Here is a 115,343-nt window from a genome sequence, read left to right as displayed (position 1 = left end):
ATCGGAGATATCCATCGCCGCTGTGGCCAGTCCGCGTAGCGCAATGCCGGCCTTTAGCCGGGGCTGAGGCAATAGATAGCGCTGTAGCAACGGGTGTTTCAGATCCCGTTCACCCTGTTGCCACAACGCTAGCCCGCCAGCACCGCCACCTAATGCACCGGTCACGGCCACCACATCGCCCACCTGCGCGCCCGAACGCGTTATAGCCGTGCCAGTAGGCACTTCGCCCATCACGGTGACGCTAATGCTGAGCGCGCCAGAGGTAACATCGCCTCCAGCGAGTGTCGTCGCGTGCTGCTGGCAAAGCGTGTGAAAACCGCTGGCATAATCGGCAAGCCACTGCTCAGCGGCAGTGTCATCTTTAAAGGCGCGCTGATCCAAGGTGATAGCCATCAAGCACCAGCGCGACTTAGCCCCCATCGCGGCTAAGTCGCTGAGTGCCACGGCTAACACCCGGTGTCCTATCGCATAGGCGGGGGCATCGTGGGGAAAGTGAACATCGACGACGGATGTATCAACACTCACCGCCAGCTGCTGCCCCGCCTGGGGTACCAATAGAGTGGCGTCATCGCCGCATCCTAGGGCAACGCCATCTGTCGCTTGTGCCTCCTGCGGCGACATAAAGTAACGTCGAATCAGATCGAATTCGGCAAGCACAAAGGCCCCTTAAACGCTTGATCAGGCGGCCCGCTTACAAGCGGCGGGCGCTGACTTCGGCACTTCGTAAGCGGTTTGCCAGCTTGTCGAGAATGCCATTCACGTATTTATGGCCGTCGGTGGCGCCAAATGATTTTGCCAGCTCAACGCCTTCGTTAATCACTACGCGGTAAGGCACCTCCATTCGCCGGGAAAGCTCGTAAGCGCCGAGACGAAGAATCGCCAGCTCCACCGCGTCCAAATCTTCCAAACGGCGATCAAGCAATGGGGCAATTTCACGGTCCAGCTCGGTTTTGAAACGCACCGTGTTATGCAGTAGCTCATGGAACAGCGCTTTGTCAGCGATTTCCATGACCTTTACCCAGTTCTCATGATCTTCTAAGTCATCGTCAGCCACCTGGCTACGAAACTCAGCTTCAATCGTGGTAATGGACTTACCGGTCATCTGCCACTGGTAAAGCCCCTGTACCGCTAACTCCCTTGCGGCGTGACGCCCCTGCTGTGCCGCAGAGGGCTTGCGCTCACGACGCTCGCTCATTGAGAATCTCCTACCGGCAGCGCGCGCAGCAGAGACACCATTTCCATCGCGGCCATCGCCGCTTCGGTGCCTTTATTACCGGCTTTGGTGCCTGCACGCTCAATGGCTTGCTCAATAGACTCAACGGTCAATACGCCATTGGCTACGGGCGTATCAAACTCAAGCTGGAGATGGTTAATAGCCGTGTTGCAGCCACCCGCCACGTACTCAAAATGCGGCGTGCCGCCACGAATGACCGCACCGAGGGCAATCACCGCATCCGGCTTCATCACATTGAGTACACGCTTCACGGCCAGGGGCAGTTCCCACGCGCCCGGCACATGAACGATATGAATATTTTCCACATCCACACCATGGCGTGTCAGGCTATCGACGGCACCTTCCACCAAGCTATCGACCACGTGGTGATTAAAGCGGCCCACCACGATGACATAGCGTCCATCAACGTCTACAAAAGTGCCTTCAATTTGCGAAAGGGGTTGCATCAATTTATTCCTGCTGAAAAGTTGGCTCATACGCCGTGTCATTGGGCCCCAGGCGCTCGACTACTTCAAGATCAAACCCAGAGAGCGCTGAGAATTTCCACGGAGAGCTGAGTAGCCGCATTTTACCAACGCCTAAGTGGCGCAGAATCTGCGAGCCAGTACCAATCGTTAAGTAGTTGCCAGAACCGTCTGAGTCGCTGGTACGCGGCTGGCGTACGCGATCCAGAAAGATATCTAGCTGGTCTTTCAAATCTTGATTAGGACGCCCATCATCAATCAGTACAAACACACCGGCCTGGGCTTGGGCAATTTCATGAATAGCGCGGTTGGCATCCCACCGACACTGCTCACCCTTCATTAAGCCCATCACGTCGCGCAGCGTATCGGCAAGGTGCACGCGTACGGTAGTGGCCTGCTCTGGAGTTGGCTGCCCTTTTACCAGCGCCAAATGGTGCGCACCTTGAATGCGATCACGGAACACATGTAGCGCAAGCTTGCCGTGAACGGTCGACACCTGAGAGGTTTCTATATGGTCCACCGTTTGCTCGTTCACAATACGGTAGTGGATCAGATCGGCAATGGTGCCCATCTTAATGCCATGCGCCTTCGCAAACACTTCCAGTTCCGGACGACGCGCCATACTGCCGTCATCGTTCATAATTTCACAAATCACACCGCTGGGGTCAAAGCCTGCCAGCGCTGCCAAATCACAGGCCGCCTCCGTATGACCGGCACGGCGAAGCACGCCGCCCGGCTCGGCCATCAGCGGGAAAATATGCCCTGGCTGAACGATATCCGACGGTTTAGCGTTGGGTGCAACGGCTGCCTGCACAGTGCGCGCGCGGTCAGCCGCTGAAATACCGGTCGTGACGCCTTCGGTTGCCTCAATAGAGAGCGTGAACTTGGTGCCAAAGCCCGAGCCGTTATCGCGCACCATCAGCGGCAAGTTGAGCTGCTCGCAGCGCTCACGGGTCATCGGCATACAGATCAAGCCGCACGCGTAGCGTGCCATGAAGTTGATATGCTCAGGCTTCACCATTTCGGCGGCCATGATGATATCACCTTCATTCTCGCGATCCTCATCATCCATGAGAATCACCATTTTGCCCTGGCGAATATCGTCCACCAGCTCAGCGATAGGGGATAAGCCCTCAGAAGAGGAGTGCGCCATGGAATCTCCAAAAAATGTGGTCGCATCGTATGCGATTTCGGGCGTCAGGGTACCTTGCAATGACGGCTTGCGCTAGTCAGCGTGAGGGGTGGCGATGATCCACCAATCTTGCCCAACGGTTCGCGACTCTTTAATCGTCAAGCGTTTTTGATCGGCCATCTGGGTAATCCCGGGCAGTGCAAAGAGTGGCCTCGCCTCACCGCCTAGCAACGTAGGAGCGACAAATAGCTGCAGCTCGTCGACTAAATTCGCCTCCAGTAACGCTCCTGCTAGCGTTGCGCCGGTCTCTACCAACAGCTCGTTAACCTGCTCATTATCCGCCAGCCAACGCAGCATGTCAGCCAGCGCAATACGACCGCCTTCGGCAGGCAACACCTGAATCTCAGCACCCGCCGCCGCCAGTTTACGCCGTTTCTCTTCGCTATGCTGATCGGTGGTGATAATCAGCGTGCGCCCTGGTTCCCGCAGGCAAGCCGCAGCGAGCGGTAATCTTAGCCGAGAGTCAAGAATCACTCTGAGCGGCTGTCGTTGCACGATCTCTTCCGCATTACCCAGCGCTAACTGGTCGGCGCGCAACGTTAAGCGGGAATCATCCATAATAAGCGATTCCACACCGCTTAAAATGGCACTGGAGCGCGCCCGCAAGCGCTGTACCTGGGTGCGCGCTTGCGGGCCGGTAATCCACTGGGACTCCCCCGACCCCATGGCGGTACGGCCATCCAAGCTCATCGCCATTTTCAGCCGCACAAAGGGGCGCTGACGCTCCATACGGGAAATAAAGGCCGCATTCAGCGCCCGGGCATCTGCTTCCAACAGGCCTACCTGCACCTGAATGCCTGCTGCTTTCAAATGCTCAATACCGCCACCGCTGACCTGGGGATTAGGGTCCCCCATCGCCACCACCACGCGCGCAACACCCGCTTGCGCCAGCGCCACCGCGCAGGGCCCTGTTCGCCCGGTATGTGAGCAAGGCTCTAGCGTGACATAAGCGGTGGCACCCTGGGCGGCGCTGCCTGCCGCCTTTAGGGCGTGAATTTCTGCATGGGGTTCTCCCGCACACACATGGTATCCCTCGCCCACAATGCTGCCTTCCGCGCTGCCATCAAAGTGCACCATCACACACGCCACCCTGGGGTTGGGGTCGGTGGTATAAAGCCCGTGTTTGGCTAGCTGGATAGCGCGAGCCATGTAGCGATAGTCGGCGGTGGAGAATTCACCCATTACGATGCTCCGTGCTGTGTCCCACTGCCCTCTGGCTCATCCGTGGGCTCTTGGGAGAGGCGGTCGATTTCCGCCCGGAACTCGTCTAAATCCTTAAATTTTCGATATACCGAGGCGAAACGAATATAGGCCACTTGATCCAAGCTACGCAGCGCTTTCATCACCGCTTCACCAATCTCACGCGCGTTGACTTCACGGTCGCCACGGGCGCGCAGCGTCTGGCGAATACGCTCTACCGACGCTTCAATCGCTTCAGCGCTTACCGGGCGCTTTTCCAGCGCGCGCAGCATACCGTCGCGTAGTTTCGCCTCATTAAAGCTCTCGCGAGAGCCGTCGGATTTTACGACCCGCGGCATAATCAGCTCAGCGGTTTCATAAGTCGTAAAACGCTCTTGGCAGTTGGCACACTGACGGCGGCGGCGCACCTGGTCGCCTTCCGCCACCAGCCTGGAATCTGTCACTCGGGTATCATTTGCACCACAAAAAGGGCAATGCATGGCAGTCAACCTATTATCAGTACGCACTAGTAGCTGTGCGTGCAGCGTGTCAGCCTGTACGAATAAAAAGCGCTACAAGGCTTCATGCCCTGCCCGTTATTCGCCATTTTATAAACTGTTTTATCGCCTATTGTCAGCGGCAGCCTTATCGCTGCCCTTACGGCGTAGCTGTGTTATACAACGCGTATCAACACGGTATTGTAACGATTTGGCACACAAGCTGCAGCGTTTGTCGAAGGTTGATTTATAGGACGCCCTTTATGACCCCTTTCGAGCAGACCGTTCACCACTACCTTACCCACCTGTATGGCCCCCGTGCGGAGGAAGTACAGCGGCGTATTGGCCAGCATCTTGCGCATTTTCGTACCGCCTCGACAGCTTCCCCACCCTCTAGCACGGCGGGCCACGATGCACCAACATGGCGCGAAAAAGATCAGCGGGTCATTTGTTACGGTGACTCCATCTTGGATGAAGGTACGCCGCCTTTAGCGGTGCTGGATACTTTTCTACAGCGCTATCTGGGCGACACCATTAGCGGGGTTCACGTACTGCCCTTTTTCCCCTGGAGCAGCGACGACGGCTTTTCGGTGATTCACTACCGCGAGGTCAATAGCGAGCTGGGCGAGTGGGCGCATATCCAAACGCTAGCCAGCCACTATGACTTGATGGCTGATTTAGTGCTGAACCATGTCTCCAGAGAGTCGCTCTGGTTTGTGGATTACCTGACCGGCAGCCTGCCCGGTCGCGACTACTTTATAGAAGTTGATGCGGATGCCGATGTCTCCCAAGTCACCCGCCCGCGCAGTAGCCCACTTCTAGTGCCGATCTCTACGCGCCGGGGTACGCGCCACGTGTGGGCGACTTTCTCGGAAGACCAAATAGACCTCAACTTCGAAAACCCGGATGTGTTGCTAGAGTTCGTGGGTATTCTGCTGTTCTACCTACAGCAAGGGGTGCGCATTATTCGCTTGGACGCGGTGGCGTTTTTGTGGAAGCGATTGGGCACCTCCTGCATTCACCTGCCAGAAACCCATACGGTGGTGCGCTTACTTCGCGCCATCGTGGATGAAATAGCCCCCGGCACGCTGCTGATCACCGAAACCAACGTGCCCCATGCCGAAAACATCAGCTACTTTGGCTTGGAGCGATTAGCGGAAGGCGCTCCCGATGAAGCCCACATGGTGTACCAGTTCGCCCTGCCGCCATTGCTGTTGCACACCCTCACCCGCGGCGAAGCGACGACGATACAAACGTGGTTAAACAGCTTGCCGGTGCTGCCTGATCAGTGCACCTACTTAAACTTCACCGCGAGCCACGATGGTATTGGCGTACGGCCGCTAGAAGGCCTGCTGCCTGACCATGAACGCGACGCGCTGCTGGAGCTGAGTCATCGCTTTGGTGGGTTTGTCAGCATGCGCAGTAACCCTGATGGCAGCGACACGCCCTACGAGATCAACATTACCTGGTTTGAGGCCATGCGTGGCACCCGCCGCGGGCCAGACCCATGGCAAATTGCGCGCTTTCTATGCAGCCAAGCGATCATGCTCAGCCTGCAAGGAATACCCGCACTCTATATCCATACGCTCACCGGCACGCTAAATGATGTCGAAGGCGTGGAGCGCAGCGGCCGCTTACGCTCGATTAACCGTCGCCGCTGGCAGCTTGATGAGCTGGCACTGCTGCTGGAGAGCCCTTCCACCCCCACCCATGACGTTTTCCATGCCCTTCATCGGCTACTAGAGCAGCGTCGCCAAGAGCCCTGCTTTCACCCCAACGCGCCACAGCGCGTGATACACACGCCACCCGAGCTGCTAGCCATCGAGCGCGGGCCACTCCGTAACGGGCGACGACTGCTCGCGCTGTATAACGTCACCGATGGTAAGTGTGATCTCGCTCTCGCAGGCGATGCCCTGAACCAGGCACTCACTCAGCACGACTGGCAGCCGCTTGACCCACTCACAGCTCACCACGAGGAAACACTGCCGCCTTATGCCGTACGCTGGCTGGTTGCTGACGCGTAAAAATTGCGACATAACGACTCAGGGCAACGAGAGATAATCGTTAAATAATCTTGTTCTGACACACTCACGCTAAACCACTGGTGAAAGCGTGAGTGACTATGTTGCAGCAAAGCGTTGCGATTGGGCCCATGGGGTTTAGTCTGCATCAATTGATGATTGGATTTGCCTTTTTACTGGCCCTGCTAGCGGGTGCGCTTATTGGTCAGCGGCATCGCGTGGCGGTCAGCGATACGTTATTTACCCTGCTATTTGTGGCGATGGTGGCCGCACGCCTCGTCTTTGTTGTGCGCTACTGGAGCGACTATGACGGCTTGCTGTCGCGCCTGGATATTCGCGATGGCGGTTTCGATATACTCGGTGGCGTAGTGGCGGGCCTTGGCTACGCTGGGTGGACAATGTGGCGCTCACCGCGCCAACGAGCGCCACTTGCCGGGGCGCTTTTAGTAGGCGGTTTGGCCTGGGGCTTGACGGCTGGCAGTACGCTACTGATCGAACAGCAGGCACGCCCACTGCCCACTACTCCGCTTGCTACACTCAGCGGCGAGCCTATTACCCTGCCCCAACTTGCTCAGCAGCAGCAACAGCCCATGGTGGTGAACCTCTGGGCAAGTTGGTGCCCGCCATGTATTCGTGAAATGCCGGTGTTTGAAGAGGCCCAGCAACAAGCGCAAGACATCACCTTTGTGTTCGTTAACCAAGGTGAAAGCCTTCAGCAAATCGAAGCTTTTATGAGCGAAAACAGCTTTGATTTGAATAATGTATGGCAGGACCCGCGCAATGCCCTGGGCCAAACCACCGGTGCTCATGCCATGCCCACAACGCTTTACTACAACGCGGATGGACAGCTCGTGAGCACCCATTTTGGCGAGCTCTCCCGCGCCACCTTGCAAGATGGCCTTTCACGTATTCGCTAATATATTTTGCCTCACGGCACCACACCAAGCCGTTTTCATAAGGATAGTGCTATGCAACGTGTTTTATTACCCCATGTTGGCCGTTTCGCTTTACTTGCCGCGCTGGGTAGCCCAGCGGCAGCCAGCCATGCCGACGAGCTACCAGCCCCCGTGCAGGCGCTGGCCAACCAGGGCTTAACGATTCATGGACAGTTTGATGCGCCAGGTGGAATGCGCGGCTTTGGGGCCAGCGTGCAAGGGCAAGATATGGCGATTTATTTAACACCTGATGGAGAACACGCCATTATTGGCACGCTGGTAGACAGCGAAGGCAGCGACCTGACTGAGGCACAGCTTGACGAGCACGTACGGGCACCCTTAGAGGCCGAAACCTGGGAACTGCTTGAAGAGAGCCGCTGGATTCAGGATGGCGACCCGGATGCATCACGCATCATCTACACCTTCACCGACGCCAACTGCCCTTATTGCCGTCAACTGTGGCAACAAACACGTCCCTGGGTAGAGGCTGGCCAGGTTCAGCTGCGCCATATTATGGTCGGTATTCTCGCCCCCAATAGCCCTGCGTTAGCCGCCACCATTCTCGGCGCTGACGACCCCTCCGCTGCCCAGCACCGTCACATTGAAGGTGATGAACTCTCCACCAGCGCACAGCCACGGGATATCGAAGAGCAGGTATATGCCAACAACCAGCTCTTTGAAGAGCTAGGCCTCTACGCCACCCCCACCAGCGCTTTCCAACGTGAGGCTGAAGGCGGCACTGTGCGCATTGACCGAATCCAAGGCCTCCCCAGCCAAGAACGCCTCATTGAGATGATGGGTAGCGAAGCGCCTTAAGTAGCTAACAGCACAGGCTTTTACTAAACGGGCGGCCTTATAGCCGCCCGTTTGGTGTGTCTTAACGCGTTTTACTCTTCAGAGAGATTTTCGAACCGTGGCATGCCAACGTTCCAGGGTTGGATGTCACCTTTCTCACCAAAATTAGCGTGGTCGCCTAGCACATGGCCGTCATGCTCGCGGGTTTGGCCGTAGAGCGAGCGGTTGTGGAATGTGGGGCCGAATCGCTCGGCGGTTTCTGCAACATCGCCGGTGTAGCGCGGGCCTTGGGGGCGCTCTTGGCTATTGATGTAGTAGGCAATATCCCAGGCCTGCTGGCCGGTTAACGAGCGCGGCTGGCCCAGGGGCATGTTTTGGTAGATGAAGCCGGCCATGGTCTCTACCCGTGCAATACCAGCTCCCCAGTTGTTGGAGCCATCGCCCCAGGGGGCAGGGAACACATACTCGCCGTTTTCATAGTGCCCGGAGCCATCTTCCTGGTGGCAGATGGTGCAGTTTTCCTGGTACGCCGCCTCGCCTCTGGCATAGCTGGGTGTTTCTGGCTGTTCAGGCGCTGGGAAGCCACGGCCATAGATCGATTTATCCGGGTACATCGGCGCGCCGGTGGCGAGCCACTGATGGTAGGCGCTAAGCGCCAGCATTTCATCGCTGCCATACTCAGGCGGCGTGCCGTTCATGGAGTAGGCAAAGCAACCTGCAATGCGCTCTTCTAGGTTGTTCACATGCTGATTTTTGCCGCGAAAATCCGGCAAGGTGACCGCTGCTGGCCATACCGGCGCGCTAAACGGTACGCGACCCTCTCCCAGGTGGCAGCTTGAGCAGTTCATATCGTTGAACACATACTCCCCTCGCAGCTGCTGGGTATTGGTAAATAGGTCATAACCGTAGCGGATGACTTTTTTAAGCTCTGGATGGAGATCCGAGGCCTCCAAGTCTTCCATGGTGGGCGGTTCGTGTACTAGCTGATTCAGCGCGGCATCGGCCCGCTCCTCCTGCTGGCAAACGCATTCGCTGCGTAGAGGCTCAAACCGGTGCCCACTGCAAGCGCGCTGCTGGATAGCGCGATCACTATATAACGATGGTAAGTGCTCATTGTGTGGCCTCCCATTCAGCGGCGGGCTGGGTGGCGTACCACGCGGAGACCGCCTGAATATCCTCTTCACTCATGCGCTTGGCAATCGCCCCCATTAGGTTTTGAGGGTCGTTGCTGCGTGTGTCATTCTTCCAAGCGTTGAGCTGTGCACTGATATAGCCCGCATGTTGCCCAGCAATGCCGGGGAACGTCTCTCCCACACCCTGGCCGCCCGGGCCATGGCAACTCTTACAGGAGACAATATAAGCGTTCCAGTCGCCCCGTTCGGCCAGCTGCTCGCCGCGAGCCAGCAGCGCTTCATCGGCATTGTCGCCGCCTTGGCCTGGCGTCGCGGGTAGCTGGCTGTAATACGCCGCTACGTCGGCAATTTGCTGATCGTCGAGCATATTGGCGAACGTCACCATCGTCGCGTTCTGACGGTCCCCGGCTTTAAAATCGTGCAGCTGCTTAGCGATGTAGTTGGAATTTAAGCCTGCCAAGCGCGGCCAGGATTCGCCGCCGGAAATGTTCATGCCTCCTCCGTTGGCTTGGTGACAGGCCACACATGTCGCCGATGCCGCTTCACCCCGCTCGGCATCTCCCTCTTGAGCTATGCTGCCACTCGCCATCAAGCAAGCGCCCATCAGCAGGCTAAGCCTGCCCCACATTGATGTTTTCATTACTCCCCCTGATCGCGTCGGTTGTTATGGAATTGCTTTATAGCGGTGACACCGTGGGAATCGTGAGATGCGCATAGAAGCCCCCTGCTTTTGCGTTCTCAAAACGCACGTCGCCACCAAAACGCTCGGCAATCGCTGCAACGATGGCCAACCCCAGACCACTGCCCTGCTGCTTACTGGCCCGCCAAAAACGTTGTGTCAGTTGGGCCAGTGTCTCTTCATCCACCCCGGGGCCTTGGTCATGCACGGTGAAGGTAATGTCGCTATGCGTTTGTTCTGCCGTCAGGGTGATGGGCGCTCCGCGTGGCCCGTGATGCAATGCGTTATCCACTAGGTTACGCAGCGCCGTAATCGCCAGCTCTCTGGGCATGGCCAAATACACATGAGGCAGCACTTCAGGCCACTGGCACTGCCCCTGAGCAGCGGCGCTATCAGCAACAGCTAACTCAACAACTTGGGCTACTTCGCTTGGCTCACCATCATCAAAGCGCATGCGGCCTTCCACACGGGCCAGCGTGAGCAGTTGGTCTAAGGTGTGGGCCAAGCGCACGACGCCTGCTTCGGCATACTTAAGGGCTTCTTGAGCAGCCGGGCCTTCAGCACGTTGGGCGACCTGTAGGTGCGTCTTAATAGCGGTGAGAGGGGTGCGCAGCTCATGGGCGGCGTCATTGGTAAAACGCTGCTCCCGCACCAGGGTTTGCTGCACGCGTATTAAGAGGCTGTTGAGCGTATCGATAAGGGGCTTAATCTCTTTCGGCACGCCGTAGGTAGCCACCGGTGCCAGCGCTTCTGGGTGGCGGCTGGCTAACGACTCACGCAACCGTGACAGCGGTGCCAGCCCGCGCCATATACCCACCCATAGCGCAATCAGGATGCCGGTTAACGCCACCACAAACGGCACGACGGCTACCCGAACTACCCCGTTTAGCAGCATCGTGCGCTCATCCATTCGATCCGCCGTGGTAATGACCAGGCCGCCGCGCTCGTAGGTAAAGACGCGCCAAGTGGTATCGCCTTCCTGGCGGTAGGTGTGACCGCGCTGCCCTGGCGCTAGCACGCTATCCATGTTGGCGTGGGTGCGAGCAATCACCTCTCCGCGTGGCGAGTGCACCTGGCAGGCCAGCCCCTCGATGGGTGGAATGGCAAGCGTCGTCATCATGCTCTGTTCCCACACCTCCTCCGGCAATTGATGCACCAGCCCGGCCACCATGCGCGCGGACTGAGCCAAACGCTGGTCCAGGGTGGCGACAAAGGTTTTCTGCAAATCGTTGAGCAGCCAAGCAGCCGCAACGCCCCATAGCAGCGCCAACGTCAGCCCAAGCGTGAGTAGCAGGCGGGCGCGTAGACTCATCGCTGCCCCTTAGGCGTTTGCCCCGGCGCAAGCACGGCTTCTGGCTTGCCCAAGCGGTAGCCCAGGCCGCGCACGGTCTCGATAATCCCACTGCCCAATTTGCGGCGCAGATGGTGAATATGGACATTGAGCGCATTACTCTCTACGTCATCGCTTAGCCCATAGAGGCTATCTTTGAGCTGGTCCGCCGAGAGCACGCTGCGCGGGGCGTGTAAAAAAGCCTCTAACAGCACCAACTCACGGCGGGAGAGCGCTATCAGTTCGCCCGCTACCCGCACCTCCCGAGCGCTGGGGTCTAGTGTCAGCGCGCCATGCACGGTCAGCCCTTGGCTGCGCCCGGCTACGCGCCGCAGTAGCGCATGTAGTCTTGCCACCAGCTCATCTAAATCAAAGGGCTTCACTAGATAATCATCGGCCCCGCTTTGCAGCCCATCCACTCTGTCGCGCACGGCATCCCTGGCAGTCAGCATGAGCACAGGTGTCGTCACGCCCTCATCGCGCCAGGATTGCAGCAGCGCCAAGCCATCGCCATCGGGTAGTCCACGATCAAGAATCACCACGTCGCTAGCGACACTTTGCATCGCCTGACGCGCAGCCTGCACCGAGGTAACGTGCTCTACCACGAAGTGGTACATCATCAGCCCAGAACGAATGCCAGAGGCCACCAGTGGATCATCTTCTATGAGTAGGACGTGCATAGCGGTTTCCTTGTGATGGAAGCAGCATGACAAACGTGCATTAACCGAACGTTAAGCCCTTTGGCAAAACCCTTGCACCAGATCAAAAAAAGCGCCCTTACCAGGGAAAGTAAGGGCGTCATCGTGAACGGAGTTGCTCACTTAGCGAGCGATACGCTGGGCAATAAACCAGCCCAGCACCATCGCCGCCAGCAGTGCAAGAAGCGGCAGCGTTAGCCCACCAATGGAGGCAATGGCAGGCCCAGGGCAGTAACCGGAAAGCCCCCAGCCCACCCCAAACAGCGCCGCGCCGCCTAGCAGCTTGGCATCAAGCTCCTGCTTGGTTGGCAGTTGAAATTTGGTGCTAAAAAGCGGCGTACCGCGAGCGAATACTAAGCGGTAGCCCACAAAGGTAGTGCCCACAGCGGCACCTAGTACAAACATCAACGTTGGGTCCCAGACACCGGCAATATCTAAAAAACCCAGCCCCCGCGCGGGGTCTGTCATCCCAGAGATCGCTAGCCCCAAACCAAACAGCAGGCCTGCAATGTAACCCGCCGCTGTTTTTACAGCTGGTGTATTCATACCCCACCCCCAATGACATGCCGCACCACATAAACCGTGGCCATCGCCGTGACCAAAAACATAGCCGTGGCTGCCATGGAGCGGGGGGCCAAGCGCGCCAACCCACACCCGCCAGGGCCGCTGGTGCAGCCACTGCCAAGCCCAGTGCCTACCCCCACCAGCAGGCCTGCCAACAGCATAAGCGGCACGCCACCCGCTGGCTCACCAATCACTGCACCGGGCACGCCCGCCACGTTACCCAGCCCGCCGCTCACTGCCATCACCAGCAGCGGTCCGCTAATTAGCCCCGCTAAAAACGCCACCCGCCAAGCGCTATCGCCTTTGGGGCGCTGAGTAATTAAGCCACCAATAATGCCGCTGATACCGGCAATGCGGCCTAGTGCGCCCATCAGCCACACTGCTGAGAGTCCAATCAGCACACCGCCCACTAGCCCGTGCAGGCTCGCTATCCAATCCACATCTAGCTCCTTATGTTACCCAACGCTCGTTGCCTAACGCTTGGTTTTACAGGTGGATATACCCATGAGCGAATACACCGGGCAGAAATTGAATAGCCCCGTTGCCAATGGCACGATCCCTATCCATCCCCACGGGCCAATCGTGCCTATCAACGCCAGCACGATTAACAACAAACCCACGCCAATACGCGCTATTTTGTCAATGCCGCCTACGTTAGTTTTCATCGCTGTTTCCTGCCCATTCATGTGTCGTTAAGTAAACCCACCGCCGCTTAAAACCAGTTAATTGGTACTTTTAGGTATACCTGGCCGTTATCTTCGGCGGGCGGCAGCTCGCCGGCCCGCATATTGACCTGTACCGAAGGAATAATCAGACGTGGCATTCCCAGCGTGGCATCCCGTTCGGTACGCATTTTGACGAACTCTTCCTCACTAATGCCGTCATGGACGTGCACGTTCGTTTTGCGCTGCTCAGCAACGGAAGTTTCGTGCTGAAATAACTCGCGCCCTGGCGCTTTATAGTCGTGGCATAGAAATAGCCGCGTTTGCTCGGGCAAAGACAGCACTTTCTGAATAGATTGATAGAGCGTGCGAGCATCGCCACCGGGAAAATCGCAGCGCGCGGTGCCGTAATCCGGCATAAACAGGGTATCGCCCACAAAGGCGGCATCACCGATCACATAGGTCAAACAGGCAGGTGTATGTCCAGGCGTATGCAGTACACGCCCCTTTAGTGCACCAATTGCAAAGGTATCGTTCTCTTTAAATAGCGCATCAAACTGGCTGCCATCCCGAGCAAACTCGGTGCCTGCATTAAACGCTTTACCAAAAATCTCCTGCACCTCGACGATATGAGCACCGATGCCCGTTTTGCCTCCTAACTGATCATGCAGATACGGCGCTGCGGAGAGATGGTCGGCGTGGACATGGGTTTCCAATATCCAAGCCACTTCCAGCCGCTTTTCACGGACAAACGCTATAATTTGATTAGCTGAACGAACATCAGTGCGCCCTGCCGCGTAATCAAAGTCCAGAACAGAGTCGATAATGGCGCACGCGCTGCTATCAGGGTCTTGCACCACATAGCTGAACGTATTGGTTGGCTCATCAAAGAAGTGGGTAACGATAGGGCGCTGCATTCTGGAGCCTCCTGAGGATGGACTGCTATCAGTGGATCTATACAGTGAGTGTAGCGCAACAAAAATTATATGTTTATATCATTTTGGAATTTAAATGGTGTCATAGATCAGACATTTTTTATTAATTAGACTAAGGTATAAAAAACTCTGGCCGATAAAGATCAGGGTTTAATTACTAATTGGAATTTTTTTAACAGGGACATCATGAAACGTTTTACAACGACGCAGAAACTTTGGGGCACACTTGGCATCATTTGGATAGCGATGCTGCTATTAGTAGGCTGGTTGGCGTGGGAAAACCGCCAAACGATTGAAAACGAGCGTCGCGCCAGTATTGAGCACATTGTAAAAAGCGTTCACGGGCAGCTTGAGGCCTTACAAAAACGTGCTGAGCTTGGTGAACTGACGGAAGCGGAAGCGCAGCAGCGGGCCATTGATAATATTGCCAGCGTACGCTTTGGCGAAGGCGAATATGTCTTTGCTTTTGATAATAATCTCGACATTGTGTCTCACCCCAATCGCCCCCGAGGCGAAGATATGAGCAGCTATCAAGACGCTAGCGGTACACGTTTATACGCTGCGTTTCTTAACGTTGCTCAGGCTGGGGGCGGTCATGTTGACGACTTCTCACGCCGTATTACCGGTGACGGCCAAGTGCCGAAGGTTAGCTATGTCGCGCATCTACCGGAATGGGGATGGTCGTTGGCGGCGGGGGCTTACGTGTATGACATCAACGCTGCCTTTATCTCCGAGCTAATCCGCTCAGCGATTGTTTTGTTAGTGATTGGTATACCGGTGACTCTGTTGATGGGCTGGGTTATTCGTGATGTTGCTCGTCGATTAGGTGGCGACCCACGCTATGCGGCCTCCGTGGTGCGCCATATCGCCGATGGGGATTTGACCCAAGTCGCGTCCCTTTCGACTAACGATCAGCAAAGTTTGCTTTATGATATTAACCGCATGCGCGAGACCCTAGCCGCCACCATTAGCGACATACACCACGGTGCCGACCAAGTGAATAACGGGGTAGAGCAAATTGTGGGCGTGAACGAAGAGCTCTCTACCCGCACTGAAGAGCAGGCAGCATCGCTTGCCGAAACAGCTTCCAGCATGGAGCAACTGACGGCGACAGTAAAACAGAATGCCGAGCATGCCGATCACGCCCGCACACTAGCCACCAAAACTGCTGAGAGCGCCCAACGTGGTAGCGATGCCATGGCATCGGTGATTAATACGATGGCTACCATCAACGAAAGCGCTACCCAAATGAGCAGCATCGTGAACACCATTGATGCCATCGCTTTCCAGACCAATATTCTGGCGCTAAATGCCTCGGTGGAAGCTGCCCGTGCCGGGGAGCAAGGCCGTGGATTTGCCGTCGTCGCCAACGAAGTGCGCCAGCTGGCAAGCCGTTCTGCTTCTGCCGCGCAAGAGATCAAGGGGCTGATTGAAAATGCGGATGCCCAAGTTGTAGAAGGCAGCCGCCAGGTGAGCAATACCGGCAAGGTGATTACAGGCGTCGTTGAAGATATTCAACAGTTGAGTGCTCTGGTCCAAGAAATCTCCGCCGCTACCATTGAGCAGAGCAGCGGTATCGAGCAGGTCAATCAGGCCGTGACGCAGATGGATCAAATGACTCAGCAAAACGCGGGGCTGGTACAGCAGAGTAACCATGCTACCCAGCAGCTAGCACAGCTAAGCCCCCAGCTTCGCCACTTGGTGACTACCTTTAAGTTAAATAAAGAAGCGCACCAGCCTGCTATTGCCGCGCCAGCGGCTCACTCCTCCTCCTTCAGCGACTTTTAATAGGCATTGCCCCTGCCCAACTAGGCGGGGGCTTGCTCACCTTACTTCCCAGCTACACCTTGCCCTGGTTATCCAACTCTACCGCCTCATGCATCCGCGCCAGTATGTCGGGTACAGCTGCCTGAACGCGGTTCCAGCTAGGAATAAATGGCCGTTCGCGGGGGTTATCCAAAAACAGGTTGCCCGCTTCTCGCAGGTTGCTGGCAAATAACTCCACCGCCTGCTCTTCACAGTGACGGTCTAAACTCAGGCCGTTCATGGTGGCGTCGTGGTCGTAGGCTTCGATCAAATCGAGTGCTAAACGATAGTATGTGGCTTTTGGCGTGCGGAAGTCTTCACTGCTAAAGCTTACGCCTTGGGTGGCCAGCTTGCGATACAGCGCTTTAGCGATGTCCAGGCTCATGCGGTTAAGGCCTGCATTGGCGTCATCTTCGCTAACGGGCTGATGCTTGTGGTCGTAAGCATCGGCAATATCGACCTGACATAGCTGGCGGTGGGAGTAGTTGCGCTGCAGCTCAGAGAGTACGCCAATTTCCAGCCCCCAGTCGGCAGGAATACGGATGCCTTCCAGCACATCGCTGCGCATTGCGAACTCCCCAGAGAGCGAGTAGCGGAAGCTATCTAAGTAGTCCAAATAGGGTAGCGGCCCGCATACCGTTTTTAGTGCCCGCAGCAGCGGCGTCACCCTCAACCGAGAAACGCGGCCGTTCAGTTTTCCTTCCGCGATGCGCGGGTAGTAGCCCTTACAGAAGCTGTAGTTAAAACCGTGGATGCGCCACGGGGTACATGAGCCGAGCCAACAGGCTGCGGTCGTAGGTCAGGATATCGCAGTCGTGTAATCCCACCACCGACGAGCGGCCAGACGCCAGCACGTAACCTGCGCAGTACCACACATTGCGCCCTTTGCCTGGCTCTAACGCTCCCAGACCGTGGCTTTCCAGCTCGGCGTCTAACTCGCGTAGGCGTGGCCCGTCGTTCCATAGAATGCGCGTATGCTGGGGCAAGCGAGAGAAAAACTCCCGGGCGTACAAGAATTGCTCACGGTCGGCGCGGTCCAGGCCAATTACAATCTCGTTGAGGTAAGGCACCTTCACTAACTCATCCGCGATGGCAGAAAGCGCCGGACCTTCCAGCTCGGAAAACAGCGACGGCAGTATCAACCCCATCGGGCGACGCTTAGCAAACTGACTCAGCTCCTGCTCCAGTGCCTCTACCGGGCGGCGAGTTAGGTTATGAAAATCGGTGATAACGCCATTTTGATGAAAGTCACTCATTCGCTGATCCCCTTTTGGGTTAGGCCGTTTCTGGTTGTTGGCTGAGTACCGCCGCTAGTCGGCGGTCGTCTCGCCCCCACCAGTGGGCCACCCCCTCGGCCCAGCCTGTTGGTCCAGTTTCCTTAGTGCGATAAAGCGCTGTGTTCGTGGGTGTGACGGTTAAGTCGTGGCAGCCTTTAATCACGACGGCCTGATCGACGGCATCGAGCATGGAAATATCATTGGGGCCATCGCCTAGCCCTAATGAGAGCGGCGCACGACCCCGTAAAGCGGTAAATCGTTTAACAAGCCAGTCAACGGCACTGCCTTTATCCGAGGCCTTACCCATTACGTGCCAAAAGCGCCCGCCTTGCGTCAGCGTCAACCCATCGCCCTCAAGCGCTAAGCGAAAGTTTGCCAGCGCGGCCTCGTCGTCTTCCCAGATAAGCGGCTCGCTGCCTTCACGCTTTCGGGCAGCCTTGGCACGGGGTTCATCTAAACCGGTAAGCGCCATGACTTGGGTAATATCCAGCTCACTCATACGGGTATAACGAACACCTAGTCGTTTGCGCCAGACGTTAAGCCGTGCCCGGATAAAGCCCACATCTACTCCAGTGTGTTTAACCACCACGCCATCCAGGCCACTACCTGGGCGGTCTAGCCGTGCGTGACACCAGCCCGGTGGCAGGCCAATCACAGCGCCGTTTTCCGCCACAAATGGGGTAGCTGTCAGGCCTAGCGCTTCACGCAGGGAAATAAGTTCGGCACGGGTTTTACTAGTGACCGGTATAACGGGCACGCCCTGCTGTTTTAGACGCGCCAGCCAAGGCGCTGCCGGTGAGAAGTCATAGCTGTGGTGGTCTAGCAAGGAACCGTCTAGGTCAGTGACCACCAAGCGCGGTTGAAGCGCTGGGGCAGCACTATCGGGCGACAGCGCTATATCAGGCAACTCAGCCTGAGTATGTGCAGTGCGAGTCTGTTCGGTCATGGCACCACCTTATTGCAATCTTAAAAGCCGTTACGCAGTCGTCTCTTTCAGATAAGCAATAAAGCAGAATGTATGCCAATGAAGTTCATCTAATATAAATCAAATACTTAAAATCAAAGAAAGGGCGCTGAAGGCTTGAGCACCAAAAAAGCGCATCAGAAAAGCACCAAATAGGTGCAAAAAAGGTGAACTAATTTTTTCATTTAAGATGTCGGCCTAAAAGCCTACAAAAAATTGCACAAGCGCTTGGCAAAATCTCATAAATAGCTATACTCATATTGTACTCACTGACATCCATGTACACCCCCTCACCTGATGTCAGTGGGCTGCAGTGAGCCAAGCCCTTTAATGCCCGCCACCCCCGGCGGGCTTTTTTTATTGTGCTTACCCTTTGGCTAGTGCGCCCTACTCCACATGGATGACCACTTCCACCCGGCGGTTACGGGCACGCCCTTCTTCCGTGCTGTTATCTTCTAACGGCTGGGTCGCCGCTAGGCCCACTGCCCGTAAACGCTCAGAGGCCACACCCGCCTCCTCCAAGGCTTCTACAATGGCGATAGCACGGGCGCTTGAAAGCGCCCAGTTAGATGAAAACTCCGGCGTGTTAATGGTTTGGCTATCGGAGTGCCCCTCTACCCATACTTCACCATCGTAGCGCTGAATGGTTTCCAGCAGGCTACCCACCAACGATGAGCCGCCTTCGGTAAGCTCCGCCGTAGCAGAAGGGAACAGCAGCCTATCTTGCACCCGCAAGCTAATACCCTCCGCCACACGGGAGACCTCTACGCCCTCTAAATTTGGCAGATACGCTGACGTTTCAACGCGCTCAGGCAGGCTTGTGTCCAGCGCTAGGGCGCTGCTGATGGCCTCATCGCTGATTTCCTGAACATTAACCGGGGGGCGATCCGTCAGCAGCACCATATAATCTGCCATGGGCGAAGCGGCCACCTCTTCTTCTACGCGCACCAAAGGAGTAGGAAGTATAGGTGTCAGGCGTTCAGACAGCGTCTTAACGAACGGTAGCTCATCGGCCGACGTTAGCTCTGCTGGCTCGGGGCGTGCTAATAGCGGCGGCACGCTAAAGGTGGAGAAAGAACGGGTGGGTAAACCTGCCACACCCAGCGCGGCACTAATCGCCATCGGATTTAGCGTTCCAGGGGCGGATGCCAACATCGGGCTACGTTGTGAACGAAATTCATCCAACACGTCGGGCAGCGGCACTTCCAGCGGTGGCGCAATGAGGTTATCAGGCTCAACCTGGTTATCCGCAGATGACCACTCCGGGCTTGTCACCCCAGCTGCGGCGATAATAATCACAAACAGTGCCACCAACAGCGTCATAATGTCGATGTAGCTAATCATCCAGCCGCTATTGCTCTCGTCTTCGGGGTACGCAGACAACAGCGAATCATGGCGTGGGCCGCTGCGGTGGTCTTCAAGCATGGGTGTTATCACTCATTCAAGTTTCTAACCTCGTGGCCGATCTAAGCTAAGCATGGCAAACTAGTCTATCAAATAGCTGTTTAGTAGCGATAAGGAACTATCAGGTGCGCATTCTTCCCACGTCATTCCCCATTGTCCACTTTTTACGCCCCGTTGGCCTGGGAATGGCCAGCCTGATGCTGAGTCGTTGTTTTTACGCCAACACATCACAGGCACCTATCGCCACCACTTACCCTTACACGGAACAGCAGCGCATGCAGGCGGCCCATCACTGGGATGTACTCGCACGCCATGAAGCTACCCAAATTCTACAGCGCGAACGCGTGCGTTTTCGTGATTTTTACATCACCCCCGCAGAAGAAAGCAGCGCCTCTGCCTATAGTGGCGGCGAGTTTGGTCGGGGCTTTCGTACTTTGCTCACCAGCGAGCTAGTATCACACGGCGCGACATTTATGACCGTTCCCACAGCGAATACCGCCAACATTCATGTCGGTGTTGAAGTTGTGACGCATAGAGATCGTGGCTTTATACGCCCGCCCGTGGGTGCATTCACCGCCTTAACCGCTGGCATTGCTGTGGCCACCATCCCTGATAATCAGTGGAGAGAGCCAGCCCTGGGCCTTATCCCTGGCGCGATTGCTGCCGATATTACCAGCGGCAGCTGGACGCATACCGGCAATGAAGAAGTGATTATTACCACCCAAATTTTAGACGGCGAACGAATCCTCTACTCCTCCTCCAATATCTATTACATTAATGCAGGTGACCGCCGTCACTACGCGCCGCACCGGGTTCCCCAAGCACCCACCACACCCACAGTTTCTATCACCGACACTTGGTAATGTTTATGTCTTTACGATCTCTGTGCGCTCCTATTCGCGTAATGATGCTGCTGTTCGCTATGCTGGTGCTAACAGGCTGCTCGACGCTAGGCAATAATGCCCAACCGGAAGAGCCTAAACCTGATCTTTCTCAGCTTGCCCATCAGGCAGCGCAGCAGATGGTGGCGAACAACCCAGACCTGACCCGCTACAGCCCCATGATTGCCGCTACCTTTGTCAGCATCGATAACCTAAGCCAATCCTCTACTTTTGGCCGTATTAGCTCGGAGACCATGGCGTCCGCTTTGGCACAGCAAGGCATGCAGGTTCGCGAAGTCAAAATGCGTGACAGCATGTTTATTGAAGAGAGCGTGGGTGAACTTATTCTCTCCCGCCAGGTTCAACGTCTTAGCGCCCAGCACAACGCCCGCTCGATTTTGATGGGAACTTATGCCCAAGGGCAGGATTACCTCTATGTGAGCGCACGGGTAGTTCGCGCTGGCGATGCCATGGTATTGGGTAGCGCAGATTTCCAGCTACCGCTCGACAATAACATACGTAGCCTACTGGAAGGCCAAGGAGGCTGGTAACGCCCCTTCGCTTAACCGTTACGCACGGAACTGATTTAAAAGGATTCTCATGCCTACAAGGCCTGCCACCAACAAAACGCTGATAGTGGTTGTTAGCCGTTTTATTAAGCTATTTGCTAACATTACCAAGTTACTGAGCTATGTCTTTCACGCTATTGTTCCCAACAAGCGCTTCACGCTGCCAGAGCGCGCCGCGCCCTGGTTAGCGCCTAAAAATGATTCGGTAGTTCCACGTATTATTTGGCAAACCAACTTTACCAATAAAGTCACCCTGCCGGTTTATCTCAACTACCTGTTCAACCGCCTGATGGCCCCGCGCTTTGAGTATCGGTTTATGATTACCGAAGCCCGAAAAGCATTTATTGCCGAACACTACAACAAAGATATCAATCAGCAGTACTCCCGGCTGCAAATTGGTGCCGCCCAGGCGGATTTTTGGCGCTTGCTGGTACTGCAAAAGCATGGCGGGGTCTACCTGGATATCGATGCCCACGCCATTTGGCCACTTGGCAGCGTGATACCTAACGATATTGACGAGCTTTATGTTACTACCCGTAAGGGCGAGCTAAGTAACTACTTTATTGTCAGTAAACCCAACAACCCTAATCTGGCGCTGCTCATTGAGCAAATTAGCGTCAATATTAAGCAGAATGAGTTGACTAATGTGTTCGACATTACCGGGCCTGGGGTATTTATCCAGTGGCTAACCCACGCCAACGTGCCTACCGTGTCTTACCGCCACGCCTGTAACCAGGGCAGCTTTACTAACGAGCACTTTCAGTACATTGATAAAAAAGCGGGCAAATGGACGCGGGAGCAAAAAACCGTTGCGGTTGTAGCGCCTGGTTCTGCGGACGATACACCTGACAAAACAAGCTAACTCCAAAACATGGGGCTATCATTTTCCCTTTTAATAATATGCCCCACATTGCAAATAATTGCTTACTAGTAGCTGCTAAAAATCAGCACTCATTCTCTACAGCACTAAAAGTAGCAGACAGAATGTGGATCTTCCCTTTGACCAACCTGTTCACAAAATTATTGCCTCCACGTCAGGCAATACGGTGGCTACTTCTAGCGCTTACTTTATTACTTCCCATTAATGCCTTCGCCTCTCCTCTGGCATTAGGAAAAGATATACCCTATGCCGTGATGCCAGATAATTCCTTGCAACAAACGCTGGGTCAAGCGTATGCACAGCTAAGCCACAGAGAAGAAACACATACCGCGCTCTTCTCACGTGGCTATACCCACATACCACACTGGCTACACTTTAAACTACCTGCTCATTTTTTTGCGGGTAATGAGCGTTGGCTTGTACTAGCCCCAAATTTTATTGATGACATCCGTTTCTTTTATCGACCAGAAGGCAGCCAAGAGCCCTGGGTAGAAAAACGCACCGGAGACACTTGGGAAGGTAAAAGAGGCGATATTGACTATCGCTTTCCGGTGTTTAGGCTTCCCCCGCCGCCAGATAGCGTTAAGGGCTATGAGGTGATGTTGCGAGCTGCTACTACCAGCGCTCTGTTACTAGACTTAGAACTCTGGGAGCCACATCTCTTCTTGCAACATGCAGCACGTACCACTAGCTTTTGGGCCTTTTTACTTGGGTATTGCCGCTATTGCCAGCCTGTTAGCCTTAACATTAGCGGCCCTGCTACGCAGCAAAAGGCTTTGGTCTATTACTGCGGTATCCAGTGGCTATGGGCTAGTTGCTTGTGTTCAAGGTTATGTGGCCTGGGTAGTACCTAGTATCGGCCTGACATTACAGCATTATTTGACCAGTATATTTACTTTAACCTCTTATGCCGCCCTATTATGGATGAGCACTGAGGTTATGCAGTTTAAGGAGAAAATCCCTTGGGCTCACAAGCTAATGGCCGGCACGGCATTGTTCACCCTCTTGCTGATAATTTGCGTACCGTTAAACCTTTATCAAGAAGCCATTTATTTACAGGCTATCATCTACCTTTTCACTGGCATTATCTTCCTGATTGCTTGTCTCTACATCTGGTGGAAAGAAAAATTTCAACTTGCAAATTTAATTCTAGGAATTAGCCCGCTATTACTTATGCTGGTTAGCCTCTCCGGGCTTATGTCGATGCTTCACTGGCTGCCTTACCACTCATCCATCTATGTAATATGGCAATACGGCCTTATTATCAATATGCTTTTAGTGGTTGGAACAGTCGTTTTCCAAGTGTATAGACAGCGTATCAAAGCCTTTAATAAAAAAAAAATGGCTGAAGAGTTACACTTTGAGAGAGAAGCCAGGGCGCATCAACGTCAGTTTATGGGGATAGTCGCCCATGAATCCCGCACGCCGTTAGCCATTATTACCGCCAGTTTGGCCAACCTTCGCCAAGTCAGCTCTGGCAACAACCATCAGGTAACCCGGCGTTATGAAAAAATCGAACGGGCCACAGAGCGGCTTGTCCAGCTAACCCACAACTGCCTCTCTGATGCTCGACTGTCAGCAAGCCAGCTGAGTATTGAGCGCCACCCACACTCGTTGCTAGCACTGATTACCTCGGCGGCTTCTTTGATTCCTCTATCGGACCATCATAGCTGGAAACTGACGCAGGAAAAGCAGGCGATCAACGCATACACACACCCTGAGGCAGAAACGGCAAGCACGCTTGCGATTGACTCGGCCTTAATGCGTATTGCACTCTCTAACGTCATTGATAATGCCGTCAAGTACTCACCCGGCGGCACTATCCATATTGATTTATCCCGTCAACAGGATCATTGGGCGATCAGTATACGCGACCAAGGCACAGGAATTCCTCCTGACCGAGCGGGCATGATCTTTGAGCGTTACCGCCGAGCAGTCCCGAGTGATTCATCACGTGGCGTCGGTCTAGGGCTCCACGTAAGCCGTCAAATTGTACGAGCCCATGGAGGGGAATTAACGCTAGCGGAGAATACCTCGTCTGCCTGTCGGTTTATCTTTACACTGCCTGTACAACCAAAGAATAGTCAGGAAGCTTAATGAAAAACCCCAGCACTCCAAGCATCGCCATTATTGAGGATAACGAAGACCTACGAGAAGAAGTAGAGTTCTACCTGCAGCACAAAGGGTTTCCTGTGTGGGGCGTCCCCAGCGCTGAAGCCTTTTGGAAAAAGCTGCATTTTCACCCTGTCGATATTGTTCTGATAGACCTGGGGCTGCCAGAAGAGGATGGTTTCAGCGTCGTCGAGCACCTGCGTCAACTGTCCAACTACGGGCTGGTTATCATCACCGCTCGCGGTGAAAAGCACGAGCGGTTACGTGGCCTTGACCTGGGGGCGGACCTTTTCTTAGTAAAGCCTATTAACTTTGTGCAACTAAGCGATGCGCTGATACAGCTTGGCCAACGGCTGCAAACCACCCAAAACGTTAGCCCTACGCCCACCTGCCAACTTAATCAAACGGGCGCTTGGTATCTTGAACCGGCATCCTCTCAATTGGTGGCTCCCGACGAGACTGCTATAAAGCTAACGCCAAAGGAATTCGACTTACTCAAAGTACTGGTGGAGTCTTCCAACCAAATATTTGACCGCTGGGTACTCCACGACCTGCTGTTTGACTATGCCGAGGAGCCTGATGTCCATCGTATTGACGTTATCCTCAGCCGCCTACGGCAAAAAGCCCGAAAACAGGGCATGACGTTGCCCCTGCGCTCCGTATTTGGCAAAGGCATCGCCTTTGTCGTGGAATCATAACGAGCGCATCGCTGGAACGAGCACATCCCGGCTACCCAAAACGCGCATCAGCTCATCAACCGTTGTCAGCCCCTCGCGCACAAGGCGTGCGCCTGTCTCCCAGATAGAGACATGGTTACTGGATGTGAGCAGCCCTGCCAGCTCAGCACGCATTCCTCTTTCCTCCACCCATCGCGCCAATGGCGCATCAACAATCAGCATTTCATAGACAGGCACCCGCCCATGGTAACCAGTCTGTCGGCAATGCTCGCAACCCACCGCTCGAAAGTGCTGAACCTCCAACAACAGAGACTCAAACCCTGACGGGATATGCTCCGGCGTCGCCACCGGCTCCTTACAGTGCGAACATAGGCAGCGCGCCAAGCGCTGATTGATACAGCCAATAAGCGTTTCAGCCAAGGCCTGCGGGGTAATCCCAAGCGCCATCAAACGGCCAACTACGCCAGAAACACTATTCACATGCAGCGTAGAGAGCACCAAATGCCCGGTTTCCGCCGCACGGATCGCAGCTTCTGCCGTTTCCCCGTCACGAATTTCACCTACCAACATAATATCCGGGTCATGGCGCAGAAAATGGCGAATCGCAGTATCAAAGGTATAATTCGCCTTGCGGTTTACCTGGGTCTGCGAGGCCACCGGCAGCTCATACTCAATCGGGTCTTCCACGGTCAGGATACTTTTGCCCGTCATCCCCAGCGGCCGTAGCCCGGCATGTAGAGTGGTCGTTTTCCCCGAGCCAGTAGGCCCGGTCATCAGGAAGATACCGTGCGGCTGCTGAAACAAGCCTTGGAGACACTCAAGATGCTCCGGTGCAAATCCCAACTCTTCTAGCCCGGCTACCGACACCCCCGTGGGTAACAGGCGCAAAACAACGCTCTCCCCCTGAGGCGTGATGCTAGTGGAAACACGAACATCATAGGCCTGATTATCCAGGGTGACCGAGAAGCGACCATCCTGGGGCCTTAGGTTGTCCGAGATATCCATTGCCGAGATAACCTTAATTGCCGGCACCAGCCGCATCAGCTCCCGGTCAAGCGCCATGATAGGGACCAGTACGCCATCAATACGAAACGCCATATGCAATGACTGCGGCTCTGGCTGCAAATGAATATCCGTTGCCCGCTCGCTTACCGCCAACACCAGTAGTTGATTGATCAACTCATCAATGGGAAATGAGCCCTGCGTATCCTGGCGCAGCTGGCAATATTCACGCTCGAAAGCAGAGAGCGCTGAACGCTGCCGCAGTGAATAGGCTGACTCAATACGCCGCGCCACGGCGACAAAGTCTCCCTGCCTCAGGTTGGGCGTTAAGCCAGTACGGCGCTGAATTAAGCTCGCAGCGCGCTCAGGGTCAGCATTACCCAATACGGCTTCTAGCTGCCCTGCCGCAATACGCAGCGGCAACACGCCGTGAGCTAAGCACGCCTCTCGGGTAAATAACTGGAGCACTTCCGGGTCTGGGGTAGGCCACTCCTCCTGGCTGATATAAGGCAAGCCGTGATACTCAGCGAGCACACGCGCCAAATCGCTGTCGGCCACCAAGCCCAGGCGAACCAGTATCTGATTGAGTGATTCACCGGTCACAGCCTGTTTTTGCCGCGCATAAGCCAGCTGAATAGGCTCAAGAATGCCCAGGCGTAAAAGGGTATCGCCTAGCTCTGGGGCATCCGTTCGCTGGGAGATAGAAGCGACTATATCCATCATCGATCCATCAAATAGTAAGCCGTTAATGTAGCTATCTGGGATTCGTCGAGATTAGTGGCAGTGGCACTACCATAAGCCACTCCGCTTTCCAGGCTCCACTCCTCACTGCTAGTGGTTGTAAGCGCCGCCTGACTCTCCTCACGAAAGCTACCAAACCGTGCATCGGCATTGCCGTCCACTAGGCTATCCAGCATACGCGCTAAGTCTGGCGTCAAACCCTCTAATACCAACACATTCTTGCGTTGTACTACATAGCTCCCCGCACTACTGCCCGGCACGCTCCACTCGGTATTGAGAAAACAAGCGCTGACATCTTGCGGGTTGCCATTACTATCCAAATAGCCGTAGTGGGTCTCGTAGCCTTCCGAACGCCCCTGAGGCATCGTCACACCTGCCGCGTACATGGCATTGCGCAAATCCAGATTGCACAACTCGCTATCATCTGCACCATTCACCTTACCGGTCGGTGTTGTTTGATTATCGCCAGGCGCAACGCCCACACGGTCTACATGGCTAAGAAATGCCAACTGCCAACCCCGCACAAAGCTGGTCGCCATATGCTGGTAGACGGTATTGCGCTGCAAGTTACTGCCCAAGGTCACGGCACTGATGATCAGCGCCACCACAATCAAGGCCATGGACATTTCCAACAATGTAAAACCGCGTTGGCGAGTCAAGGTGATTTTCGTCATAAAAGTCTCTAGCAACCATTATCGGGCAGAAAGCGCATCGTTATCGGCGGCAACAACATTGTCATCAACGCTGTCATGTAACTCGTCCAAGTCCTTAATAAGTAAGTCCAGCTCATCCAACTGGTCGCGCACTTTATTTAAATTATCGATAGCCACGAGCTGTGCAGCTGTCGCCGTACCTACCAAGGCAGTGTTGCCGCTAATCGCACCAACGGATGCCCCCACTGCGGCCGCAGTAGCACCTGCAGTATTAATGGCTGATGCTGTCGCGGTAGGTGCGATGGCAGCGGCGGCGGCCACCGAGGCTGATGCCGAAGCAATAGAAGCGCCTGTTTGAAAGTTATCGGCAAATGCCATCTCTTCGACCAACGCTAGCTGAGCGCGATAATCACGAATGGTCTGTCGGAACATCGCCAACATGGACTGAACGTTAGGGTGCGCGTGCCCTGCCGTAGCCAGTTGTGCCGAACACCCTAATTGCTCCCACAGCTGGTTAAAGCGCACCACGCTAACACTATCGTCATAATCACGGCTGCTACGGCGAAGCGGGTGCTCAACGCTAAGTCCGTCAGTGTTCACTCCGTCAAACAGTGAGCCATTACCGTTACGATCCGCCTGCCCAGGGTTCACCAGCACATAGGCCACCACTTCACTTGCAGCTAGATATTCCAGCGATAAAGATTGGTCATTGACAGTACTCGCCTGCGCCACACCAAGCGCGCGACAGAGGTCCGTTGGTGTTATGCTTTCCATAGCAGTCAGTTCCGCAACCGGGGGCAATCCTGAAACCAGCGTAGGCTGCCATCGATCGCTCGCTTTCGTCAGCTCAGCATCATTCATTGGCGTATTATCGCGGCGAGCATAAACAACATAGCGGTAGTCGTAGCCGTAAGCGTTGCGCAGAGGGGCGCCGATCCCTACGGTCAAATAAGGGAAGCCGCCAGCTACCGCCGGACAATCTTCTAAACCATCCTGATTAGCATCGGCACAGGGCAGTCGGCCGGTAGTAAGAGCAAAGCCAGCGATAGCATTCTGTGTATCGCTGACGTCATTAATGGCTGATTCCACACTAGCTAGACGCGTCATTGAGGGCACCAACGACACCATGACAGCAGTTATGAGCCCCAAAACTATCAGCATCAGGGAAAGCTCAATCAGAGTCATACCCTGCTTCCTGCGCCCTACATTCATTGGAACCACCCCTTCGTATCTCGGTCTAGTGCCAGTTGAGCTGTCTGGTCTCGGTACGCCTTGGCATCATCGCGAGCCACCTCTGCCGCTTCTCGTTGTTCCACGGCTGTGGCCAATTCCGCTGTTTTCTCATCAACCTCTTCTGCCGTGCTACTTAGCTCTTCTACTATCATAAATGTCGCCGCTGCCGCATTAATGGCTGCAACCGCCACCCCACTTGCCCCGGTGGCACTGGCCAACGCTGTGGCAATGGCGTTAAGGCCCATTGCGATGCTTCCCGCTGAGTTGAATTCCGCAATCAAACGCTTAAGTTCGGCGACTTCCAGATTGGTTTCGCGGACTTCTTCACCAAATATGCGAAACGTCAAGTAGAACTCATAAGCACGCCAAGCATCGTAGGCCGCGTTAGCCTCACGGGTCGCCGCGCTTACACGTGCAAGGATGGCTGGGCAGTCGAGCCGGGTGGCCAGTTCGGCAAAACTCATGGCAATTACCCGGTCGTCGTATTCATCGCTTTGGCCGCGCCCCGCCGACTCATACTCCAGCCCGGTCGCGTTTAGGACATCAAATGGTCGCCCGTCCCGGTCGGCATCAAGCGGGCCAGGATCAACGAGCAGAAAAGCTGGATTGATGCCACGCTCACCCGTATGCGACTGCACATGGGGTTCGGTAGCCTGTAAACCACCGGATACACCAAGCCTGAGCCCTTGGCAAAAATCTAACGCGTTTTTCTGCTGTGAATTAGCGCCGTTCAACAATAAGGGTTCATAGCTGACCTGCAGCGCTACCAAGTTGGCGTTAGTGTGCTGATAAGCCGCATAGTGAAACGGAAAGCCACTTTCATTGATCAATGGCTGGCCAAGGCCAACGGTACGATAGGGAAAACGCCCGCTGCGGACATCACAATCCTCGAAGCCATTACCGTCGGAATCCGGGCAAGGCAAACGATCATGCTGTACGACAAAGCCCACGGTCGCATTCACGGCCAACTTGACACGGTCAAGAGCAGGGGCAGCGCTTTGAGCACTACCCAACACGTTTAAAGCCATAGGAGCCATGGCGAACAAGAACCCCAACACAGCAAAGGAAAGAGTCATTTCCAATAGGCTGAACCCAGTCTGGCGCTGCGTACTCATCGTACGGTTCCTTTGCTATCCAGTTGCTGCACCAAGTTATCCATACCGCTGAACATCGTTATCTTCTCGGCCCTTTCTCCCACAGCGGCACCTACGTCAGCGTCATAGTACTCACCGCCTTCTTCACATACAGGGTTGGAATTTTGAGCATCTTGCCACGCCGCACAGGAGTCCTCATCGTAAGCGTCGCTTGAAGCATCACAGAAATCTTGATCAGCGCTCCCTGCACTGCTGCCGGGCGCACCAGCAGTACAGCTATTGGTCTTAGTGTCATAATCACTATTGGAATTAAAGGCACAGTCGAGCGCACCGTAGGCGTCATAAGCACCGTCGGCCTCAGTACGCGCCGCGTCGGCCTTTGCACGTAGAGCCTCTACTGCATACCAGGCTTCTCGCGCCGCCGTGTAGGCCTCGACATGCGCATCAAAGGCTGTCACCAAGGGGCAAACTTGTTCATCGATGCAAGTGGAAGTGGCTTCGAAACCCTGGCGAACCTCGGCAATACGATTGCTGGCAAACACTCTTGCAGCCTCTGCGTCGGCATCAAGGTCAATGGGATTACCATTTTCATCGGTAAATGGGTTGCCATCCTCATCCACTAAATCGACATTGCCCATTTGCTCTGCCGATGCCGCCGTGCTGAGCCAAGCATCAATAACGGGCTCAACCCCGATAATGACATCGGCCTCGTCTGGTGGATCTTCCGGGTCTAGATCTTCTGGACGCGGGAACCCGTAAAGGTCATCAAATGCGTTGTCTTGGCTATCACCTGACAACTTACGAATCTCGTCTTCTAGCGTATTATTGCTGGCAACAGCAGCTGCCTTTGGCCCTGATTCGTACTGTGCTAATTCATTTTGATAGGTGCTTTCAGCCTCCTGAGCACCCACGTTAGCCTGGGCATATTTATCCTGTGCATCATTGACGTTGTCCTGAGTAATCCCCAGCTCACCTTCAAAAGTGTCTGGTACTCCCGCCTTATCAGCGATGGTGTCATACAGCGCTGTAGAGGTAATTTGTAAACCCAAGGCAGTGCCAGAAAGACCAACCGCAATACCTGACAAGGTAACACCACTGCCAGCGGCAGAGACGGCCGCCGTATAAACAGGCACCAGCGCACAGCCAGCAAAGGGCGGTACCGCGCAGGTGGCCGTGGCCGTTGCTAACAAACCGGTCGAAATCGTCTGAACCTCAATAGCACCACTCAACCCAGCCACCGCCTGCCCCATAGACCACGCGGTCAACGCACTACCCACGGCATTCATTAATACCCCCTGGTCTGCACTCTCCTGGTTAGACTCAGCAAAAGCGATGTTCTCCTCTTCCAGCGCAATCGCGTTGGCCGACAGGTTTAACGAGCGCTGGCTTATTTCACAGTGCAACAGTTCGTAAAGCTCGGCGAGGCCGCGCCCTTGGGTAATATCGTCGTAGTTTGCGGAAACCGGCGTTTGCGAGGCATTGAAGCCGGTGCTGCTCGTGCTGTTCAGCCCGTCGTAGCGATCGTCATTAATATCGCTATCAGCATTAGAGGCTCCCGGGCTGGCCAGCATGTAGGCCATAGCTACCGCTGTGTCGTTGGTGTCACTGATGTGCAGATAGTTATCGTTCTGCGCCAACTCTGAGGCGTCTTCCAACGCTGAACAGAAATCGAGCGTATTCTCATTGCCCAGATCATACGCCGTTGCATCGGCATTGGTGGGTTTGAAGCGCTCGGCAGTTGCTGCCAAATCGGCGTCTGCGACCTCATTACGGTAGACCCCGTAAATCATCGCACGGCTCCCCTGCTCCCCCACCGTATAACCCACTGCAGCCAGCCCTAGGGTGCGGTAGGGTAAGTTCCCTTTTTGCGCCCCCCCACTACAATTTTCAATCCCATTCCCAGTAGTATCAGGGCAGGGCAACCGCCCATTCCAAGCGGCGAACTGGCGTAACTGTTCATCGGCTGCTGCCAGCGCTGTCTCTGTATTTTGCTGTGTTACTTGAACACTGACATCAAGGGTTTTGTAAAGCAGTGCCGACACCAGCCCTGTGAGCAGCGCCAGTAAGGCAAGTAACTCCAGCAGCGAAAAGCCGCGGCAATGACGTGTTTGAGCCATTGAAAATTGGGGCATCACGAATCCTATTCAGCGAAGCTGTGTGCTTTGCGCAATGAGGTCGTATACCGGCAGCAAAAACACCACCACGACGAAGATGAACAGCGCGCCAGCCAAAAGCAGTACGGCGGGTTTGATGACCTCGGCAAGGGTGGCGACTAGATGGTTAAGCCGCCGCCGGTACTCGTCGGCTAACGTACGCAACTGGCCATCCAGGTTGCCGCTCTGCTCTCCCACATTGATCAAACGAATCATCAGCGGTGAAAACACACCGCTGCGCTCCAGACCACTTGCCAGCGTATTACCGCGCATTACTCCTTGTCGGGCCTGGCGAATCGCATCGCGATACACCTCATTGCGGGTTGCCGCCTCCAAAATAGCTAGTCCATCCAATAGATTGATGCCCGCCGCTACTAGCAGCGCCAAGTATTCGCTGATAAATGCCATGGCGGACGTGCGCACCAGCGTGCGGCTAATCGGAAGGTGGTAAGCCAGCCAATAAAACCCGGCCCTAACCCGCTGGCTCCGGCTCAATAGCATCGGTAACACCACAACAGCTGCTAACACCCAGTAGCCATAAGCCGCCAGCAGCTCGCGCATCCAGTGCACAGCGCTCAGCACACTCTGGGTCAACGGGGGCAGATGGGCTCCCATCTGGCGAAACATATTGGCCAGATCAGGCAGTACGTAGTACACCCAGAACAGTGCCGCTATCACGATGGTGAGTACGACGAAAAATGGATAGATCAAAGCGCGTGAGACATCCCGGCGCAGGGCGGTAATACGCCCCAGATGTTCGGAGGCATCCATTAGCACGCGGTCGAGGTTGCCCGAGCGCTCACCAATATCGACAAGGTGCCGAACGGTGGCTGGCACCAAGTGTGGGTAAAATGAGAGCCTTGAAGAGAGCGTATTACCGGCCCTAACGCCACTCTGCAGGTCTGCTGTCAGCGCCTTGAGCGCCGGATGTTTAGCATCATCACGCAAATCTTTAAGTGCCATATCGACCGGCAGGCCACTGCGTAGCATCAGCCCCAGGCTATGCAGAAACTCCGCCAGCAACGCGATAGGGATACTACGGCGCATAAAAAGAGCCAAGCCGTCCAGCAGCGGCAGCATCAGCGCCGGTAGCACATAGAGCTGCAGCACCACGGCTTGTTCACGGCGCTCTACTAACGGGTGAGCATTGCTGTAATCGGTCACCGGTAGTTTCGACAACCCAGCACGCACGCGGCCTTGGTTCGACACCACCCGATAGAACACGTAGCGAAAGGCAGCTTCGCTCATAAACCACCCTCACCCAGGCAGCTCAGCAGATAGGAGGTTTCCGCATCCGGCTGGCCGCTCGCTAGCAGGCCGCTCTGCTTCTGAAACTGAGCTAGTGCATTCGCCGTGCGCGGCCCCATCACACCATCCACCGCCTCAGGCGCTAACAGCAAGCGCTCGACCAGCGCCAGCTGCAAGGCAAATAACGGCTCTCCCTCTTCACCAAAAGGTTGGGGCGCCACGGGTAGTGCTGATTGAAACAGTGCTAGCCGCCCATCGCTCAGCGGGTAAAGCGGCTGGTCATTACACCCCTGCTCCCATTCGCTCGGCAGCAGCACCGGTACCCAGGGTTGCTCCTCACTCCGTGCTGGCAGCCACTCAACCACATCCGCCCAATGCTGCGGAGGAGCCTCCACCGGGGGCAGAGGCGTATAGGTGGCTGTAAAGGCCTGCCATGCAAAGTCGACGACCTGAACAGCTTCTTGCTGCTCTGTAGTTGAGGCAGCCTCTTGATTAACGTTTTGAGTTGCTTCTTGAAAAGCCTCTTGAGACACCACTGCTTGCACCACCGCCTCTTGAGGTGTTGCTTGTTGCTGAGGCTGAGGGCTGAGGCTGAGGCTGAGGCGCAGCTTTTTGAGGCTCCGCTTGCAGGTCTATGCCCGCCTGCTGCGGCGGTACTTCCACTATTGGCGTTGAGGGAGTCGAGAGCAGGTCAAGTGGGTAGCCGGCCACCGCCGCCAGCCCCACAGCCCCCGCAACGCTACCCATTACCAGCACGCTTCCCATCACCAGCGAGCGGTAAGCGCGGCGCTTGGGGGCTGGCACTAAGCTCAGTTCCTTCGCGGCGGTGTCCACTAACCCAGCGCTAATACGCGTGGTGCCCGTAGCAACCAAACCGTAGAGGCAGCGGTCAAGCAGGATATGCACCCGGCGAATATAGCCCATGCTATAGCGATGCAACCGTCGCAAAGCACTGCGATCAACGGTCAACACCTCTGGGCAGCCTGCCCACTGCAACCGATGATGCAGATAGACATCCAACTCGTTCAACGTCAGCGGGGTCAGCTCAAGGCGCAGTGCAATACGGCTTGCCAGCTGCCGCATGTCATGACGATCCAGGGTCAAGCGAATTTCCGGCTGGGCCACCATCACAATTTGTAGCAGCTTGGCCTGGCTGGCCTCCAAGTTGCTCAACGACCTACCAGCTCAAGGCTGGGTACATCCAACCCTTGAGCATCATCCAGAATCAATACACAGTTACGACCCTTTTCATGCTGCTGCAGCAACCAAGTATTCAGTGCCTGCAGCTGTGCCTCTAGGCTATCGCCAGCGGCCGTCACACCAAAATCACGGTTGATTGCCCTTAACAGGTCGGCACCTTGAAGAAACGTATTGAACACCAGCGCGGTACACGCCCCCTGCTCGGCCAAACGCGTTAGTAGCGCCCGGGAGAGCGTCGTTTTACCAACGCCGACATCACCGGTTACAAGCATGAACCCCTTGCGCTGCTCAATGAAGTGCAACAACTCAGTGAACTGTTCTGCCAACCGAGCAGAAAAGAAGATGCCGTGCTCATCCGGCGTTACCGGAAACGGGTTACGCGTAAACCCTAAGTGCTGCAGGTAAGCCGACAATGGAAATCCGCTACTCATCAATGCGCTCCCATTTGCCGCTGTAGTGCGCGTAAGGCGTCGTCTGCTGGGTACTGCGCCAGCAGCGCACGCACCCGCTTAGCCGCCTCGGCATGTTGCCCAGCCTGCCAGTCTAAAACCGCCAGGTTATAGCCCGCTTCGCGATCTCTTGGCAGACGAGCAAGAATCGTGGAGTAGGCTTGGCGTGCCTGCGCCGGGCAATCTGCCCTCATACAGTAATAGCCCTGCATACGAGCAACGATCAGATGCGATTCGCCTAGCGCAGACCGAGCACGCTCAATAACCTCTTCCGCCTGGGGCAGTTGGCCCGCCGACAGCGCCGCATTGAAGGCCGCAAACAGTTCTGCCGGATTTACCTCAGCCGGAGGCGCAGTCTCTACCACCATTGAAAGCTCAGCCTCGGGTTTAGGCTCAAGCCCAGGCTCGGGCTCAGACTCAAGAGCGGGCACTGACGTGTCTATCTCGCCAACTGCCGCCACCTCTGGCTGGCTAACGGCTGCTACTTCTATCACTGAAGCCGTTGCGGCAAGCCGTGCCAGGGCATCCCCCGATAGCCGGGAACCACCTGACGGCGCTGGCGCTTGAGCCTGTGCTTGTGGCGGCGTTGGCGTTGGCGTTGGCGTTGGCGTTGGCAAAGCAATATCCACCACCACAACCTCCTGCGGAGCTGACGACACAGTAGGTGCGGAAGGCTCCACAGGCAACGCGGCTGAAACATTGCGCGGCGCGATACGCTCTGCCGCATAAAAATGTTCCCATAGGAACAGCCCCGCAACGGTGACACAAACTAACCCCGCCACCAAACCCCTCCGCCATCGACGTTGGCCAGGGGTGACCACACTACCCAACTGAGTGGGAGCTTGCGTAGGATGAGTGCCATGCTGGCGCAATGCGTCGAAAACTAAGCTCATGGGAATCCGGCTTACAAAATCTGAACGCGCAGCACGAGAACTAGCTCGCGTGCCGTGGTCGATTCAGACTGCCCACCCAGCACGCTGCCGAACAGAGGGACATCCGTAATACCGGGCACCCCATCCCTTGAACGGTTACCACTTTCACCGATAAGACCACCGATAATGACCATGTCACCGTCGTTCAGAGACAACGATGTGGTCATACCCTTGAAGTCCACCCGGGGGAGCGAGATTTTCAGCGGATTCTGCGTGCTGCCTACCTCTACTAGCTCCATAGAAGAGGCCTGCACAGAGGTTTGCATCGGGTTAATGGTGAGATGGATAGCACCATCCTCGGACACAAACGGAATCACCCCCAGCATCACGCCATCAAATACATTAGACGTCACCACATTGGACGTGGTCGCCAGCAAGCCGCCGCCACCGTTTTGCGTATTAGAGCTGGACTGGGCGATATAACGCATGTTGCTACCCACACTCACCACGGCGGGCTGAGTGTTGCGCACCCGAATCGACGGGTTAGATAGGATATGCACCGTGCCAAAGGTTTTCATCAGGTCGAGCCCGATATTGTGGTTACTGCCCGACTGAGCAAGGCCCAGCGATGGCGTACCCGACGTACCTAGCGCAGTAGACGGAATCAACACGCTGCGGCCCGCATTCTCCGCCCCTGGCACCAATGAGTCGATCGCACCCAGCGCCATCGGGTTAGACGAGTAGGACAAAGCCACCTGGTTACGTAGGAAACTCCAATCAACGCCATAGCTGAACTGGTCGTTAAGTTCGACATCAAGAATCTGCGCCTCGATCAGCACCTGTCGGTTTAACACCGACTTATAGTGCTCAACCAAACGTCCGACCGCCGCCAGCTGAGATGGGCGCCCACGAACAAACAGCGTACCGGTGGAGCGGTTCAGCATATAGGTCGGCACCCCTTGCTGCCCCATACCGCCCTCTCCATTACCCTGCCCGCCGATCAGCGATGCCAACATCCGGTCAATCTGCTCGTAAGGGTTCACATCATTGGTATTGCGCCCAGAGATTGAAAAGCTGCTGCGCAGCCCGCTGCTACCTGAGCCGCCACCCGAAGCCGACCCGCCATCGCCACCGGTATTACCGGCACCGAATACATCGCCCCCCGCGTTGAAATCAGCCGTACTCATGGTAAGCAGGAAATCCATATCGAAAATCCGCTCTTCAAACTCCTCTACCACCAGCATGTTATCGCGGACATGCCCGGCCAGATCTAGCGCCTTAGTGATCTCCTCAAAGGCTTGGCTAGCAGGCACCGAACTAAGCGACAGCGACAGCGTGCGCGGCTGGCGCGACAGCGAAGCAGGCAGCACCAAGTTCAGCCCTGCCTGATCAGCAATCGCCTTGAGCAGGTTACGTACATCAACATCGTCTGCCTGTAATGTAACGTTCACAGCATCAAGAGGGTTATAGCGGGGAACCACTGGCTCCAACACCACTTCCTGCTGTTGCTCCAAATTCTGCCTAAGCTCATCTTGCAGAAGGCGTAACTTCTCTGACTCTTGCACTAGCCGCTCTTGTAATAGCGCCTGCGAACGGTCATCCACCGTTTGAACCCTTTCGGCATCCATTTTGGAGGGGCCAACGGCACAGCCAGTTACTGACGCAGCCAGCAAGGCACCTATCCAGAGGCCTCGTCTAGGGTAAAGAGATAGTTGAGGGTCAAGGTTCATGTGGCTGCTCCTGATGCGCCTAATTCCGTACTCAATGTGTTGTTTTGCAAGTTATTGGCTTAAATAGCCAAGCAGTTCGGCAAAGCCCACCGCAATAACGGCATCGTCATACTGCTCCCCTTGTGCGGTCAGCGGGCCGGATACACAGAGCCCGCTGCCCGAAGGCCAACGGAGGCTGCTATTTTCGCCATCAAAGGGTTTCTCATTCCTATCGGCATCTCTTGTGCCTGCGTAGGCAACGAAAAATGCTAGGTTGGTGATAGGGTTTCCGCTGCAATCAGCCGCTCCTGCTTGCTGTTCATCACCGGTCACGTAGATGTGCTCATTATCAAAATCCTGCTGGCCCAGGCTGTGCAGGGCGTAACGTAGGTCATCCAGGCTGAGATACCCGGCACTGCCGGGCGGGTCACCAGTTCGTTCAGCTAATGCCGCTAGGTCGGTATCAGCGGTATTATCGCGAAAGACACCATAGACAAAGCGCTCGCGAACCGCTTTGCTTAACCCTTGCGCCTCGTCATACCAAGGGTGAGAAAAGGCACACCACCAGCCATATGGGTTATCTCCCCCTGCCCGCAGCCACCTCCGCTGCCACCTTCAAAACCATCACCGTTGGTATCGGCGCAGGGCAGCCGGTAGTGGCGCTCAGCATAACGATAGAGAGCTGCAGCGATCTGGTCGTGGTAACCCTGGGCAATGGCATCATCCTGGCTCAACGCATTAGGGCGATAGTGCATCGCCACCAGCGCCATCCCGCCCAGCAGCGCCAAGACCAGCGCCAGCTCCAAGAGAGTGAACCCACGCTGGCGGAGGGGGTACGCGTCAACCGTCATGGCTGCTCCTGCCCACCACTTGAACGCATCGAATGAAGGTCAATCACCTCTTGTTGTAATGCACTCATCTCACGACTTAGCTCTTGAAGCCGCTGCGGGTTTGCCATTCTCACCTTTCAGCGCTTCATCCAGCATCGCTTGGCTGACCTCAGCAAGCCTCTGGCTACTTACTCGTTGCTGACGCATCCCACCGATATCAATCTGCTCCTCTACCCCGTTCTCCCGCATTTGCTGGTTGAAGCCTTGAATCACATCCATCAATCCATCGACATCGTCTGGTTCAAGGTCCCGAATCTGCGCCAACGCGTCATCACGCGCGGCCCGGACCGCCTCACTGCGTTGTCGGATGCCCTCGCGCAGTGCCTGACGCTGCTGCGCTGCCTCAGATAGCATCTGTTCCGGTGAACGGGGCTCAGCTGATGAACTCATTCCCCCCTGCTCCCCTTCCACAGGTGCAGAGGCAGTCGCAGCGGCTTCGTTCAACGCCTCATAGCGCCGCCAAAGGGCATCAACATCCGTAGAGGCACCTCCACCTTCTACAGGCGAGGAAGAAGGCGGCATTACCACAGCGGGCACTTGTGCCGCTGGGCTTACCGGCGCAGGTTGCCGGCCCACCCACCAAAGCACTGCAGTCAACAGTCCAAGCAGCGCGATGCTCCATATCAACAGGCGGCGTAACGTCATTATTCAGCTCCAATCGTTAAGCGTGCTGTTTCACCACCGCGTGCCAACGTCACCTGGTTGGGCCTGATATCACGAACCACCACGCCGGATGTCACCGCATCGCCACGGCGCACATAACGCCCATTGATTACCGCTGAGCGGGAGGTATCCGAGTACACCACCATGCTGAGCTGATAACGGCTCCACCAGGGTGCCTGCCTGACAGGAGGCTCTGGTGGCGGGGGTGGCGGCGCAACCACCTCCGGCGTTATCTCCACCGGCTCTGGCATAGCAGGCTCTGGTACAAGTGGCTCGGGCACAAAAGCGTTGCCCGTCAGCAAGGGGGTATCCTGCTGCCCTGCCTGCTGCAGCCTCACATCTTCAAGCTGCCTGCTTAGCAGCTCGTTCAACTCCAGGAACTCGCGCACTTTTTCGCCCAACCGTGCATCAAGGCTCTGAAGCTGCGAATCCTGGCTAGGGCGCCACGCCTGTGCGGCCCGCTCTTCGGCCATCGCAAACTGGTAGGCCATTGTGCAGGAGACCAAGGCAACGGCTAGCAGCCCAGCAGCGGTGTATTTCTTCTTCATGGTGCGCTCCAGGCTACGCTAGACGGAACAGGCTATTACCGAGGCCGCTGGTAATTTCACGCCGCACCACTTCATAGCCAAGGCGCTTCAGCGCCATCACGAACTGCTCTTCTGCCGCGAAGGGCGCAGCCACACTGGCACTGCGGCCCGCAACGATGATCAGCACGCCGGTGTCATCCGACACAATGCCCGCCTCAACCAACTCAATACTGGCCGGAACCGCCTCGCGTAAATGCCGAATCAGGCTGGCTGGATCAGGCGTTTGGCGAACACGCTCAGCAAGGCGTACAAAGTCGGCGCGTTCACGCTGGGAAAGCACCAGCTCATCGGCACTGCGCAGCGCGCTCCCCATCTCGGTAATGGTGCTGCCAACGCTCTGGGTCTGCGCTTGGTACAGCTCAGCCTGAAGAGCGCCTGCCTCGTGCCGCCAGTACAAGGCCCCGAACGCGCTAGACAGGCATAGTGCGACCATGCCCACCGCCACCCAGGGCAATGCCTGTTGAAAGAGGTAGTGCAAACGGCTAATGCCATCGATATCGGCCCGTTTTAAGCGCAGGCCCTCAAACAGCTGGGTGGCTGGCAACACCGGCTCAGTGACCGGAATACCACGCACCGTTAGCGCATCAATTAGCGGCTGACTTTCGTCCGTGCGGCGCTCAACCAGCAAGCAACCGCGTTGTCGGCCAGCATCAGCGTAACGGTCCAATAATGAGGTGATATACGCAGCGATACGGATATAGTCATCCGCTCCGCGCATATAAAGACGCTGGCGGGAGGCCTGCATGGCCTGGCCGTCCTGTAACATCAGCACATCCACACTATCGTCATGGACAAATGCCAAAAGGCCACTCTCAAGACCCTGCCGTTGCGCCAATGTCAGCAGTGCTTCAAGCAGCGGGAACAGCAGTACATGGTCACTCTGCTGTTGGTCCCAGCGCCGGTAACGCATCGCCACCGCCACCGGCACAGCGGTGTAGCACACCTGGGCTAGGTCTCTCTGCCGCTCGCGGGTATGGATAATCACCCGCGCCAAACTGTCGATATCTCCGGCATCGCGCAGTCGTTTTTCCAACAGCGGCGCCAGGTTTTGGTGATGGGCAGGCAACGCCTCTACGCCGAACGGCGCTGCCTGGTAATCGGTAATGACCACTGCTGGACCGGGCAGCGCATCAAACTGCTCCGGCGCTAGCAGCGTATCGGTGTGTGTTTTCCACACCTGCCCCGACATATCCAACAGGCACTGCAGATGGGTCATTGCACTCTCCGCGAGTAATAATCACCGGAGAGGGATAGCTGGATCGAGCCTGCCTGATCCTGAGCCGGTGAGTCGATATACAGCGAACCGCTGCTATCGCTTACCAGTTTTATTGAGAATGACTTGGGCAGCATGAAGCTATCGGAGCTGGACTCAAGGCTACTCATCAATGTGTCGGCTTCACGCCGCGAGAAGCGCTTGTTGTCAACTTCAATCGACCGTACATCCCACAAAGACGTACGCCAGCCAAGCCCATCGGCACGCTCTGCCAGCGTTCCCCACTGGTCGCGCACTGCTTGCCAGCGCACCAGCTGCGCCCGCGCGCCCGCTTCTTGGTCTACCTGGCGCTGGTTATCTGCTAACTGCCGCTGTGCCACGTCTGCCGCCGCTTTATAGCTAAATGCCGTTTTCACTAAATAGGGCAATGCAAGGCTACCCACCAGAAGCACTCCGATACACGCATAACCCCGAGCGGCCTTACCCCCCTCAGAAAGCAGTGACACCATCATTGATCCATGACCCAGTGTGCGGTAACCAAAATGACGCGCTCTTCTCCACTGGACGCCCCTTCACCGAAGGCACTAGGGTTTGAGTCAGCATTGGTGTAACTGTTATTGGCCTCCCACTCATAACCTGGAATATGGCGGCTACGCTCTAACACATTGGTATTTGCGTTCTGCTGGCGGAAACGGCCCTCGTAGGCATCAGGCTTACCATCCACCATATGGTCCAGCTTGCGGGCCAGATCAGGGGTTAGCCCACGGATCACCATCACGTTGCCCGCGCCACTGATTGTTCCTTCTGGGTTCCACTGAAAGCAGATTTGCAGCTCTGCAGGATTACCATTGGTGTCGGTATAGGCATAGCGGTCCTCCGACCCTTCAGCCCTCCCCGGCGGCATTCGAATACCAACGCGATCAAACAGCTGATGCAAATCCAGGTCAGACAACGGCCGGTCGCCGCCGCCAACGGTATTAGCGGGATACCCAGCACCGTGGCACAACCGACGGCCCGTGTTACGGTAGTTGGCCGGTATGCCCGCCACCCCACTGCCCATGTGGTCAAACTCCGCTTCATAGCCGTTTACCATCAGCGTCGGCGCCACTTGGTTATCGCCAAGCACAACGCCGGTACGCTGATAGTAAAGGTCGTAGTTCTGCTTCCACGGCATTAAAAACTTATTCTGGATACGGTTGTATTCCGCCTCACGGAGAACATCACGGCCAATGCTCACCCCGCCCAACATAAGACCAATGACCGCCATCACCACAACAATTTCCATCAGGCTGAACCCGCTCTGGCGAGCCCCTACGGAACGTCCCCCTGCCGACCTCATCGCCATCTCCCGCTTCACTGGTTCATCTTATAGGTGGCAACAACCGTGATGACCTGGTCTTCATCCAAGTTCACACTGGTATCGTCAGCAGAGCCTTCATCTGCATCGTAGGCTTGGGAGTTGTTGGCAGCCCATTCGATGCCAGGCGCGCCATCCGAGTCATTAGCGATATCGTATTTGCGGAAAAGCCCCTCACGTGAATCAGCTTTGCCATCAATCATTTGATCCAGTGCCCTCGCTAAATCTGGAGTAAGCCCGGAAATCACCATCACGTTGCCAGAACTGGCAGCGGTGCCCGGTTTATTCCACTGAAAGCACACCTGAAGCTCTTGAGGGTTGCCGTTGGTATCCAGATAGGCGTAGCGGTCTTCAAAACCCTCGGCACGGCCCGGAGGCATACGCACGCCGTGACGATCCATCTCACGGTGCAGAATAAGATCTTCCTCACGCGTCATGTTCGGCGCTTGGCCACCTTCACAAATGGCGTTAGGTTCATCCGCACCGGTCATATCTCGACCAGAAATGAGATCATCTACAACTTCATATTCATTTCCATTGACCATCAGCCGCGGCTGAACCTGGCTATCACCAATCACCACTCCAGCGCGCAGGTAGTGGGAGTTATAGGCACTGGCCCATTGGTCAACAAACTTCTGTTTAATCTTGGTGTATTCAGCGTTTCGCTGAACATCCTTACCAATTGAGACCGCGCCGAGGATTAGCCCGATCACAACCAGGACGAGTGAGACTTCCACCAGGGTAAAACCCTGCTGGCGGTGCGAAGAGGCATGTTTGACTGCACGCATGTTTTGTTCCATTCATGAGTGTTCTGAGTATCGGGCTAAGCGCAGGCTGGATAACTGCGTAAGCTGAACCAACTGTAACGATACTTACATAGCCCTTTAGTGCTATGTCAGTCTCTAAGGCTCTCAAAACTCTCAATTTTTTCATGCATGCTGATAGCGCTAAGCCGCTGAAAAATAACTTTTCAGCGGCCATGAAACAATTCACTTACCGAAAATTACCTAAGCCAGAAAGCTGATGTTCTGACTGAATGGGGTCTAACCGCGAGCACAAGGCCGCGTTGCTGCACTCGAACAGGCAGTACAACGATAACTCCCCCATAGCACCGCTAACCAAAACGCATAGAAAGTAGCGCCGCTGTTATGGGCCAAAAAAGTTTGCGATAAACCGAAATCAATAAATGCGACCGGTAACAGCGTGCCGGCTACCGCCAATGAGCGAGTGGGCAAATCAGGGTGCGATAAGCCAGGGGCAAACATTCTCATCGGGATCATGTAAAGCATGAGAAGCACGGCCAGCCCCACCAGCCCTCGTTTAGCAAAGGCATCGATAAACTCGTTATGGGCATGGCCAAACTCAGCCGCCACGGGGGAGATAACACCCTGCTCGCCTAGCTCCCCCAAAGCCTCACGGTAGCCAGCCTCGCCCCAGCCCAGCAGTGGCCGCTCGGCAATTAACTGAGCAGCCCCGCGCCACATCTCAAAACGCAAGCCCAGCGACGTATCGGTTTCAGTACCGGATACATAGTGGCTAATATCGCTAACGGCAGCTTCAACCCGCTGCTGAACTCCCGTTTGCGGCAGCAAATAGACTGTTGCAACTAAGGCAAGCGCCGCCCCTACCGCTCCTGCTTTTATTGTCACCGGTAACTGGCGACCATAGCCACGGTAGAGCACATACGCCACCACCGGCAGCCCCACCCAGCCGCCACGGCTACCGGACATTAACGAGCCCAGCATCCCCAGCAAAGCCCCCAGCAGTAGCAAGGCAACCCACGCATGACGTTGGCGCTGAACCACCGCCCAGCCCAAGCCTGCAAAGCACAGCACGCCCATTAACATGCTTAAATTGCCAAACTGAATAACGTGCAGAAAACCACCCGCCCGTACCACACCTTCTACCAGCTTCATCCATAGCGCCAAGCTGCCAGCGCCGATAGCCCCCAGCGCTAACCCTCCCCAAAACCAGCTTAAACGCGGCGGGTAGCGCAGTATCAGCAACAGCACCGGGATGGCCAATAAAAAGCGCAGCGGCCCATCAAAACCACGAGAACCAAGCTCAACCGCCGACATAACGCCCACCACCAGGCCGTAGGCCACTAACGCTACGATGATCCAGCGGTCTTGGGGGAGCAGCACAAAGGAGGAGCACTTAAAGCGCTTAAATAGCAGGGCAGTGCTCGCCAGCAGGAGCAGCACGGGGCCAACGGAGTAACCAGAAGGCACCACCAGCGCCAGCGCGCCCATCAAAAATACAGCGAGACTGGTAACGTGAGACAACGGCTCAGAACGGGGAACATTGGGGCTTAACATACAGGTCACTAACCTAACCAGCGTCATAAAGCCGCTGATAGTAGCATAGCCCCAACCTAGCTACTCTGGCTGATTCACCGGTAACGTTACCTTCAGCGTCTTACCGTGTTTAGCGGCTAACGATTCAAGAGCCACTTTTAACGCCCTTCTGGCCTCGGCATCCCCGTGTACTAAATGGATGCTACGCGGCCAGTGGCGCATCTGCTTAACAAAGCCCAATAACCCCGTTTGATCCGCGTGGGCAGAGTAGCCACTGATGGTGGTCACCCCTGCTTTAATGTCATAACGCTCCCCATCCAACATCACCCAGCCACCCTGGGGGCCATAGCGCTGAATATCCCGCCCCGGCGTGCCAGCTCCTTGGTAACCGACAAACAGCACCTGATGGCGCGCATCACCCAGCATAGCTTTTAAATAGTTCACCACCCGCCCACCGGCACACATGCCGCTAGCAGCAATCACCACCGCAGGCCGTCCGCTTTCGGCTAAATAGCGCACCGTTTGCTCATGGGTTGCGTGGCTATCCACTGTGTAGAGCGATGCAAAGCTCAGCGGATGACGGCCAGCGCGAACGCGGGTTTGCGCCTCACTGTCCCAAAACGGCTTGAGGTCTCGGTACACCTGGGTAAAGCGCGCTGCCAGCGGCGAATCGACAATAATTTCTAACGACTTCCACAATGACTGCTTATCCGAACGATGAATAATACCTTCAAGCTCATATAGCAGCTCTTGGGTACGGCCAATGCTAAACGCTGGCACAATTACCGTGCCGTTATTATGGAGCGCGCGCTCAATGGCCTGTTTTAGCTTAGCGGCTCTATCCAAGCGGCCTTCGTGCAAACGGTTGCCATAGGTAGATTCCAACACCAGCACATCCGCTTTAGCTGGGGCTTTTGGTGCTGGCAGCAAGGGAGAGTTGGCAGCACCCAAATCACCTGAAAACACCACCCGCTGCCGCCGCTTGGTAGAAGGGTCGCGCAGGGCAACCTCCACATAGCTGGAGCCTAAAATATGCCCCGCGCGCTGGAGCTTCATGTTCACATGGCAAGTAGGTGTTAATGTGACGTTATGCCATTTACCAAACGCTAATGGCACTAACTGCTGTTCCACCCGCTGCAAAAACTGCTCAATTAACCGAGCATCGCGGGTAAAGCCAATTTTTAAGGCGTCTTCGATGACCAGCGGCAGCAGCTTGGCCGATGGCTTGGAGCAGAAAATCGGCCCCGTAAACCCGGCGGCCAACAAATAAGGCAAGCGCCCAACGTGGTCGATATGCACATGGGTAATCACTAACGCATCGATAGTTTTAATATCAAAATCGATGGTTAACTGCTTAAACTCATCCTGCTCGGCATCTTCACCCTGGAAAAGGCCGCAATCAATTAACAGCGAGCGGTGATCACCATAAAGGAGTTGATGACAACTACCTGTTACGCCGCTAGCGCCTCCGCGGTGAACAAGCTGAGAAAGAGGTTCTAAAGAAGCAGCTAACGACATGTTTAGCACCTTATTACCGAACAGGATACTAATAAAAGTATCAGCATCCGCAACAACAATGCCAATTTTTATTAGCCAAATCGGTGAAACTTACTAACGTGAAACAGAGAACTATACTGGTAAATACCTAGCTCCATTGCATGGTGCATTTGCAAGTCGGCAAAATCCTCTCTCGATAAGCGGCCTATAGCATCAATATCGATACGATAGAGCGGTACCGAGTGGTCTTTAATGCCGGTAAGTAACTTCTCAGCATCAGAAATCAGCACTAGCACACCCTTCGTGGCTAGCAACTCACAGGCACTATGAACTATCTCAGCATCTATTTTCATGCGATGCAGAAAATGGAACCGATCAGCCACAGCAGTAGAGAACTGCCGATTATCACCAAACAGCGGCAATACTTCCTTCTCCTGCAAATTAGCTAATGCAGTCTCTGCAATGCAGAGCTGCATTGCACTTTTATGAGCGCTATATGGCATTAGCGAAAACGGATACGCCTGTAGGCACATAAGTTGAAACTGATCTTTCGCCTCTTCGGCACTATGCAGGTTTGCTTGTAACTCCAGTGAGTCATCCAGCAAAACCACCATGGACCAACGCTGCCCCTGTTGAATAATCACCACCGGAAAATAAGCTGACGTGCGCGCTAGCTCACTTAAGCTAATAGGCAGCCATGTGTACCTACTTCTCAGTACCTGCTGTTGGCTGAGCCGCCAGCCCAAATGCGCGTGCTCTGCATAGCTGAGTGGGATGTGAGACAAATACTCATTTATCATAAACACCCCCTACCGATCAATTACATAATTTAACACCACCAGCATGATTTTTGCCATACCCAATAGGCTATCTTTCTAGAAAATCTACTAAAAAAAGCGCCTCCCTAGGGTAGGCGCCTATTAGCAAGCTAATTACAATCGATAACAATTTCCGGACAAACATTCATTCACTTGGGGTGCAAGGAAGGGTGATAGGACATTAGCATCTAAGAAAAATAGGGATTAGAAACCATTCAACAAGAAGCTCCACACCGCCTCTGGCACCAAACGCATCTGGGCATGCTGTACTGGGTAAGCAGTCCACTAGTCCTTTTGTGACAAGCCTCCCTTTAATAATATGCACACCTACTCTTCGGCCATGTTAGCAGGCTGTGGCTTTATAATAAGATGTTCTGGAGAAGGCTGCGTTACCCTTGCTTCATAGTTTTCAGGGTAATCATCAACTGAGGAATGAAAGCGCTCAATGACATCAACCAGCTCACTAATTAATGCACTCTCTTGGGTAGGGGTTAGCGACATACCATGTTCCCTTATAACTGCATTATCGTTTATATATCAAAAATCTCTGCTGCTTTGCAGGCTAACAGACAGAGTAGCGCGCCTTAACACTAAATTCTAAGCATTAAGTCACACTTCATTAAGCCACTACTTATCTATTAAAGAGTGTTGCATGGTGCCTTTGCACCACTCCAGTCTCAACAACTCTCAAAACTCTCAATGCATCATTGCGCAGGGTATGGTCACTGAATATTAATGACGCGACAACAGCCTGATCAATTAGCCTTCAAAACACGTCTGCAAAGCCAGTCGTCAAAATTTTCTAAACGCCCGTTTGTCAACCTCTAATACTGTGATACCAGCCACCATACCGAAATAAAATGAAGCACACTGGCCACTCCCCACATAGACCGATAAACTAATTTTTATTACCTGGAAATGCTTAAGCATGCCATGCATAATGCGTCAAAAATACGACAGCATTTTAACGGTTTACCTATTCTCTGTTCAAAAGGTTACTGGCCATGCCCCTGCTAACACAACAACAAGAAGAAGCGCTCGTTAAAGAGCTGGTCGAGGTCGTAGAGAGCTTTCAAAAAGATATTGACTCACACCCAGAGCGCTATGAAGCTTTCATTTCCCAGCCCAATGCGAACCACCTAGTCATCAAGCTACAGCCTATTACGAAAGCAGCAGAATAAGGCTGAGAACCACTCTGCCTCTCGTACACCTATGTCTCCCGTACACCTATCTTATATAGGTGGTCCACTCAATCACTTAATCGTTTCAGCCCCCCCCCTTCAGCCACATCCACTTCACCGCCCCAATATCCAATATCCAATATCCTGCCATTTGAGCATTGGCCTCTCACTTGCGCCAACAGCTACATGCAGACGGCCAGCCGTGAAGAAGCTAGAGAAATTTCAAGCACCTAGCGTTCCACGTTGCGTTACTTAAAAACACACACATAGCACAGCAAATCCCCTCGTTTCGCCTATGCTTCTAAACAACCGTTTGTTTATAAGAAAAATGTAGAAAACGCTTTCTCCACACTTCTAGCCGCACTACCACAAGGGATTTGCCATGCAGGCTATACAACCAACCGATAACAGCGCTCAGCTTTCACTCACCTCACCATTGCCCGAGTTCCTCCGTAAAAGCCTGGAAGGGTGCGCCTCGCTCCCCCCCCTCCCTTCCGTGGCCATGAATGTACTTACCATTGCCCGCTCCCCAAACGCCAGCGTAAAAGCCTATGCGGAGGCCATTGAGCACGACCCCGTACTCACCACCCGGTTACTGGCACTGGCCAATAGCGCCTACTATGCGCGTAGCGCGCCCCCGATTAGCAGCTGCCAGGAAGCCGTAGCACGCATTGGCCTAGATACCACCCTAGCCGCGACGCTCAGCTTCAGCCTGTTCCGCCAAAAAGGAGCCAACGCCTACCTACAGCGCGTATGGAGCCGCTCACTTATTGCCGCTATCGCCTCGCGTTACCTTGCCGAACAGCTCTGCCCCTCCCGCAAAGGGTTTGTGTTCACCGCAGCCCTGCTACAAGATATCGGCGTACTCGCGCTCAAATCCCTCTACCCCGAAGAAGTAGAGAGCGTTTATGAAACTCCAGCCGAACATCACCCAGAAGTAAGCCATAATGAGCACCGTCTATTTGGCTGCGACCACGCTATCGTAGGTGCCTGGCTAGCAGCTAAATGGGGAGTGCCCGCCCCCATTGCAGAAGCCATTCACACCAGCCACCTAGATTTCTCCTCGGCGCCAGCCGACCTATTATGCATTCGACTCTCTGGTCATATTGCCGACGCCTGGCTCTCACCATCGCCCGCCCAGGCACTGGTCAACCTCATGCGCAAGCTGGAAAGCAACCACCTAACCGACCACCTAGAGCTGGCAGCGCTACTCAACACCATTGAAGACCAGCTACCCAGCCTTGCCAATATTCTCGAAGTCACTGCCCCCACCCACCAGGATAATGAAGCTCTGCTTGCCGAGGCCCAGCAGCTACTGTTTGAACAAACGCTGGCCCTAAGCGCCCGCCTAGACCAACAGCAGAGCGAGCTTGCCCAACTGCTTGAACGCCAAAACGAACTGGAATCCCGCAGCCGAACCGATGCACTGACCGGCATCGCCAACCGAGGATGGTTAGAAGAACAACTCGACATGCGCTTTCGCCAATGCCGCGACGTGGGCGGTGCGCTCTCGGTGGTTTTTATAGATATCGACCACTTCAAATCCATTAACGACCAGTATGGCCACCTCACCGGCGACAATGTCCTGGTCAGCTTTGGCAAGTTACTCAGCGCAGTGGTGCGGGATGGCGACCTGGCTGGCCGCTACGGCGGGGAGGAGTTTATGGTGGTCTTACCTGGAGAAGATGCTAACGGTGCCAAAAAGTTTGCCCAACGCATCGCCTATCGATTACAAGAGCAACCCATGACGTGGCACGAAGACCGGCCCGTTTATGTGACGGTCTCGATTGGGGTTGCCTGCCTCAACGATGGCGGCTTTGCCAACAGCACCGAGCTCATCAATGCCGCCGACAAAAGCATGTACTTTATTAAACACAGCGGCCGCTGCGGTATTGCCGTATACGGGCACTAACCTAGCCGTTTAATGATTGCCCCCCGCATTCAGCGGGGGCCTTACTAACAGCTGATCGAGCGACTGTCAGCAGCGCAAATTAAACGCTACTCATATACCTCAGCTTCAGACAGCTGACTACCCGCCTGATCTTTTTCCGAAAGCGCAATCTCAACCGGCAGCGTGGGCCACTCAATGGCAAGCTCCGGGTCATCGAAACGGATGCAGCGCTCTGATTCAGGGTGGTAGTAATCAGTGGTTTTGTACAAGAAATCAGCGGTTTCTGACAGCACCACAAACGCATGACCAAAGCCTTCCGGCACCCACAGTTGGCGATTATTGTCAGCAGACAGCTCAACGCCTACCCACTGCCCAAAATGCGCCGAATGGCGGCGCAGGTCTACCGCCACATCCCACACGCTGCCCTGGGTAACGCGCACCAGCTTACCTTGCGGCTGCTCAAGCTGGTAATGGATGCCACGTAGCACCCCCTGGCGGGAGCGGGAGTGGTTATCCTGCACAAACTCGCGCTTGCACCCTGTTGCTTCTTCAAACGCTTTTTGATTAAAGCTTTCCATAAAAAAGCCGCGGGCATCGCCAAACACCTTAGGGGAAAGAATGAACACCCCTGGTAGAGACGTTTCTTCAACCTGCATTAGTGGCCACCTTTAGCATCTAAACGGTTTAACAAGTACTGACCATAGCCGGTTTTTGCCAGTGCCGTGGCGCTTTCACGCAGCGACTCATCGCTTAGCCAGCCCTGCTGCCAGGCAATCTCTTCCAGGCAAGCCACTTTCAGTCCTTGGCGGTGCTCAATGGTTTGCACGTACTGGCTCGCCTCTAACAGGCTATCGTGGGTTCCGGTATCCAACCAGGCAAAACCACGGCCCAAGCGCTCAACGCGCAGGTCGCCACGCTCAAGGTAGGCATTGTTCACGCTAGTAATTTCCAACTCGCCTCGTTCGGAAGGCGTGACCTGTTTGGCGATCTCGACCACATCGTTATCGTAAAAATAGAGCCCGGTAACTGCGTAAGGCGACTTCGGCTTGGCGGGTTTCTCCTCAATAGAGACCGCCTTACCGTCAGCATCAAACTCCACTACCCCGAAGCGCTCCGGGTCTTTCACCAAATAACCAAACACCGTAGCACCGCTGGTTTGTGCCGCCGCCCGCTTTAACTGGTCTGAGAAGTGTTGACCGTGGAAAATGTTATCACCCAGCACCAAGCACACCGGCGCATCGCCAATAAATTCTTCACCAATAATAAACGCCTGCGCCAAGCCATCTGGGCTAGGCTGCACTGCGTACTCAAAGCGCACACCGAAAGAGTCACCGTTACCCAGCAGGCTTTCATACTGAGGCAAATCTTCCGGGGTAGAGATAATCAAAATCTCGCGGATGCCAGCCAGCATTAACACCGAAATCGGATAATAGATCATCGGCTTGTCGTAAATCGGCAGCAGCTGTTTTGAAACACCGCGCGTGATGGGGTGCAGGCGCGTACCGCTGCCACCTGCCAAGATAATGCCTTTACGTTGCATCGTATTGCTCCTTGCTCGTTACCCGCAGAACTAACGCGAGCTTGCTATTTCTTCCACGGTAAGCGCCAGCTGACTTTGCCAGCTGGGCAACTGGATGCCCAACGCTTGTTCAATTTTATCAACGCCCAGCCGAGAGTTAAGCGGGCGAACCGCTGGCGTAGGGTAATCGCTTGTTGGTATGGCTGAAACACCCTCAGGAGTAATCTCCAACGGTAGCCCAAGGTTGCTGGCTAACTGGAAAATCTCGCAGGCAAAGCCATGCCAGCTCGTCGCCCCTTTAGGGGCTAAATGATACACGCCGCTCTCGATACCCGATGCCGTGGCTGTTTGTAGCTGAGTACCGTGTAGCTTAGTAAGCGCTTGCTGTGTGACTAACGCAATCAGCCGCGCAGGCGTTGGCGCACCAATTTGGTCACTTACAACGCTTAAGGCGCTACGCTCAGCCCCTAAACGCAGCATGGTTGATAAAAAACTCTTACCATGGGCGCTGTACACCCAGCTAGTGCGGAAAATCAGATGCTGGCAGCCACTCTTAGCGACCGCTTCATCGCCTGCTAGCTTGGTAGCCCCATAGGCATTGCATGGCCCCGTGGCATCGCCTTCCTGCCAGGGAGTATCACCCTCACCGTTGTAAACGTAATCCGATGAGTAATGTACTAACCAGCCGCCCCGCTGCTGGCAATAAGCCGCCAACTGCTCGGGCAGCTCCGCGTTCAACCGCGTTGCCGCCTCAAGGTCTGTTTCAGCGTTATCGACCGCCGTATAGGCAGCAGCATTTACGATAAGGTCAGGCTGGTGTTGTGCCAAAAACGTATCCACGGCGTCAGCATCCAACAGATCCAAGGCCGCCCGGTTAGGCGCCAGAATCTCACCAAGCGTAGCCAACTGACGGCGTAGCTCAAAGCCAACCTGGCCACTGCCGCCGGTGATCAGAACCTTCATAACCCATTCCTTTGTGAAACACTTGAATTCATCATCCTACCCGCCTGAGTACTACACCGGTGGCAGACAGCTTTAGCTCGCGATGTTTAGTTGCTAGAAGTGAGCAACAGCGGTTTACAACGACTCAAAAGAATAACTCATTCTTGAAGCTGCTGTACTTGCAGCATCAGGTTTTCGGCAAACACTTTCAGCACCTCAACCTTTTGATGCGCTGTCGTCAGCGCACTGTGTAGAATGACAGCCTCCTCAATATATTCATGGATCATTTTATTTCGCAGTTGACGAAGGCTGATCCACTCCTCTGCAGAATCAAGCCAACCGTATTTTTCAGCTTTATTAAGATTTATTAATAAAGCGTTGGCTGACTCACCTAGTGCATTGAGCAGCGCTGGAAGTAATTTATCGCCGAGCGTGTCTTGAAGCCGACAAAATCGACTGGTGAACGCTTCAAGCGTGAGCGCTAGCGCCGGGTCTTGCTCCAGCTTCTCCACTCTCTCGAGCGTAAGAGAAGCACCAAACGCTTGGCTGTCTGCATAGTCCAGATGCTTAATTTCCTTACTCACCACTCTTACAAGAAAATTCAGCCTCTCTTGCGTTTCTGGCAATAGGTTCACAATACAATCCCTTGTTCTTGTGCAACATGGTGAATCATCGACTTCTCTAGATTAGGGGCATTCAGCACAATATCTATCTTTTGATCGCCCAATTGCTCAATGATCTTTGCTTCAATTCTAGCGATAGCCCAAGCAGGATTACTTACCGCCTCTCCCACCGTAATCATCAGATCAATATCTCCACCTTTTGCGAGGTCATTGGTGCGTGAACCAAACACTCGCAGCTGGGCACCTTCGCCAAGCACATCCTTGGTAGCTTTTTTAATGGCTGTCACTTCTCTACCCGTTAATCGCACGGCTACTCTCCAGCGTATAAAGTACGTGAGCTGATACGGCACCCCGCCTTTTTACATTGTAACGTAGGGCAGGCGACCGTAAGCACCAGAGGAAGTAGCTTTAGCTCGCGACCGCTAGGCCACCAACACCGAACTCAGAGCTACAAGCTACCCAAACGTTCCCCTTGGTAGCTGCCATCCTGAACCCGCTGCCACCACTGCCGGTTTTCCAAATACCACTGCACGGTTTTACGCAACCCGGTTTCAAAGGTTTCTTCTGGCTTCCAGCCCAGTTCACGCTCAATCTTGCTGGCATCAATGGCGTAGCGCAGGTCGTGGCCTGGGCGGTCTTGTACAAAGGTAATCAACTCACGGTAGGAACGCTCGGCAGGCACCAGATCCTGCAGCAGGTCGCACAGCGTTTCGACTACTTCAAGATTCGCCTTCTCGTTATGCCCGCCGATATTATAGGTTTCGCCTACCACACCTTCGGTGATGACCTTAACCAGCGCACGGGCGTGGTCTTCTACATATAGCCAATCGCGCACCTGTTGGCCATCGCCATAGACCGGCAACGACTTACCCGCCAGGGCGTTCAAAATCATCAACGGGATAAGCTTTTCAGGGAAGTGATAAGGCCCATAGTTATTCGAGCAGTTCGTCACTAAGACCGGCAGCCCATAGGTACGGTGCCAAGCCCGCACCAAATGGTCGGAACTTGCTTTACTGGCCGAATAAGGCGAGCTGGGCGCGTAAGGGGTTTCCTCGGTGAACAGATCTTCCGGCCCTTCTAAATCGCCGTACACCTCATCGGTAGACACATGATGGAAGCGGAACGCCGCCGCCTTTTCAGGGGCCGTGGCCTGCAGGCCCTTCCAATACTGGCGGGCCGCCTCTAATAGCGTATAAGTACCCACGATATTGGTTTGAACAAACGCCGCCGGGCCATCAATGGAGCGGTCTACATGGGACTCCGCCGCCAGGTGCATCACCGCATCCGGCTGGTAGCGCTCAAAAATAGCTGCCATACGGGCAGCATCGCCAATATCCGCGTGCTCAAACGCATAGCGCTCGTTGCCCTCCACCACGGCCAGCGACTCCAGGTTACCGGCATAGGTGAGCGCATCTACGTTGACCACCGCATGCTGCGTATTTTCAATCAAGTGACGCACCACCGCTGAGCCGATAAAGCCAGCACCGCCTGTAATCAAGATGTTCATCTTAGCTCCAACAAAAGAGGACCAAGCCATACACCGGTGATAAGCATCCGAACCAAACGCTATACAGGACGCACCCATATAGAGTCATATCACCGCCCATAAATTGTGGCGGCAACGATACCAGAAAACCCACCAAAGCGGCATGCCAGGTTTTAGCGCGCTCCAGCAAAGCATTTCACTTGAACGCTAATACCTGATAAGCCACTACCCCGTTTAAGAAAAACCCCGGTAAAAACCGGGGTTAAAACGTACAGACAAACATACAACTAACGTCAGCGTGTGCTACCCCCACAACCCATCATCAGCAGCCACTATCACACGCCCTTCATGTACACCATAAGCAAGATAGTGTAACAACGGATTTATCTCAGCAGCAGCGACCCCAGGGTTTGCATTCAAATAGGCGCCCGTATCAAACCATGCCGATGGCAAACGCCCTTCTGCACCGCCATAAACCAAATAATGGTCGTAGGCGTTAACATAGATACCTTGCTCAATGGCTCTATCCACGCCCTCGTTTTGTTCGCGATACCACGCCTCATCAAAGAGCGCATTTGGATCACGCGCTTCTCTATGACCCCACCGCAAGTAATGCTGAAAACCACTCACGTAGTCACCACGTTCAACGGCAGCCGCCACATCAGGGTTTTGAGCTAAATAGAATGCTTCATCAAAACCATTCAACTCTCCAGAGCGCCCCTCATCTCGGCCATATTTTAAATAATGTGCATAGCCACTGGCATAATCTCCTTGCGCAACAGCTGCCGCCACATCCAGGTTATTTCCCAGGTAGCTCGCCTCATCAAAACCCAATACCGATTTTCGCTCAGGGGCATTTACCAGTACGACCTGATCATCAAAACGCAACAACTCAACACTTCTCAACGTATCAGTGCCCAACGCACCAGCAGAAACCACAAGGCTACCGTCATCGGCATAGCGTAATTCAGCATCGGCAGCGTCAAGCGTAAAACGTGCAACATCAACGCCACTACCGCCATTGAGAACATCGTCCCCTTCACCACCAAATAATCGATCGTAGCCTGCTTCTCCAAAAATCAGGTCATCGCCGCCTTTCGAGCCAACCAAATCGCGCCCCCCACCCGCGTGCAACTCATCGTCATCCTCCCCAAGCACAATCATTTGTGAGGCATCATCTGCCACAATCACGTTAGCCCCAGCCCCGCCGGTAATCATGGTTTCACCAATGATGCTGGCAAAATCAATGTTATCAAGCTGGAGCCTATTACCCTGTGGCAATGAGCGAGCATCAATGACAAACGCCTCTTGATAGCTACTGCTACCGTTACCAATCCCGGTAATTTGAATAGGCGTACTGACGGAACTGCTGCCGCTATCGCTGATCACCAAGGTACGAATATCTAACAAGGTGCCGTCAGGCCGGTTGGTAAGCCATTGGCTCGCCACGCCGGTTTGCTCATTGAGGTTGGTTGGCTGCTGAGCATCTATGCTGTTGATTAAATCACCCAGCGCCAGGAGTGGGTCTACTGCAGTGCGGGCGCCCTGGTTCACCAAGCTAACCCCGCCCGGCAGCGTTGCAGTCACCTCGTTGGCGTTGCCACTGTTTTCAACCAGCTTGGCGGTTCCCGGATCACGGCCTGTATTACTAATGGTCTCTCTTACTGAAGGGCGACCTGAAGGCGTATTCGGCTGCGGCTCTGACGGCGTCACCTGAATGGGCGGAGTTGTAGGCTCAGGCTCGGGAGTAGGAGTAGGAGTAGGAGTAGGACGAGAAGGTGGTGTTTCGTTGACATCGGTCACGTCAATGGTCATCGCCTGAGAAGCACTCTTAGTGCCATCGTCAACGTCTACAACTACCTCGTACTGATTATCCTGGTCTTGGTCGTTAGGTGCCTCAAAATCAGGCGCCGCCTTAAAGCTCAGCGCCCCGCTGTTGGCATCTAGCGTGAACAAAGCCATATCGGCACCGCCGGTGAGGCTATATGTTAAGCGCATCGCCATCCGCATCGGTGGCGGCCAGCGTTGTCACCGCCGTGGTGTTTTCCGCCACACTCACAGTGTTTGAGCTGGTAAAGGCTGGGGTGTCGTTGACAGGCGATATCGTCACCGTCGCCGCAATATTCAGTGTCGCGCTATCAGTGCCATTATTTGCCGTGCCGCCGCTATCGGTAATGCCGGTAAGGGTCACCACACGCGAAGTACCGGGGTTGTCACTGCTTGAGGCATAAGCCATGCCGTCAATCACGGTTTGCGCCTGCGCCGTCGTCATGGTGCCGCCGGTGAGTGTGATGGTCGCAAGCCCCTGAACGACCGACACAGTATAGGCCAGCCCGCTGCTGCCAGTGGTCGTCCCAGTTGCTCCATTAGTCAGGGCAATGGCCGTACCGTCCACTGTGATGCTGTCGCCAGCCGCGGCATTGGTCACGCTAAAAGTCATGCCCGTAATATTCTGGCCGCTTTCGACCGTCCCGATCGTCACGCCAGAGAACAGATCAACCGCCGAACCGTTCTCGGTAAAGGTGGGGGAGCCACCGGTAGCCATCGCCGTCGGCGCATCGTTCACGCCCACCACATTGACCGTGACCCCGGCCGGGCTGGAGGTAAAACCGCCCGACGCATCAGTTACCGTCACCTCTAATGTCCGCGCCCCCGGCGTCGGTTCATCCGCGTTGCTGTTGCTGTACTGGATCGCCGCCAGAAGGCTCTCGACCCGCGCCAAAGTAGCGTCGGCATTGAAATTGATGACCAGATCATTGCCTGCGGTAATATTGTTGACCAGCGTACCAATAACAACGTTATCGACACTGACATTCGACCCGTCAAGCGTAACAGCCCCGGTCGCAAGTCCCAGGATATCCTGCGCCGAATTGCCGCCATCGGTGATACGGGCGGTCACATTGCCGCCATCAAAATTGGCATTGTCGCTATCGGTAATGGTCGCCGCCGTTCCAGCATCAATCAAAACCGCATTGCCGCCTTCGGTATAAGTGACACTATCACCATCCAGATTGCCGATGACCGGGGCAAAGACGACCTCCACGCTGCTGGTGGCAGCCGTACTGGTGGCATCACCATCATGAACCGCAAAGCTGACCGTGCGCGTGCCCGTAACTGGCGATGCCTCACCATTGCTGAAGGTCACGGAACGCAGGGCCGCCTCCCACTGCGCAACTGTCGCGGTCGATCCTGCGGAGGTCAGCGACAAAACACCTGTCGTAACATTAAAGGATGCAGTGATGTTGCCATGCTGGGCTGGATCGTTGGTAAAGGCCAGAATGTCTTGACCTGTGGCAAAACCGCCCGTAATCGAAACAGTCGCAGAGGCAAGCGTGGTATTGTCCACATCCGATACCGTCAGGCCGTTATCGATCACAATCCCGGTACCGCTTCCGGCCGAGAAATTGCCGGTATTACCGCCATTGGTCAGTTCCGGTGCATCATTCACCCCCGCCACCGCCACGGTGGCCGCAACATTCAGGGTCACACTATTGGTGCCACCATTGGCCGTGCCGCCGCTATCAGTAATGCCGGTAAGGGTCACCACACGGCTCAAAGTACCGAGATTCTCCTGCTTGACGAATAGGTCATGCCGTCAATCACGGCTTGCGCCTGCACCGTCGTCATGGTGCCGCCAGTGATCGTGATTGTTGCCACGCCGCCCGTAACCGACACGGTGTAGTCCAACCCGTTGTCAGCGGTATGATCGGACCCGTTCTCCAGGGTAATCTGCGTACCATCACATGTGATGATGTCACCAGCTTCGGCATTGGTCACAGTAAAGGTCATGCCCGAAATCGTCTGACCGCTTTCAACCGTGCTGATCGTCACACCGGAAAACAGATCTACCGCCGACCCGCCCTCGGTATAGGTCGGGGTGCCACCGGTGGCCGTCGCCGTCGGCGCATCATTGCCCCCCGCCACCGAAACGGTTTTGGTGGCGGTATTGGAATTGTCCGTCCCGTCACTCACCGTGATCGAAAGCGTGCGGTTGGCGGTACTCGGGTTGTCCGATTCATTGGAAAAGGTGATGGACCGGATTGCCGCCTGATACTGCGCTGCCGAGGCAGTCCCTGTAAGCGTCAGCTCACCGGTTGCACTGTTGTAACTGCCGGTAATGCCGTTCTGGTTGGTAAAGGAAAGGGTGTCCTGACCGGCCTGGAAACCGTCGCTGATCGTGATCGTTGCGCCGTTCATATCGGCCGTATCGACATCAGAAAGGGTAAAGCTGCCATCGATAACAACCGCACCACCATCTTCGGTAAAGGCCGTGGTGCCCCCTGATGCAGTTACGACCGGCGCATCATTCACTGGCGTCGCGGTCAGCGTAATGGTGCCATCCGCCGGGCCGGTGTTTGCTGCGTCACGGATACGGGTTGTGATCGTCACATCCTGATCCCAGTTAGCCGCGGGCGTAAACGCCACCGACGCCAAGGCCGCATTCACATCCGTCACCGACCCGGTCACGTTCCAGATGCCTGTGCCTGCATTATAGGTCGATGTCGCGGACCCGAAAGTGCCGGTCGTCAGCCCCCCCGCCAACGCATTGTTCAGCGTCAGGGTCGCGGTAATCGTATCGTCGGTATCCACATCCGTCACAACGATATCATTAAGCGCAGCACTGCCGCCGTTCTCGGTAAAGGAACCCGACGACTGCGTCAGATTGGTCGCCGTTGGCGCGTCGTTAACAGCCGTAATATCAATATTCACATTGGCAATACTGGAATCCACCGTGCCATCATTCGCTTTTATCGTTAACGTCGCGGCATTATCACCACTGGCGTTATTCGCGCCGGTGTATTGAATATTGGTGGTAGTGTCCAAATAGGTATTAATATTCGCGGCGGTACCAGAAAGTGTCAGAGCCTCGGTGCCAGAGCCGCTCACGGTCACACTACCACCCGAGGAGGCGGTTAATGTGCCTTCGGATGCGGTAAGGGTAACTGTAAGGCTATCCCCATCATTATCCGCAAAGGCCACTCCAGACAAATCAACATTGGAAGCGGTATCTTCAGTAACTACTATATCTGAAGGTGCGCCAGTGATAGTCGGGGCGTTATTGGCAGGAGCTGCATCAGCCTGAACCACCTGGAAAATCATATCATTACTGCCAACTACCGAGCCGTCATAAACGATCGACCCACCCGCGTATTGTTCGTCCGTATACACCAAGCCTATCGTATCCGCAGGAGAGAACACAAAAGAATAAACTGAACCACTCGTCAGATTAACCGTCGTTGACAACGCGACAGTGGCATAGGTGTAATCAGAGTACGATGTTACTGTATTGCCAAATGAGGAGCCCGTTTGCGTTGCGAGAATCGCACCACCGGTTCCACTTCCGGCATACACAGTCAAAGTCCAGTCAGAACCATTGTCAGTATCTGTATTCGCTACATGAATTTCTTTCAAAATACCCGTTTTTGTCGCCGTGAATGTCTGCCCAAGCGTCGCCTCACCCAAGAATGTCTGCGCATAAGCAGCGGCACCATTAGTCCCTATTGTTTCGTCAGCCAGCACACTGGAATAACTCTCGCTCCATAACACGGCTGTTTCGACACTCCCAGCCGTCCTTTCCAACTCCCAATCCCCACCAAGACTCGCCGCACCTGTCAAATCATCCGATGCCGCCACATCCGCTTGGGTGGCTTGGGCTAAGGAAGCAATAAATTCTTGCCCTTCACCGCTGGCGACAGAGCAACCGTATAGCAGTAAATCACCGCCTTCATTTAACGCCGCGCCCAGTTGGGCTAACTCAGCCGCACGGGTATTAATAGCATTCGCATCGAGAGTAAAGTTACCTAGGCGGACCTCCCCTTCCGAACCGTGGCTGATGATATGGATGGCGTCGTAACCGCTGTGGGTTTGCGCCCATTGCGCCATCTGCTCCAGGCCGTCGCGGGAAGGATCCAGGGTGACGACCTCAGCCCCTTCGGGAGCGCCGTCAACCAAGGTTTGCCAATCAGCAATACCTGTATCGATGAAAATGACTGCCTTGACGTTAACGCGCTGTAAAAGATCGCCTGCCATGTATGCCCGCTCCCCACCTAAGATTATCTCTCACAATGAGAGAACCACCCCACCCCATACATCGGCAGCAACCTTGTGATAGGCGCGTTTGGCCGAGCGTATTTTTTGCATTATTGCTCAGTCTTTTTTACTGCGCCACTCATCAAATTGAATTAAATAGTGCTAGATTTTAAAGAGAGTCAATAATATTTTTATGACTTGTAAAGAGCCTGCAACCTCTGCAGTAGCGGTCACCGCACCTGCATAAATTACCGCGCCTGATCAACGAGGGCCTGACGATTTTCTGCTTAGGATATAAACGGCTTACCGTCATGCATTAGCCGCTGCCCGGCCACACACGACAAAGGCTAGCCGCAACCTCGTCATCACCCAGCATTGCCATCTGAAGCTTCCTATGCGTTATAGGCTGCTTCATAGCGATGAAATACTAGGTGCTGATACCATTAAGCTATTTGCTCATCAGTAAAAACAACACTGTTTTAGTTAAGGCTCCAGCGCCAAGCGTTGCCGAGCTAATGCGTCCAATAACTGCTGCCGCCTCCCGCTCTCTAACCCTTCGTTATTAACGAAGTAGCTATCATCACCCATTACTTTGATCGTACCCTTACCTTCAGGACAGTAAACGTTCACCCTATCGCGTTGGTCACCCCGCGCATGCATCATGCAGCGCGGTTCGGATGCAACCACATCCAACCCATCCCGCAGCGGCCCATGCAGGCAAACACGCTCACCCTGTTGGCGCAGCAGCGTAGGCATGATATCGGCCTGATGAAAAGGCAACGTTACCTTACCCGGCTCTACACCTCGGCCTAGCATAAACCCCGGAATACGAGACACCGCCCCCAACCCAAAACGCGCCTGCTCCTCGGCAGTGACAAACGTCATCGCCCGGTGGTCGCTGACCACTACCAAGGTCCCCTCTTCCAAGAAGCCACTCGTAGCCAGTTGATCAATAAACTCACCTGCCGCCTTATCCATATAACGGAATACCGCCTCTTCGCTACGCTCCCCGGAGTAAGGGTGCACATAAGGGTGGTGAGAACTGACATTCTCAATCACTGTTAAGCTCGCAGCATGGTCTTGCCGCAGGCGAGTAATATGCGCCAATGCGCTGGAATACAACACATCATCCGGCACAGCGCCAAAGTGGCCACGTTCAACACCATCAAACGCCGGAGCATCGTGCCCCCACAGCGCCTCAAACCCCAGCTGGGACAACCACTCCCCCTTGCGGGTGTATGCCAAATTGCCAGAAGTCATAAACGTAGTCTGATACCCCTGCTTTCCTAATTGAGCAGGCAGAGAATCCTCAATACCCCAAGCCCCCTCAAATGCACCCTGCTGGTGCGCTGGCAGAATCGGCAACACCACATCGCGGCCGGTTAATAAAGAAAACAAACCCTCGTTAGTATTAAAGCCACCGGCATACAGCGTCTCGAATTGACGGCCCTGAGCTGCCCATGCATCCAACCTTGGCGTCCAATCATTCACGCCCAGCCACGCCTGGCTATGGTAGGTAGACCAGGACTCCAGCACTAACATCACCACATGGTCACGCTGATCACGCCCCGCCCAACACTGCTCTGGCGGGCGCTCGGCCAATAACCGCTCCTGAGTTGCATGGCTATAAGGGGCAGCCAAGCCCGTCGGCCAATTGGCCTGCACCACATTTTTCAATGCCCACTCATGCACATAACCAGGCGGTGTATAGGCCCACGCGCCACCCCCCAGGCCCGCCAGCGCGATACCGCACAGAACAATGCCCCGCCGAGATATTGGCTCGCTTACCGGCCACCACCACAGCGCAGCCCCCAGCACTAAGCCCCCAACTACCAACAGCTGGTGCAACAGCGGCCACTGCAACACTAGCGCCAAGGCTTGTGCAGTATCAGCGGTATACACCCGAATATCCGCCAACATTAAACGCGTACTAAACTGGGACATCACCCACATATCGGCGGCATACAGCGCCACGCCGAGTAAAGCAATACCCCGCCACACCCCACGCCACAACCACCCACGACGGCCGAACGACACCACAAACAGCGCCACCACGACCGCCCAATACGGCACATCTGATGCCAACACATTGGGCACCACACAAGCCCGGCAGCCCAACACCTCGTAAGACATTGCCTGCAATACAAACAAACGCCGCCCCAGCAAACACAGCACCAGCAACCCAACGATGCCCCCCACCACACCCCAGCCATAACGCAACTTCACGCACTACTCCCTTTTACCATCGCGCGGCAACGCCGCCGCAGGCTGGCGGTACCACTTCGCCAACCGAGGTTTACTCCAACGCTGAAACGGAGATTCCACAAAGCGCCACGAAAGCCACGCAACACCCACGGAAACCCCCACAGAAAGCACCACCGCCACACTAGCGGGCAGTGCATCGCTCATCCAATAAACAGGCAGGTTATGAAACAGATAAACCCCGAAACTAATGGTGCCCAAGAAGCTGAGCAAACCAGTGCCGCGTGCTGCCAGCGGGCTATGAATCATTGCCCAAAATAGCAACGCATACAGCACCACCATAGCCCCCCGGTAAGCAAACGTCTCACCCAAGAAAAGTACACGGGTAAGCCACTGGTAGTAAGCACCGCACACCACAATCAGCAGCATAATGCCCACCGCCAGCCACGTATAACCCCAGTGCAACGGCACCGGGCGACGATGCGCCCTAGCCCCCAGCCAGCCACCCAACCAAAAAGCATATAAATGTAGCGGCGCCACCCACAGCTCAATGTACCCCTCTCGCCAAGTGGTAACGTTTAACCACAGTGCCCCAGCGGCTAGCAACATCAGCACCACCACCTGCCAAAAGCGGGGCGTTATGCGGGGTAAAAAAGCCACCAAAGCAAAAAACGTAAAAAACAACCAAAACGGCGGGTTAAGTGCAAACACCGTTGCCCTATCCGGCGTGGAAAGCAAAAACGTAAGATGATGGGCTGTCAGCAGCGGCCACTCGGCCAACGGTATTTGCCGCGCCAACAAATAAGCCAGCAACGCCACCAAAAACGCCGGATATAAACGCGTTAAACGCTTGGCAAGATAGTACCAGCCCCGGTGGCGCTCCCAGTTAAAGGCATAATATCCCGACACCACAAAAAAGCAGCCCGTACCATAACTATAAAACGGCGTGCTGTAGTACTGCCCAGCATAATGAGAAGCCACGACTAACGCAGCGCCAAACACTTTAATAAGATTGAGCGTATTAAATAACGAGGGAGACATCGCAACATTCGCTTAAAAAAGAGCCAGTGTACTGCAAAGGCAGCGTGGCACCCACAACAGTGGCCTGCACCAGTGCGGGCTAACCCAGGAATTTGACTGCACCGCCTTGCCTTTCCAGCATAGCCGCCACCCAAACCGATGATTTTATTGCCAACTTTTCCTCATTCGCCTTTTCTTTTAGCAGCGTAATGAAGTAATCTTTACCCGTTTGACGGTTGGGCAAATGATAACAAGGGCACTGGGCGATGAGCATGTTTTCGATTGGGCTAAGCGGGTTAAATGCGGCACAAAACGCGCTGAACACCACCAGCAACAATATCAGCAACGTTTACACTACCGGCTACAACCGGGAAATTACGATTCTGGGTGAACAGTCCTCAGGCAGCCCCGGCGTGCAGGTCAACGATATTCAGCGCCAATTCAATAAGTATGTGGCCAGTCAGCTGAATAACGCCCGCACCCAATCCACGGCGTTAGAGAAATACAGCCAGCAGATAACGCAAATCGACAGCCTGCTTGCCGACCGCGACGCCGGACTTTCACCGCTGATGCAAACCTTCTTTTCCAGCCTGGAAGACCTGGCCAGCGCCCCCTCAGACCCCGCCGCCCGCCAAGGGGTTATTGGTACCGCGCAAACGCTCAGCGCCCAATTCCGCTCGTTTGATAGCTACCTGCAAGATATGCAGAACAACATCAACAGCGAAATTGAAGACGAAATTACCCAGGTAAATAACACCACCCAGCAAATTGCCGGGTTAAACCGCGAAATTGCCCTGTCGCGCGCCCGCAGCGGCGAAGCGCCCAACAGCCTGCTGAACCAGCGCGACCAGATGATTGCCGAGCTAAACGAGCGCCTAAACGTACGGCTCAATATTCAGGATGGCAAAACTTACAACGTCAGCCTGCCCAACGGCCAGCCGTTAGTGAGCGGTGCCGATGCGTTCAAACTCACCCCCATAACCGCAGAAAACGACCCCCAACGCACTATTGTTGGCTACCGTGATGGTAGTGGCAACGTGGTGCCCCTTGACGAGGACGTGCTTACTGGCGGCAGTCTGGGCGGGCTAATGCGCTTCCGCCAGGAATCGCTAGATAAAACCCAAAACCAAATTGGCCAGCTCGCCGTATCGCTCACCACCGCCTTTAACGAAATACACAAACAAGGCATTGATTTAGACGGCGAACAAGGCAAAAACTTCTTTTCAATACGCGCCCCCCAAGCCTATAGCGGCAAAAACAATAGCGCAGAAGTAAGCACCATTACCTTTGATGCCACCCGCGTTGATGACCTACGCGCCACCGACTACCAAGTAAAGTACGACGGCAGCAGCTTCAGCGTTACCCGGCAAGACAGCGGAGAAGAAGTAAATGCCGAATGGGATGGCACCACCCTCTCGTTCGGCGGTATCGATATGACGCTAAGCGGCGCCCCCGCTGCAGGCGATACGTTTAACGTACAGCCCGTGCGCCGCGCCGCCGCAGGTATGGACGTACTGGTCAGCGACCTGGATAAAATTGCCGCCGCGCAGGGCCCGGTAAGCCCCATGCCCTATTCCACAGTAGATTTTCAGTCGCAGAGCACAACGCGCCTGGGGCAAACAGAGAGTTTTGCCAGTAAATTTGCCACAGGAAGTACGTTGACCGGAGAGACTTCGGGCATTAAGCCATTTGCCTTTATTCCTGTTGATGCCAAAAATGTTGAAATCCACCTCTATGATTTAGGGGCAGATGACGACATCCAGATATTCACCCGAGATGGTAAACACCTCATCGGCACTCCCGTCACAGGAAGTGATGCTGACTATACATGGACAAGTAATAGCATTGACTCTGAAGATGACCTTGAAACACAAGTGTTCACTTTAGCCCGCGGTTTTCCTGAGGGCACGACTTACAGTGATGAAGAACTGCTTTTTCACAAAGGCACTAACTTCTCAAGTGACCTTGCCGATGGCGTGACTTCCAGCTACAACGGTATGACCTTTACTTATACCGGTGATGCGGATCATTTTGACAGTGAAGGCGCTATTAATGACGGCAGTAGCTCTCTTGACGGCATGAGTGAAAAGTTAAATATCGACACGGTTACTGAACCACTCTTTGTGCTGATATCGGCCAATGGTCGTTTCAACATCACCGCCACCTGGGATGACATGCCAGGGGTGCCAGCTGCAGGGGGCGCAATTTCAGACAACACTCCCATTGGCCGCGTGCAGAACCAGCTTGAAGTCAGCGAGATTGACGTTGCCCCAGCGTTCAAACAAATGGATGCCAAGTACCAACCGCCCAGCTTTGCGATTAAAGCCGCTGACGACGGCGCCCTTACCCTTGGGCTCTTTGGGGCAGAGAGCGACAACAACCTGTTTGTTTCCCCGGATGCTGGTTCGGTGCCCACTTCCCCGCCGCCGGAAGGCATTTACAGCATCTTTAAAGAAGATGGCACTGAAATCGACAATGTGCTTTCGGTGAATGCTGGCACCGGCGACACCCTCGCCGCTGGCGAGCGCTTAATCATTAAAGACGATGCCACGGGCGCCACCATCCTCAGCTTTACCGTTGACGAGCTGCCCAGCAATGGCACCACCAGCGGCGTGGCCTTCACAGGCATCACCGGCACCACCGGCCCCGGCGACAACCGCAACGCCCTGGCGCTACAAGACCTGCAAAACGAATTAACCGTAGGGGGCAGCGCCTCGTTCAGCGGTGCTTACGGCGCGATAGTGAGCGACGTAGGCAACCAAACCAACATCGCCCAGGTAAACCTGGATGCCCGCCAAGGGCTGACCGATCAACTGCGCGCCGTTCAACAGTCGGAATCTGGCGTGAACCTGGATGAAGAGGCAGCCAACCTCATCCGCTTCCAGCAGTTCTACCAAGCCAACGCCCGCGTGATCAGCACCGCATCAACAATATTCGATACCATTCTTGGCCTGCGCAGCTAATCAGTAACAGGAAAGATAGAGCGCGTGAGCGCTACGCAGGCACGCCCCACTGCTACGAGTGCTTTAACAGCTCATTACTCAGCGCCTGGGCATAAGCAATACGAGCGGTTTGGCAAATAGCCAACCGCTGCTTTAACCTTGCGATCTCTTCATCAAGCCGCTGCCCATAGGATAGGCTGCCCACTGGCGAAGCAAACGGCTGAACATCCCCCACATCTACTGTCGTCAGGCGGCTTACCTGCTGTCTGCGTGAAGGCAACACATGCAACAGGCGGTGATTCAGCGCAATCACCGCTTGGAGATGCGCGTTCGCCTGCGCCGGTGAAAGGTGCCAACGTTTCGCCCGCTGCTCGCGGCAAGCACGCAGCGCCGCCGCCTTGCCCTCTTCAGCACTGCGCGGCAAAGCCCACGGCGTGCCCGCCAAATGACGGCGCACATGCGCAAAAATATCGTCTGCCACTGGCGTATCGCACAATACTTCCTCGCTTGCACGGAAAGCGCTGGCCTGCGCCATGGCCACCATATAGCCCGTTGCCTCCGCCACTTGCACCTTTCCCTCTGGGCTAACATGAATCAACGGGCACGTAGGTGCCAGCTCAGGAAGAATATGGTTGGGGAAAATACGCGCCTGCCAGTAACGCTCGGCAATACGTTTGAAATGCTTAAAATCAGCGATGGGGATAAGTGCCGACTCAGCAAACGGCAAGATTTCCACCTTGGGCTTGGTAGGCGTCACCGTATCGTTAGCGACATCCACATACAGCGTGCCCACTTGAAAGGCATTCTGGAAAAACTCGCCCCGCAAGTCGCCCCACACCTGCCGCGTGCTGCCCCCGGCCTTACGAAACGCCCGATAGGCATGGGCACCCGCTAAGGCAGCACCACTAAACCCAGCAGTGGCCACCCCAGCATCCGGCAGCAAACGCTGCACTGCCCGGGTAATTTCCAAACACTGCCCAAGCGGGTAAGGCTTGCCCAACTTCACCGGCCGCTGCTGATAGAGCGCAGGGTCAACCTGATGGCGTAACGCAAGGAAAAACGCCGCCACCTCGGCTAAACAAGGCAGCAAATAGCGCTCTGTTAACGCCGCCTGCGCCTTGTTATTCACCATACAGGGCTCGTTGGGCAGCAACCGGGCCAACAACGGCGATTGCCCACCCACACCGCTGGCAGCAGCTTTTTTCCTGCTTATTAACCGATGGTTCATGCGGCACTCATCCCCAGCGGCGTGGTATCACCTCCAGCCGCTACGGCGCTTGTTTCGGCAGCGCGTCACTCAGCGCCTGGGCATATACACTGCGCGCAGTTTGGTAGATCGCCAGCCGCTGTTGCAGCTGTTGAATAGTGGTGTCGGTTTTATTCAGCTTGGCCAGCGTTTGGCTGGCAGCCGCTGAAAGTTCGCTAAGTGGGTAGCTGACGCCGTTGAATGTTACCGTTTGCTCGGCGGCGGGGGCTGGCTCCGCTTGGCTGACGGGTGGCTCCCCACCCAAGGTAAAGCCGTGTGAGCGAAGTAGATACTGGCGCGCCGTATCGCCGGTAAAATCTTTAGGGCCAAGGCGCGGCTGATCTGGGTAACAAATCGCATAGGCCGCCGCCACCAAAGGCCGAAGGCCAATCGGGGCCACGCTGCTGGTGCATCACACCTTTGCCTTTTGCAGCTTTAAAACCCGAATGCGCCTCTTGGCGAAAGGCATCTCGCCCTACGCGGTCGCAGTGCGCCATGGCCTGCTCAATCGCATCCCAGGGGATACCTGCCTGTTGCCAGGGCATATGTGTCTTCATCTAACGTTACATCCACTACTTAAATCATCGGTACACAGGGCAAACCGCCCAGCCCATCCCGGCTGAAGCGTTTAGTACCCACTTATTAGCCCGCCATCATCCCTGGCATTGGGCACGCTGTCGAGCCTTTACCGCACGGTGTAGGCAGGCAGGGCCTAAGCGCAAAGTATCGCCCACCATAAAAACAGCCGCTCAGTGGCGACCATTAATGGCACATTTAACCGCTCTCATCACCAACCTCTACATTAGGGTCTGGCAGCCAATCGGTATACAGGCCACTCACCCCCAATGCTTGAAACATCGCCCATTCACGCTGGGTGTTTACGGTATGTACATAAACATTAACCGGTAAACGCTTCGCTAACCCTTGCAGCGCCAAGTGGCGAGGCATGGTGACCGCAAACAGTGACATGCCCTCAAGCTCGCGTAAAATATCAGCCTCTTCACCAGGGTAGCGGTACAGTGTCCAAATAATAGTTTCAAACCCCGCTGCCCTGGCAGCGCCATACTCACTAGGTTGGTAAATTTGCGCGATAACCTGTTTTCCCACCCCTTCCCCATAGGCGCTTGCCAACTGCCTCAAGCCCGCCACATTGTCTGTTTTAATATCGGTCACTAAGCGCTTTTCTGGGTTTTCCTGCAGCCACTGCACCAGCGTTGTTAACGTACAGTTTTGCGCTACAGGGTGGCTCTCCACTAACGCTTCAAACTCAACCAAACTAACGGGCGCTTCAAAACGCTGTCCAAAAATCCACTCTGCGTTCGTTTTCCAATCGTGCAAACATACTAAGTGACCATCTGAGGTCCACTCAAAATCAATTTCAAATGCATCAAAATAGTCACGATTAAAATCAAGCGCTTGCAACGTATTGGTATATTGCCAGTTTTGGTACCCACCCCCAGCATGGGCAATAAAAGGCAATGTTTGCCTCTCGCTAGCCGCCGCTACCATAGTCAGCGCATATAAAGCCCCGGTTAACCCCCAAGGCACCCACCGCAATAACGGCCACTTCATTACCTACCACCTACTAAAATGCAGAATAAAAGCATGTGTTATACGCAAAGGACACTGCCCAATAACACGGCAGAATGACCTAAACAAGATACTGCGTGGAGAGGCAAAACTGACCATAAGCTGCTAAACAAACTCAGGAAAGCTTAATAGCGCGCTATGGCCAGTCGCTTATGTTGGCCCGGGTAGCCGACATGGAAGTGCCAGTGCACAGTGGCAGATAATAGGCACTTAAGCCCACCAACAGCCCCTCAAGCACGTGATTCAACATGTCAGGCTCAGGGTGATTCAGATAATCTCACGGTTCTGCTCGCACTGGTTGAGAAATTCCACCGTGCGCTGAACGGTCGGTGCCAAGTTGCCCGCTTCATCAAACAGCGGCTCGCCCTGCTCTTCGCTCAGATGGGCTTGATCCACACACAGGGCTTTTTGCCCCTCCTCGGTATTGGCGAGGGTAAAGGGATAACCGCGTAGCGAGGCGGGTACATAAATGCCAAGCCAACGGCCATCGCTATGTAGGTAAAGGTTGTTTTGACCATCCAGGCTCAATAAAGCAACCGCTTGATAGCCGGTTTCCTGCTGGATAAAGCCAAGGGCGTAGTGCGGCAACAGCTTGGGTAATTCCGCCAATAGCACCGGTGCTACGGCCTGATTCACAGCAAAGGTATAGCCCTGGCGGGGAAGGTAGGAATGGTCGGCATGTTGAGTGCGTGAAAGTGCGATCCACTGAGGCATAGACCCTCCGCTTTTGAATAAAAAAGCCCCGACAAGGTCAGGGCAAAATACGTTGTCAAACACGGTATTGCTAGGAGAAAAAACCCCCAGCCGAGGCCGGGGGTTTTAGTGCTTTTACCTATCAAGGATAGGCATCCTTCTCAGAGAGAGGGATTAGGCGATGATATCGGCTGCAACAACATCCGTAGTGGCTGTCAAACCAGACATTTGGATAACTTCGTCTGCTGTGCCATCTGCATTCGAGTCGTAAACAAGCCAGCCATTAACACCAGAATCACTGTCAGTTAGGAAGGCTACCTGTACAGTGCCATCAAAGCTATTAGCTTCCGCATACGTAATGGCTGCATCAGCATCAGCAAGTTCATTCGTGCCAGTGCCGGTATTCGCATCAGCTGCAACGAAGTTGTTGGAGTTGGCGGCGATACCTAGTTTAATGACGTCAGAATTGGTTGTGAAACCAATAATAGAGTCAGTCGATGCTTCAATAGAAGCATTCTGGGTAAAGTCAATAGTGTCATTGCCATCAACAGTAATAGCGTCGGCTACTTCAGATGTGATGATAGTGTTTTCACCACCGCCATTTACATTGACGTCAGTAGCAACAGCACCGTTGGTCACTGTATTGTCAAAAGACAGATTGGAAAGATCAACTGTCTCATTGGTTCCAGTATCGACAACAGAAAGAGTACCATTTGCGAGGCCGCCACCAAGGATGGTGTAGGACTGACCAGATACCAACTCTGCTGCGACGGTTGCAGAACCATTCATATCAATGGCTTCAAGGCCGGACACAGTGATGTTTTCGGCAGAGATGTCATCGCCGTCTGTAAGAGACAGCGTATCATTACCCTCACCGAATTCGAGAGCAAAAGTGCTAGCAGTGCTGGAATTAAGGTCGCCAAGCGCAACAGTGTCGTCGCCTGCGCCCAACTCCAGGGCTACCGTAGCAGCACCATTCGTGCCCACTGCACCAGCACCACCAATATTAACGGTGCCGTTGCCAGCTCCACCCGTTACAGCAATGGTACCACCGTCAAGGTCAGCAAAAGTTACTGTATTGGTACCATTTCCAGTCACAACGTTTGCTTGTGCATCAACTGTAGCAACAGTAAGGTCATCATCACCTTCACTGCCAACCACATCAATGTTGGTGTCTGCACTCTGGGAGAAGTCAAGTGCGCCACTCAGACCTGAAGCATCGACAAGATCAGCATCAGCAGCAGTTCCACCAATGGTCACATTGCCCTCGCCAGTGACAAAAACGTCGTCGCCAGCAGCAGTCAAAGTGCTGATAGTCGTATCAGCAGCAACATTCACTGTAGTGTCAGCACCGCCAGTAACTAGAGTGCCAATAGTCACTTCATCGTTTACGTTGACAGTGGCTTCGGACAAAGTAGCGAAGGTCAAAGAAGTCTGGTCAACTTCAGTGTTAACGGTAACGGTACCAGTAGTTGCTGATTGGCCAGTCAAAGTCAGAGCTGTCTGTGTAGCTTCCAGATCGACAACAGCACCTTCTGCAGCAGTGAATGCACCAATAGCTGCAGAGATATTTACGCTATCAACATCCCAGTCGCTGCCGTCGGCACCTGTTTGGTCGACGTCAGCTACCAGCTCGCCAGATTCCAGTGTATTGACGATTTCCTCACCACTCAGCTCATCAGCTGACAGCAAAGTCACATTACCTTCGCCGGCTACGGTCAGGACATTGTCGGTGAAGATGGAAGTATTCAGTTCCACTTCAGCGTCAGCAGTTGTTGTCAGGTTTACCGCATTAAAAGCTGTACCGCTACCAATTACGGTAGCAACATCACCGTTGACTGTGAGGTTTAGCGTGTTTTCACCAGCAGTCTCGCTATCGACGGTAACGGTCTCTGCAGAACCAGCGTCCACTGAGCCTTCGGTTAGGCCTGCAACGGTAAGGGCAGTGACATTTTCACCAGCAATAACGCTGTTGTCACCTGCAGCTGCAACACCAGCAGTACCATTGAAACCGAGCTTGGTTGAGCTCAAGGTAATGTTGGCATTCCGGATGTTATCGGCTTCGACAGTTGTCGCTGTACCATCGAACGCGTCAATATCAACGTTAACATTTTCGACGTTACGGATGGTCGGCGTCCAGTCACCATCGATGTCATCGCTGTTGTAAGTGGCGTTCAAAGTGTCATTACCACCGCGGCCATCGACTGAGGTTCCATCCAGAGCACCAGCTTCAGCAGTGAACGTGTCGTTGTTCTCGGTACCAACGAAGATTTCACCAGCGTCATCTGCAGTGAGCATGCCAGTCGTGCGTTTCGATAACCCACTGATTGATCAATCTTTTTCAACCGGCCAAATGACGCGCACCATACTTTTCTATCGTATTACTACAGAGTCATTTCCGCACAAAGCCTCTATGCGGAAACAATAGCAACATAGCTCATTGTTTTTTAAAAGAAATCGGCTTCCTGTTTTTTTCCATCCTATTTCTACCCACTTATTTCTTCTCGCGTGCTCGCTCAAGGGTTTGTACGTGCTGATCCCAGGCCTGTTGCATGTGTTCTCGACTTTCACGCTCAATGCGCTCAGCAGTCTTATTCCACTCACGTTCTTCTTCTGTGTAGGGAACATACTGCCAATTGGGCTCACCCGGTAACTCACTGCCCTGCTCACTTTCTTCGATGTGTTCTAGTGCGGCACGTTTGATGGTGACAGTAACGCCCTCAGGTGGAGACGCTAGGTCAATCTCTATTCCTTGCAAATGCATCTCCTGAATCAGTTTGGTCAGCGTTTCACCACGCATATTGCCCAAAATGCGCTCTCCTCGCGTTACCACCGGTTTGGTCACGCCAATCGCTTCAGCAAACTCTTCCTGCGTCAGGCTTAACGCTGCACGACACATTCGCATTGCAGCTGCATCAGGGCGAATGCCTCGATAGGTGATTTTGACTTCATCCATCTCTGTGAACACATCAATACTTACACCACGCTTGTCTAGCACATGCACCATACGGATCAAGGTATCGCCACGTACCGCGACGGATAACTTTTCATTCCGCATCACATTGCTTTTGGTGATACCAAGCGCATCGGCATAGTCAGCTTGTGTCAGATTGAGTGCAGCACGGCTCATGCGCATCGCAATAGCGAGCCGGGTCGTTTCGTACATCTTCTTGACACCTCCAGAAGAAAGGGATAAAAATACCGTCACTGAAAGAACGTTTCCGAACCAAGGTGACAAAAATGCCAACTCAGCTCCTCAGTCAGCAGTTTGTTGATAATAACGCATCCTGCCCGGCAAGTAAGCGCCGCATGGATTACTACGACTCTCGCGTGTCGGGGCTTTCCCTTAAAGTGCTCCCGTCTGGACGACAAACCTACTACATGCGCTACCGCGATATTCGGGGCAAGATCATGGAGCGTAAGCTCGGTAATGCTGCAGATATGAAACTCAGCACTGCACGCAAGGCAGCTCAAGACATCTTGGCCAAGCTGGCGATGGGGGAAGATCCGTTCGAGCAGCGCCGCACACTCAAGGATGTGCCGACGTTTGCGGCCTTTGTGGCGGGGCACTATATGCCGTATATCAAAGGGTATAAGCGTAGTTGGGACACGGATGAGACGTTGTTACGCAATCACGTCCTACCGAAGATTGGCAGCTTGTATCTGGATGAAATCAAGCGACAGCATCTGATCGAGGTGTTCAGCTATCACCGGGAGACGCATAAGCCTGCCTCCACTAACCGCGTGATCATTTTGTGCCGCTATATCTTCAACTTGGCGTTGAAGTGGGAAGTCGAGGGAGTGACACGCAACCCAACGACAGGTATTGAGCTTTATCCCGTGAATAACCAACGGGAGCGCTACTTAAAAGACGACGAGGCCCTACGACTGTTTGAGGCGTTAGAGGCCTCACCCAATCCACTACTGCCTTTTATCATCGCCATGCTGCTACTGTCGGGGGCGCGTCGTCGGGAAGTGCTGAATGCACGCTGGAAAGATATTGACTTGGATAGCCGACTCTGGCGAATCGAGTTCAATAAGACAGGTAAAACACGCCATGTGCCTCTGTCACAGGGCGCACTCGCGTTACTGGCCAAGCTGCCGCGTCGGGAGGACAGTGATTACCTGTTTCCTAACCCTAAAAGCGGTAAACCATTTGTGAGTATTTTTAGTAGCTGGGATACCGCACGGCACAAGGCAGGACTGAAGGATGTGAGGATTCACGATTTGCGCCATAGCTTTGCCAGCTACGTGATCAACCAGGGGCATTCGCTCTACGAGGTGCAGAAGCTGTTGGGTCATACGCAAGTGAAAACCACGCAGCGCTATGCCCACCTATCGCATGAGTCGTTGTTAAATGCGGCAGATTCGGCCACCGCGTCGGTGCCGTGGGATCGTGAGGCGCGAGAAGTGGAAGGTGAAAAGGCCAATGCCTTACCAAGAGCTAAACGCAGGCACTTGGCGCGTCAGCGGGTCTTGTCACGCAATACACCACGCCAGACGGAGTCACCGCCTGGCAGCGGCGAGCCACCGGACGGCGAATCATCAACATAAAAAAGAAAAGCAGGCAGATACACAGAAGGCAGCCCCGGTTGGTGGCTGCCCTTTTTGTACGTGAAGCGGGAATAGGTATAAATGAAAGCAGATCAGTGCCTTGTCTCTGCACGCAGTTTTTCAACTTCCTCAATCGGTAGTTCTTCAATCTCTGCGATCAGCTGATCGTTCATCTCAGTCAGGGCAATCAGCTTGCGGGCGGCATTACGTTTGCTTTCTAATGCACGCTGCTCAGCTTCATGACGGCCTTTCTCGATACCTAGTTTCTCGCCTATCTGACGACCTCTTTCTTCCCATTGCTCAGGCCACTTCTTAATTCGTTCTGCCAGCATATCGTGTACCTCATGCAAATTGGTGAAATCGCTAACCTCGGGAAACTCAAGCCCTGGGGCACGGTTGGGCAAGAATACGCGATAGAACCAAATAATAATCGCCCGCCGTAAACTCGCTTGTTCTGGGCCACTGAGCCAGTTTGCTAAATGCCCCATCGCTTCCGATACATCGTTTTCATTGCGGTGCTTCTCAATACGAAATATCGCTGCCACGATATTGTGCATTTCGTCTGACCACCCCGGCGCATCAACAATCGCTCCTTCATCCAGCAACAAATAGCTCAGATTGGGACGATAGCGCTCTAAACCACCCGGTACTGGTTCGACCAAATCTGCAATGTTTTGTGCCGCTGTCCAGCGCTTTTCTCCATTATAGAGCACGATGGGCAATACAGGTGGCAGCTTGCCGCTCGGCGTAAAAGCGTCCTGACGAATCAGATCCTGATACAGCAGCCCCAGGTAGCTCATGATGCGCACGGCCATGTGCTTATCTTCGGAAGACTGAAACTCTAGGAGAAGATAAACGTACAGCCAGCGGTCTCGCCACCATATCCGCCAAATCATGTCATCTTCACGGTCCCGCAGCTCATCGGTGATATAGGTGCCGCTGACCTGTTCCATCTGATTAAAATCCAGCTGCTCCACCCAGGCTTCATTGACGAAACCGGTGAGCAAGTCCCGCACCATTTGTTTATGCGAAAACCTCAGCTTATAGTGTGATCGTGGCGGTTTTTAATCTTTCTGGCCATGCGCGCTCCTATTTCAATGTTTTCATTTTACCACAACACCCGCTCCCTAACGCTCATTCCCACGCTCAGACGCCCTACCGCTCACGCTATTGGCCTGTTACCTAAAGAAAAAAAGAAAACCCACCTAGACAGCCCCGCCCCACGCTGCCGGTCAGGGCAAGCGTGAGGCAGGGGAGCATGAAGTCGAAAAATGGCGGTGGCCTTACAGCCACCCCCGTTCGGCAAACGACGTGTAGCCCTCATGGCCCACGACAACATGATCCAACACCCGAATATCCACCAGGCCCAGGGCTTCTTTGAGCCGCTGAGTAATGCGCCGATCCGCATCGCTTGGTTCAGGATCGCCCGAGGGGTGATTGTGAACCAGGATGACAGCGGCGGCATTGTGCTCAAGGGAATGCTTGATCACCTCACGCGGGTACACGCTGGCCGCATCAATCGTGCCCCGCAACAGCTCATCAAAGGCGATCAGTCGGTGCTGGGTATCGAGTAGCAACGTACCAAACACCTCGTAGGGGTAATCGAGCAGCAGGGTTTGCAGGCAACGATGGACTTCATCGGGGCTGCCCAGTTGATTGCCTTTACGCAGTCGCTTGTGGGCAATCATCTTGGCCAGGTGTAACAGCTGGGCGTCGGTCACATCGCCATCAACGCGGTAGGTGCCGGGGGTTTCCCCGGCTACCAGCTGGGCGTACGGTGTATAGCAGGTCATTATCGATCTCCTTATCAGGGATTAAGCGGCAACGGTGGCGCCCTTGAGGGCGGCAAAGTGCTCGGTGAGCTTCCACAGCGCCCGGTTCAAGCGCACGTCTTCGGTCACGCTATTGATGGCCCGAGTCCGGGTGGCCCGACCGGATTGAGAGCGGCCACGTAGCCCGCCCTTGAACAGGTTTTCCTGGGTCCGGTTGAACACGCCCAGTAGATCCCCTGGCTGCACGGGGCTGGTTTGTTGCCAGTCGTCGCCATAGCGCAGCGACAACGCCCCCTCGGCAAACAGCTGGGCTTCGCCTCGACTGACCAGGGTGGATTGAAACGCCTCCACGCCCTCGGCAATGCGGGGCACTTGGTGGCTGAGTTGGATCGAGCCTTCGAGGATTTCATCGACGATTTGTCTACCGTGGCGTACACGGATACCGCCCACATCGCCCACTGGCGTGACCATGCCGTTGAGGCAGATCAACCGAAACAGCCCTAAATCGAGCTGAAAGGCCGCGCTGCGGTCGTGGCTATTGGTGAGTACCAGTTCGGTAATGCTGTCACCGACGGCGAGTTGACGGTCGGGGTCTTGGCGAAAGCGGATCATGTGGCGGGCTACGTCACGGCGCTCGGCTTGACGCACGTTGGTTTGTTGAGCACGCACGGGATACCAGCCCTCAGCTTGCAGGGCATCGACCACGTTGATGGTGGGCACAAAGCCGTAACGCTCCGAGACGGCTTCATCGGGTTGGTGGGCAAAAATAGCCGGGGCAGCTCGGTGGAGTTGGTCGTGAGTGAGAATACGCATGGGAAAATCTCCTTATCGGTCATCCACGGCATAACGGCCCGCGCCTCTAAGGCAGCGGGCGTCGTTAAGGTGGCGGTGTCGATTAATCGAAAGTTGGGGTGAGTCAGGAAAGATTGAGATCAACACTCAGGCCCGTTTGGCCTGGCGTGTTAGGGGCTGTTGAGCGTCACTGCCTTGCGGGGTATCCGCCGCTCCGGTGGGTGCCTTGGCGTCGGCGTTCGCTTGAGGTTGCTGCTGGCTTTTGGCCTGCAGCTTGTCGGCCAGCGTGACCGGAGCATTGGGTTCCTGCCTGCCCGGCGGATGCTCGGGGGTATCGGGATAGAACTCTTCCACCACGTCGATGGATTCCTCGGCACTGTCTTCAAACGCCCCGTTGGCAAACCCGGCCTTGGCCGCTCTATCGAGGGCTTTCTGGTCAACAACCCGTTTGTTGGTGCCAGTCATCCAGGCGCTGTGCTTCTGCTAGCGTTTCTTCCAATGTCCACCCTTCACGCAGGGTGATATCCACGTAGAAGATCGCTGTGCCCCGGCTTTGGCGGGTGGATTTACCTCGAAGGCGTAGCTCCAAGGGCATGGTGGCTAAGCGGTTGCCGGAAATGGCTTTGAAGTAAGCCAACCTCGCGGCCAAGGTGCGAATCGAGTTAAAACCGGTGGTACGGAAGATAAAACTCCCCAGCGGGTCATCATCCCCAATCAACACGTTCAAGCGTCCGTAGGGCTTGCAGGCTCCACCTTGGGCTAGGGGGCAGCCGTCCGGTGACGGACACGGCAAGGTCTCCATACCGTCGCGGGTGCGGCGTTTACACTGCTCACCATCTCCCACGCACAGTGGTCGGGCCGTTTGCCGATCAAACAGCGCGTATTCCGCTCTCAGGTTAAGATCTGGGTCGTTGAACAATAAACGAATCGGAATCTGGCGCAGCTTGCCTTCCTGGGCGTTGCGCAGCTGTTCATCTAATGGGTGGCGTATCCAGCCCTCCTTGGTCTGGAGTTGTGAGGTAATGGTGAACTGGTCGTCTTTTTGTGGCAGACGCTTGCCGTTGTTTTCGACCAACTTGCCGATAGTGATCCGCCCCAGTATGGGCGGGGTAATGGCTAAGCCTTTGAGCATGAGAATCTCCTGACGATATCAGCACATCAGTGGTGAAGGGTTAGCTGCCCCATAGCGCACTACGCCCCAGGCGGCCGGAAAGCCGCGCTGAGGCGTTTGCTGATTGAGGTAACGTTAGGGTTATGTGGGTACGGCAACCGCGCACAGCGGCGCTGTGTTATACGATTCACGATGGGCGATGGCCGCGACTAACGCACCACCAACCGCCGCGTACCGGGATGCGCGTGCAAGTAGTCGGCACACAAACCGGGGTGGTCTTTCTGCAGCGTTTTGGTATCCAGCCGGTGGATGGGCTTGCTCTGCTTCCAGCTCAAGCTGCCGGTGGGAAACGTGGCCAGCGTTGCAGTCCCCATTGCTTGTTGGAGTTTATGTTTGAGCTTGGCTTCTTCCTTCTTGGCATTATCCAGGGTTTGGCGAACCCGTTGCAGATCGCTAAATGCTTGGCTAAGGCCCGCGTCTTGGCAGCAGTCGAGGGCCTCACCATCATCACTGGGAAACAGCGTCCGCAGGGCTTGATCCGCCGAATCCGACCCATCTGCCGGGGGTGGCGTATCCTTCTCCACGTAATCCCAGAATTGCCGCTCCAGGGCTATTAACTGCTCAATCATCGCCTCGTCGCGTTCGATGCGGTGGATCTGTAGCTCATGGCCGCCTAACAGCACGGCCACGTCAGCGGCCTGCTGGCCCGTCACCGCTAACTGGTGCATGACCTGCAGCTGCACGTACTCGGGCACGCCGTCTTTCCACAGCTTGCACCGTAGATCCCGGCGGTCTTACACTCCAGTATCTGCACCTTATCGCTTCCCACGATCTCCCGATCCAGGTTGGCCAGCATCCACGGATGCTCGACGTGTTGCAGAATCGCATTCACTCGCTGCACCCGATGGCCGGTATGACGGGCGTAGTGCTCAGCCACAATGGGTTCGAGGATCTGACCCCAGTGCAAGGGGCTGGTGAGCTGATCCTCACGGTTGGGTTCCTTATCGGTGAATTGGCGTCCGGTCTTGTCCATCCATAGTTCCAGCTGCGATTTATACGGATGCAGCCCGACGGCAGCAGCGGCATCGCTGCTGCCAATCCCGCTTTGACGAATCGAAAGCCATGCCTTGCGATCCAGGGCGCGGGTATCCACCAATCGCCGTGCTTGTTCCCGATAACGCCGTGGCGGCGCTATGGGTCGCTTGATGCGGGCATCCCGACTATCCGGCGTGGGCATGTTGCTTTGTTCAATAGCTTCCAGTACCGAAGCAGTGACGCTGCCCGGCTTGGCCTTGCTCGAGAGCGGTGTTTGTTTGGCATGATCGACCGGCGATAGCACGGTGCGTTGGACTTGATCGGCGGGTACTAGAAACGGCGAGGTTTGTTGAGAGGTGTTGTGTGTCATGGGGTGGGTCCTGATGAACGTTTTCGGTCAGACACGGCATAACGGCCCGCTGCCTGATGAGGCGCGGGCTAACCGTGATGAGTAAGCGTGAAGCGTGTGGGGTGGACCGGGCGGTAGCGGGTGCGCGCTTAGCGCGGTAGATAAACGGGATAGTCAGCCAGGGGCAGTCGAAAGGGGCGAACACACGCGCGGCACTCCATGTTGTCGAGCACCTTCGCATCCAGCTCCTCTCCCAACCGGGCACCGGCAACACCGCCTGCGGTGCCTCCCACCAATGCACCAAACAGCGCACCGGCTAAGGTGCCTATCGATACGCCGACGGGGCCTGCGACAGCACCGACCACGGCACCGGCTTTGGCACCGCTCAGCGCCCCCATGGCACCGGTAGTACCACCGGACACAACACCGGTGGTTGCCCCCACATGGCGACCTAATTGACGTGGCATCAGCTGCGTTGATGTACAGCGTGGACAGTGGGCGGACATACGCCACCTCCTTGAGTGAAGTGAATCGAACGCGCCCAATCGGTAGGGCTTCACTCACGTAATACGGGGCTGAAAAACCGTTATTTTAAATCGGCAAACGCTGTTCCTTTGGCCAACCGCACGTCAGACCAACGACACTAACTTTCTGACTCGTTTGACCGCGCCATGGCCTTTCAGCGATGGCCTTTCGCGATCATTTCTTCCCTAAAGCCATCATCAAGCCTTCCCTAGGCATTTGGCTTCCTATGTTATTGGTATCAATCGCCTATGGGACATCTATAAGAACGAGGGCTAAGGGTACACGCCTCAGTGCGTACTAGGGCTCACGAAGGAAGAGCCCGATAGATCACATCACAGAGTCAATGAATATCCTTAAAAGAAACAGATAGCATCGTCATTAAATGACGATAGAGAAGGCGCGCTCTAGCGTGACGGCAACGCAACGGCACGCGCTAGGTGGATGACGCGGCTTAAGAAAGCCCTGCCTGAGTAACGGCCATGCCATAAATCTATACATACCTCGGTGATGGTACGAGCAAGCACGCTCTTCACCCTTAGCGAGGCGTTTCCCGATGTTCGATGACGTTGACAACGATACCTTTACCGATGCCGACATGCTGACCATCTGCCAGGGTATGAGCCCGACCGTCCTAGAGACCTCTGCCTTTGGGCAGGAGATCCCGGCACTATCCAGCCATCTCTGGCGGCAGGATCTCATTTGGGTGGAGCAGCAGCTAAAGGCCTTGGCGGCTAAGGAAGCGCGATTGCAGAGTAAGCAACTCATACAGCCGGATGGGTACGGTAGCCCTACCGTTGTGTTAGCCCCAAACGCGTTACTTGACGCGTTAACAACGCTGTTCACTGTGCTAGTATCGATGTTTTTAAAGACCGAAATTGGCCAGCACTATCGGCCTAGCCCTTACGCTCAGCGCTTTCTATGGGCCTTCGCGAGCTGTGACTATTTGCACGAGGCGGGCTTTTATCAGCCGCCGACCATGAGCCACGAGGATGCGGAACAGGTGGTTCTAGAACTTAACCAACGGTTGGTCGCTTGGCACCAATGCTTGAAGCAACCCGGCTTGACTTACGAGTGCAACCTCAATCGACGTAATAGCCGCAAAAACTATCAGCGCCTGACCACGTTAATCAAAGCGCTGTTCGCGCGTTATAGCCGCCTCACGGTCCTTCGGGTAGACCTGAGTTATAGCAAAGCAGATGGCCCTTACATCGACTACGAAACGGCACATTATCATCGTGAGCAGTTGTGCAAGATGTTTCATACATCGCCGATGTTCCATCACTTGGTCGGTTATGCCTGGAAGCTGGAGTGGAAACCCAAAAAGGGCTTCCACACCCATTTCCTGTTTTTCTTCGACGGCCATCACGTACAAGAAGACGTTACGCTGGCTCAGCGTATTGGCGAACACTGGGCTGGCCTCATCACGGGCGGGCAAGGCCATTATCACAACTGCAATCGCAACGCAGAAAAGGTCTATCACTACAACGCGCTGGGGCGCATTGATTACCACGACGTGGAAAAGCAGCGCGGTCTGGACTGTATCGCCCACTACCTGACCAAGGTCGACGACTATGCGTCTATGTTTGTCACAGGCCGCACGTTTCAAACCAGCCCTCTGCCTAAAGTACCTGAAGGGCCTCGGCCTGGGCGTCCACGGCAAGCGCCTGTTACCTGGCATGACGGTAACGCTAGCCTCTGAGCCTGCTCCCGGCTGCGCCGTAGTCATACCGTCATTTTGGCCGTAAAACCCTCTCTTTCCGTCTCCGAGGACGCCTGCCGTAGTGACTACGGCACGTGCATGCTATGGACACATTCAGCCGCCGCAAGGGCGGGCGTCTTCATTGATAGGAGGTTACCCAATGGACGAGGCACTCTTTTTCTCACTGCAACTAGAGAAGTTTCCTGGCCACGAAGAGGTGATGCGACAGTTTGCTGACGCCAACGGCATTCCCTTCGACCTAGCACTCATTTACCAGCTCATAGAGGATCGGCGACGCGACGAACAGCGCCACAAAGCTGAAGAGGCGCTAGCTCGACAAGACAAAGATAATGAGGACTGCCTAGGGTCTTGGCGTTCCTACAACAATGCCAAGCGTAACCTCTCTGCGGCGGCGAGCGAGGTGCATCAGACACTTCACGCCAAGCCAGAGCACTCCGACGTACTGCGACAAGAAACACCATGGATGACAGCGGTGGTGGCTCACCGTCGTGCGCAGGGCATCACCCAGGCTGAGTTTGCTCGCCAGCTAGGTGTCAGCGTGCGGACTTACCAGGAGTGGGAGCAAGGCCGACGGCAACCCTCTGGGCCTGCCGAGTCGATCTTGCGCCGGGCACTGTCGTGAGATAGATACCTTAGCCACCCGCGATGGGCTGGCCAACGAAGGCGCACGCGAAGGGATTAAAAACTAATAATAATTTATAAAAATAACATTATGAATTAGTTGATAAAAGAACTATATTTCAACAATCAGGAACTAAATTTTCAGTCAACACCTATTGGCAAAAGCCGTCATGGCACCGACACCCCGCATCACTTATCGCCCCTTAGGCTTCCCCGATCTCGCGAAACCACTCGCTTCTTTTCACCTAGGCAGGATGCGCTGGGAGGAGCAAGGAGAGGAGATACGTTTCGATGTGACACTCAAAGACAAGCATGCTGACCTGCTGCACATCATCGATGCAACGAGAGCAGCGCAATGGCTGTTGAACTACAAAGGGCGTATACCGCCGCTGACCACGCTGCACCCTGGCCAGCCACCCACGCCCACCCAAACATCTTGGACGGTGGAACACACTATTCAACGTTCGCTCTGGTTACTGAATCACCGGGTTAACGTCTCCCCCCTACGTCCCCACCCCATCCTCGACCTAATGCTAGCGCCACGGCCCAAAAAACCGCAGGATGACGATACACTGATTGAAGTGCTAACGCCGGGTGCACCCGGCGCTCACCTTCAGGAACGCCCAGTCGCAGAGCAACATGCTCAACAGCTGGCGGCACGACTTCAAGAGGTCAACACCACCCTACGCCACTTTGGGTTTCAAGCGCGCATACAGCACTTTCAGCGGCTTGCCCGTAAGCGCCACCAAAGCCGTGTCAAGCACCTGAACTCGCTCTTGGCAGCGAACCCACACTTACGATGGGTGAGACTGGACACCGGCTACACCCCCTACTTCGCCCGGCCAGGGGCACCCCAAGGCATTCGCGATGCGACAGACTCGTGCCCTCGGCCAACACGCTATAGCCCTGAGTGGGTAGATCACCTCAAAGCCGATCGCGACGCTCTGATCAAATCGATGAAACGCTCGTCGTTGTTCCAAGGGTTGGCAGGGTACCAGTGGCAACTCATGTGCTCCCCGGTGCTAGGGTGGTATGTGCATTGGTGGTTTTTCTTCACAGAACGGATGATGGTGCCACCAGAGCACATGTCATTAGCCATTGGGAAGGAGTGGTGTGAGCAGGCTTCGCTGGCCGATGGCGTCAGCATGCATGCGACATCCAGATCCGCCATGCTGGAGCTTGCGCTATCTAGCGAGGCCGGATGTCTAGCACGCTGGCAAACGCTACTGGAGTGTCAGGCAGGCATTGATTATTACCTGCAGCTCGCCTCCGACCAGATGGTGGATGCGACACAACGCGAGGAAATTAAAACGCTTATCGAAAAAAAAGAAAGGAAACGGCCTGCACATGTTAAAACGCTGGGCACGGGCGTGTTGAAACGTCGTTAACAAGCCAGCGGTGGACAAGTGATGCCACTGAGACGCCGGTTCAGCCATCGTGACGCCCGCGTGCAAAGCGCTAACGGTATGGAGAAAGCCCGCCAAGGCTCAAGACGCTTTTATTCACTCGCCCCCCCTCTGCACAGTCGCCACTAGGTGAAGGTAGGCCCGCTCAATCGCGTCGTCTCCAGTCCCTTCGTCATGGATGGAAGCCCCGATGAAGTCATCAAGCGCATCGCATAGTGCAATGGCCTCGGGTGACTCTCCCAGACGTACACACCACGTCGCGTACAACGCATAGAGGCCGTCCAGGTCGGCCTGGGTCATGGGCTCGAACAGCAGGTGCTCGTAGCCTTCCAGCTCGGCTAACATGGCCGTGCGGGCAGAAGGAGGAACAGGTGCCTCATCAGGGCTTTGGGGATCTGAGAAGTCAGTCATGGAAAGATTCTAGCAGCTCATAGCGGCCATAGGGCCACTTTGTACCGTAACAGTAGGAAAGCCCCTCAGGTAGCGGCAAAAAGCGACATTGACGCCATCAGCTTGTTAAACACCGCTAAGCTATCCATCCATCATCATCCAGGATGGTACGCACAGCCGTTAGCTTGAGCACGCCTTCCCTGAAGCTGCCACCAATGGGATTAAACACGTCCAGGTACAAGGTTTCATCGGGCTCTGGGGTCTCATCGCCAATCACTTCCACCGCAATCGCGGCTTGGGTTTCGCCAGAATAAAGGATGAGCGTGTCGGCCACGGCGATATAATCCTCCCCCGCCGTTGCAGTACCGTCTCGGGTAGCGTAATCAACGCTTAGCCACTGATCGGGGTGGTCACGCTGGCCGGTAAATTCCAGCAGAAAGTAAGCAAGCGTCGTGCCTTTATCCCCTTCTATCACCGTGGTCTCGACGTCTTCTCGCCGCTTAGGCGCACTAGGGTCAGCCTCGCGCAGGCTTCGGTCGATCCACTGTTGGTAGTAGCTGACCCGCTGAAAAGACGCGATCTCGCCGAAGCTGCTGTCCAGGGTATCGTTCACATCGGGGGATTGCCCCATTACGGCTGAGCGATGCCGTATAGGTAGCCACTCCTGCCACCTTGTCATCAATAAACGCCGGGCCTCCGCTATCTCCCGGCGCGATAAGCCCTTCAGCAGCCCCTCGTCCAGTGTTATGTAAGCCCATCAACACACCCAGCGCATCGTTCTCGCTACTGCCATTATCAAAATCGATAATCAACTGAGAGCCAGGCAAGGGGTCCCAGCCGATACCTCGCCCCAGCGCATTTTTCAATGCCTCACCCGTGGTATCAAAACGGTTGTCAGCAACGCGTTTCGCGGGTGTCACACTCCCACTTTCCACGTACCCGGTCAGGCCATCACCGGGAAGGCCGTAACCCACCAAGGTGATATCAAGACCCACCTCGTCGCTATAACGGTAGAGTGTGCTCCGCTCGGCGCTCACCGGTGCTGGCTCGCCTAGCCATACCAACGCCAGGTCGCTATTTCCGTTTGCGACATCAAACAGCGGATGCAACGCAAACTGCGAGGCGGGCAGGTGAATGCGCCCTGCCGGCGTATCCATACGCACCGTCACTGCATCAGCGCCTTCAATGACGTGGGCAGAGGTCAATACCGCACGGCCGCCGTGTAGCAGCACGCCAGATCCGTAGAAACCACCGGCTGATACCTGAACCACCCCGTCATAGCCCTCGCTAGGCAGTACCCGGTAACGCTCAGGGTCGCGGGTAACAGTAACCATTGGCAACTACCTTATTAAGCTGGCAAACGTAAGAGCAGTGCGTATACCGGTGTATCAAATAACCGGCACAAACGGCACGCAGCCGCTGAGCAACAGCCCAGCAGCGGCGATTAGCAGTAAGCGCGGCACTTAGTGCACCTCTTTGGTGGGCAGTTCTTCACTCAGCGCTTTGGCATAGGCGGTACGGGCGGTTTGGTAAATCGCCAGCTGCTGCTTGAGCTTTTCAATTTCCGCATCGGTCACGCGCGGTTCACTACTTGGTTGCGGGCGTTTTCAGACAGGTCGGCCACGTTGTACTCGGTGCCGTCGATGGTGATGGTTTTCGGTTGCTTCTCTGCCATATGTAACTTCTCCTTAGCTAAAATCAAACTCTAAATCGTCGTCGCCTTCGCCAAACACTTCATCGAGGTTGGCGGGGCGTTTGGGCGGCTTTGCCTTGCGGCTGGGCCATTTGCGGGTATTTACCAGCAATCGCGCCGTGGCGTAGGTTCGCCATGCTCAGCAGGTGGGCATAGATAAGGGGCAATAAGCCCTGGTCGCGTAACTCACCGAAGGTCTCTAACGATAGATTATTCAGCGCTTTTTCGTCGACCACTTCCATGCCGGTGAGCTGGCTGTCTTCGCCGTTGGGGCGCTTAATACGGATCGCCCGCTCAATCAGGATGCCGAAGTCACGCAGGGTCTTGAGCATCTGAGCGGTGCGGGCTTCCTGCTGCTTCATCTGCTGCAAGAGGTCAATGCGCGCTTGCAGGGTAGCACTGGGCTTACCGCTTGCGTCGAATAGCGACTGGCCATCGTCGGTGCCTAATTGCTCGGCCTCTGAATCAAAGGCAATCGCAAACTCGCCTTTCTTCTCAGGTACTTCAGTCAAGGCAAACGGGTAAGCGCGGATACGGCCTGGGACGTAGGTGGCTAGCCACTGTCCGTCCTCAGCGACATAAGCGTTCACGCCCTGCTCGATGCCAGTTAAAGCAACGGGCAAGGCACGATCTTTGAGAAACACCAGCGGGTATTCACGCGCCACATCGGCCATTTCTGAATAGACGATGGGAACGAACATTTCCTCGCTAGCGAAGCGATAATTCTTTGAGGGCGTTAGGGTCAGATTGGCGTGCGTCTGAGCCTGTAACACCTGGGGATTGCGGAACATAAACGGCTCCATGTTGCATGTTCGGAATAGAAAAAGGGGCGCCGAAGCGCCCCTCTTTTACTTCATAACCAAACGGGTTGGTTAATGTCAATCTTCTTAGGCGAACGCGTTCGCTTCGAAGAAGGACGGTTCCGGAGAACCAACGGTGTTAATAACGATAGTGCCGTCGAACGCATCGCTGGTGATGGTGAAATCACCGCTATTCTCAACGATGGTAAGGTCACCTGCGGACAGGCCGTACTCAGAGAAGTCCAGCTTGTCGCCGTTAGCACCCGTAGTGAAGTTGAAATCGTTGATAGTGATAGTACCACCTTCAACCAGCTCGCCACCAAACGCGAAGGTTTCGCGTACAGTTTCCTGTGCATTATTGTAAGTCACGTCGTTAACATCGCTGATGTTGACGGTGACTGCGCCGCCGAAGCTGGCTGCACCTGCATCAACGGTGAAGTTAGACGCTACAGCATCGTCGTTACCGTCAACACCCGCAGTACCGGCCAAGTTGATGGTGGTCAGACCTTCAACGTTGGACAGAGCGACATCGTAGCTGCTAGCCATTAGTACGCCAGCTGCATTCGGTGTGCTGGTATCTGCCAGAGTCAGCGTTTCGAGTGACTCTTGATCACCGTCAGCATCTTCTTGGTTAGTGACAGTCACAGTGTGACCAGCAGTACCTACTGCAGTAGACGTGGCATTAACTGTCAGGCCACTAACTTCATCGCTAACAGACAGTGCTACATCTTCAGAGTTGGTGCCTTCGAAGTTAACCGTCAGTTCAGCTGCTTCGCTGTCAAGCTCTACAGTTGCTACTGCTGAGTCATCGGTCGTCAGCTCAGTACCGGTAAAGTTAACTTCGTCGCCAGTATTATCAGTACCGGTGAAGAGTGTAGTGGTCGCAGTTTCCCAGAAGAAGCTATCGCTTCCAATGGTGAACTGGCCATCGTTGCCGGAAACGCCGCCAGCAATGGTGCCGCCGGTTGCAACTTCAGTAGCTGTCAGGCCAGCTTCTGTGTAGCTATTCCCAGCCGCTGTTCCGTCAGAGTTGATAGTGATATCGCCAAATTCAGCGGTAAATGCTACATCCACAGTTGCCCCGTTGAACAATGTAGCAGCATCAGCAGCATCAATGAAGTCAGCAGACTCAGCCGGATTGCCCACAGACAACGTATCGGTCACTGTGTTGTAGCGCAGTGTGTTGGTTGCCGTTGGGGCAATACCATCAATAAGAGCGACATCGCCATTCGTAGCAAATACAACGTTGAAGGTATTTACACCTTGAGTAATTGCTTCGGTCTGGTTCTGTACTGCTGTAGCTGAAGCAGCATCTGTTACCGTGCCGCCGGTAGCAGTGAAGTTCGTAGCGCCACGCGTGTACGTGACGCCGCCAGCAACAACTGTATCGCCATCAGTCATTACGCCAGTAGCATTTACGAGAGTGGCAGCGTTGAAGTTAGTAACGCCATCGCCAGTCAGGCCATCGTTGAAGGAAACTTCGCTGATAGTACCCACGTCTAGGCCAGTGGTAGTAGCGCCGATGTCCTGAGTTTCTACAAAACCCAATGCTTGAACGTTGGTAACACCGGAAAAGTTCGCACTCAGGTCGGTGACAGTACCCAGGGTCAGGGTGTTTTCACCAGCGCCCATGTCGATGCTGTCGTCAGCATCTAACTCAGCGCCATTCACGGTCAAAGAGTCGTCACCAGCGCCCAGTGTTACGTCTAGGTCAGAAGCATTGTTGCTTAAATCAAGAGTCAGATTACCTTCGAAATCGCCTGCACCAACGGTGTTAACGTTAGCAGCAAGTGCGGTATCGATTTGCAGAGAACCAGAACCTTCAACGTTTAGCGCAACTTCATCAGCAAAAGAATCGCTGGTGACAGCGCTGAAGAAGCTTTCGCCACTATTGGTGATGTTGATAGCGTTGAATTCTGCAGTACCAGCGTTGTTCACAGCCAGGGTGCCTTGGGCAGCGCCTTGGGCATTTGCAAGGTTGGCGCCTTGAAGTACAACAGCTTGTGCAAGATCAGTAGTAGAGTCTACGTCATAGCCCAGAATAGTCGCATCGCCTTCACCTGCGATAACACCCAGCGTTACAGCGTTTTCTTGGTTATTAACAGTGAAGTTGTCCTGGGCGCGGTCTGACCAGATTTGCTCAACACCGGCTACGTTTGCCATGTCGACTGCAACGCCGTTCAGTGCACGGAAGTACAGGTTCTCGACGTTCTCGATGACACCGTCAAGAGCAACGTTAGCTGTCAGCGTAGCATTCAGACGATCAGTGCCTTCACCACCGTCAATGCGGTCGATAGAAGTCAGTGTCTGATTGCCAGCAACGGACAAACCAGCAGTGAACGTGTCATCACCATCAGTACCAGTGAAGTCGTCAACATCTGCAGTGAGCATGCCAGTCTCACCCTTCATCAACACTCTGTTTTAATTACAATTTACACCCTCTATCAAAACCTTTTTTACGTTTTCTACCACATTTCTATTGTCTCGACAGATTCCACTCTTCCAACGTCCCTTTTCCTGGCACTGAAAGCCTCACACCATGCGGCTTTCAGGCATTTGGCTTTTTCTACCGCAGTTCTATTCCCCCGACATCATTAACTATGGCTAATTACCAGGCCGATGCTGCCAAACGCGCCTACCACAACACAATCCCGACGAGCAAACACCTTTCTGATACAAAACACCATGAAACGCCCTCACTACCGCTGAGCAGTTATTCTCTTGCTACTTCTTTTTGCTCAGCCGCTCAGCCGCTTTATTTAGGGCCTCTTCGTTGATCTTGACACTCAGACTCGTCGGCGAGCCCAGAACGTCCATCTCGATACCGTGTTCACGCATCGCTCGCAGCATGGCCGTCAGCGTATCGGCACGCATCGCCATCTCCAGGGTTTCGTTACGCGCAACCGTGGATTTGGCCACACCCAGCACATCGGCGAACTCTTGCTGACTCATACCCATTGCGACACGGGCAATGCGCATTGCCAGCGCAAACCGCACTTTTTCCTCTGTCATGCTTGACGCCCCCTAAAAATCGTTCAAAATACCCTTAAACGCTATCTTAAGTAGCGTTTACGGAATTAAAAGAGGAATTATCGTATGCCTAAGCAAAAACTCTCCCAACAGTTCGTGGAGCGTACCACGCCGCCAGAAGCGGGCAAAGTGGACTACTTCGACACAGAAACCTCAGGTTTGACCTTAAAGGTGCTGTCATCGGGCACAAAAACCTTCTCGTGTCGCTACCGCGATCTTCGTGGCAAACAGGTGGAACGCAAACTGGGAAGTGCGCGTGTGCTGAAACTTAGCGAGGCGCGCAAACGGGTACTCGATATCCAGGCTAAACTGGCGATGGGGGAAGATCCGTTTGAAACGCGGCGTACCTTGAAACAGGTGCCGACCTTCGGGGCGTTCGTGGCAGCGCACTACATGCCCTACATCAAGGGCTACAAACGCAGCTGGGCGACCGATGAGACGCTACTGCGCAACCACGTACTGCCTAAGCTCGATAAACTCTACCTGGATGAGATCAAGCGACAGCATATGATCGAGGTATTCAGCCACCATCGAGAGACGCACGAACCTGCCTCGACCAACCGGGTGCTGATCCTGTGCCGCTATATCTTTAACCTGGCGCTGAAATGGGAGGTGGAGGGCGTAACGCGTAACCCGACGGCAGGCATTGAGCTGTATCCGGTGAATAACCAGCGGGAGCGTTATTTAAAAGATGATGAGGCGCTGCGGCTGTTCGAGGCGCTGGAAGCCTCGCCCAATCCCTTGCTGCCTTACATCGTGGCAATGCTTTTGCTCACCGGGGCACGCAAACGGGAAGTATTGAATGCCAAGTGGAAAGATTTCGACCTGGAGCAGCGGCTGTGGCGCATCGAGTTCAACAAGACGGGCAAGACCCGCCATGTGCCGCTGTCGCAAGGAGCCTTAACGCTGTTAAGCAAGCTGCCGCGTATGGAAGATAACGCTTATCTGTTTCCGAACCCCAAGACAGGCAAACCCTTCATAGCCATCTTTAATTCGTGGGATACCGCACGGAACAAGGCGGGGCTAAAGGATGTGCGGATTCACGATTTGCGCCATAGCTTTGCCAGCTACGTGATCAACAAGGGACATTCGTTATATGAAGTGCAGAAGTTGCTGGGCCATACCCAGGTGAAGACCACCCAACGCTATGCGCACCTCTCGCATGATTCGTTGTTAAATGCGGCGGATGCAGCCACGGCGTCGGTGCCCTGGGACCGTGAGGCGCGAGAAGATGGTGAGAAGACTCAAGCCTTGCCGGGAGCCAAACGCAAGCACTCGGCGCGTCAACGGGCCCTTTCACGCGATGCGCCACGTCAGACGGTGTCACCGCCTAGCAGTGGCGAGCCACCGGCTGGGGAGTCATCAAACTAAAAAATCAGACAGATACACAGAGGGCAGCCATCGGGGCTGCCCTTTTTTGTGCGTGAGGCGGGAATAGGTATAAATGAAAGCAGATCAGTGCCGTGTTTCGGCACGCAGTTTATCAACTTCCTCTACCGATAGATCGGCGATCTCCGCGATCGCTTGGTCATCCATTTCAGTACGGGCGATCAGCTTGCGGGCCGCGTTGCGTTTGCTTTCTAGGGCGCGTTGTTCAGCTTCCCATACGCGCTGCTCAGTTTCCTGCAAAACCTTTTGACGCTCTGCACGGCGTTCTTGCTGTGCCCAGTTCTCTAAATTCTCTGCCAACATATCTTTAGCCTCCACCAAACTGTTGAAAGGTGGAATCAGTGCTTATCTTCAATCCGCAGCTTGCCAATCTCGTCAACCGCTAACCCTGTGGCTTCGGCAATCTGCTCATCGCTGAGCACACCGAATGTCAGTAGATGACGGACCGTTTCACGCTTTTCTTCTAAAGCGCGGGCCTCTGCTTCCTGCAGAACTTTCTGGCGCTCTGCTCGGCGCTCTTGCTGTGCCCAGTTTTCTAAATTCTCTGCTAACATATCTTTATCCTCCACCACACTGTTGAGCTGATCCAGGTTGATCTCAGCTCTGAGCCGCTGCAGGTGACGCTTGAGCCAGCGGGTAATGATCTTGTCGATGCGTTCCTTATTCGGGTCGGCCTGAATAATCGCAACTACCCGATCCACGGCCTGCTGCAGCCCTTTTCTATCCGTCGACGCATTCTCGATGCTGAAAACACCGCTCAACGGTGTCTGGCGTAAGCTCAGTTCTTCATCAGTATAGCGTCCTTCATCGACGAGATAGTAACGCAGGTGCGGCTGATAGACCTGCAAAAACGCAGGCGGTTCAGGATGCACCATCTCGTAAATATCCTGCCGGGCTGTCCAACGCTCAGAACCGTTATAAAGCACTATTGGCAGGACAGGCGGTAAGCCTTTGTGCGGCGTTGTCGTTCCATTTTTGAGTAGGTGATCGTAGAAGCAGGCCACGTAGTGCATCAGCCGGATTGGCATGGTGCGATCCACCGAGGACTGGAACTCCAGCAGGATATACAGAAAGATCTCTTGCGTCGTCCCTTCCCAGGTGACATTAACCGACCACACCACGTCCTCGAATTTCTCTTCAAACAGCGGGGTGATGTAATTACCGCTGTGGTTCTTGAGCGTCGTGAAGTCCATCAGCTCGGCGATTTCACTGGGCGCAAAGCCTTCGATCAACTGCTGAACGAACTCGGGGTAACTGAACAGCTCCTTGTAACCCGTATCGTGTTGTTTATGCTGTTTATTGGCCATGCGCGCTCCTATCTCAATGTCTTGATTCTATCACAGCCCGCGCTGGCAAACGCTTAACCGCACGCCCTCTCATCTTATCTATTCACTGCGTAAAGAAAAAAAGAACGCCACGCGACAAGCCCCGCCTCACGCTGCCGGTCAGGGCAGGCGTGAGGCAGGTGAGACGGAATATTGAGGTGTTGGGTTAATAACGAGAGTGGCCTTACAGCCACCCCCGTTCAGCAAACGACGTGTAACCTTCATGGCCCACCACCACATGATCCAAGACACGAATATCCACCAAGCCCAGCGCTTCCTGAAGCCGCTGGGTTATGCGTCGATCCGCATCGCTGGGTTCAGGATCGCCACTGGGGTGGTTATGCACCAGGATCACAGCGGCGGCGTTGTGCTCAATGGCGTGCTTGATGACCTCGCGGGGATAGACGCTGGCTGAGTCGATGGTGCCCCGCAACAGCTCATCAAAGGCGATCAGCCGGTGCTGGGTATCTAATAGCAACGTACCAAATACTTCGTAGGGGTAGTCGAGCAGCAGGGTTTGCAGGCAGCGGTGAACCTCGTCGGGGCGTCCGAGCTTATTGCCTTTACTAAGCCGCTTCTGCGCGATCATCTTGGCCAGGTGTAACAGCTGAGCGTCGGTCACGTCGCCATTGACGCGGTAGGTGCCGGGCTCCTCCCCGGCGATCAGTTGGGGGTTGGTGAGTAGCGAGGCGTTGAGCGGTGCGTTCATGGTGTCTCCTGAGGGGCCGTTCTGTAGAAAAATCCGTAGAAAAAATGCCATCGATTTATGCAACCAAATCAGCACCCTTCAGCTCGGCGAAGCGCTCGGTAAGCTTCCAAAGTGCGCGATTTAAGCGCACATCTTCGGTCACGCTGTTAATCGCTCGGGTACGGGTGGCCCGACCGGATGGAGAGCGACCCCGCAACCCGCCCTTGAACAGATTCTCCTGCGTCCGGTTAAATACGTTCCACAACGAGCCGTTGGCATCTTCGCTACGGCGGGCTTCCAGTAGATCCCCAGGCTGCACGGGGCTTGATTGCGCCCAGTCGTCGCCGTAACGCAACGACAACGCCCCCTCGGCAAATAGCTGGGCTTCGCCTCGGCTGACCAGGGTGGATTGGAACGCCTCGACCCCCTCGGCAATGCGGGGCACTTGGTGGCTTAACTGGATGGAGCCTTCGAGGATTTCATCGACAATCTGTTTACCGTGACGCACGCGGATACCGCCTACGTCGCCCACTGGCGTGACCATGCCGTTGAGGCACACCAGCCGAAACAGCCCCAGATCAAGCTGAAACGCCGCCGTGCGGTCATGGCTATTGGTCAACACCAGTTCGGTGACGCTATCGCCCACGGTCATTTGACGATCGGGGTCTTGCCGGAAACGGATCATGTGCCGGGCTACGTCGCGGCGTTCGGCTTGGCGAACGTTGGTCTGCTGGGCGCGTACTGGGTACCAGCCCTCGGCTTGCAAGGCATCGACTACGTTGATGGTGGGCACGAAGCCATAACGGTCGGAGACCGCTTCATCGGGTTGGTTAGCAAAGATGGCCGGAGCGGTACGGTGAAGTTGGTCGTGAGTCAGAATACGCATGGTGAGTTTCCTTATCGGTTTATCGTTCATCCACGGCATAACGGCCCGCGCCAAACAGGCCGCGGGCGTCATTGAGCGGTGGTGGTGTTACATCGAAAGCAGTGGTGAGTGGGTAATGTTTGAGATCAACATTCAGGCGCGTTTGGCCTGACGAGACGAGGTCTGTGGGGGATGATCGGCAGGTGGTGCTGTTGGGTCGGCACTGTCCGGTTCTGATGCCTCAGGCTTACCCTGCTGGCTTTTGGCCTGCAGCTTGTCAGCCAGCGTCACCGGGGCATGGGCGTCCTGCTTGCCCGGTGGGGTGTCTGGTGCCTCGGGGTAGAACTCCTCCACCACGTCGCTGGATTCCTCGGCACTGTCCTCAAAGGCGCCGTTGGCAAAGCCTGCCTTCGCGGCTTTATCCAGCGCTTTCTGATCAAACCCGGTGGCTTGGTGAACGTCATCCAGGCGTTGCGCTTCGGCCAGGGTCTCTTCCAGCGTCCAGCCATCGCGCAAAGTGATATCGACGTAGAAGATCGCCGTGCCCCGGCTCTGGCGGGTGGATTTACCGCGTAGCCGTAGCTCCAACGGCATACAGGCCAGCCGGTTACCCGAGATCGCCTTGAAGTAGGCGAGCCTTGCGGCCAGCGTACGGATCGAGTTAAAGCCGGTAGTGCGGAAGATAAAACTGCCTAGCGGGTCGTCATCGCCAATCAACACGTTCAAACGCCCGTAGGGCTTGCAAGCGCCGCCCTGGGCCAAGGGGCAGGCATCAGGGGCCGGGCATGGCAAGGTTTCCATACCGTCGCGAGTACGCCGTTTGCACTGCTCACCGTCGCCCACGCACAGTGGTCTGGCCGTTTGCCGATCAAACAGCGCGTACTCGGCGCGTAGATTCAGGTCGGGGTCACTGAACAGCAGCCGGATGGGAATCGTCCTGAGTTTGCCTTCCTGGGCGCTGCGTAGCTGCTCATCGAGTGGGTGGCGTATCCAGCCTTCCTTGGTCTGGAGTTGCGAGGTGATGGTGAATTGATCGTCTTTTTGCGGCAGACGCTTGCCGTTGTTCCTCGACCAGTTTACCGATGGTAATCCGCCCCAGATAAGGCCCGCGTCTTGGCAGAAGTCGAGAGTTTCGCCATTGTCTTGGGGGAAGAGTGTCCGCAGGGCGTGATCCGCTGAGTCACTGCCATCCGCAGGCGGTGGGGTGCCCGTCTCCACGAAGTGCCAGAACTGGCGCTCCAGAGCAATCAGCTGATCGATCATCGCGTCATCCCGTTTAATGCGATGAATCTGTAGCTCATGGCCGCCTAACAGCACGGCTACGTCAGCGGCCTGCTGGCCCGTTACCGCAAGTTGGTGCATCACTTGCAACTGGACATATTCGGGCACGCCCTCCTTCCACAGTTTGGCCCCATAGATCCCGGCGGTTTTACACTCCAATATCTGTACAGCGTCATTACCGACGATCTCGCGATCTAGGTTAGCTAACATCCAGGGATGCTCGACGTGCTGCAGAATGGCATTCACCCGCTGCACCCGATGGCCGGTGTGGCGAGCGTAGTGTTCCGCCACGATGGGTTCGAGGATCTGACCCCAATGCAAGGGGCTGGTCAGCTGTTGGTCGTGAGTCGGCTCAGTATGACCTGACTGACGCCCGGTTTTTTCCATCCACAGTTCAAGTTGCGATTTATAGGGATGCAGGCCCACTGCTGCAGCAGCGTCAGAGCTTCCGATACCACTCTGACGAATCGACAGCCATGCGGTGCGATCTAAGGCGCGGGTATCCACCAAACGCCGTGCCTGATCACGGTAGCGGCGAGGCGGTGTAGGTGGACGTTTAACGCGGGCACCACGACTGACCGGTGCGGGCAGGTTGCTTTGCTCGATGGCATCCAAAACAGAGGCCGTGACCGACCCCGGTTTAGCCTGGGCAGAGAGCTTGGGCTTGGCAGGTGCGGTGGGTTCAGGGTTATCACTGACCGGTGGTGCCGTCTGCTCAACAGGCAACAGCACGGTGCGCTGGGCCTGCTCGGCAGGGATGACAAACGTTGACTCTTGATGATGGGTGTTCTGGCTCATGGTGTTCTCCTGAAAAACAAGCACGGCATCACGGCTCAATAGGCGGCGAACGCATGGTGATAAACCGGTATGTAGGGAATCAGCGTTAGGGGTGAGGGGGTCAGCTCGCAGGTTCGTCGGGCAACGTTCGATGGCAGGTCTGGCAGTAGGCTATACCGCTGATTGGCCACCAGCGCTGAGCGGCCAGCAAGCCGCCGATGACGGCACCGGCCACACTGCCGATGGCCATGCCGGTGCGTCCTTTAATGGCACCTAACGCGGCACCCAGCTGAGCACCGGTTTGGCAGGCCTGTTGGCGTGCCTGCAAGCGAGGGGGAGATAGCGGTGTAGCACCGCAGTAAGGGCATCGTGTCATCTTTCTCTCCTTAAAAGGCGTTGACACACATTGATAGCCGAGTGCTATCCCCTTAGTGATATAGGTCTAAAAAAAATTACTGGCGTGTCTCATGCTGTGAACAAAGGCGGGTTATGCAGGATTTTTCTTTATCTCATTGATAATAATGTAAATTTATGACAAGCCATCTTTCTCTGGTGTTCATACCCTCAATGCCCAACTGACGGGGCTCATACAGGGTTGAAGCATCACTATTCTTAGGATAAATAGACGGTATAAGTACTATAGGGTTTATAAGAAGGAAATAATAACCATGTAGAACTTAGAGCGACCCACCTAGGGGAGCGTCCTACCCTAAACACGACATAACAAAGCGCCTCCACTAACGCCCTACATTACCCTTTAAAAGACAGGGTTGGCCTGCAGGTTGCCCTTCCTAGCTATCGGACGTAACGAGGCCAACACCAACGTCTTAAGGCGCTCTGCATTGCAGACCTGACGGTGTTAGCTACTCACTCGCTTTCTATCCGCATCACCCTACAGACGGCTCGGCTACTCACCGTAGCGGGCCTTACCCAATACGCAACAGGCACACCACACTGCTCATACACCGGCCCTAGCAGGCTGGGGCTCACCCGTGCGGGTCTGGTAACCCATGAGATACATCACCCATGTCCTCTTACCATCGCTTTGCGCAACACCCCAAACGTCACCCCCATAACCCACACTGGAAATGCCATTACAGTGGCACTTTCACAGGTATGCCTGTTTATCAGCATGTTAATGGCCCGTTAATTGAGCAGTACTTGGAGCGTTCGCTGCATATCCTTCAGCAAGTCATGGCCTGCCAACGACGAACCTTCGTTTGCCGCATGGATCTGCGCTTTCCCGAGGGGTATCCGGCGGCGACCCTGGATCATCACAATGTTTTGCTGCTTAACTTCTGGCGCTATTTAAAGCGCGAGTTAGCGGCAACCGCGGGAAAGTATCGGCCTTGCCTACGCTTCTTGTGGGCGCGAGAACACGAAAGCAGAGAGACCCATCATTATCATTTAATGCTGCTGCTTAATTACGAGGCGATTTTTACAGTAGGGAATTACTCACCTTCACCGGGGGGTGGCTACTATCGCAACAATCTCACGCATCGGGTGGTGCGCTCTTGGGCGCGAGCCATTGAATGGCCCTTAGAGAACATGGGAGGTCGTGTGCAGGTTTGCCTGCATCCCAACACACCAACGCCAGTGGAATACTGCCTCCGTCTTGGCGATGACGAGACGTTAGCATCGGTCTTCTATGCAGCCAGCTATTTATGTAAAGCGTATAGCAAAATACCTTACGGCCATTCGTTCGGCAGCAGTCGATTATGAGAGGACGTTCCCGCTGCTTACGCCGACCTTACGCCACCAATGTCTAACAAAGGGTTACCAATTTACAGCGTGTCATTTACCCCGTTTGAGCAGTCATACCTCACCGATACCGTGAGGGCACTGCTTTTCCTGCTAGGCGTAGCAACAATATCACGTGTACCGCATAGAATGCCCTCTGCAACACTGACTCACAAACCATGAAAGCGAACAACTGTCAATAGCTCTGCTTATTTATCACTCTTTGATAAAAGCAGCGCCGTATTACCCGTTATCGGTATTTTTTATGGTGGTGACGTCGAGTTGATACTCGACTATTTACTAACCACAGGAGATGCCTCATGAGCTACCCCATGACCCCTTACGGCCAGTTACTGCTACCACCTGGTCAACTTCACTTGACTGAATTCACCGATACGCGCTTTACCAAAACGGTGATGGAGTTGAGCCATCACCTACAGGTGCCCACCGATATGGTGCTTTACGCGTTACTGGGAGTGATCAGCACGACCTGCCAGGGACGCTACCGGGTCAAACTGCCGACCCATCAGCTTAGACCGCTTAGCTTAGCGATTTTAATTATTGTGACTTCTGGCGGCCGCAAATCCACGCTGCTTAAACAATTAATGGAGCCTTTGTTGAAAGTCGAGTGGGAGGAACGCCAAGTGTATCGCAAGCGACTGGAAGAGCATGCAGCGGAGATTGCTCAATGGGAAGCGGAACGTGACGGGCTGCTGCGTGCTTTTAAACGCCAGCGCGGTAAGGGAACGCCTGTGGAAATAGACAGCACTGCCCTCAAAGCACACGAGAACGTAAAACCCGATCACCCAAGGCGGTTCAGCCTCGCTTTCGAGGATGCCACCGATGCCTCCTTGTTCGCTCATCTCGCCCATGAACTGCCAAGTGCCAGTTTAATTACAGCGGAAGGTAAAACGCTGTTTGATAGCGCCATGTTCAAGGCCTTTGGCAAACTGAACGCCCTTATCAGTGGTGATCGTATCACCGTTGACCGTGCGAACCAACCCGCTTTAGAGCTAGATCATGTTAGCCTGGGGGTATTGGCCATGACCCAGCCCGGTGTGGTGCAAACCCACCTTGACAAACGTGGCGATGAGGCCCGAGAGGCGGGCCTTTATGCGAGGCTATTAGTGAGTCAGCCAGCCTCCCTAAGCGGACAGCGGTTTTTAAACCCAGAAGCGCCCAGCCCCAAGTGGGAAGCATGGCAGGAAGGCGGGGCACGCTTGGAAACACTGGCACGAGAAAACCGCCTATTACTGTTTGCACCGGAAACGAATCCCACCGTGCTCGAATTTGACCAGGAAGCAATTCGAATGTGGGTGCAGTACTACAATGAAATTGAGGCTGAGATGCAGCCTGGTGGACGCTTTGAGCACAGTCAGGATCATGCGTCTAAGCTTGCAGAAATCGCTGCACGGCCGGCTGGCAGCCTACACTTGTTCGAGGGAGAAGAAGGCCTCATCCGGCCAGAAACGCTGCTGCAAGCGATTGATTTATGCAACTGGTCGTCCGTCAATTTCCACTCGGTATTTCAGCCTGTACCTCAGATATGTCGAGATGCTCAACTACTCAACAACTGGTTTCAGGATCACCGCAACCGAGGAATTCGCTTTTTAAGACCCACCTAGGTACGCCAGCGCGGCCCCAACGTCTTGCGTAACCGCGACCGACTACTCGCTGCTATTGAGGAACTTCAGGTGAATGGGCAAGTCGTGCAATTTATGGATGGGACGACGGCAACGCTGGACGTAATGACCTGGCTACCCATCGTTCCGCAGCCCACACATCAAGCTAACTTGCCCACCCAACCCACTATCTATTAAGCTTCGCACCGTCTAACTTTGCTCCCATGCCTACATGCATGGGAGCGAATAAGGATCTCTCAAGGCGGTATGATAAACAGATGTGTCGTAGACAGCGCGTCACCGACGTCTGCCACCCACTGGTATACGAAACGCTTCATACACTTTGTTGACCCCTTTATTTTCAATAAGCAAATTGAAAATCTCCCCGACAAGATCCTCTCCGCGCTGCTGAATCGGAAAGTGCTGCTCCTTCGCTAACCGCTCCACCTTGACAGCCAGTAGCTCGGACGTATCGTGCATGTCTGGCCAGCCCTTATCACTCGGCGGGTGATGCTCAAGTTGTAGGTTGATGAGGCAGCGTAGAATGGCTTGGCTTTCGTCATGTTTATCAGCTTTTGACTCGCCCACCACTTCGCGCGCGCTGGGCATAAATGCGTGTACTGATACCAAAAAAATCTTCGGCAAACGCCCAATGGTAATGCCCCCAAGCCAATGTTTCTGACAAGCTCATAAGCATTTGATTATCATGAAGAATCTGCTTTTTAGGATGATCGATCTGCCGTCTTTTTGATTGCCCCTCGTGCAATAAATACTGGAAATAAGCTACTTGATGGTAAGCGGATAGCCAGTGATCTCGAATGGCTTGTTGCGCGTTTCGATAAGTGTCTTTTTCTAACTCACGCGTCCCTAGCCGCCAATCGTCGCGAGGATCGAGTTGCTGACTTACAATCATTGCTTCTAATTGCGAGAGAGCCGGAACATAATCAATCCCATTAGCAGCAAACTTTCTATCTTCAAGACGCTGCTGGAGCGTTAGCTGCTGGCGTGTCAATTCCGAAATCATGCTCACTCTGATATCCCGGCCACTAGTGGCTTATCTAACCGATAAAATGCCCCACCGGTTACCGACAGAGCAAGTTTATTTTTGGATGAACGAATGCCCTTTAAATAAGCGGTAGAAAGGCACGCCGCCGCAGCCACTCAGCGTGAGCATGACGGCCAAGCCTGCCATTTGCCTTTCATCATTACGCGTCTTTTAACTATCGAAATCAAAACTGAACTCCTCGTCATCGCCAAACACCGCATCCAGGTTTGCAGGTGCTGCCACGTTTCCAGGGTTCAGTCTCGCCAACCGGACCAGCAGGTGGGTCTGCGAAATTGAGAGGTTCACCGTATCTTCCTGCCCGTCATCAGGCAGACCTTACCTGCCATGGGCGTTGAAGTGATACGCACTGCCATTAAGTGTATTCAGCAAAATGGCATTGTTGAGCGATTCAATCGCACCCTAACCAACGAACTACTGAACGCGGTCATTCCCATTAACGAGCGGCACTTGAATCGACTACTGCGGGAATTTAAGCAGTTCTACAACACGGCACGCCCTCACCGGGCCAATGGCGGCGAAGCACCCGAGCAGATCGATGCCTGTAATGAAGGGAGCTTTGAACAAGGCGACTGTCCGATAGAGTCGATCGCATGGCTGGGTGGCTTGCATCACAGCTACCGACAAGGCGCCTAGTATTCAACGCCTCTCAATCCTTGCTACATCGGGTATCGGTTACCACAGCCGAGAATGCCCTGTGCCTAAAAGTCAAATTCCGCAACGGTTACGGATACTTTTACCCCACCCTCACCCACTTTCATCCATAAAAACCGTTATTGAGATTAACGTGGTGCTCAAAAGCTCAGCAGTGCGCAAACATCAACATGGGTGGATATTGCTCAAAGTAGAGTTTTTGCACCCTACAGCTGGTATTCAATAAGCCTAACTTGGCGTAGCGTCGCTGCCGGTTTGCACGGACGCTACCAGATCAAGATAGGCCCGTTCCATGTCGCCATCATCAATCCCTGCCTCGATAAAGTCGTCTAGGGCATCGCATAGGGCGATCGCTTCAGGAGAATCACCTAGCCGGGCTACCCAGGCATCATACAGGGCGTAGAGGCCGTTGAGGTCGGCCTGGGTCATGGGCTCAAATAGCAAATGCTCAAAGCCCTCCAGCTCGGCCAACAGGGCCGTGCGGGTGGCAGGTGGAATAGGCGCCTCATCAGGGCCTTGGGATTCGGGGTAAGCAGTCATGAAAGGATTTTAGCAGCTTATAGCGGCTACAGGGCCGCTTTTATGCCGTAGAAAAATCAATGCAGACGGCGACATAGAACGCCGCACGAGACGGCATGAAGCAAAACATCTATTCCACAGGTATTCCACAGGCTAATTGATCGGCATAAGCTGGCGAATTTTAGTGAAAAATTTAGTCGGTTCAAACCAATCCTTATGCGCTAAATATGCTAAAAAATGAAGCATTTCGACCTGATCTGAAATCTTGTAATCACATGGAAATTCTGATTTATATTGCACCTGATCTTCCACTCCTGGTGAACAAAAATACCATTCCCCGCTCTCTCTATTAACCGCCAAGGCCCCTTCATTGAGAAGGAACCTTTTACCCGTAATATCACACGTTGAAAAATAAACTGCCCTCGAATACATTCCTATCAATTACTTACAATTTTGAATACAAACAATCAGAGATTAAGCAAACCAATTATTCCACAAAACGGCATAAAACGCCGCCCGAGGCGGCATTGAAGCGCTTATCAAATAATCGGCACGAACGGTACCCCGCCACAGCCGGTTAACAGCACGGCGGTGACGAGTAATAACGTTATCTTACCCACTTTAGTGAGTTTCCTTCTTGGGGAACTCCGCACTCAACGCCCGTGCATAAGCGGTACGTGCCGTTTGGTAAATCGCCAGCTGCTGCTTGAGCTTTTCAATTTCCGCATCGGTCACGCGCAGGTTGACCACCTGGTTCTGGGCGTTCTCGGAAAGATCGGCCACGTTATATTCCGTACCGTCGATGGTGAGGATTTGGGTCTGTTCATCTGCCATGGGGGTTGGCTCCTTGCTGGGGTTAAAGAATCTATTAGCTATCGAAATCAAAACTGAGGTCGTCGTCATCGTCCATGCCGTCCAGCACGCTGTCGAGGTTTTCCGGTACTTCCTGGGTAGCGCCGTGTTCGGCATGGAACTTCGCGCGCTCGGAAAGCTGGATGAGCTGGCTCATGGATAGCAACTGGGCATGGGCCAGGGCCATCGGGCCGCCGCGCAGCTTGGTGTAGGCATCGGCTTCCAGTGCGTTTAAGGCTTTCTCACTTACCCGATACAGGCCGTTCACACTGATGGGTTCCTGCCCTTCTCCCCTTTCGATCTTGAGTGGCCACTGCTCGATGACGTCCGCTTCCGCCAGGGCATCCATCGACTGCTGGCTCACGGTTCTGCTCGCACTGATTGAGAAACTCCAGGGTTCGCTGAACAGTTGCTGCCAGGTTGCCCTCTTCATCAAACAGCGGCTCGCCCTGCTCTTCACTCAGATGCGCTTGATCCAGGCAGAGCGCCTTCTGTCCATCTTCGGTATTGGCGAGGGTAAAGGGGTAACCGCGTAGTGAGGCAGGCACATAGTTACACAGCCAGCGGCCATCGCTATGCAGGTAGAGGTTGGTCTGACCATCCAGGCTCAGAAAGGCCACCGCCTGATAGCCCGCTTCCTGCTTGATAAAACCCAGGGCGTAGTGCGGTAACAACTTGGGCAATTCCGCGAGCAGGATGGGGGCTATGACTTGCCGATCAGCAAAGGTATAGCCTTGCCGAGGCAAATAGAAATGATCGGCGTGTTGAGTGCGCGACAGCGCGATCCATTGGGGCATAAAAGCTCCTGATACTGAATAAAAACCCCCAGCCGAGGCCGGGGGTTATTATGCTTTTACCTATCGAGGATAGGCATTCACTCTAACTAACTTCACGCAATAGCGAAGTTGGCTGTAGTGAGCGCATCCAGATCCAAGGTGCCAACAATACCAACTTGGGTGACTTCACCTGTGTCTGAAACATCACCATCGCTGTTTGCGTCGTTGACAAAGTATGCAAAGCCATTTGATGCGCCTGTGTTCTCACCAGCCATCACGATGCCCTTACCACCAGCAGTAATGCTGAATGCGTCACCGGCACCGTCGATCAGTGCTGCAATTTCAGCAGCCGTGTCGACAGTAGCAATGCTGCCAGAACCAGCTGTATCAGCCAAGAATACCACTTTATTGGTGATATTGAAGTCTGCAGTTGCAGTATCAGCAAATGGTACAATCGCACCACCTGCACCGCCATTCACCTCGACAGCTCCACCGGGCAGGAAGGAAGCGAAGTTGAATACATCCCCACCGGCACCTTCGGTAAAGTCTGTGATGGTGTCAGTACCATTAAGCGCTGCTGAGGCGGCAAACTTGATGGTGTCACTACCAGCACCCGTGGTAATGAGTCAGCAACGTTTGTACCGGTGATGGTGTCAGCATAACCACTGCCAGTAATGGTAGTGTCCTGCATTGCCTTCGTCAGGCTGCTATCCATCTTAAGACCGGACAGATCGATTGTCTGACCTTCAGTCGCAGCAGAAGCAGTCACCGCCAATACATCTGTATTGTCAGTGGCCGTGCCTTGGATGTTGTAAGACTCGCCGCTCAGGACAGAGGCTTTAAATGTCATTGTACCCGCCGCAGCAAGTCCAATCGTCTCGACATTTGAAAGCTGAACTGTGCACCTGAGAAGTCAGCACCCGCTGAAGCGATGAGGCTATCGGTACCAGCACCACCGTTATAAACGATTGTGGCAGCACCACCCGCAGCAGTAGTGGTCAACGTGTCGTTACCATCACCCAGGTCAAGTGAAAGAACGCCAGTCGTCAATGCGGTAGCTGAGACATTATCCGCTTCGCCGCCAGACTGAACAACCAATGTGCCCGACGTCAGACCATTAGCGGATACATTATCTTTGCCAGCGCCTGTGATGACATTGATAGTACCGGTGGTGGCAGCGTTAGCTGTCACGGTGTTGGCACCATCACCAAGCGTGGCGTTCAAAGTACCTGTACCTGCCAGAATACCTGTCAGATTGACGATATCAGTGCCAGTACCGGTTGTGACATTTGCTACACCGGTCGTATTAACCAAATTAACGGTATTACCACCGTTGCCACCTTCGTAGGTGCTCTTGTTGGTAGTACCCGCAAACGTAACAGTATTTGCAGCATTGCCTGCTTTAACTGTGGTTTCAGCATCAGTAGCCTGAGTATAGTTAAACTTACCTGTCAGGGCAGAAGCATCCATACTTTTTGCTGTACCGGCAGTTACTACAACATCATTTGCACCAGTCATGACCAGATTATTGGTGCCATTATCTAGCACGCTAAATGTCAGGTCCGTACCCGTCGCTGCAGGCGCAGCAGCTTCGATGTTGGCTGTTTTGATATTGCTGAATACAACACCGGCCTGAGTCGCGGCAGTGGTGAACTTAGTGTTCACGACATTCGTGGTTGCCGTTGATGCTGCAGAAGCGATGGTAGATGCTGCGTTACCCAAGTTAACTGCAACTTCAAGGTTTGCACCATTTGCCACAGTGAAGTTGTTAGCACCCAAAGCGCCGGTAGTTTTGATCAGATCAGCATTGACCTTGCTGGCGTCAACTGCACCGGCACCAGTATTAACGACGGTGAAAGTACCCGTATTTTCGTTAACAACGGTTTCACCGGTGAGGTTTGCTGTCGTCAGTGTCAGGTTACCGCTCCCTGCAGCGGTCAGGGTGTTGCCAATAGCATCCAGGCTTACCGCAGAGGTGTCTGCAGCTGACAAGGTAAGCGCTTCGACAGCAGCACCGCCAGTAATCGCGGTATTACCATTGAGGGTTACATTGAACGCATCATCTGCACCGGCAGCGGCAACGAAAGTCGTGGTGGTGGCAGCGCCATTATCCACATTGACGGTACCGCCAGTACCTGTTGCATTTGCGCTAATGTTCAATGTTTGAACATTCGAGCCTGCAACAATCGATTTCACAGAGCCAGGCGTCCACATTTGTGAGGGTCGCTGTGGTGGTCGCAACACCACCGCTAAATGTTGCTTTGGAAGCAGCATTTACGTTGGCAAAGTCCAGACCTGTCACGGTGAACTGACCAGCGATGTTTAGGTTCTCAACGCCAGAGATCGTAGGCGTAAGATTATTCACGGTCACGGTAGCGTTAAGAGTGTCGTTATCGGTGGAAGTACCATCGACGATGACATCATTACTATTCAACGTGCCGGAAGCGCCGTTGATGGTGTCGTTATTTGCTGTACCAGAAACAGTATCAGCTGCAGGACCTGCAGTGAGACTGAAGGCTTCGCCTTCGTTTGCTACCGCGTCGATAGCTGCTTGGGCTTCTTCAACAGAAGCAGCGTCAGCAGTGATGTTTGCCAGCAGTTCCGGCAGAGTGTCGCTGCTGTAACCAGCGATACCGCTTTCCAGGTAAGCTTCGCTAGCAGCAATTTTGTTTTGCAGGATGGCAGCAGCGCCTTCCAGGCCAGCAGGCGGAGTTTCTTGCAGAAGCTTCTCGCCGATTTCCATCAGCACTTGGCCTTCAGGAATTTCTGCATCCAAACGCTGGTTGATGAAATCAACGCCGCGCTCGTAGCCTTCGCCTTCAGTCAGGCCCAGACGGCCCAGAATCAGGTCGATTTTTTCAGCGCGGGTTGCGCCTTCAGCAAACTGGCTGGTGTACGCTTCGGTACGGGCCAGGTCAGTACCCAGAGCGTAGAAGCTCGGGTTAGCTTCGATGCGCGCTTCGAAACGGGCGTAAGAAGCCTGATCCGGTGCGAAGTTGAACATGAAAGATGTAACACCTAACAGGTTCGCTTTTTGCTGTGCAGTAATAGCCATTGAGATAAAACTCCTTGCAATCTTGACAACGTTGTCGGGCTTCAGTCCTGAGCCACGCAAAGTTACGTTAGCACAAGCTCAGATACCCAACCACTTTTGCTGCTTGCGGTTTTGCGATATCGCAGAGCGATGATATACAGCTTTTCTTTATCAGCCAATAGGGTTTGACTAAGAACCTCAAGCCAGCCAGATGGCAATATGCCAACTATAGTTCCTGGGTGCAAGCATAGTTAATCATACAAGATAGTTGAAAATCTTAATTTTTCTGACTTATTTTTGCGCTAATACACCGTTTAGTAGACTAATAAAAAAACAATGTTCTCTAACTTGTTGTTCTTGCATAGGCATTTATACGGAGGCTGAACGCGGGTGATGGCAATTGTGGATTTTTTGTCATTTTTGGCCTGCTTGGCACCCTAGCAGCGCTAGGGGTAAGATAGCGCCCTTTGCCCATGCGGGAGCTTGCTTTGGCTGCACAACCTTTACTTCGCCACTTTCACCTGTTGTGGCAATTCACCCGGCGAGACGTGGTAGGCCGTTACCGTGGTTCTTTGTTGGGCCTGGGCTGGACCCTGCTCTCCCCTTTGATGATGCTGGCTGCCTTTACCCTGGTGTTTTATGGCTTCTTCAATTTGAAGTGGCCGGTGGAAGCCACCGGTTCGGCACAAATGGACTTTTCACTACAGGTATTTGCGGGCCTGTTAACCTTTAACTGGTTTGCCGAGGGGGTGAACCGTGCCCCTGGGTTGGTCACTAGCCAGCCTAATCTTGTCACTAAGGTGGTCTTTCCGCTTACCTTGCTGCCTTGGTCTTGCGTGTTGGCGGCGAGTTTTCAGGCGCTCACCAGTTTGTGCTTATTATTGGTGCTTACCGCGCTATTAACCGGCCCTAGCGTTACCTGGCTGGCCCTGCCACTTATTGTGGCCCCGTTTGCGTTGCTGCTGGTGGGGTTGGGGCTGTGGCTTTCGGCGCTGGGGGTTTACCTGCGCGACCTGGGGCCGATGATGGCGCTCTTTACGTCTATATTAATGTTTCTCTCGCCGATCTTTTATCCGCTTTCTACCGTGCCGGAGGCGTGGCAATCCACCTTTTTGCTTAACCCGTTGGCCCTGTTGATTACCCAGCTGCGCGAGGTGATCTTTCTGCACCAGTGGCCTGCGCTGTTGCCGTTGGCTGGGCTTACGCTGGCGGGGCTGATGATGATTGTTTCTGGCTACTGGCTGTTTAATAAATTGCGCGGAGGCTTTGCTGATGTTTTATGACGCGCAACCTTCTACACCTGCCATAGAGCTGCAGCAGGTGAGTAAGACGTTTTACCGCTACCACCGCCCGCTAGACCGGCTGCTGCTGCAGTTTAACGGGCTGCGGAAGCTGGCTCGCTTCGATACCATTCAGGGGTTAAAACCCTTCGACCTGACCATTGCCAGGGGTGAAGTAGTAGGGCTGGTGGGGCGTAACGGGGCGGGTAAATCTACCCTGCTGCAGCTGGTGTGCAATACGCTTTCCCCTAGCTCCGGCTCCATTACCGTCAATGGTAAAATTGCCGCGCTGTTAGAGCTGGGGTCTGGTTTTAACCCGGAATTTACTGGCCGTGAAAATGTGTTTATGTCGGCGGCCATTGCTGGGTTAAGCCGTGCGCAGGTGCAGGCCAAGTTTGATGATATTCATGCCTTTTCGGGTATTGGCGATTTTATCGACCAGCCGGTAAAAACTTACTCCAGCGGTATGTATGTGCGGCTGGCATTTGCGGTGGCGACCAGCGTAGAGCCAGATATTTTGGTGGTGGATGAAGCGCTTTCCGTAGGGGATGGGGCCTTCGCCCGGAAGTCGTTCGACCGCATTATGGCGCTGCGCGATGCCGGAGCTACCATTCTGTTCTGCTCGCACTCGCTGTATCAGGTGGAAACCCTATGCGACCGCGCCCTGTGGATTGAGGGCGGCGAGGTAATTGCCGATGATGTGCCTTCGCTGGTGGTGCCGCGCTACGAGCAGTTTTTAGCAGGCGATGAACAGAAAGAGCGCGGGGTTCAGCAAAGTGCCGCCGCCGACCAGCGCCGCGCACCGCCCCAGGGCAGCGCCCGTTTGCTAGGTACCGAAGTGAGGGTGGATGGGGAAATTGCTACCCCGCAGCACTCTGCCCTTAGCGGCAGCAGCGATTTAAGCATTCATGTGCGCTTTGCCAGCGACCCGGCGCTGCCCTGCCCCGGCATTGCGGCCACTATTTCTACGCCCTCTGGGCAGATTGTGACCAGCGCGGGTAGCTGGGAATCTGACGTGGTGGTGCCGCGTGATGCCCATGGTGAAGGCGAGATTACGTTGCACTTTCCGCAACTGGCGCTGTTAAAGGGTGAGTACCATGTGGGTGCTTATCTGTTTTGTGAGCGCGGTTTGCACAGTTATGAGTGGGTTGATCCGGTGAGCAGTTTTCATGTCACCCAAGAGAGCGTGGCGCGTGGCGTGGTAACGCTGCCCCACCAGTGGCTAACGGTTCAGCCAGCAGGTGCCCGTCGTGAACAGTAGTGGTTGGCAAACCCGTTGGGCTACCGAGGCAGATACCGAGGCGTTACTCAGCCTGTTTGCACGCTGTTTTGATGCGCCCATGACCCGTGAGGAGTGGGCGTGGAAGTACCGCGACACCAGCTCCCCTGGGGTGGTGTGTTTAGATGGCGATACCATTATTGCCTTTAACGGCGGTATGCCCCGCTCTGTTCAGTTTGGCGGGCGCCAGCTAACGGCAGTGCAGATGGGCGATGTGATGGTAGACCCGCGCTATCGCGGCATTTTGACAAGGCGTGGCCCTTTCTATCAGGTGGTGCATCGTTTCTTCTCTGAAAAAGTGGGGGAAACGTGCGATTACCGCTATGCGTTTGGCTTTCCGCATGCTCGCCATACCCGCTTGGGTAGCGCGCTGAAGCTTTATTGCGATACCGACCGGATCGTAGAAGCAACGTGGCAAAGCGCGCCCAAGCGGCGCTGGCTTACCACGGCAACGCCGCTGCAAGAACGCGATGCCGCCACGGTAGACCGCCTGTGGCAGGCCATGGCCCCTACTCTGGCGCCGTTCGCGGTGGGCAAGCGTGATGGGCAGTGGCTGCAGCAGCGCTTGTGCGCGCCCCTGGTAGGGGGTATGTGTGCTGGCGGGTGTTTCACGGGCTAACGCGGAAAACGCTGGGCGTGTGTGTGGATTGCGCCAGCATACGCCGGAAACGGTAGAGCTACTGGATATTGTGGCCCCTACCACGGCCATGGCGGAAGTGGTGGCGTGTGCCCGCCACATTACGGCGCGTATGGGGGCCAAGCAGCTGATTGCCTGGATGACCCCTGCGGTTGCTAATGCACTGGAGGGCACGTCAGCGGTGGTCAGTGAAACGGAGGTGGTGGTTCCGGGTAGCCAAGGGAATGGGCTGCCCCTTGGGCAGGAACCCCGCCACCACTGGTGGCTGATGGGTGGCGATACGGATTTTAGCTAGTGAAGGCGGCCATGTGTTGTTGGGTGTTGAATCACGTTGTCGTTAGTCACGCAGTACCTTATGGAAAAGGTGTCATCGCATGAGAGAAGCATGGTATGTGCCGTACTCAACCACGGCCTTTGAACATACGCGGGTAGTGGTGTTGGCACCCCACCCGGATGATGAAGTATTTGGTTGCGGCGGTACGCTGGCCCAGTTGGCTAGCGGCGGGGCCAGCATTGAGGTAATTCTTGTTAGCCAAGGGCCCCAGGCGCAAACGCGCTATGCGGAGTCGGCGGCGGCGGCCACCCTGCTGGGCTACCCAGCGCCGCTGCAGTGGTCATTTGAAGACCGTGGGCTGGAAGCCAGTCAGGCAGCGCTGATTGAGCAGTTGACCGAGCACTTGCTCTCTTCCCAGCCTACGCTGTTATTTGCTCCTTCGCTGTGGGAAATGCACCCGGACCACCGGGCAGTATGCGATGCCGCTATTCAGGCGGTGCGTGCTTATCATCGTGCTACTCAGGCACCGCTGACCCTGGCGCTGTATGAAATTGGCGTGCCGCTGAGCGTTACGGATCTTGTCGATATCTCTTCGGTGGAGCGTTTAAAGCGCGAGGCCATGCATTGCTTTACCTCGCAACTGGCTGAGCAGCGCTACGCTGAACAAATTGCTGGGCTCAATACTTACCGCAGCTACACCCTTGGCCTGGGTGTTAGCGCGGCAGAGGCGTTCCATGTGCTAGAGGCGCATGAGCCGTTTTCCGAGCAGCGCCTGCCCTCGCAGCAAGATCTTGCTTTGCTGCGCTGCGAAAACGCTTATCATGCTGAACGGGCTGCCCATCAGGCACACGCGGCCACCAGTGACGGGCTACGCCAGCGGCTGGCCGAACGCGATGCGCAGTACACGGAATTACGCGCCTATCTGGATGCCATTCTGGCGTCTCGAGGTTGGCGTTGGCTCACTCGATTAAAGCGTCTATTAGGGCGTTAACAGCTGACACAGGCTACCGGTTTTTTATTTTAGGATTTTTATGGCTGTGAATGAACAATACCCTTTAGGCGTTAGTGTCCTGGTACGCAGCATGAATCGGGCGTGTTTACGGGATGCACTGGAAGCGCTGGATGCGCAAACCTACCGCCATGTTCAAATTCTGGTGATTGATGCAACGGGGGGCGAACTTCAAGCGCTGCCCGTTGAGGTGTCTCTACCCTGCCGGATTATTCCTTCCGCTACCCCACTGCCCCGTGCAGAGGCCGCCAATGCGGGGCTGGATAGCGTGACGACCCCTTACGCGCTATTTCTGGATGAGGATGATCTTGTTGATCCTAACCATCTTGAGCGCTTACTGGCGGCACTGGCTACCAACGAGGCGCCAGCAGCTTATGCGGGCGTACGCCTGGAGCAAGCGGGCAACAACACCGAGACCAGTACCGAAAACAGCACCGACGATGTGATGGATTCGCCTTGGCTAGAAGGCGAGCTGCTGGTACGTAATACGCTTCCTATTCATGCGGTATTGTTCCGCATGGCGGCGGTAAAGCAGGCCAATGCGCGGTTTGATACCCAGCTGACCCTGCTGGAGGATTGGGATTTCTGGTTACAGCTGGCCACCCAAGGGGCGTTTATCCATGCGCCCGGGGTAAGCGCGACTTACCGGCTTAGCCTTGGTGAGTCTGGGCTATCGGCTGAGCGTAGCGCCGAGCGCTATGAGCACGCCCGCGATACGGTTTACCGCAAGTGGCTGCCCAGCGCCGACCTGAACGTGCTAAGCCAGTGCATTGGCAAGCTTAACGATCTTAGCGAGCAGCAGCGCTGGGATATCAGCCAGCTGCGCCAGGATGTAGCGGCTTTGCATAGCGAGTCGCGTACGGTATATGCCGAGTACAAGCAAGATGTAGAGCAGTACCAGGAAGACGCGGCGGCTTTAAATAGCCAGATAAAAAGCCTTGAGGCGTATAACCTCACCCTTGAGGAGCATAACCGTACTCTGGAAGAGCAGCGCAGCGCGCTGGAAGCGAATTACAGCTCCTTGGAAGCGAATTACAGCACTCTGGAAAACCGCTACAACACGCTAGAGAGCCACTTTACGGCGCTGGAAAGGTCGTTTCAGGCGCTGCTTAACTCCCGCTCTATGCGCTTAACCGCGCCGCTACGTTGGTTGATGAGCCGCCTGCGCCAACCCACGCCTGATGCGGCACTCACACCGGCTGCTCCCGCTGCGCCACCCCCGGCAAAAGGCCGTCAAAAAGCGCCGGTTGGCCCTATTGCTATCATTGTGCCGGTATAGAAGGGCCTTGAGGAAACGCGCGCCTGTTTAGAGAGCGTGTGGGCCGCCACCCCACGCCATGCGTACCGGTTGGTGGTGATTAACGATGCCAGCCCAGAGCCGGAAGTCACGGAGTGGTTGCGCGAAGCAGCCAAGCACCAGCCGATGGTGTTATTGGAAAATGAGCAGAACCTAGGCTTTGTGGGCACCGTTAACCGGGGCATGGCGTATGCCGAGCGGGCCGATGTGGTGCTGCTTAACAGCGATGCGGAAGTGGCTAACGATTGGCTAGACCGCCTGATTACGGCGGCTTACCAGGGCGGCGAGCGGCCTGTTTCCAGCGTTACGCCGTTTTCCAATAACGCCACTATCTGTAGCTACCCGCGTTTTTGCGACGATAACGAACTCCCTAACGGCTACGATTTATTGGCGATTGACCGGCTGTTTGCAGCCACTAACCGTGGCCGCACGGTGGATATTCCCACCGCGATTGGGTTTTGTATGTATATTCGCCGCGACTGCCTGGATGACATCGGGTTATTCGATGAAGAGCATTTTGGCAAAGGCTACGGCGAAGAGAACGACTTCTGCATGCGGGCTATTTATGCGGGTTGGCGGCATGTGCACGCGCTGGATGTGTTTGCTTGGCATAAAGGCAGCGTAAGCTTTGGGGCTAGCCAGCCCGAGCGGGTACAGAAGGCGTTGGCGGTGATGGATGAACTGCACCCTGATTTTCAGCGCCGTGTGCATATGTTTATTCAGCAGGACCCCGCCAAACAGGCGCGCATGGCGGCTGAAATTGAGCAGTTGCACCAAAGCCAGCGCCCCTGCGTGCTAATGCTTAACCACCAACGCGGCGGCGGCACCGAACAGCACTGCCGCGAGCTTGCCGAGACTTTCCCTGAGATTGATTGGCTGATATTACGCCCAGACACCAACGGCTATGTGGTATTGAGCCGGGATGTTGCTAAAGGTGGCCTAACGCTACGCTATCACGCCACTGAGGATTGGTCGGCGCTGGTCGCTATGCTGCGCTATTTAGGCGTGCAGCGTTTGCACTGGCACCACTGGCTGGGCTTTGATGCGCGTATTCGCACATTGGCCAGCACGTTAAACGTGCCGCAGGATGCCACGCTGCACGATTTTTACAGCGTGTGCCCGCAAATTAGCATGACCACCGAGCAGGGCCGTTACTGTGTCGAGCTGGGCTTGGAGCAGTGTAAAGCGTGCCTGGTGTCTCAGCCGGTGGCAGGGGCCGATTCGATTGAGCAGTGGCGGTTAGAAGCCGGTGAATGGCTTGCCAGCTGTGAGCGGGTCATTGCACCTAGCGCCGCTACGGCTCAGCGTGTTCAGCGCTACTTCCCTGAATTAGCCGTGACGGTCGCCGGGCACCCGGATCAGTTGCAGCAGCAGTATCCTACCCCTGCCCCGCTGCTCGTGGATGGCAAGAGGCCGCTGCGCATTGCGGTATTAGGTGCCCTTTCCCCCATGAAAGGCGCTGATGTGCTGGAGGAAGTGGCCTGCGAAGCGGCTAAACAGGATGCGCCGCTAACGTTTAGCCTGTTTGGCTATGGTTACCGCGCGCTGAAGACATCGAAAAACCTTTGTGTCACTGGCCCGTTCGAGCAACAGCAGCTTCACCGTATGCTGGAAGAGTGGCAGCCGGATGTGGTGTGGTTCCCATCGCTTTGCCCTGAAACCTATAGCTATACCCTAAGCACTTGCCTAACGTTAGGGCTGCCGGTGGTAGCACCGGCCTTGGGGGCGTTCTCTGAGCGGTTGGCTCATCGCCCAATGAGCTGGTTAATGCCGTGGGATACGTCGCCTGCTTCCTGGGTGGAGCACTTCCAGACGCTACAGCGCACCGGCCAGTTACCGGAGGCGTTGGATGTCTCGTCGCTCTCTTCGCTTAGCGCTGAGTTTTATCAAGAGGCGTATACGGCGGTATTGAAGGATACCACCACGCCTGCCGATGTGCCCTTTCCTTCGCAGTGGGAAACCTATGCATTGGTTGCCCCTGAACCTTCTCGCGCTTGGTGGCAGCGAGCGGTGCTTGTGCTCTACCGGTTACGCGAGCAGGCTTGGTTGCGACCTTAGCTCGGGGGGTACCGCCGAGTGTGCAGCGCCGGGTTAAAAACTATTTGCTAGGCGAGCGCTAGGCCATGGCTGTGTTGCCGCCACTTTCGGTTGCGATTTGCGTACCAACGCTTAATGCGGGCTCACGCTGGCAAGCGTGGCTCGCTTGCGTGGCGCCTCTTTTGCCAGAGGTAACGCTACTGGTGGTGGACTCTTCCTCTTCCGATGACGCCGTTCAGGAGGCGGAAGCCATGGGGGCAAGCGTTCGGGTGATTGAGCGTGGAGCGTTCGACCATGGCGCCACCCGCGACCAGGCGCTGCAGTGGCTTGAGCAGGATATTGTGGTGTTTATGACCCAGGATGCCTTACTCTCTAGCCCCGATAGTCTTACCGAGCTGGTTGACGCCTTTGCAGACCCGCAGGTGGGGGCTGCTTATGGGCGTCAGTTACCGCATCACGATGCCACCCCCCTTGCCGCCCATGCTCGGCTCTTTAATTATCCGGCCCGCTCGTATGTGGTTAGCAGCGATGATATTCCGACAAAAGGCATCAAAACGGCTTTTTTATCGAACTCGTTTGCTGCTTACCGCCGCGAGGCGCTCATAGGCGCTGGTGGATTCCCGCATCGCACGATTTTAAGCGAGGATATGATTGCGGGGGCGCGGTTGTTAAAGCAGGGCTGGAAGATCGCCTATCAAGCATCGGCGTGTGTTTATCATTCGCACAATTACACCCTGGTACAAGAGTTTAAGCGGTACTTTGATATCGGGGTGCTGCATCATCGCGAGCAGTGGCTGTTAACGTGGCTTGGCCCAGCAGAAGGTGAAGGAGCGCGCTTTGTGCGCTCAGAAATCGCCTATTTAATGCGCCACGCCCCTTGGTATTTACCCGAAGCGGGCCTGCGTACGGTGTTAAAATACGTGGGCTACCGAGTAGGAAGGTTGCAACACTACCTTTCTAACACCATCAAAAAATCTATCTCGATGCATCATCGGTATTGGCAGTAGCTCAGGCCTTTTTTTGCTCTGCTTCCAATGCGCCAAAAGCAAGGTTTACCTAGGCAGCTGAAGGGCATATGATGCAGGACAATTTTTTGCCTAAACATCACACTGGAAAACTCCATGGACAGTTCGACTCGCTTTGATCAATCGGAAATCAATCATTTCATAAGATTCATCAGGCCCTTATTAATACCTGAATCCGTGAGACCGGCCCCCG

General features: G+C 54.8%; 111 protein-coding genes and 7 pseudogenes (1 of these 118 running past the window's edge). 30 read left to right on the top strand and 88 right to left on the bottom strand.

Annotated features, from left to right (window positions below; genetic code table 11):
- The 6 genes from thiL to nrdR all read right to left on the bottom strand — a co-directional run.
- On the bottom strand, window positions 1-657 hold the 5' portion of the coding sequence (gene thiL / locus B4967_RS12935) for a thiamine-phosphate kinase (protein ID WP_083025631.1). It extends 321 nt beyond the left edge of the window; 657 of the gene's 978 nt are visible here — the first part of the coding sequence; it begins with the start codon at window positions 655-657; the stop codon falls past the left edge of the window.
- A 34-nt stretch (window positions 658-691) separates the two neighbouring features.
- Window positions 692-1,195, bottom strand: a complete 504-nt coding sequence (nusB, locus tag B4967_RS12930) for a transcription antitermination factor NusB (protein ID WP_044630379.1) — start codon at window positions 1,193-1,195, stop codon at window positions 692-694.
- Window positions 1,192-1,680 (bottom strand): 6,7-dimethyl-8-ribityllumazine synthase, encoded by a 489-nt coding sequence (ribH, locus tag B4967_RS12925; RefSeq protein WP_044630380.1) that lies wholly within the window; start codon window positions 1,678-1,680, stop codon window positions 1,192-1,194. Before ribH ends, nusB begins: the two co-directional genes overlap by 4 nt.
- A 4-nt stretch (window positions 1,681-1,684) precedes the next feature.
- The gene (ribBA, locus tag B4967_RS12920; RefSeq protein WP_083025630.1) at window positions 1,685-2,851 is read right to left on the bottom strand and encodes a bifunctional 3,4-dihydroxy-2-butanone-4-phosphate synthase/GTP cyclohydrolase II; all 1,167 of its coding nucleotides are present in this window, start codon (window positions 2,849-2,851) and stop codon (window positions 1,685-1,687) included.
- A 72-nt stretch (window positions 2,852-2,923) separates the two neighbouring features.
- Complete coding sequence (gene ribD, locus B4967_RS12915) at window positions 2,924-4,072, bottom strand: bifunctional diaminohydroxyphosphoribosylaminopyrimidine deaminase/5-amino-6-(5-phosphoribosylamino)uracil reductase RibD (RefSeq protein WP_083025628.1); 1,149 nt, start codon at window positions 4,070-4,072, stop codon at window positions 2,924-2,926.
- Window positions 4,072-4,569 carry a transcriptional regulator NrdR gene (nrdR, locus tag B4967_RS12910; RefSeq protein WP_083025626.1) on the bottom strand — a complete coding sequence of 166 codons (498 nt, stop codon included), beginning with the start codon at window positions 4,567-4,569 and terminating at the stop codon, window positions 4,072-4,074. The genes ribD and nrdR overlap by 1 nt, the downstream gene beginning before the upstream one ends.
- 260 nt (window positions 4,570-4,829) lie before the next feature.
- Between nrdR and B4967_RS12905 the strand changes: the two genes are divergently transcribed.
- From B4967_RS12905 to dsbG, 3 genes are all read left to right on the top strand, one after another.
- On the top strand, window positions 4,830-6,590 hold the full coding sequence (locus B4967_RS12905; RefSeq protein WP_083025624.1) for a sugar phosphorylase: 1,761 nt from the start codon (window positions 4,830-4,832) through the stop codon (window positions 6,588-6,590).
- A 98-nt stretch (window positions 6,591-6,688) separates the two neighbouring features.
- A complete protein-coding gene (locus B4967_RS12900; protein WP_083025622.1) occupies window positions 6,689-7,504 on the top strand; it encodes a TlpA family protein disulfide reductase in 816 nt (271 codons plus the stop codon).
- Window positions 7,505-7,555: 51 nt separating this feature from the next.
- Window positions 7,556-8,338, top strand: a complete 783-nt coding sequence (gene dsbG / locus B4967_RS12895; protein ID WP_083025621.1) for a thiol:disulfide interchange protein DsbG — start codon at window positions 7,556-7,558, stop codon at window positions 8,336-8,338.
- 71 nt (window positions 8,339-8,409) lie between these two features.
- Here the strand turns inward: dsbG and B4967_RS12890 are convergent, their stop codons facing one another.
- The 8 genes from B4967_RS12890 to B4967_RS12855 all read right to left on the bottom strand — a co-directional run bounded on the left by B4967_RS12890 (window position 8,410) and on the right by B4967_RS12855 (window position 14,300).
- Entirely contained in the window at window positions 8,410-9,279 is an 870-nt protein-coding gene (locus tag B4967_RS12890; RefSeq protein WP_083025619.1) for a c-type cytochrome, read from the bottom strand.
- A 148-nt stretch (window positions 9,280-9,427) separates the two neighbouring features.
- Window positions 9,428-10,090 carry a c-type cytochrome gene (locus B4967_RS12885; protein WP_083025617.1) on the bottom strand — a complete coding sequence of 221 codons (663 nt, stop codon included), beginning with the start codon at window positions 10,088-10,090 and terminating at the stop codon, window positions 9,428-9,430.
- Window positions 10,091-10,127: 37 nt separating this feature from the next.
- The gene (locus B4967_RS12880; protein ID WP_083025616.1) at window positions 10,128-11,441 is read right to left on the bottom strand and encodes an ATP-binding protein; all 1,314 of its coding nucleotides are present in this window, start codon (window positions 11,439-11,441) and stop codon (window positions 10,128-10,130) included.
- Complete coding sequence (locus B4967_RS12875; RefSeq protein ID WP_062375013.1) at window positions 11,438-12,139, bottom strand: response regulator; 702 nt, start codon at window positions 12,137-12,139, stop codon at window positions 11,438-11,440. The genes B4967_RS12880 and B4967_RS12875 overlap by 4 nt, the downstream gene beginning before the upstream one ends.
- A 141-nt stretch (window positions 12,140-12,280) precedes the next feature.
- Complete coding sequence (locus tag B4967_RS12870; protein WP_083025614.1) at window positions 12,281-12,703, bottom strand: DUF6691 family protein; 423 nt, start codon at window positions 12,701-12,703, stop codon at window positions 12,281-12,283.
- Window positions 12,700-13,161 carry a YeeE/YedE family protein gene (locus B4967_RS12865; protein ID WP_083025612.1) on the bottom strand — a complete coding sequence of 154 codons (462 nt, stop codon included), beginning with the start codon at window positions 13,159-13,161 and terminating at the stop codon, window positions 12,700-12,702. Before B4967_RS12865 ends, B4967_RS12870 begins: the two co-directional genes overlap by 4 nt.
- Window positions 13,162-13,194: 33 nt before the next feature.
- Window positions 13,195-13,386 carry a YgaP family membrane protein gene (locus B4967_RS12860; RefSeq protein WP_083025610.1) on the bottom strand — a complete coding sequence of 64 codons (192 nt, stop codon included), beginning with the start codon at window positions 13,384-13,386 and terminating at the stop codon, window positions 13,195-13,197.
- A 47-nt stretch (window positions 13,387-13,433) separates the two neighbouring features.
- Window positions 13,434-14,300 carry an MBL fold metallo-hydrolase gene (locus B4967_RS12855; protein ID WP_083025608.1) on the bottom strand — a complete coding sequence of 289 codons (867 nt, stop codon included), beginning with the start codon at window positions 14,298-14,300 and terminating at the stop codon, window positions 13,434-13,436.
- Window positions 14,301-14,504: 204 nt separating this feature from the next.
- Between B4967_RS12855 and B4967_RS12850 the strand changes: the two genes are divergently transcribed.
- A complete protein-coding gene (locus B4967_RS12850) occupies window positions 14,505-16,106 on the top strand; it encodes a methyl-accepting chemotaxis protein (protein ID WP_083025606.1) in 1,602 nt (533 codons plus the stop codon).
- A 52-nt stretch (window positions 16,107-16,158) separates the two neighbouring features.
- Here the strand turns inward: B4967_RS12850 and B4967_RS12845 are convergent.
- From B4967_RS12845 to B4967_RS12835, 3 genes and pseudogenes are all read right to left on the bottom strand, one after another.
- Window positions 16,159-17,380 (bottom strand): annotated as a pseudogene (locus tag B4967_RS12845) (glycosyltransferase family protein).
- Window positions 17,381-17,399: 19 nt separating this feature from the next.
- Window positions 17,400-18,347, bottom strand: a complete 948-nt coding sequence (locus B4967_RS12840) for an HAD-IIB family hydrolase (RefSeq protein WP_083025605.1) — start codon at window positions 18,345-18,347, stop codon at window positions 17,400-17,402.
- A 405-nt stretch (window positions 18,348-18,752) separates the two neighbouring features.
- A complete protein-coding gene (locus B4967_RS12835) occupies window positions 18,753-19,790 on the bottom strand; it encodes an OmpA family protein (RefSeq protein ID WP_083025603.1) in 1,038 nt (345 codons plus the stop codon).
- Between the two features lie 104 nt (window positions 19,791-19,894).
- Here B4967_RS12835 and B4967_RS12830 point away from each other — a divergent pair, with 104 nt between their 5' ends.
- The 6 genes and pseudogenes from B4967_RS12830 (at window position 19,895) to B4967_RS12805 (ending at window position 24,909) form a co-directional block, all read left to right on the top strand.
- Entirely contained in the window at window positions 19,895-20,632 is a 738-nt protein-coding gene (locus B4967_RS12830) for a hypothetical protein (protein ID WP_422821857.1), read from the top strand.
- Between the two features lie 5 nt (window positions 20,633-20,637).
- Window positions 20,638-21,201 (top strand): FlgO family outer membrane protein, encoded by a 564-nt coding sequence (locus B4967_RS12825; protein ID WP_243470572.1) that lies wholly within the window; start codon window positions 20,638-20,640, stop codon window positions 21,199-21,201.
- 49 nt (window positions 21,202-21,250) lie between these two features.
- Window positions 21,251-22,081 (top strand): glycosyltransferase family 32 protein, encoded by an 831-nt coding sequence (locus B4967_RS12820; protein WP_083025600.1) that lies wholly within the window; start codon window positions 21,251-21,253, stop codon window positions 22,079-22,081.
- Window positions 22,082-22,119: 38 nt separating this feature from the next.
- Window positions 22,120-22,740, top strand: a pseudogene (locus B4967_RS21395) (7TMR-DISMED2 domain-containing protein); the annotation flags it as partial.
- 67 nt (window positions 22,741-22,807) lie between these two features.
- Complete coding sequence (locus B4967_RS12810) at window positions 22,808-24,196, top strand: sensor histidine kinase (protein ID WP_161491522.1); 1,389 nt, start codon at window positions 22,808-22,810, stop codon at window positions 24,194-24,196.
- A complete protein-coding gene (locus B4967_RS12805) occupies window positions 24,196-24,909 on the top strand; it encodes a response regulator transcription factor (RefSeq protein ID WP_083025594.1) in 714 nt (237 codons plus the stop codon). Before B4967_RS12810 ends, B4967_RS12805 begins: the two co-directional genes overlap by 1 nt.
- Here the strand turns inward: B4967_RS12805 and B4967_RS12800 are convergent.
- The 23 genes from B4967_RS12800 to B4967_RS18085 form a co-directional block, all read right to left on the bottom strand.
- Window positions 24,904-26,610: a GspE/PulE family protein gene (locus tag B4967_RS12800; RefSeq protein ID WP_161491521.1), complete on the bottom strand. Its 1,707-nt coding sequence runs from the start codon at window positions 26,608-26,610 to the stop codon at window positions 24,904-24,906. The genes B4967_RS12805 and B4967_RS12800 overlap by 6 nt on opposite strands.
- Window positions 26,610-27,305, bottom strand: coding sequence for a type II secretion system protein (locus B4967_RS12795; protein ID WP_083025590.1), 696 nt, complete (start codon window positions 27,303-27,305; stop codon window positions 26,610-26,612). The genes B4967_RS12800 and B4967_RS12795 overlap by 1 nt, the downstream gene beginning before the upstream one ends.
- An 18-nt stretch (window positions 27,306-27,323) precedes the next feature.
- Window positions 27,324-28,391, bottom strand: coding sequence for a hypothetical protein (locus B4967_RS12790; RefSeq protein WP_139794506.1), 1,068 nt, complete (start codon window positions 28,389-28,391; stop codon window positions 27,324-27,326).
- Between the two features lie 101 nt (window positions 28,392-28,492).
- Window positions 28,493-29,632 carry a type II secretion system protein gene (locus B4967_RS12785; protein ID WP_083025587.1) on the bottom strand — a complete coding sequence of 380 codons (1,140 nt, stop codon included), beginning with the start codon at window positions 29,630-29,632 and terminating at the stop codon, window positions 28,493-28,495.
- Window positions 29,629-31,743, bottom strand: a complete 2,115-nt coding sequence (locus tag B4967_RS12780) for a hypothetical protein (protein ID WP_083025585.1) — start codon at window positions 31,741-31,743, stop codon at window positions 29,629-29,631. The genes B4967_RS12785 and B4967_RS12780 overlap by 4 nt, the downstream gene beginning before the upstream one ends.
- A 12-nt stretch (window positions 31,744-31,755) precedes the next feature.
- Window positions 31,756-33,012, bottom strand: a complete 1,257-nt coding sequence (locus tag B4967_RS12775) for a type II secretion system F family protein (RefSeq protein ID WP_083025584.1) — start codon at window positions 33,010-33,012, stop codon at window positions 31,756-31,758.
- Window positions 33,009-33,557 carry a peptidoglycan-binding domain-containing protein gene (locus B4967_RS12770; protein WP_161491520.1) on the bottom strand — a complete coding sequence of 183 codons (549 nt, stop codon included), beginning with the start codon at window positions 33,555-33,557 and terminating at the stop codon, window positions 33,009-33,011. The genes B4967_RS12775 and B4967_RS12770 overlap by 4 nt, the downstream gene beginning before the upstream one ends.
- Complete coding sequence (locus B4967_RS17925) at window positions 33,505-34,185, bottom strand: ExeA family protein (RefSeq protein WP_139794505.1); 681 nt, start codon at window positions 34,183-34,185, stop codon at window positions 33,505-33,507. Before B4967_RS17925 ends, B4967_RS12770 begins: the two co-directional genes overlap by 53 nt.
- Complete coding sequence (locus B4967_RS12765; RefSeq protein ID WP_083025580.1) at window positions 34,182-34,643, bottom strand: ExeA family protein; 462 nt, start codon at window positions 34,641-34,643, stop codon at window positions 34,182-34,184. Before B4967_RS12765 ends, B4967_RS17925 begins: the two co-directional genes overlap by 4 nt.
- Entirely contained in the window at window positions 34,643-35,554 is a 912-nt protein-coding gene (locus tag B4967_RS12760; protein ID WP_139794504.1) for a tetratricopeptide repeat protein, read from the bottom strand. The genes B4967_RS12765 and B4967_RS12760 overlap by 1 nt, the downstream gene beginning before the upstream one ends.
- Window positions 35,555-35,565: 11 nt before the next feature.
- On the bottom strand, window positions 35,566-37,263 hold the full coding sequence (locus tag B4967_RS12755) for a hypothetical protein (protein WP_083025577.1): 1,698 nt from the start codon (window positions 37,261-37,263) through the stop codon (window positions 35,566-35,568).
- Window positions 37,264-37,314: 51 nt separating this feature from the next.
- Window positions 37,315-37,575 (bottom strand): hypothetical protein, encoded by a 261-nt coding sequence (locus B4967_RS12750; RefSeq protein ID WP_083025576.1) that lies wholly within the window; start codon window positions 37,573-37,575, stop codon window positions 37,315-37,317.
- Between the two features lie 185 nt (window positions 37,576-37,760).
- The gene (locus B4967_RS12745) at window positions 37,761-38,093 is read right to left on the bottom strand and encodes a prepilin-type N-terminal cleavage/methylation domain-containing protein (RefSeq protein WP_083025574.1); all 333 of its coding nucleotides are present in this window, start codon (window positions 38,091-38,093) and stop codon (window positions 37,761-37,763) included.
- 69 nt (window positions 38,094-38,162) lie between these two features.
- Window positions 38,163-38,777: a hypothetical protein gene (locus tag B4967_RS12740; protein ID WP_083025572.1), complete on the bottom strand. Its 615-nt coding sequence runs from the start codon at window positions 38,775-38,777 to the stop codon at window positions 38,163-38,165.
- Window positions 38,777-39,343: a general secretion pathway protein GspB gene (locus tag B4967_RS12735; RefSeq protein WP_083025571.1), complete on the bottom strand. Its 567-nt coding sequence runs from the start codon at window positions 39,341-39,343 to the stop codon at window positions 38,777-38,779. The genes B4967_RS12740 and B4967_RS12735 overlap by 1 nt, the downstream gene beginning before the upstream one ends.
- 13 nt (window positions 39,344-39,356) lie before the next feature.
- Entirely contained in the window at window positions 39,357-40,598 is a 1,242-nt protein-coding gene (locus B4967_RS12730) for a hypothetical protein (RefSeq protein ID WP_083025569.1), read from the bottom strand.
- Window positions 40,595-41,038, bottom strand: a complete 444-nt coding sequence (locus B4967_RS12725) for a hypothetical protein (protein WP_139794503.1) — start codon at window positions 41,036-41,038, stop codon at window positions 40,595-40,597. Before B4967_RS12725 ends, B4967_RS12730 begins: the two co-directional genes overlap by 4 nt.
- Window positions 41,039-41,103: 65 nt before the next feature.
- Complete coding sequence (locus tag B4967_RS12720; RefSeq protein WP_139794502.1) at window positions 41,104-41,934, bottom strand: type II secretion system protein; 831 nt, start codon at window positions 41,932-41,934, stop codon at window positions 41,104-41,106.
- A 14-nt stretch (window positions 41,935-41,948) separates the two neighbouring features.
- Window positions 41,949-42,740: a prepilin-type N-terminal cleavage/methylation domain-containing protein gene (locus tag B4967_RS12715; protein WP_083025566.1), complete on the bottom strand. Its 792-nt coding sequence runs from the start codon at window positions 42,738-42,740 to the stop codon at window positions 41,949-41,951.
- A gap of 255 nt (window positions 42,741-42,995) precedes the next feature.
- A complete protein-coding gene (locus B4967_RS12710; RefSeq protein ID WP_243470571.1) occupies window positions 42,996-44,297 on the bottom strand; it encodes an O-antigen ligase family protein in 1,302 nt (433 codons plus the stop codon).
- Window positions 44,298-44,330: 33 nt separating this feature from the next.
- Complete coding sequence (locus tag B4967_RS12705; RefSeq protein WP_083025563.1) at window positions 44,331-45,767, bottom strand: MBL fold metallo-hydrolase; 1,437 nt, start codon at window positions 45,765-45,767, stop codon at window positions 44,331-44,333.
- Between the two features lie 71 nt (window positions 45,768-45,838).
- Window positions 45,839-46,546, bottom strand: coding sequence for a SapC family protein (locus tag B4967_RS12700; RefSeq protein WP_083025561.1), 708 nt, complete (start codon window positions 46,544-46,546; stop codon window positions 45,839-45,841).
- A gap of 345 nt (window positions 46,547-46,891) precedes the next feature.
- Window positions 46,892-47,065 (bottom strand): hypothetical protein, encoded by a 174-nt coding sequence (locus B4967_RS18085; RefSeq protein WP_161491519.1) that lies wholly within the window; start codon window positions 47,063-47,065, stop codon window positions 46,892-46,894.
- A 503-nt stretch (window positions 47,066-47,568) separates the two neighbouring features.
- Between B4967_RS18085 and B4967_RS18080 the strand changes: the two genes are divergently transcribed.
- Together B4967_RS18080 and B4967_RS12695 are read left to right on the top strand one after the other, a co-directional pair.
- A complete protein-coding gene (locus B4967_RS18080; RefSeq protein WP_161491518.1) occupies window positions 47,569-47,745 on the top strand; it encodes a hypothetical protein in 177 nt (58 codons plus the stop codon).
- 382 nt (window positions 47,746-48,127) lie between these two features.
- Window positions 48,128-49,657 carry a sensor domain-containing diguanylate cyclase gene (locus B4967_RS12695; RefSeq protein WP_083025559.1) on the top strand — a complete coding sequence of 510 codons (1,530 nt, stop codon included), beginning with the start codon at window positions 48,128-48,130 and terminating at the stop codon, window positions 49,655-49,657.
- Window positions 49,658-49,743: 86 nt separating this feature from the next.
- Here the strand turns inward: B4967_RS12695 and rfbC are convergent, their stop codons facing one another.
- The 11 genes from rfbC to B4967_RS12640 all read right to left on the bottom strand — a co-directional run bounded on the left by rfbC (window position 49,744) and on the right by B4967_RS12640 (window position 63,479).
- A complete protein-coding gene (gene rfbC, locus B4967_RS12690; protein WP_083025558.1) occupies window positions 49,744-50,292 on the bottom strand; it encodes a dTDP-4-dehydrorhamnose 3,5-epimerase in 549 nt (182 codons plus the stop codon).
- Complete coding sequence (gene rfbA, locus B4967_RS12685) at window positions 50,292-51,176, bottom strand: glucose-1-phosphate thymidylyltransferase RfbA (protein ID WP_044630563.1); 885 nt, start codon at window positions 51,174-51,176, stop codon at window positions 50,292-50,294. The genes rfbC and rfbA overlap by 1 nt, the downstream gene beginning before the upstream one ends.
- 30 nt (window positions 51,177-51,206) lie before the next feature.
- Window positions 51,207-52,118: a dTDP-4-dehydrorhamnose reductase gene (gene rfbD / locus B4967_RS12680; protein ID WP_083025556.1), complete on the bottom strand. Its 912-nt coding sequence runs from the start codon at window positions 52,116-52,118 to the stop codon at window positions 51,207-51,209.
- A gap of 137 nt (window positions 52,119-52,255) precedes the next feature.
- Window positions 52,256-52,732 (bottom strand): hypothetical protein, encoded by a 477-nt coding sequence (locus B4967_RS12675; protein WP_083025554.1) that lies wholly within the window; start codon window positions 52,730-52,732, stop codon window positions 52,256-52,258.
- Window positions 52,729-53,028 (bottom strand): nucleotidyltransferase domain-containing protein, encoded by a 300-nt coding sequence (locus tag B4967_RS12670; protein WP_083025552.1) that lies wholly within the window; start codon window positions 53,026-53,028, stop codon window positions 52,729-52,731. The genes B4967_RS12675 and B4967_RS12670 overlap by 4 nt, the downstream gene beginning before the upstream one ends.
- A gap of 140 nt (window positions 53,029-53,168) precedes the next feature.
- Complete coding sequence (gene rfbB / locus B4967_RS12665) at window positions 53,169-54,227, bottom strand: dTDP-glucose 4,6-dehydratase (RefSeq protein ID WP_083025551.1); 1,059 nt, start codon at window positions 54,225-54,227, stop codon at window positions 53,169-53,171.
- A gap of 282 nt (window positions 54,228-54,509) precedes the next feature.
- Window positions 54,510-56,204, bottom strand: a complete 1,695-nt coding sequence (locus B4967_RS12660) for a cadherin repeat domain-containing protein (RefSeq protein WP_083025549.1) — start codon at window positions 56,202-56,204, stop codon at window positions 54,510-54,512.
- Entirely contained in the window at window positions 56,188-57,762 is a 1,575-nt protein-coding gene (locus B4967_RS12655) for a beta strand repeat-containing protein (RefSeq protein WP_083025547.1), read from the bottom strand. The genes B4967_RS12660 and B4967_RS12655 overlap by 17 nt, the downstream gene beginning before the upstream one ends.
- Entirely contained in the window at window positions 57,759-60,236 is a 2,478-nt protein-coding gene (locus B4967_RS12650; protein ID WP_083025545.1) for a DUF4347 domain-containing protein, read from the bottom strand. Before B4967_RS12650 ends, B4967_RS12655 begins: the two co-directional genes overlap by 4 nt.
- Window positions 60,237-60,719: 483 nt before the next feature.
- Window positions 60,720-62,462: an LTA synthase family protein gene (locus tag B4967_RS12645; RefSeq protein WP_083025544.1), complete on the bottom strand. Its 1,743-nt coding sequence runs from the start codon at window positions 62,460-62,462 to the stop codon at window positions 60,720-60,722.
- A gap of 3 nt (window positions 62,463-62,465) precedes the next feature.
- A complete protein-coding gene (locus tag B4967_RS12640) occupies window positions 62,466-63,479 on the bottom strand; it encodes an acyltransferase family protein (RefSeq protein WP_083025542.1) in 1,014 nt (337 codons plus the stop codon).
- Window positions 63,480-63,724: 245 nt separating this feature from the next.
- Between B4967_RS12640 and flgK the strand changes: the two genes are divergently transcribed.
- Complete coding sequence (flgK, locus tag B4967_RS19630; protein ID WP_243470570.1) at window positions 63,725-66,421, top strand: flagellar hook-associated protein FlgK; 2,697 nt, start codon at window positions 63,725-63,727, stop codon at window positions 66,419-66,421.
- Between the two features lie 52 nt (window positions 66,422-66,473).
- Here the strand turns inward: flgK and B4967_RS12625 are convergent, their stop codons facing one another.
- From B4967_RS12625 to B4967_RS12600, 7 genes are all read right to left on the bottom strand, one after another.
- Entirely contained in the window at window positions 66,474-67,532 is a 1,059-nt protein-coding gene (locus B4967_RS12625; protein ID WP_139794500.1) for a hypothetical protein, read from the bottom strand.
- A gap of 136 nt (window positions 67,533-67,668) precedes the next feature.
- A complete protein-coding gene (locus tag B4967_RS12620) occupies window positions 67,669-68,019 on the bottom strand; it encodes a DUF6447 family protein (RefSeq protein ID WP_243470569.1) in 351 nt (116 codons plus the stop codon).
- Window positions 67,967-68,203 (bottom strand): ScoMcrA-related endonuclease, encoded by a 237-nt coding sequence (locus B4967_RS17915; RefSeq protein WP_139794499.1) that lies wholly within the window; start codon window positions 68,201-68,203, stop codon window positions 67,967-67,969. Before B4967_RS17915 ends, B4967_RS12620 begins: the two co-directional genes overlap by 53 nt.
- A gap of 217 nt (window positions 68,204-68,420) precedes the next feature.
- Window positions 68,421-69,218, bottom strand: a complete 798-nt coding sequence (locus B4967_RS12615) for a glycerophosphodiester phosphodiesterase family protein (RefSeq protein WP_083025539.1) — start codon at window positions 69,216-69,218, stop codon at window positions 68,421-68,423.
- 285 nt (window positions 69,219-69,503) lie between these two features.
- A complete protein-coding gene (locus B4967_RS12610; protein WP_083025538.1) occupies window positions 69,504-69,950 on the bottom strand; it encodes a SapC family protein in 447 nt (148 codons plus the stop codon).
- Between the two features lie 153 nt (window positions 69,951-70,103).
- Window positions 70,104-72,227, bottom strand: a complete 2,124-nt coding sequence (locus tag B4967_RS12605) for a beta strand repeat-containing protein (protein ID WP_083025536.1) — start codon at window positions 72,225-72,227, stop codon at window positions 70,104-70,106.
- Window positions 72,228-72,423: 196 nt separating this feature from the next.
- Window positions 72,424-73,176 (bottom strand): helix-turn-helix domain-containing protein, encoded by a 753-nt coding sequence (locus B4967_RS12600; RefSeq protein WP_139794498.1) that lies wholly within the window; start codon window positions 73,174-73,176, stop codon window positions 72,424-72,426.
- Between B4967_RS12600 and B4967_RS12595 the strand changes: the two genes are divergently transcribed.
- Entirely contained in the window at window positions 73,170-74,483 is a 1,314-nt protein-coding gene (locus B4967_RS12595) for a tyrosine-type recombinase/integrase (RefSeq protein ID WP_083025533.1), read from the top strand. The two genes, B4967_RS12600 and B4967_RS12595, sit on opposite strands and share 7 nt — an antisense overlap.
- Before the next feature lie 92 nt (window positions 74,484-74,575).
- On the opposite strand, the gene B4967_RS12590 is transcribed toward B4967_RS12595, so the two are convergent.
- The 7 genes and pseudogenes from B4967_RS12590 to B4967_RS12565 form a co-directional block, all read right to left on the bottom strand.
- Entirely contained in the window at window positions 74,576-75,499 is a 924-nt protein-coding gene (locus tag B4967_RS12590; RefSeq protein WP_243470575.1) for an Rpn family recombination-promoting nuclease/putative transposase, read from the bottom strand.
- 267 nt (window positions 75,500-75,766) lie between these two features.
- Window positions 75,767-76,276: a RadC family protein gene (gene radC / locus B4967_RS12585; protein ID WP_083025529.1), complete on the bottom strand. Its 510-nt coding sequence runs from the start codon at window positions 76,274-76,276 to the stop codon at window positions 75,767-75,769.
- A gap of 21 nt (window positions 76,277-76,297) precedes the next feature.
- Window positions 76,298-77,068, bottom strand: a complete 771-nt coding sequence (locus B4967_RS12580; protein WP_083025528.1) for a DUF932 domain-containing protein — start codon at window positions 77,066-77,068, stop codon at window positions 76,298-76,300.
- A gap of 126 nt (window positions 77,069-77,194) precedes the next feature.
- Window positions 77,195-78,179, bottom strand: a pseudogene (locus B4967_RS12575) (recombination directionality factor).
- 188 nt (window positions 78,180-78,367) lie between these two features.
- On the bottom strand, window positions 78,368-78,913 hold the full coding sequence (locus B4967_RS19625; RefSeq protein ID WP_243470568.1) for a YqaJ viral recombinase family nuclease: 546 nt from the start codon (window positions 78,911-78,913) through the stop codon (window positions 78,368-78,370).
- Complete coding sequence (locus tag B4967_RS19620) at window positions 78,874-79,563, bottom strand: YqaJ viral recombinase family nuclease (RefSeq protein ID WP_243470567.1); 690 nt, start codon at window positions 79,561-79,563, stop codon at window positions 78,874-78,876. The genes B4967_RS19625 and B4967_RS19620 overlap by 40 nt, the downstream gene beginning before the upstream one ends.
- Before the next feature lie 128 nt (window positions 79,564-79,691).
- Window positions 79,692-80,048, bottom strand: a complete 357-nt coding sequence (locus tag B4967_RS12565; RefSeq protein WP_083025526.1) for a hypothetical protein — start codon at window positions 80,046-80,048, stop codon at window positions 79,692-79,694.
- 572 nt (window positions 80,049-80,620) lie between these two features.
- On the opposite strand from B4967_RS12565, the gene B4967_RS12560 reads away from it, so the two are divergent.
- The 3 genes from B4967_RS12560 (at window position 80,621) to B4967_RS12550 (ending at window position 83,796) form a co-directional block, all read left to right on the top strand.
- Window positions 80,621-81,766 (top strand): YagK/YfjJ domain-containing protein, encoded by a 1,146-nt coding sequence (locus tag B4967_RS12560; RefSeq protein WP_083025524.1) that lies wholly within the window; start codon window positions 80,621-80,623, stop codon window positions 81,764-81,766.
- A 160-nt stretch (window positions 81,767-81,926) separates the two neighbouring features.
- Window positions 81,927-82,409 (top strand): helix-turn-helix domain-containing protein, encoded by a 483-nt coding sequence (locus tag B4967_RS21390; protein WP_243470566.1) that lies wholly within the window; start codon window positions 81,927-81,929, stop codon window positions 82,407-82,409.
- Window positions 82,410-82,578: 169 nt separating this feature from the next.
- A complete protein-coding gene (locus tag B4967_RS12550) occupies window positions 82,579-83,796 on the top strand; it encodes a hypothetical protein (RefSeq protein WP_139794496.1) in 1,218 nt (405 codons plus the stop codon).
- Window positions 83,797-83,910: 114 nt separating this feature from the next.
- Here the strand turns inward: B4967_RS12550 and B4967_RS12545 are convergent, their stop codons facing one another.
- From B4967_RS12545 to B4967_RS12520, 6 genes are all read right to left on the bottom strand, one after another.
- Window positions 83,911-84,225: a hypothetical protein gene (locus B4967_RS12545; RefSeq protein ID WP_083025521.1), complete on the bottom strand. Its 315-nt coding sequence runs from the start codon at window positions 84,223-84,225 to the stop codon at window positions 83,911-83,913.
- Window positions 84,226-84,340: 115 nt separating this feature from the next.
- Window positions 84,341-84,817 (bottom strand): Calx-beta domain-containing protein, encoded by a 477-nt coding sequence (locus B4967_RS18360; RefSeq protein WP_207953632.1) that lies wholly within the window; start codon window positions 84,815-84,817, stop codon window positions 84,341-84,343.
- The gene (locus B4967_RS12540) at window positions 84,720-85,538 is read right to left on the bottom strand and encodes a trypsin-like serine protease (RefSeq protein WP_207953631.1); all 819 of its coding nucleotides are present in this window, start codon (window positions 85,536-85,538) and stop codon (window positions 84,720-84,722) included. Before B4967_RS12540 ends, B4967_RS18360 begins: the two co-directional genes overlap by 98 nt.
- A gap of 400 nt (window positions 85,539-85,938) precedes the next feature.
- Entirely contained in the window at window positions 85,939-86,688 is a 750-nt protein-coding gene (locus B4967_RS12530) for a SapC family protein (RefSeq protein WP_161491517.1), read from the bottom strand.
- Window positions 86,689-86,784: 96 nt separating this feature from the next.
- Window positions 86,785-89,088, bottom strand: a complete 2,304-nt coding sequence (locus B4967_RS12525) for a beta strand repeat-containing protein (protein ID WP_139794495.1) — start codon at window positions 89,086-89,088, stop codon at window positions 86,785-86,787.
- Between the two features lie 333 nt (window positions 89,089-89,421).
- The gene (locus B4967_RS12520; RefSeq protein WP_083025515.1) at window positions 89,422-89,709 is read right to left on the bottom strand and encodes a helix-turn-helix domain-containing protein; all 288 of its coding nucleotides are present in this window, start codon (window positions 89,707-89,709) and stop codon (window positions 89,422-89,424) included.
- Window positions 89,710-89,793: 84 nt separating this feature from the next.
- On the opposite strand from B4967_RS12520, the gene B4967_RS12515 reads away from it, so the two are divergent.
- Window positions 89,794-91,098, top strand: a complete 1,305-nt coding sequence (locus B4967_RS12515) for a tyrosine-type recombinase/integrase (protein ID WP_083025514.1) — start codon at window positions 89,794-89,796, stop codon at window positions 91,096-91,098.
- Between the two features lie 84 nt (window positions 91,099-91,182).
- Here the strand turns inward: B4967_RS12515 and B4967_RS12510 are convergent, their stop codons facing one another.
- The 4 genes from B4967_RS12510 to B4967_RS12495 form a co-directional block, all read right to left on the bottom strand.
- A complete protein-coding gene (locus tag B4967_RS12510; RefSeq protein ID WP_083025512.1) occupies window positions 91,183-91,419 on the bottom strand; it encodes an RpnC/YadD family protein in 237 nt (78 codons plus the stop codon).
- A 35-nt stretch (window positions 91,420-91,454) separates the two neighbouring features.
- Window positions 91,455-92,423 carry an Rpn family recombination-promoting nuclease/putative transposase gene (locus B4967_RS12505; protein WP_083025510.1) on the bottom strand — a complete coding sequence of 323 codons (969 nt, stop codon included), beginning with the start codon at window positions 92,421-92,423 and terminating at the stop codon, window positions 91,455-91,457.
- 202 nt (window positions 92,424-92,625) lie between these two features.
- Window positions 92,626-93,150: a RadC family protein gene (radC, locus tag B4967_RS12500; protein WP_083025509.1), complete on the bottom strand. Its 525-nt coding sequence runs from the start codon at window positions 93,148-93,150 to the stop codon at window positions 92,626-92,628.
- Window positions 93,151-93,205: 55 nt separating this feature from the next.
- The gene (locus B4967_RS12495) at window positions 93,206-94,015 is read right to left on the bottom strand and encodes a DUF932 domain-containing protein (RefSeq protein ID WP_161491516.1); all 810 of its coding nucleotides are present in this window, start codon (window positions 94,013-94,015) and stop codon (window positions 93,206-93,208) included.
- Between B4967_RS12495 and B4967_RS18075 the strand changes: the two genes are divergently transcribed.
- A complete protein-coding gene (locus B4967_RS18075) occupies window positions 94,014-94,166 on the top strand; it encodes a hypothetical protein (RefSeq protein WP_161491515.1) in 153 nt (50 codons plus the stop codon). The genes B4967_RS12495 and B4967_RS18075 overlap by 2 nt on opposite strands.
- Here the strand turns inward: B4967_RS18075 and B4967_RS21385 are convergent.
- The 3 genes and pseudogenes from B4967_RS21385 to B4967_RS12480 all read right to left on the bottom strand — a co-directional run bounded on the left by B4967_RS21385 (window position 94,148) and on the right by B4967_RS12480 (window position 96,428).
- Window positions 94,148-95,114, bottom strand: a pseudogene (locus B4967_RS21385) (recombination directionality factor). The gene B4967_RS18075 and the pseudogene B4967_RS21385 sit on opposite strands and share 19 nt — an antisense overlap.
- A gap of 194 nt (window positions 95,115-95,308) precedes the next feature.
- Window positions 95,309-96,073 (bottom strand): annotated as a pseudogene (locus B4967_RS21380) (YqaJ viral recombinase family nuclease); the annotation flags it as partial.
- A gap of 100 nt (window positions 96,074-96,173) precedes the next feature.
- A complete protein-coding gene (locus B4967_RS12480) occupies window positions 96,174-96,428 on the bottom strand; it encodes a hypothetical protein (RefSeq protein ID WP_083025505.1) in 255 nt (84 codons plus the stop codon).
- A 785-nt stretch (window positions 96,429-97,213) separates the two neighbouring features.
- Between B4967_RS12480 and B4967_RS12475 the strand changes: the two genes are divergently transcribed.
- Both B4967_RS12475 and B4967_RS12470 read left to right on the top strand, forming a co-directional pair.
- The gene (locus B4967_RS12475; RefSeq protein WP_161491514.1) at window positions 97,214-97,774 is read left to right on the top strand and encodes a YagK/YfjJ domain-containing protein; all 561 of its coding nucleotides are present in this window, start codon (window positions 97,214-97,216) and stop codon (window positions 97,772-97,774) included.
- A gap of 338 nt (window positions 97,775-98,112) precedes the next feature.
- Complete coding sequence (locus tag B4967_RS12470; protein WP_083025502.1) at window positions 98,113-99,417, top strand: YfjI family protein; 1,305 nt, start codon at window positions 98,113-98,115, stop codon at window positions 99,415-99,417.
- 294 nt (window positions 99,418-99,711) lie between these two features.
- On the opposite strand, the gene B4967_RS17910 is transcribed toward B4967_RS12470, so the two are convergent.
- From B4967_RS17910 to B4967_RS20475, 3 genes are all read right to left on the bottom strand, one after another.
- A complete protein-coding gene (locus B4967_RS17910; RefSeq protein ID WP_139794494.1) occupies window positions 99,712-99,894 on the bottom strand; it encodes a hypothetical protein in 183 nt (60 codons plus the stop codon).
- A gap of 88 nt (window positions 99,895-99,982) precedes the next feature.
- Window positions 99,983-100,444 (bottom strand): hypothetical protein, encoded by a 462-nt coding sequence (locus B4967_RS12460; protein ID WP_139794493.1) that lies wholly within the window; start codon window positions 100,442-100,444, stop codon window positions 99,983-99,985.
- Between the two features lie 186 nt (window positions 100,445-100,630).
- Entirely contained in the window at window positions 100,631-100,765 is a 135-nt protein-coding gene (locus B4967_RS20475; RefSeq protein WP_279384717.1) for a hypothetical protein, read from the bottom strand.
- A gap of 51 nt (window positions 100,766-100,816) precedes the next feature.
- Here B4967_RS20475 and B4967_RS12455 point away from each other — a divergent pair, with 51 nt between their 5' ends.
- Window positions 100,817-101,113, top strand: a complete 297-nt coding sequence (locus B4967_RS12455; RefSeq protein ID WP_207953629.1) for an integrase core domain-containing protein — start codon at window positions 100,817-100,819, stop codon at window positions 101,111-101,113.
- A gap of 246 nt (window positions 101,114-101,359) precedes the next feature.
- On the opposite strand, the gene B4967_RS12450 is transcribed toward B4967_RS12455, so the two are convergent.
- From B4967_RS12450 to B4967_RS12415, 7 genes and pseudogenes are all read right to left on the bottom strand, one after another.
- A complete protein-coding gene (locus tag B4967_RS12450; RefSeq protein ID WP_083025494.1) occupies window positions 101,360-101,671 on the bottom strand; it encodes a hypothetical protein in 312 nt (103 codons plus the stop codon).
- Between the two features lie 600 nt (window positions 101,672-102,271).
- Window positions 102,272-102,484, bottom strand: coding sequence for a DUF6447 family protein (locus tag B4967_RS12445; protein WP_083025492.1), 213 nt, complete (start codon window positions 102,482-102,484; stop codon window positions 102,272-102,274).
- A gap of 34 nt (window positions 102,485-102,518) precedes the next feature.
- Window positions 102,519-103,299, bottom strand: a pseudogene (locus tag B4967_RS12435) (SapC family protein).
- Between the two features lie 92 nt (window positions 103,300-103,391).
- Window positions 103,392-103,757, bottom strand: a complete 366-nt coding sequence (locus B4967_RS12430) for a hypothetical protein (protein WP_083025487.1) — start codon at window positions 103,755-103,757, stop codon at window positions 103,392-103,394.
- Complete coding sequence (locus B4967_RS12425; protein ID WP_083025485.1) at window positions 103,754-104,128, bottom strand: hypothetical protein; 375 nt, start codon at window positions 104,126-104,128, stop codon at window positions 103,754-103,756. The genes B4967_RS12430 and B4967_RS12425 overlap by 4 nt, the downstream gene beginning before the upstream one ends.
- Complete coding sequence (locus B4967_RS12420) at window positions 104,125-105,474, bottom strand: beta strand repeat-containing protein (protein WP_139794492.1); 1,350 nt, start codon at window positions 105,472-105,474, stop codon at window positions 104,125-104,127. The genes B4967_RS12425 and B4967_RS12420 overlap by 4 nt, the downstream gene beginning before the upstream one ends.
- A complete protein-coding gene (locus tag B4967_RS12415; RefSeq protein WP_139794491.1) occupies window positions 105,428-106,393 on the bottom strand; it encodes a hypothetical protein in 966 nt (321 codons plus the stop codon). The genes B4967_RS12420 and B4967_RS12415 overlap by 47 nt, the downstream gene beginning before the upstream one ends.
- Before the next feature lie 407 nt (window positions 106,394-106,800).
- Between B4967_RS12415 and B4967_RS12410 the strand changes: the two genes are divergently transcribed.
- The 8 genes and pseudogenes from B4967_RS12410 to B4967_RS12375 all read left to right on the top strand — a co-directional run bounded on the left by B4967_RS12410 (window position 106,801) and on the right by B4967_RS12375 (window position 115,132).
- A complete protein-coding gene (locus tag B4967_RS12410; protein WP_161491513.1) occupies window positions 106,801-107,595 on the top strand; it encodes an ABC transporter permease in 795 nt (264 codons plus the stop codon).
- Window positions 107,585-108,853, top strand: coding sequence for an ABC transporter ATP-binding protein (locus B4967_RS12405; protein WP_083025475.1), 1,269 nt, complete (start codon window positions 107,585-107,587; stop codon window positions 108,851-108,853). The genes B4967_RS12410 and B4967_RS12405 overlap by 11 nt, the downstream gene beginning before the upstream one ends.
- The gene (locus B4967_RS12400) at window positions 108,843-109,490 is read left to right on the top strand and encodes a GNAT family N-acetyltransferase (RefSeq protein WP_161491512.1); all 648 of its coding nucleotides are present in this window, start codon (window positions 108,843-108,845) and stop codon (window positions 109,488-109,490) included. The genes B4967_RS12405 and B4967_RS12400 overlap by 11 nt, the downstream gene beginning before the upstream one ends.
- A complete protein-coding gene (locus B4967_RS12395; RefSeq protein ID WP_083025472.1) occupies window positions 109,465-109,803 on the top strand; it encodes a hypothetical protein in 339 nt (112 codons plus the stop codon). The genes B4967_RS12400 and B4967_RS12395 overlap by 26 nt, the downstream gene beginning before the upstream one ends.
- Before the next feature lie 79 nt (window positions 109,804-109,882).
- On the top strand, window positions 109,883-110,773 hold the full coding sequence (locus tag B4967_RS12390) for a PIG-L deacetylase family protein (protein ID WP_083025470.1): 891 nt from the start codon (window positions 109,883-109,885) through the stop codon (window positions 110,771-110,773).
- A gap of 46 nt (window positions 110,774-110,819) precedes the next feature.
- Window positions 110,820-112,070: a glycosyltransferase family 2 protein gene (locus B4967_RS12385; RefSeq protein ID WP_161491511.1), complete on the top strand. Its 1,251-nt coding sequence runs from the start codon at window positions 110,820-110,822 to the stop codon at window positions 112,068-112,070.
- A 27-nt stretch (window positions 112,071-112,097) separates the two neighbouring features.
- A pseudogene (locus tag B4967_RS12380) lies at window positions 112,098-114,146 on the top strand (glycosyltransferase family 2 protein); the annotation flags it as partial.
- A gap of 65 nt (window positions 114,147-114,211) precedes the next feature.
- The gene (locus B4967_RS12375; RefSeq protein ID WP_083025466.1) at window positions 114,212-115,132 is read left to right on the top strand and encodes a glycosyltransferase family 2 protein; all 921 of its coding nucleotides are present in this window, start codon (window positions 114,212-114,214) and stop codon (window positions 115,130-115,132) included.
- Window positions 115,133-115,343: the final 211 nt, after the last annotated feature.

This window comes from Vreelandella lionensis, from assembly GCF_002087295.1.
Lineage (GTDB): Bacteria > Pseudomonadota > Gammaproteobacteria > Pseudomonadales > Halomonadaceae > Vreelandella > Vreelandella lionensis.
Note: the sequence above shows the minus strand (reverse complement) of the source record. Positions and strands in the feature narration are given on the sequence as shown.

What these genes read in the sequence shown, in the direction of transcription:
- rfbB (WP_083025551.1), bottom strand. Translation starts at nt 54,227, where the DNA reads ATGAACATCTTGATTACAGGCGGTGCTGGCTTTATCGGCTCAGCGGTG.
- B4967_RS12745 (WP_083025574.1), bottom strand. Translation starts at nt 38,093, where the DNA reads ATGACGGTTGACGCGTACCCCCTCCGCCAGCGTGGGTTCACTCTCTTG.
- B4967_RS12880 (WP_083025616.1), bottom strand. Translation starts at nt 11,441, where the DNA reads ATGAGTCTACGCGCCCGCCTGCTACTCACGCTTGGGCTGACGTTGGCG.
- B4967_RS12505 (WP_083025510.1), bottom strand. Translation starts at nt 92,423, where the DNA reads ATGGCCAATAAACAGCATAAACAACACGATACGGGTTACAAGGAGCTG.
- B4967_RS12625 (WP_139794500.1), bottom strand. Translation starts at nt 67,532, where the DNA reads ATGGTGAATAACAAGGCGCAGGCGGCGTTAACAGAGCGCTATTTGCTG.
- B4967_RS12695 (WP_083025559.1), top strand. Translation starts at nt 48,128, where the DNA reads ATGCAGGCTATACAACCAACCGATAACAGCGCTCAGCTTTCACTCACC.
- B4967_RS12495 (WP_161491516.1), bottom strand. Translation starts at nt 94,015, where the DNA reads ATGCGTATTCTGACTCACGACCAACTTCACCGTACCGCTCCGGCCATC.
- B4967_RS12525 (WP_139794495.1), bottom strand. Translation starts at nt 89,088, where the DNA reads ATGCTCACTGCAGATGTTGACGACTTCACTGGTACTGATGGTGATGAC.
- B4967_RS12560 (WP_083025524.1), top strand. Translation starts at nt 80,621, where the DNA reads ATGTTCGATGACGTTGACAACGATACCTTTACCGATGCCGACATGCTG.
- B4967_RS12515 (WP_083025514.1), top strand. Translation starts at nt 89,794, where the DNA reads ATGCCTAAGCAAAAACTCTCCCAACAGTTCGTGGAGCGTACCACGCCG.
- B4967_RS12805 (WP_083025594.1), top strand. Translation starts at nt 24,196, where the DNA reads ATGAAAAACCCCAGCACTCCAAGCATCGCCATTATTGAGGATAACGAA.
- B4967_RS12890 (WP_083025619.1), bottom strand. Translation starts at nt 9,279, where the DNA reads ATGGAAGACTTGGAGGCCTCGGATCTCCATCCAGAGCTTAAAAAAGTC.
- B4967_RS12715 (WP_083025566.1), bottom strand. Translation starts at nt 42,740, where the DNA reads ATGCGTGCAGTCAAACATGCCTCTTCGCACCGCCAGCAGGGTTTTACC.
- ribH (WP_044630380.1), bottom strand. Translation starts at nt 1,680, where the DNA reads ATGCAACCCCTTTCGCAAATTGAAGGCACTTTTGTAGACGTTGATGGA.
- B4967_RS12510 (WP_083025512.1), bottom strand. Translation starts at nt 91,419, where the DNA reads ATGTTGGCAGAGAATTTAGAGAACTGGGCACAGCAAGAACGCCGTGCA.
- B4967_RS19620 (WP_243470567.1), bottom strand. Translation starts at nt 79,563, where the DNA reads ATGACACACAACACCTCTCAACAAACCTCGCCGTTTCTAGTACCCGCC.
- B4967_RS12660 (WP_083025549.1), bottom strand. Translation starts at nt 56,204, where the DNA reads ATGCGCTTAACATATAGCCTCACCGGCGGTGCCGATATGGCTTTGTTC.
- B4967_RS12905 (WP_083025624.1), top strand. Translation starts at nt 4,830, where the DNA reads ATGACCCCTTTCGAGCAGACCGTTCACCACTACCTTACCCACCTGTAT.
- B4967_RS12720 (WP_139794502.1), bottom strand. Translation starts at nt 41,934, where the DNA reads ATGAGGTCGGCAGGGGGACGTTCCGTAGGGGCTCGCCAGAGCGGGTTC.
- B4967_RS12885 (WP_083025617.1), bottom strand. Translation starts at nt 10,090, where the DNA reads ATGAAAACATCAATGTGGGGCAGGCTTAGCCTGCTGATGGGCGCTTGC.
- rfbC (WP_083025558.1), bottom strand. Translation starts at nt 50,292, where the DNA reads ATGCAGGTTGAAGAAACGTCTCTACCAGGGGTGTTCATTCTTTCCCCT.
- nusB (WP_044630379.1), bottom strand. Translation starts at nt 1,195, where the DNA reads ATGAGCGAGCGTCGTGAGCGCAAGCCCTCTGCGGCACAGCAGGGGCGT.
- B4967_RS12445 (WP_083025492.1), bottom strand. Translation starts at nt 102,484, where the DNA reads ATGGCAGATGAACAGACCCAAATCCTCACCATCGACGGTACGGAATAT.
- B4967_RS12735 (WP_083025571.1), bottom strand. Translation starts at nt 39,343, where the DNA reads ATGAAGAAGAAATACACCGCTGCTGGGCTGCTAGCCGTTGCCTTGGTC.
- flgK (WP_243470570.1), top strand. Translation starts at nt 63,725, where the DNA reads ATGAGCATGTTTTCGATTGGGCTAAGCGGGTTAAATGCGGCACAAAAC.
- B4967_RS12875 (WP_062375013.1), bottom strand. Translation starts at nt 12,139, where the DNA reads ATGCACGTCCTACTCATAGAAGATGATCCACTGGTGGCCTCTGGCATT.
- B4967_RS12855 (WP_083025608.1), bottom strand. Translation starts at nt 14,300, where the DNA reads ATGCAGCGCCCTATCGTTACCCACTTCTTTGATGAGCCAACCAATACG.
- B4967_RS12840 (WP_083025605.1), bottom strand. Translation starts at nt 18,347, where the DNA reads ATGACCGAACAGACTCGCACTGCACATACTCAGGCTGAGTTGCCTGAT.
- B4967_RS12800 (WP_161491521.1), bottom strand. Translation starts at nt 26,610, where the DNA reads ATGGATATAGTCGCTTCTATCTCCCAGCGAACGGATGCCCCAGAGCTA.
- B4967_RS12650 (WP_083025545.1), bottom strand. Translation starts at nt 60,236, where the DNA reads ATGGCAGGCGATCTTTTACAGCGCGTTAACGTCAAGGCAGTCATTTTC.
- B4967_RS12835 (WP_083025603.1), bottom strand. Translation starts at nt 19,790, where the DNA reads ATGCTTGAAGACCACCGCAGCGGCCCACGCCATGATTCGCTGTTGTCT.
- B4967_RS12820 (WP_083025600.1), top strand. Translation starts at nt 21,251, where the DNA reads ATGCCTACAAGGCCTGCCACCAACAAAACGCTGATAGTGGTTGTTAGC.
- B4967_RS12760 (WP_139794504.1), bottom strand. Translation starts at nt 35,554, where the DNA reads ATGAGCTTAGTTTTCGACGCATTGCGCCAGCATGGCACTCATCCTACG.
- B4967_RS12605 (WP_083025536.1), bottom strand. Translation starts at nt 72,227, where the DNA reads ATGCTCACTGCAGATGACGCTGGTGAAATCTTCGTTGGTACCGAGAAC.
- B4967_RS12615 (WP_083025539.1), bottom strand. Translation starts at nt 69,218, where the DNA reads ATGAAGTGGCCGTTATTGCGGTGGGTGCCTTGGGGGTTAACCGGGGCT.
- B4967_RS12540 (WP_207953631.1), bottom strand. Translation starts at nt 85,538, where the DNA reads ATGGTTACTGTTACCCGCGACCCTGAGCGTTACCGGGTACTGCCTAGC.
- rfbA (WP_044630563.1), bottom strand. Translation starts at nt 51,176, where the DNA reads ATGCAACGTAAAGGCATTATCTTGGCAGGTGGCAGCGGTACGCGCCTG.
- B4967_RS12705 (WP_083025563.1), bottom strand. Translation starts at nt 45,767, where the DNA reads ATGTCGTTAGCTGCTTCTTTAGAACCTCTTTCTCAGCTTGTTCACCGC.
- B4967_RS12900 (WP_083025622.1), top strand. Translation starts at nt 6,689, where the DNA reads ATGTTGCAGCAAAGCGTTGCGATTGGGCCCATGGGGTTTAGTCTGCAT.
- B4967_RS12375 (WP_083025466.1), top strand. Translation starts at nt 114,212, where the DNA reads ATGGCTGTGTTGCCGCCACTTTCGGTTGCGATTTGCGTACCAACGCTT.
- B4967_RS18085 (WP_161491519.1), bottom strand. Translation starts at nt 47,065, where the DNA reads ATGTCGCTAACCCCTACCCAAGAGAGTGCATTAATTAGTGAGCTGGTT.
- B4967_RS12405 (WP_083025475.1), top strand. Translation starts at nt 107,585, where the DNA reads ATGTTTTATGACGCGCAACCTTCTACACCTGCCATAGAGCTGCAGCAG.
- nrdR (WP_083025626.1), bottom strand. Translation starts at nt 4,569, where the DNA reads ATGCATTGCCCTTTTTGTGGTGCAAATGATACCCGAGTGACAGATTCC.
- B4967_RS17910 (WP_139794494.1), bottom strand. Translation starts at nt 99,894, where the DNA reads ATGCACGATACGTCCGAGCTACTGGCTGTCAAGGTGGAGCGGTTAGCG.
- B4967_RS12450 (WP_083025494.1), bottom strand. Translation starts at nt 101,671, where the DNA reads ATGACTGCTTACCCCGAATCCCAAGGCCCTGATGAGGCGCCTATTCCA.
- B4967_RS12610 (WP_083025538.1), bottom strand. Translation starts at nt 69,950, where the DNA reads ATGCCTCAGTGGATCGCACTTTCACGCACTCAACATGCCGACCATTCC.
- B4967_RS12730 (WP_083025569.1), bottom strand. Translation starts at nt 40,598, where the DNA reads ATGACCCATCTGCAGTGCCTGTTGGATATGTCGGGGCAGGTGTGGAAA.
- B4967_RS12425 (WP_083025485.1), bottom strand. Translation starts at nt 104,128, where the DNA reads ATGACATTTAAAGCCTCTGTCCTGAGCGGCGAGTCTTACAACATCCAA.
- B4967_RS12565 (WP_083025526.1), bottom strand. Translation starts at nt 80,048, where the DNA reads ATGTCCGCCCACTGTCCACGCTGTACATCAACGCAGCTGATGCCACGT.
- B4967_RS12700 (WP_083025561.1), bottom strand. Translation starts at nt 46,546, where the DNA reads ATGATAAATGAGTATTTGTCTCACATCCCACTCAGCTATGCAGAGCAC.
- B4967_RS12780 (WP_083025585.1), bottom strand. Translation starts at nt 31,743, where the DNA reads ATGCCCCAATTTTCAATGGCTCAAACACGTCATTGCCGCGGCTTTTCG.
- B4967_RS12545 (WP_083025521.1), bottom strand. Translation starts at nt 84,225, where the DNA reads ATGACTGACTTCTCAGATCCCCAAAGCCCTGATGAGGCACCTGTTCCT.
- B4967_RS12860 (WP_083025610.1), bottom strand. Translation starts at nt 13,386, where the DNA reads ATGAAAACTAACGTAGGCGGCATTGACAAAATAGCGCGTATTGGCGTG.
- B4967_RS12550 (WP_139794496.1), top strand. Translation starts at nt 82,579, where the DNA reads ATGGCACCGACACCCCGCATCACTTATCGCCCCTTAGGCTTCCCCGAT.
- B4967_RS12470 (WP_083025502.1), top strand. Translation starts at nt 98,113, where the DNA reads ATGAGCTACCCCATGACCCCTTACGGCCAGTTACTGCTACCACCTGGT.
- B4967_RS12640 (WP_083025542.1), bottom strand. Translation starts at nt 63,479, where the DNA reads ATGTCTCCCTCGTTATTTAATACGCTCAATCTTATTAAAGTGTTTGGC.
- B4967_RS12755 (WP_083025577.1), bottom strand. Translation starts at nt 37,263, where the DNA reads ATGAACCTTGACCCTCAACTATCTCTTTACCCTAGACGAGGCCTCTGG.
- B4967_RS12710 (WP_243470571.1), bottom strand. Translation starts at nt 44,297, where the DNA reads ATGACGCTGGTTAGGTTAGTGACCTGTATGTTAAGCCCCAATGTTCCC.
- B4967_RS18080 (WP_161491518.1), top strand. Translation starts at nt 47,569, where the DNA reads ATGCCCCTGCTAACACAACAACAAGAAGAAGCGCTCGTTAAAGAGCTG.
- B4967_RS12775 (WP_083025584.1), bottom strand. Translation starts at nt 33,012, where the DNA reads ATGAGCGAAGCTGCCTTTCGCTACGTGTTCTATCGGGTGGTGTCGAAC.
- B4967_RS12850 (WP_083025606.1), top strand. Translation starts at nt 14,505, where the DNA reads ATGAAACGTTTTACAACGACGCAGAAACTTTGGGGCACACTTGGCATC.
- radC (WP_083025509.1), bottom strand. Translation starts at nt 93,150, where the DNA reads ATGAACGCACCGCTCAACGCCTCGCTACTCACCAACCCCCAACTGATC.
- B4967_RS12785 (WP_083025587.1), bottom strand. Translation starts at nt 29,632, where the DNA reads ATGAGTACGCAGCGCCAGACTGGGTTCAGCCTATTGGAAATGACTCTT.
- B4967_RS12765 (WP_083025580.1), bottom strand. Translation starts at nt 34,643, where the DNA reads ATGAGTAGCGGATTTCCATTGTCGGCTTACCTGCAGCACTTAGGGTTT.
- B4967_RS12595 (WP_083025533.1), top strand. Translation starts at nt 73,170, where the DNA reads ATGCCAACTCAGCTCCTCAGTCAGCAGTTTGTTGATAATAACGCATCC.
- B4967_RS12870 (WP_083025614.1), bottom strand. Translation starts at nt 12,703, where the DNA reads ATGAATACACCAGCTGTAAAAACAGCGGCGGGTTACATTGCAGGCCTG.
- B4967_RS12740 (WP_083025572.1), bottom strand. Translation starts at nt 38,777, where the DNA reads ATGACGTTACGCCGCCTGTTGATATGGAGCATCGCGCTGCTTGGACTG.
- B4967_RS12580 (WP_083025528.1), bottom strand. Translation starts at nt 77,068, where the DNA reads ATGCGTATTCTCACTCACGACCAACTCCACCGAGCTGCCCCGGCTATT.
- B4967_RS12825 (WP_243470572.1), top strand. Translation starts at nt 20,638, where the DNA reads ATGTCTTTACGATCTCTGTGCGCTCCTATTCGCGTAATGATGCTGCTG.
- B4967_RS12520 (WP_083025515.1), bottom strand. Translation starts at nt 89,709, where the DNA reads ATGACAGAGGAAAAAGTGCGGTTTGCGCTGGCAATGCGCATTGCCCGT.
- rfbD (WP_083025556.1), bottom strand. Translation starts at nt 52,118, where the DNA reads ATGAAGGTTCTGATCACCGGCGGCAGTGGCCAGGTTGGCTTTGAGCTA.
- ribBA (WP_083025630.1), bottom strand. Translation starts at nt 2,851, where the DNA reads ATGGCGCACTCCTCTTCTGAGGGCTTATCCCCTATCGCTGAGCTGGTG.
- ribD (WP_083025628.1), bottom strand. Translation starts at nt 4,072, where the DNA reads ATGGGTGAATTCTCCACCGCCGACTATCGCTACATGGCTCGCGCTATC.
- B4967_RS12795 (WP_083025590.1), bottom strand. Translation starts at nt 27,305, where the DNA reads ATGACGAAAATCACCTTGACTCGCCAACGCGGTTTTACATTGTTGGAA.
- B4967_RS12480 (WP_083025505.1), bottom strand. Translation starts at nt 96,428, where the DNA reads ATGACACGATGCCCTTACTGCGGTGCTACACCGCTATCTCCCCCTCGC.
- radC (WP_083025529.1), bottom strand. Translation starts at nt 76,276, where the DNA reads ATGACCTGCTATACACCGTACGCCCAGCTGGTAGCCGGGGAAACCCCC.
- B4967_RS12790 (WP_139794506.1), bottom strand. Translation starts at nt 28,391, where the DNA reads ATGACGCGTCTAGCTAGTGTGGAATCAGCCATTAATGACGTCAGCGAT.
- dsbG (WP_083025621.1), top strand. Translation starts at nt 7,556, where the DNA reads ATGCAACGTGTTTTATTACCCCATGTTGGCCGTTTCGCTTTACTTGCC.
- B4967_RS12390 (WP_083025470.1), top strand. Translation starts at nt 109,883, where the DNA reads ATGAGAGAAGCATGGTATGTGCCGTACTCAACCACGGCCTTTGAACAT.
- B4967_RS18075 (WP_161491515.1), top strand. Translation starts at nt 94,014, where the DNA reads ATGGTGAGTTTCCTTATCGGTTTATCGTTCATCCACGGCATAACGGCC.
- B4967_RS17915 (WP_139794499.1), bottom strand. Translation starts at nt 68,203, where the DNA reads ATGAAGACACATATGCCCTGGCAACAGGCAGGTATCCCCTGGGATGCG.
- B4967_RS12530 (WP_161491517.1), bottom strand. Translation starts at nt 86,688, where the DNA reads ATGTTCCGCAATCCCCAGGTGTTACAGGCTCAGACGCACGCCAATCTG.
- B4967_RS21390 (WP_243470566.1), top strand. Translation starts at nt 81,927, where the DNA reads ATGGACGAGGCACTCTTTTTCTCACTGCAACTAGAGAAGTTTCCTGGC.